Annotated in this window: 109 protein-coding genes, 1 tRNA gene, 5 pseudogenes and 1 riboswitch (2 of these 116 cut by a window edge); of the genes and pseudogenes, 78 read left to right on the forward strand and 37 right to left on the reverse strand. The window is 61.7% G+C overall.

The genetic code is table 11. From position 1 onward, the window contains the following. From ASD64_RS10245 to ASD64_RS10260, 4 genes are all read left to right on the forward strand, one after another. Nucleotides 1-91, forward strand: partial view of a branched-chain amino acid aminotransferase gene (locus ASD64_RS10245; RefSeq protein WP_056105042.1) — the final stretch only. The gene continues 788 nt to the left of window position 1, outside the view; the window shows 91 of its 879 coding nt (coding positions 789-879); its start codon lies beyond the left edge, outside the window; it ends in the stop codon at nucleotides 89-91. Nucleotides 92-194: 103 nt separating this feature from the next. Further along, nucleotides 195-797: a superoxide dismutase gene (locus tag ASD64_RS10250; protein ID WP_056104534.1), complete on the forward strand. Its 603-nt coding sequence runs from the start codon at nucleotides 195-197 to the stop codon at nucleotides 795-797. A 148-nt stretch (nucleotides 798-945) separates the two neighbouring features. Continuing rightward, on the forward strand, nucleotides 946-1,383 hold the full coding sequence (locus ASD64_RS10255) for a c-type cytochrome (RefSeq protein WP_056104537.1): 438 nt from the start codon (nucleotides 946-948) through the stop codon (nucleotides 1,381-1,383). 9 nt (nucleotides 1,384-1,392) lie between these two features. Continuing rightward, entirely contained in the window at nucleotides 1,393-2,337 is a 945-nt protein-coding gene (locus tag ASD64_RS10260) for a c-type cytochrome (RefSeq protein WP_056104540.1), read from the forward strand. Nucleotides 2,338-2,382: 45 nt separating this feature from the next. Here the strand turns inward: ASD64_RS10260 and ASD64_RS10265 are convergent, their stop codons facing one another. Further along, nucleotides 2,383-4,500 carry a S9 family peptidase gene (locus ASD64_RS10265; protein ID WP_056104544.1) on the reverse strand — a complete coding sequence of 706 codons (2,118 nt, stop codon included), beginning with the start codon at nucleotides 4,498-4,500 and terminating at the stop codon, nucleotides 2,383-2,385. A 436-nt stretch (nucleotides 4,501-4,936) separates the two neighbouring features. On the opposite strand from ASD64_RS10265, the gene ASD64_RS10270 reads away from it, so the two are divergent. Next, on the forward strand, nucleotides 4,937-5,362 hold the full coding sequence (locus ASD64_RS10270) for a MucR family transcriptional regulator (RefSeq protein WP_056104546.1): 426 nt from the start codon (nucleotides 4,937-4,939) through the stop codon (nucleotides 5,360-5,362). Between the two features lie 207 nt (nucleotides 5,363-5,569). Here the strand turns inward: ASD64_RS10270 and ASD64_RS22025 are convergent. After that, nucleotides 5,570-5,830, reverse strand: a pseudogene (locus ASD64_RS22025) (cytoplasmic protein); the annotation flags it as partial. Between the two features lie 212 nt (nucleotides 5,831-6,042). Here ASD64_RS22025 and ASD64_RS10280 point away from each other — a divergent pair. Continuing rightward, nucleotides 6,043-6,462: a helix-turn-helix domain-containing protein gene (locus tag ASD64_RS10280; protein ID WP_244480757.1), complete on the forward strand. Its 420-nt coding sequence runs from the start codon at nucleotides 6,043-6,045 to the stop codon at nucleotides 6,460-6,462. Between the two features lie 127 nt (nucleotides 6,463-6,589). Further along, nucleotides 6,590-7,270 carry a DUF6456 domain-containing protein gene (locus tag ASD64_RS10285; protein ID WP_244480758.1) on the forward strand — a complete coding sequence of 227 codons (681 nt, stop codon included), beginning with the start codon at nucleotides 6,590-6,592 and terminating at the stop codon, nucleotides 7,268-7,270. Nucleotides 7,271-7,328: 58 nt separating this feature from the next. Here ASD64_RS10285 and ASD64_RS10290 read toward each other — a convergent pair whose 3' ends face one another. Together ASD64_RS10290 and ASD64_RS10295 are read right to left on the reverse strand one after the other, a co-directional pair. Then, the gene (locus ASD64_RS10290; RefSeq protein ID WP_056104553.1) at nucleotides 7,329-7,754 is read right to left on the reverse strand and encodes a SufE family protein; all 426 of its coding nucleotides are present in this window, start codon (nucleotides 7,752-7,754) and stop codon (nucleotides 7,329-7,331) included. A gap of 85 nt (nucleotides 7,755-7,839) precedes the next feature. Continuing rightward, nucleotides 7,840-8,175, reverse strand: coding sequence for a DUF5330 domain-containing protein (locus ASD64_RS10295; protein ID WP_056104556.1), 336 nt, complete (start codon nucleotides 8,173-8,175; stop codon nucleotides 7,840-7,842). Nucleotides 8,176-8,676: 501 nt separating this feature from the next. Between ASD64_RS10295 and ASD64_RS10300 the strand changes: the two genes are divergently transcribed. The 3 genes from ASD64_RS10300 to ASD64_RS10310 all read left to right on the forward strand — a co-directional run bounded on the left by ASD64_RS10300 (nucleotide 8,677) and on the right by ASD64_RS10310 (nucleotide 11,579). After that, entirely contained in the window at nucleotides 8,677-10,431 is a 1,755-nt protein-coding gene (locus ASD64_RS10300; RefSeq protein WP_056104562.1) for a sensor histidine kinase, read from the forward strand. Next, nucleotides 10,406-11,152 (forward strand): peptidoglycan-binding protein, encoded by a 747-nt coding sequence (locus tag ASD64_RS10305; RefSeq protein ID WP_056104566.1) that lies wholly within the window; start codon nucleotides 10,406-10,408, stop codon nucleotides 11,150-11,152. Before ASD64_RS10300 ends, ASD64_RS10305 begins: the two co-directional genes overlap by 26 nt. A gap of 82 nt (nucleotides 11,153-11,234) precedes the next feature. Continuing rightward, on the forward strand, nucleotides 11,235-11,579 hold the full coding sequence (locus ASD64_RS10310) for a DUF1491 family protein (protein ID WP_056104569.1): 345 nt from the start codon (nucleotides 11,235-11,237) through the stop codon (nucleotides 11,577-11,579). 5 nt (nucleotides 11,580-11,584) lie between these two features. Here the strand turns inward: ASD64_RS10310 and ASD64_RS10315 are convergent, their stop codons facing one another. The 4 genes from ASD64_RS10315 to ASD64_RS10330 all read right to left on the reverse strand — a co-directional run bounded on the left by ASD64_RS10315 (nucleotide 11,585) and on the right by ASD64_RS10330 (nucleotide 16,506). Further along, nucleotides 11,585-12,544 (reverse strand): DUF2336 domain-containing protein, encoded by a 960-nt coding sequence (locus ASD64_RS10315; RefSeq protein WP_056104572.1) that lies wholly within the window; start codon nucleotides 12,542-12,544, stop codon nucleotides 11,585-11,587. A gap of 571 nt (nucleotides 12,545-13,115) precedes the next feature. Then, nucleotides 13,116-13,664, reverse strand: coding sequence for a DUF1254 domain-containing protein (locus tag ASD64_RS10320; protein WP_056104576.1), 549 nt, complete (start codon nucleotides 13,662-13,664; stop codon nucleotides 13,116-13,118). Continuing rightward, nucleotides 13,657-14,241 (reverse strand): DUF1214 domain-containing protein, encoded by a 585-nt coding sequence (locus ASD64_RS10325; protein WP_056104578.1) that lies wholly within the window; start codon nucleotides 14,239-14,241, stop codon nucleotides 13,657-13,659. Before ASD64_RS10325 ends, ASD64_RS10320 begins: the two co-directional genes overlap by 8 nt. 105 nt (nucleotides 14,242-14,346) lie before the next feature. Continuing rightward, a complete protein-coding gene (locus tag ASD64_RS10330) occupies nucleotides 14,347-16,506 on the reverse strand; it encodes a transglycosylase domain-containing protein (RefSeq protein ID WP_056104582.1) in 2,160 nt (719 codons plus the stop codon). 299 nt (nucleotides 16,507-16,805) lie between these two features. Between ASD64_RS10330 and ASD64_RS10335 the strand changes: the two genes are divergently transcribed. The 31 genes from ASD64_RS10335 to ASD64_RS10485 all read left to right on the forward strand — a co-directional run bounded on the left by ASD64_RS10335 (nucleotide 16,806) and on the right by ASD64_RS10485 (nucleotide 46,011). Beyond that, nucleotides 16,806-17,351, forward strand: coding sequence for a hypothetical protein (locus ASD64_RS10335; RefSeq protein ID WP_156460095.1), 546 nt, complete (start codon nucleotides 16,806-16,808; stop codon nucleotides 17,349-17,351). Further along, the gene (locus tag ASD64_RS10340; protein ID WP_056104589.1) at nucleotides 17,305-18,585 is read left to right on the forward strand and encodes a DNA-packaging protein; all 1,281 of its coding nucleotides are present in this window, start codon (nucleotides 17,305-17,307) and stop codon (nucleotides 18,583-18,585) included. Before ASD64_RS10335 ends, ASD64_RS10340 begins: the two co-directional genes overlap by 47 nt. Nucleotides 18,586-18,742: 157 nt before the next feature. Then, a complete protein-coding gene (locus tag ASD64_RS10345) occupies nucleotides 18,743-19,939 on the forward strand; it encodes a phage portal protein (RefSeq protein WP_056104592.1) in 1,197 nt (398 codons plus the stop codon). A 93-nt stretch (nucleotides 19,940-20,032) separates the two neighbouring features. Continuing rightward, a complete protein-coding gene (locus ASD64_RS10350) occupies nucleotides 20,033-20,377 on the forward strand; it encodes a DUF6107 family protein (RefSeq protein WP_056104595.1) in 345 nt (114 codons plus the stop codon). Next, entirely contained in the window at nucleotides 20,367-21,062 is a 696-nt protein-coding gene (locus tag ASD64_RS10355) for an HK97 family phage prohead protease (protein ID WP_056104599.1), read from the forward strand. Before ASD64_RS10350 ends, ASD64_RS10355 begins: the two co-directional genes overlap by 11 nt. Continuing rightward, complete coding sequence (locus tag ASD64_RS10360) at nucleotides 21,059-22,315, forward strand: phage major capsid protein (RefSeq protein ID WP_056104602.1); 1,257 nt, start codon at nucleotides 21,059-21,061, stop codon at nucleotides 22,313-22,315. The genes ASD64_RS10355 and ASD64_RS10360 overlap by 4 nt, the downstream gene beginning before the upstream one ends. Nucleotides 22,316-22,405: 90 nt before the next feature. After that, the gene (locus ASD64_RS10365; RefSeq protein WP_056104605.1) at nucleotides 22,406-22,975 is read left to right on the forward strand and encodes a head-tail connector protein; all 570 of its coding nucleotides are present in this window, start codon (nucleotides 22,406-22,408) and stop codon (nucleotides 22,973-22,975) included. Further along, complete coding sequence (locus ASD64_RS10370) at nucleotides 22,975-23,310, forward strand: phage head closure protein (RefSeq protein ID WP_056105047.1); 336 nt, start codon at nucleotides 22,975-22,977, stop codon at nucleotides 23,308-23,310. The genes ASD64_RS10365 and ASD64_RS10370 overlap by 1 nt, the downstream gene beginning before the upstream one ends. After that, nucleotides 23,307-23,498: a hypothetical protein gene (locus ASD64_RS10375; RefSeq protein ID WP_056104607.1), complete on the forward strand. Its 192-nt coding sequence runs from the start codon at nucleotides 23,307-23,309 to the stop codon at nucleotides 23,496-23,498. The genes ASD64_RS10370 and ASD64_RS10375 overlap by 4 nt, the downstream gene beginning before the upstream one ends. Beyond that, the gene (locus tag ASD64_RS10380; protein WP_056104610.1) at nucleotides 23,479-23,886 is read left to right on the forward strand and encodes a DUF3168 domain-containing protein; all 408 of its coding nucleotides are present in this window, start codon (nucleotides 23,479-23,481) and stop codon (nucleotides 23,884-23,886) included. The genes ASD64_RS10375 and ASD64_RS10380 overlap by 20 nt, the downstream gene beginning before the upstream one ends. A 42-nt stretch (nucleotides 23,887-23,928) precedes the next feature. Continuing rightward, nucleotides 23,929-24,345 carry a phage major tail protein, TP901-1 family gene (locus ASD64_RS10385; RefSeq protein WP_056104612.1) on the forward strand — a complete coding sequence of 139 codons (417 nt, stop codon included), beginning with the start codon at nucleotides 23,929-23,931 and terminating at the stop codon, nucleotides 24,343-24,345. Next, nucleotides 24,342-24,683, forward strand: coding sequence for a gene transfer agent family protein (locus ASD64_RS10390; protein WP_056104615.1), 342 nt, complete (start codon nucleotides 24,342-24,344; stop codon nucleotides 24,681-24,683). The genes ASD64_RS10385 and ASD64_RS10390 overlap by 4 nt, the downstream gene beginning before the upstream one ends. Nucleotides 24,684-24,724: 41 nt before the next feature. Further along, the gene (locus tag ASD64_RS10395) at nucleotides 24,725-24,907 is read left to right on the forward strand and encodes a phage tail assembly chaperone (RefSeq protein ID WP_056104617.1); all 183 of its coding nucleotides are present in this window, start codon (nucleotides 24,725-24,727) and stop codon (nucleotides 24,905-24,907) included. Continuing rightward, nucleotides 24,900-25,475: a phage tail tape measure protein gene (locus ASD64_RS10400; protein ID WP_056104621.1), complete on the forward strand. Its 576-nt coding sequence runs from the start codon at nucleotides 24,900-24,902 to the stop codon at nucleotides 25,473-25,475. Before ASD64_RS10395 ends, ASD64_RS10400 begins: the two co-directional genes overlap by 8 nt. A 17-nt stretch (nucleotides 25,476-25,492) precedes the next feature. After that, nucleotides 25,493-26,131: a DUF2460 domain-containing protein gene (locus ASD64_RS10405; RefSeq protein ID WP_056105049.1), complete on the forward strand. Its 639-nt coding sequence runs from the start codon at nucleotides 25,493-25,495 to the stop codon at nucleotides 26,129-26,131. After that, entirely contained in the window at nucleotides 26,128-27,018 is an 891-nt protein-coding gene (locus tag ASD64_RS10410; RefSeq protein WP_056104624.1) for a DUF2163 domain-containing protein, read from the forward strand. Before ASD64_RS10405 ends, ASD64_RS10410 begins: the two co-directional genes overlap by 4 nt. Further along, nucleotides 27,015-27,449, forward strand: a complete 435-nt coding sequence (locus ASD64_RS10415) for an NlpC/P60 family protein (RefSeq protein WP_056104627.1) — start codon at nucleotides 27,015-27,017, stop codon at nucleotides 27,447-27,449. The genes ASD64_RS10410 and ASD64_RS10415 overlap by 4 nt, the downstream gene beginning before the upstream one ends. A 24-nt stretch (nucleotides 27,450-27,473) precedes the next feature. Further along, nucleotides 27,474-31,370, forward strand: coding sequence for a glycoside hydrolase/phage tail family protein (locus ASD64_RS10420; RefSeq protein ID WP_056104629.1), 3,897 nt, complete (start codon nucleotides 27,474-27,476; stop codon nucleotides 31,368-31,370). A gap of 34 nt (nucleotides 31,371-31,404) precedes the next feature. Beyond that, complete coding sequence (locus ASD64_RS10425; protein WP_056104632.1) at nucleotides 31,405-31,611, forward strand: hypothetical protein; 207 nt, start codon at nucleotides 31,405-31,407, stop codon at nucleotides 31,609-31,611. A gap of 129 nt (nucleotides 31,612-31,740) precedes the next feature. Continuing rightward, nucleotides 31,741-32,040: a hypothetical protein gene (locus ASD64_RS10430; RefSeq protein WP_056104635.1), complete on the forward strand. Its 300-nt coding sequence runs from the start codon at nucleotides 31,741-31,743 to the stop codon at nucleotides 32,038-32,040. Nucleotides 32,041-32,108: 68 nt separating this feature from the next. Further along, nucleotides 32,109-32,774 carry a response regulator transcription factor gene (locus ASD64_RS10435; protein ID WP_056104638.1) on the forward strand — a complete coding sequence of 222 codons (666 nt, stop codon included), beginning with the start codon at nucleotides 32,109-32,111 and terminating at the stop codon, nucleotides 32,772-32,774. A gap of 82 nt (nucleotides 32,775-32,856) precedes the next feature. Continuing rightward, complete coding sequence (locus ASD64_RS10440; protein WP_274533358.1) at nucleotides 32,857-34,197, forward strand: ATP-binding protein; 1,341 nt, start codon at nucleotides 32,857-32,859, stop codon at nucleotides 34,195-34,197. Between the two features lie 184 nt (nucleotides 34,198-34,381). Next, entirely contained in the window at nucleotides 34,382-34,819 is a 438-nt protein-coding gene (locus ASD64_RS10445) for a hypothetical protein (protein WP_056104645.1), read from the forward strand. 194 nt (nucleotides 34,820-35,013) lie between these two features. Continuing rightward, nucleotides 35,014-36,144, forward strand: a complete 1,131-nt coding sequence (ccmI, locus tag ASD64_RS10450) for a c-type cytochrome biogenesis protein CcmI (protein WP_056104648.1) — start codon at nucleotides 35,014-35,016, stop codon at nucleotides 36,142-36,144. Nucleotides 36,145-36,147: 3 nt separating this feature from the next. After that, on the forward strand, nucleotides 36,148-36,591 hold the full coding sequence (ccmE, locus tag ASD64_RS10455) for a cytochrome c maturation protein CcmE (protein ID WP_056104652.1): 444 nt from the start codon (nucleotides 36,148-36,150) through the stop codon (nucleotides 36,589-36,591). 14 nt (nucleotides 36,592-36,605) lie between these two features. After that, entirely contained in the window at nucleotides 36,606-38,597 is a 1,992-nt protein-coding gene (locus ASD64_RS10460; protein WP_056104655.1) for a heme lyase CcmF/NrfE family subunit, read from the forward strand. After that, entirely contained in the window at nucleotides 38,594-39,064 is a 471-nt protein-coding gene (locus ASD64_RS10465; RefSeq protein ID WP_244480772.1) for a cytochrome c-type biogenesis protein CcmH, read from the forward strand. The genes ASD64_RS10460 and ASD64_RS10465 overlap by 4 nt, the downstream gene beginning before the upstream one ends. A 159-nt stretch (nucleotides 39,065-39,223) precedes the next feature. Then, nucleotides 39,224-40,762, forward strand: coding sequence for a Do family serine endopeptidase (locus tag ASD64_RS10470; RefSeq protein ID WP_056104660.1), 1,539 nt, complete (start codon nucleotides 39,224-39,226; stop codon nucleotides 40,760-40,762). Between the two features lie 143 nt (nucleotides 40,763-40,905). Then, nucleotides 40,906-41,580 (forward strand): response regulator transcription factor, encoded by a 675-nt coding sequence (locus tag ASD64_RS10475; protein WP_056104663.1) that lies wholly within the window; start codon nucleotides 40,906-40,908, stop codon nucleotides 41,578-41,580. Between the two features lie 6 nt (nucleotides 41,581-41,586). Further along, complete coding sequence (locus ASD64_RS10480) at nucleotides 41,587-43,038, forward strand: sensor histidine kinase (RefSeq protein ID WP_056104666.1); 1,452 nt, start codon at nucleotides 41,587-41,589, stop codon at nucleotides 43,036-43,038. 6 nt (nucleotides 43,039-43,044) lie between these two features. Beyond that, nucleotides 43,045-46,011 (forward strand): bifunctional [glutamine synthetase] adenylyltransferase/[glutamine synthetase]-adenylyl-L-tyrosine phosphorylase, encoded by a 2,967-nt coding sequence (locus ASD64_RS10485; protein WP_056104669.1) that lies wholly within the window; start codon nucleotides 43,045-43,047, stop codon nucleotides 46,009-46,011. Here ASD64_RS10485 and ASD64_RS10490 read toward each other — a convergent pair whose 3' ends face one another. Together ASD64_RS10490 and pepN are read right to left on the reverse strand one after the other, a co-directional pair. After that, nucleotides 46,012-48,315, reverse strand: a complete 2,304-nt coding sequence (locus ASD64_RS10490; protein ID WP_056104671.1) for a PAS domain-containing sensor histidine kinase — start codon at nucleotides 48,313-48,315, stop codon at nucleotides 46,012-46,014. A gap of 186 nt (nucleotides 48,316-48,501) precedes the next feature. Next, complete coding sequence (pepN, locus tag ASD64_RS10495) at nucleotides 48,502-51,147, reverse strand: aminopeptidase N (protein WP_056104674.1); 2,646 nt, start codon at nucleotides 51,145-51,147, stop codon at nucleotides 48,502-48,504. Between the two features lie 150 nt (nucleotides 51,148-51,297). Here pepN and ASD64_RS10500 point away from each other — a divergent pair, with 150 nt between their 5' ends. After that, a complete protein-coding gene (locus ASD64_RS10500; RefSeq protein ID WP_274533359.1) occupies nucleotides 51,298-52,248 on the forward strand; it encodes a DMT family transporter in 951 nt (316 codons plus the stop codon). Between the two features lie 14 nt (nucleotides 52,249-52,262). Here ASD64_RS10500 and ASD64_RS10505 read toward each other — a convergent pair whose 3' ends face one another. Then, on the reverse strand, nucleotides 52,263-53,123 hold the full coding sequence (locus tag ASD64_RS10505) for a uracil-DNA glycosylase (RefSeq protein ID WP_056104678.1): 861 nt from the start codon (nucleotides 53,121-53,123) through the stop codon (nucleotides 52,263-52,265). A gap of 60 nt (nucleotides 53,124-53,183) precedes the next feature. Then, on the reverse strand, nucleotides 53,184-53,810 hold the full coding sequence (locus tag ASD64_RS10510) for a hypothetical protein (RefSeq protein WP_413813592.1): 627 nt from the start codon (nucleotides 53,808-53,810) through the stop codon (nucleotides 53,184-53,186). Between the two features lie 278 nt (nucleotides 53,811-54,088). Here ASD64_RS10510 and ASD64_RS22030 point away from each other — a divergent pair. The 3 pseudogenes from ASD64_RS22030 to ASD64_RS22040 form a co-directional block, all read left to right on the forward strand. Beyond that, a pseudogene (locus ASD64_RS22030) lies at nucleotides 54,089-54,964 on the forward strand (NAD(P)/FAD-dependent oxidoreductase); the annotation flags it as partial. A gap of 14 nt (nucleotides 54,965-54,978) precedes the next feature. Further along, nucleotides 54,979-55,152 (forward strand): annotated as a pseudogene (locus tag ASD64_RS22035) (hypothetical protein); the annotation flags it as partial. A 262-nt stretch (nucleotides 55,153-55,414) separates the two neighbouring features. After that, nucleotides 55,415-55,744 (forward strand): annotated as a pseudogene (locus ASD64_RS22040) (4Fe-4S dicluster domain-containing protein); the annotation flags it as partial. Between the two features lie 48 nt (nucleotides 55,745-55,792). On the opposite strand, the gene ASD64_RS10520 reads toward ASD64_RS22040, so the two are convergent. Further along, nucleotides 55,793-56,887, reverse strand: a complete 1,095-nt coding sequence (locus tag ASD64_RS10520) for an endonuclease/exonuclease/phosphatase family protein (RefSeq protein ID WP_244480760.1) — start codon at nucleotides 56,885-56,887, stop codon at nucleotides 55,793-55,795. Nucleotides 56,888-56,916: 29 nt separating this feature from the next. Between ASD64_RS10520 and ASD64_RS10525 the strand changes: the two genes are divergently transcribed. Beyond that, on the forward strand, nucleotides 56,917-57,522 hold the full coding sequence (locus tag ASD64_RS10525) for a DUF922 domain-containing Zn-dependent protease (RefSeq protein ID WP_056105061.1): 606 nt from the start codon (nucleotides 56,917-56,919) through the stop codon (nucleotides 57,520-57,522). Nucleotides 57,523-57,540: 18 nt separating this feature from the next. Here ASD64_RS10525 and ASD64_RS10530 read toward each other — a convergent pair whose 3' ends face one another. From ASD64_RS10530 to ASD64_RS21390, 3 genes are all read right to left on the reverse strand, one after another. Further along, nucleotides 57,541-59,040: an AMP nucleosidase gene (locus tag ASD64_RS10530; protein ID WP_056104681.1), complete on the reverse strand. Its 1,500-nt coding sequence runs from the start codon at nucleotides 59,038-59,040 to the stop codon at nucleotides 57,541-57,543. 82 nt (nucleotides 59,041-59,122) lie between these two features. After that, nucleotides 59,123-59,317, reverse strand: coding sequence for a hypothetical protein (locus tag ASD64_RS10535; RefSeq protein ID WP_056104684.1), 195 nt, complete (start codon nucleotides 59,315-59,317; stop codon nucleotides 59,123-59,125). Between the two features lie 22 nt (nucleotides 59,318-59,339). Further along, entirely contained in the window at nucleotides 59,340-59,495 is a 156-nt protein-coding gene (locus tag ASD64_RS21390) for a hypothetical protein (protein ID WP_200957823.1), read from the reverse strand. A 169-nt stretch (nucleotides 59,496-59,664) separates the two neighbouring features. Here ASD64_RS21390 and ASD64_RS10540 point away from each other — a divergent pair, with 169 nt between their 5' ends. Beyond that, complete coding sequence (locus ASD64_RS10540) at nucleotides 59,665-60,369, forward strand: glutathione binding-like protein (protein ID WP_056104687.1); 705 nt, start codon at nucleotides 59,665-59,667, stop codon at nucleotides 60,367-60,369. A gap of 57 nt (nucleotides 60,370-60,426) precedes the next feature. Here the strand turns inward: ASD64_RS10540 and ASD64_RS10545 are convergent, their stop codons facing one another. Continuing rightward, nucleotides 60,427-60,768, reverse strand: coding sequence for a DUF2147 domain-containing protein (locus ASD64_RS10545; RefSeq protein ID WP_056105063.1), 342 nt, complete (start codon nucleotides 60,766-60,768; stop codon nucleotides 60,427-60,429). Nucleotides 60,769-61,193: 425 nt separating this feature from the next. Here ASD64_RS10545 and ASD64_RS10550 point away from each other — a divergent pair, with 425 nt between their 5' ends. Beyond that, entirely contained in the window at nucleotides 61,194-61,460 is a 267-nt protein-coding gene (locus tag ASD64_RS10550; protein ID WP_056104690.1) for a sel1 repeat family protein, read from the forward strand. A gap of 212 nt (nucleotides 61,461-61,672) precedes the next feature. Here the strand turns inward: ASD64_RS10550 and ASD64_RS10555 are convergent, their stop codons facing one another. The 7 genes from ASD64_RS10555 to ASD64_RS10585 form a co-directional block, all read right to left on the reverse strand. After that, nucleotides 61,673-63,631: an acetyl/propionyl/methylcrotonyl-CoA carboxylase subunit alpha gene (locus ASD64_RS10555; RefSeq protein ID WP_056104692.1), complete on the reverse strand. Its 1,959-nt coding sequence runs from the start codon at nucleotides 63,629-63,631 to the stop codon at nucleotides 61,673-61,675. A gap of 533 nt (nucleotides 63,632-64,164) precedes the next feature. Then, nucleotides 64,165-65,772, reverse strand: coding sequence for a carboxyl transferase domain-containing protein (locus ASD64_RS10560; RefSeq protein ID WP_056104695.1), 1,608 nt, complete (start codon nucleotides 65,770-65,772; stop codon nucleotides 64,165-64,167). Beyond that, entirely contained in the window at nucleotides 65,772-66,938 is a 1,167-nt protein-coding gene (locus ASD64_RS10565) for an isovaleryl-CoA dehydrogenase (protein WP_056104698.1), read from the reverse strand. Before ASD64_RS10565 ends, ASD64_RS10560 begins: the two co-directional genes overlap by 1 nt. Continuing rightward, a complete protein-coding gene (locus tag ASD64_RS10570; RefSeq protein WP_056104700.1) occupies nucleotides 66,907-67,548 on the reverse strand; it encodes a TetR/AcrR family transcriptional regulator in 642 nt (213 codons plus the stop codon). Before ASD64_RS10570 ends, ASD64_RS10565 begins: the two co-directional genes overlap by 32 nt. 85 nt (nucleotides 67,549-67,633) lie before the next feature. Beyond that, nucleotides 67,634-68,197: a hypothetical protein gene (locus ASD64_RS10575; RefSeq protein ID WP_056104703.1), complete on the reverse strand. Its 564-nt coding sequence runs from the start codon at nucleotides 68,195-68,197 to the stop codon at nucleotides 67,634-67,636. A 70-nt stretch (nucleotides 68,198-68,267) separates the two neighbouring features. Beyond that, the gene (locus tag ASD64_RS10580; protein WP_056104706.1) at nucleotides 68,268-69,017 is read right to left on the reverse strand and encodes a CbtA family protein; all 750 of its coding nucleotides are present in this window, start codon (nucleotides 69,015-69,017) and stop codon (nucleotides 68,268-68,270) included. An 11-nt stretch (nucleotides 69,018-69,028) separates the two neighbouring features. Continuing rightward, nucleotides 69,029-69,238, reverse strand: coding sequence for a CbtB domain-containing protein (locus ASD64_RS10585; protein ID WP_056104709.1), 210 nt, complete (start codon nucleotides 69,236-69,238; stop codon nucleotides 69,029-69,031). Between the two features lie 43 nt (nucleotides 69,239-69,281). Then, nucleotides 69,282-69,369, reverse strand: a riboswitch (adenosylcobalamin (AdoCbl) riboswitch). Between the two features lie 127 nt (nucleotides 69,370-69,496). On the opposite strand from ASD64_RS10585, the gene ASD64_RS10590 reads away from it, so the two are divergent. Continuing rightward, nucleotides 69,497-70,051 (forward strand): histidine phosphatase family protein, encoded by a 555-nt coding sequence (locus ASD64_RS10590; RefSeq protein ID WP_056104710.1) that lies wholly within the window; start codon nucleotides 69,497-69,499, stop codon nucleotides 70,049-70,051. Nucleotides 70,052-70,227: 176 nt separating this feature from the next. On the opposite strand, the gene ASD64_RS10595 is transcribed toward ASD64_RS10590, so the two are convergent. From ASD64_RS10595 to ASD64_RS10605, 3 genes and pseudogenes are all read right to left on the reverse strand, one after another. Continuing rightward, entirely contained in the window at nucleotides 70,228-71,340 is a 1,113-nt protein-coding gene (locus ASD64_RS10595) for a pyridoxal phosphate-dependent aminotransferase (RefSeq protein ID WP_056104715.1), read from the reverse strand. A gap of 100 nt (nucleotides 71,341-71,440) precedes the next feature. Next, complete coding sequence (locus ASD64_RS10600) at nucleotides 71,441-73,039, reverse strand: tetratricopeptide repeat-containing sulfotransferase family protein (RefSeq protein ID WP_056104719.1); 1,599 nt, start codon at nucleotides 73,037-73,039, stop codon at nucleotides 71,441-71,443. A 188-nt stretch (nucleotides 73,040-73,227) separates the two neighbouring features. Beyond that, nucleotides 73,228-74,169, reverse strand: a pseudogene (locus ASD64_RS10605) (porin); the annotation flags it as partial. 473 nt (nucleotides 74,170-74,642) lie between these two features. Here ASD64_RS10605 and ASD64_RS10610 point away from each other — a divergent pair. The 3 genes from ASD64_RS10610 to ASD64_RS10620 all read left to right on the forward strand — a co-directional run bounded on the left by ASD64_RS10610 (nucleotide 74,643) and on the right by ASD64_RS10620 (nucleotide 77,270). Continuing rightward, a tRNA-Ser gene (locus ASD64_RS10610) sits at nucleotides 74,643-74,733 on the forward strand. Nucleotides 74,734-75,024: 291 nt separating this feature from the next. Next, nucleotides 75,025-75,954, forward strand: coding sequence for a porin (locus ASD64_RS10615; protein WP_244480762.1), 930 nt, complete (start codon nucleotides 75,025-75,027; stop codon nucleotides 75,952-75,954). Between the two features lie 224 nt (nucleotides 75,955-76,178). Further along, complete coding sequence (locus ASD64_RS10620; RefSeq protein WP_056104727.1) at nucleotides 76,179-77,270, forward strand: tyrosine-type recombinase/integrase; 1,092 nt, start codon at nucleotides 76,179-76,181, stop codon at nucleotides 77,268-77,270. Nucleotides 77,271-77,282: 12 nt separating this feature from the next. On the opposite strand, the gene ASD64_RS10625 is transcribed toward ASD64_RS10620, so the two are convergent. Next, complete coding sequence (locus ASD64_RS10625; RefSeq protein WP_056104730.1) at nucleotides 77,283-78,191, reverse strand: alpha/beta fold hydrolase; 909 nt, start codon at nucleotides 78,189-78,191, stop codon at nucleotides 77,283-77,285. Between the two features lie 150 nt (nucleotides 78,192-78,341). Further along, a complete protein-coding gene (locus ASD64_RS10630; RefSeq protein ID WP_056105066.1) occupies nucleotides 78,342-80,378 on the reverse strand; it encodes a lytic transglycosylase domain-containing protein in 2,037 nt (678 codons plus the stop codon). Nucleotides 80,379-80,633: 255 nt separating this feature from the next. On the opposite strand from ASD64_RS10630, the gene dapA reads away from it, so the two are divergent. Continuing rightward, nucleotides 80,634-81,515, forward strand: coding sequence for a 4-hydroxy-tetrahydrodipicolinate synthase (gene dapA / locus ASD64_RS10635; protein WP_056105069.1), 882 nt, complete (start codon nucleotides 80,634-80,636; stop codon nucleotides 81,513-81,515). A 23-nt stretch (nucleotides 81,516-81,538) separates the two neighbouring features. After that, on the forward strand, nucleotides 81,539-82,018 hold the full coding sequence (smpB, locus tag ASD64_RS10640; RefSeq protein ID WP_056104733.1) for an SsrA-binding protein SmpB: 480 nt from the start codon (nucleotides 81,539-81,541) through the stop codon (nucleotides 82,016-82,018). 36 nt (nucleotides 82,019-82,054) lie between these two features. Here smpB and ASD64_RS10645 read toward each other — a convergent pair whose 3' ends face one another. Both ASD64_RS10645 and ASD64_RS10650 read right to left on the reverse strand, forming a co-directional pair. Continuing rightward, nucleotides 82,055-82,705 (reverse strand): uracil-DNA glycosylase, encoded by a 651-nt coding sequence (locus ASD64_RS10645; RefSeq protein WP_056104735.1) that lies wholly within the window; start codon nucleotides 82,703-82,705, stop codon nucleotides 82,055-82,057. A 12-nt stretch (nucleotides 82,706-82,717) separates the two neighbouring features. Next, nucleotides 82,718-83,302, reverse strand: a complete 585-nt coding sequence (locus ASD64_RS10650) for an NYN domain-containing protein (protein WP_056104737.1) — start codon at nucleotides 83,300-83,302, stop codon at nucleotides 82,718-82,720. 331 nt (nucleotides 83,303-83,633) lie between these two features. Here ASD64_RS10650 and rpoZ point away from each other — a divergent pair, with 331 nt between their 5' ends. From rpoZ to ASD64_RS10735, 17 genes are all read left to right on the forward strand, one after another. Further along, entirely contained in the window at nucleotides 83,634-84,035 is a 402-nt protein-coding gene (gene rpoZ / locus ASD64_RS10655; protein WP_056104739.1) for a DNA-directed RNA polymerase subunit omega, read from the forward strand. Between the two features lie 110 nt (nucleotides 84,036-84,145). Further along, the gene (locus ASD64_RS10660; RefSeq protein ID WP_056104741.1) at nucleotides 84,146-86,389 is read left to right on the forward strand and encodes a RelA/SpoT family protein; all 2,244 of its coding nucleotides are present in this window, start codon (nucleotides 84,146-84,148) and stop codon (nucleotides 86,387-86,389) included. Nucleotides 86,390-86,437: 48 nt separating this feature from the next. Further along, nucleotides 86,438-87,016: an orotate phosphoribosyltransferase gene (gene pyrE / locus ASD64_RS10665; RefSeq protein WP_056104743.1), complete on the forward strand. Its 579-nt coding sequence runs from the start codon at nucleotides 86,438-86,440 to the stop codon at nucleotides 87,014-87,016. A gap of 29 nt (nucleotides 87,017-87,045) precedes the next feature. Beyond that, nucleotides 87,046-87,648, forward strand: a complete 603-nt coding sequence (locus ASD64_RS10670; RefSeq protein WP_056104744.1) for a DUF2062 domain-containing protein — start codon at nucleotides 87,046-87,048, stop codon at nucleotides 87,646-87,648. Then, on the forward strand, nucleotides 87,645-88,055 hold the full coding sequence (acpS, locus tag ASD64_RS10675; protein WP_056104746.1) for a holo-ACP synthase: 411 nt from the start codon (nucleotides 87,645-87,647) through the stop codon (nucleotides 88,053-88,055). Before ASD64_RS10670 ends, acpS begins: the two co-directional genes overlap by 4 nt. Before the next feature lie 77 nt (nucleotides 88,056-88,132). Continuing rightward, nucleotides 88,133-88,882: a signal peptidase I gene (lepB, locus tag ASD64_RS10680; RefSeq protein WP_056105071.1), complete on the forward strand. Its 750-nt coding sequence runs from the start codon at nucleotides 88,133-88,135 to the stop codon at nucleotides 88,880-88,882. Between the two features lies 1 nt (nucleotide 88,883). After that, nucleotides 88,884-89,609 (forward strand): ribonuclease III, encoded by a 726-nt coding sequence (gene rnc, locus ASD64_RS10685; protein WP_056104748.1) that lies wholly within the window; start codon nucleotides 88,884-88,886, stop codon nucleotides 89,607-89,609. After that, a complete protein-coding gene (gene era / locus ASD64_RS10690) occupies nucleotides 89,606-90,538 on the forward strand; it encodes a GTPase Era (protein ID WP_056104749.1) in 933 nt (310 codons plus the stop codon). The genes rnc and era overlap by 4 nt, the downstream gene beginning before the upstream one ends. An 83-nt stretch (nucleotides 90,539-90,621) precedes the next feature. Next, on the forward strand, nucleotides 90,622-91,233 hold the full coding sequence (locus ASD64_RS10695; protein WP_056104751.1) for a carboxymuconolactone decarboxylase family protein: 612 nt from the start codon (nucleotides 90,622-90,624) through the stop codon (nucleotides 91,231-91,233). A gap of 130 nt (nucleotides 91,234-91,363) precedes the next feature. Beyond that, on the forward strand, nucleotides 91,364-92,122 hold the full coding sequence (gene recO / locus ASD64_RS10700; protein ID WP_056105072.1) for a DNA repair protein RecO: 759 nt from the start codon (nucleotides 91,364-91,366) through the stop codon (nucleotides 92,120-92,122). Further along, complete coding sequence (locus ASD64_RS10705; protein WP_056104754.1) at nucleotides 92,119-92,637, forward strand: PaaI family thioesterase; 519 nt, start codon at nucleotides 92,119-92,121, stop codon at nucleotides 92,635-92,637. Before recO ends, ASD64_RS10705 begins: the two co-directional genes overlap by 4 nt. Nucleotides 92,638-92,701: 64 nt before the next feature. Further along, a complete protein-coding gene (locus ASD64_RS10710) occupies nucleotides 92,702-95,422 on the forward strand; it encodes a DUF2339 domain-containing protein (protein ID WP_056104756.1) in 2,721 nt (906 codons plus the stop codon). Between the two features lie 177 nt (nucleotides 95,423-95,599). Then, nucleotides 95,600-96,118, forward strand: a complete 519-nt coding sequence (locus tag ASD64_RS10715; protein ID WP_056104758.1) for an RNA polymerase sigma factor — start codon at nucleotides 95,600-95,602, stop codon at nucleotides 96,116-96,118. Next, a complete protein-coding gene (locus tag ASD64_RS10720; protein ID WP_056104760.1) occupies nucleotides 96,115-96,909 on the forward strand; it encodes an anti-sigma factor family protein in 795 nt (264 codons plus the stop codon). The genes ASD64_RS10715 and ASD64_RS10720 overlap by 4 nt, the downstream gene beginning before the upstream one ends. 135 nt (nucleotides 96,910-97,044) lie before the next feature. Beyond that, on the forward strand, nucleotides 97,045-98,151 hold the full coding sequence (locus ASD64_RS10725) for a peptidase C39 family protein (protein WP_056104762.1): 1,107 nt from the start codon (nucleotides 97,045-97,047) through the stop codon (nucleotides 98,149-98,151). Then, a complete protein-coding gene (locus ASD64_RS10730; protein WP_056104764.1) occupies nucleotides 98,148-99,608 on the forward strand; it encodes a RimK family protein in 1,461 nt (486 codons plus the stop codon). Before ASD64_RS10725 ends, ASD64_RS10730 begins: the two co-directional genes overlap by 4 nt. 53 nt (nucleotides 99,609-99,661) lie before the next feature. Further along, nucleotides 99,662-100,321, forward strand: a complete 660-nt coding sequence (locus tag ASD64_RS10735) for a glutathione S-transferase family protein (protein ID WP_056104767.1) — start codon at nucleotides 99,662-99,664, stop codon at nucleotides 100,319-100,321. A 9-nt stretch (nucleotides 100,322-100,330) separates the two neighbouring features. Here ASD64_RS10735 and ASD64_RS10740 read toward each other — a convergent pair whose 3' ends face one another. The 6 genes from ASD64_RS10740 to ASD64_RS10765 all read right to left on the reverse strand — a co-directional run bounded on the left by ASD64_RS10740 (nucleotide 100,331) and on the right by ASD64_RS10765 (nucleotide 104,161). Next, on the reverse strand, nucleotides 100,331-100,951 hold the full coding sequence (locus tag ASD64_RS10740; protein WP_056105074.1) for an HD family hydrolase: 621 nt from the start codon (nucleotides 100,949-100,951) through the stop codon (nucleotides 100,331-100,333). Then, nucleotides 100,948-101,811: a YgfZ/GcvT domain-containing protein gene (locus tag ASD64_RS10745; RefSeq protein ID WP_056104768.1), complete on the reverse strand. Its 864-nt coding sequence runs from the start codon at nucleotides 101,809-101,811 to the stop codon at nucleotides 100,948-100,950. The genes ASD64_RS10740 and ASD64_RS10745 overlap by 4 nt, the downstream gene beginning before the upstream one ends. Nucleotides 101,812-101,936: 125 nt before the next feature. Continuing rightward, the gene (locus ASD64_RS10750; protein ID WP_056105076.1) at nucleotides 101,937-102,743 is read right to left on the reverse strand and encodes a hypothetical protein; all 807 of its coding nucleotides are present in this window, start codon (nucleotides 102,741-102,743) and stop codon (nucleotides 101,937-101,939) included. Between the two features lie 176 nt (nucleotides 102,744-102,919). Continuing rightward, a complete protein-coding gene (locus ASD64_RS10755; RefSeq protein ID WP_056104770.1) occupies nucleotides 102,920-103,177 on the reverse strand; it encodes a hypothetical protein in 258 nt (85 codons plus the stop codon). Between the two features lie 139 nt (nucleotides 103,178-103,316). After that, entirely contained in the window at nucleotides 103,317-103,694 is a 378-nt protein-coding gene (locus ASD64_RS10760; protein ID WP_056104773.1) for a TIGR02301 family protein, read from the reverse strand. After that, on the reverse strand, nucleotides 103,694-104,161 hold the full coding sequence (locus ASD64_RS10765; RefSeq protein WP_156460096.1) for an NUDIX hydrolase: 468 nt from the start codon (nucleotides 104,159-104,161) through the stop codon (nucleotides 103,694-103,696). The genes ASD64_RS10760 and ASD64_RS10765 overlap by 1 nt, the downstream gene beginning before the upstream one ends. Before the next feature lie 128 nt (nucleotides 104,162-104,289). Here ASD64_RS10765 and ASD64_RS10770 point away from each other — a divergent pair, with 128 nt between their 5' ends. The 7 genes from ASD64_RS10770 to rarD all read left to right on the forward strand — a co-directional run. Beyond that, nucleotides 104,290-105,057 (forward strand): SOS response-associated peptidase, encoded by a 768-nt coding sequence (locus ASD64_RS10770; RefSeq protein ID WP_056104776.1) that lies wholly within the window; start codon nucleotides 104,290-104,292, stop codon nucleotides 105,055-105,057. 647 nt (nucleotides 105,058-105,704) lie between these two features. Then, entirely contained in the window at nucleotides 105,705-107,255 is a 1,551-nt protein-coding gene (cysS, locus tag ASD64_RS10775) for a cysteine--tRNA ligase (protein ID WP_082549940.1), read from the forward strand. Then, nucleotides 107,252-107,635 (forward strand): VOC family protein, encoded by a 384-nt coding sequence (locus tag ASD64_RS10780; RefSeq protein WP_056104778.1) that lies wholly within the window; start codon nucleotides 107,252-107,254, stop codon nucleotides 107,633-107,635. Before cysS ends, ASD64_RS10780 begins: the two co-directional genes overlap by 4 nt. Before the next feature lie 75 nt (nucleotides 107,636-107,710). Further along, nucleotides 107,711-108,205 (forward strand): GFA family protein, encoded by a 495-nt coding sequence (locus ASD64_RS10785; protein ID WP_056104780.1) that lies wholly within the window; start codon nucleotides 107,711-107,713, stop codon nucleotides 108,203-108,205. Then, complete coding sequence (gene pip, locus ASD64_RS10790; RefSeq protein WP_056104781.1) at nucleotides 108,202-109,161, forward strand: prolyl aminopeptidase; 960 nt, start codon at nucleotides 108,202-108,204, stop codon at nucleotides 109,159-109,161. The genes ASD64_RS10785 and pip overlap by 4 nt, the downstream gene beginning before the upstream one ends. 16 nt (nucleotides 109,162-109,177) lie before the next feature. Then, nucleotides 109,178-110,791: a citramalate synthase gene (cimA, locus tag ASD64_RS10795; RefSeq protein WP_413813597.1), complete on the forward strand. Its 1,614-nt coding sequence runs from the start codon at nucleotides 109,178-109,180 to the stop codon at nucleotides 110,789-110,791. A gap of 121 nt (nucleotides 110,792-110,912) precedes the next feature. Further along, a protein-coding gene (rarD, locus tag ASD64_RS10800) for an EamA family transporter RarD (RefSeq protein WP_056105079.1) crosses the window boundary here: on the forward strand, nucleotides 110,913-111,749 show its 5' portion. It continues 90 nt past the right edge of the window; 837 of the gene's 927 nt are visible here — the first part of the coding sequence; its start codon is at nucleotides 110,913-110,915; its stop codon lies off the right edge, out of view.

A 111,749-nucleotide genomic window follows, 5' to 3' on the forward strand; every position in this document is an offset into this window, starting at 1 on the left:
CATCGAGGACCGCCATCTCCAGCCCGGTCCTGTAGCAAAAAAGTCCCGTGAGCTTTATTGGGACTGGGCGCATTCGACTTCCGCCGCGTGAGGTCATAAAAGAGCGCTGTTGCTTCGCTCTGGAGTTGCCCCGGAGTGATCCAGACCTATCTTAGTTCGGTAGAAAAACCGAATTTTCATTGAGGAGTAGACCTATGGCTTTTGAACTTCCCGCATTGCCCTACGACTACGAGGCATTGCAGCCTTACATGTCGAAGGAAACGCTCGAGTATCACCACGACAAGCACCACAAGGCCTATGTCGACAACGGCAACAAACTGGCTGCCGAAGCGGGCATGGGCGACCTGTCGGTCGAAGACGTGGTCAAGCAGTCCTTCGGCAAGAATGCCGGTCTGTTCAACAACGCCGCCCAGCACTACAACCACATCCACTTCTGGAAGTGGATGAAGAAGGGCGGCGGCGGCAACAAGTTGCCGGGCGCCTTGCAGAAGGCGGTCGATTCCGATCTCGGCGGCTATGACAAGTTCAAGGCTGATTTCATTGCGGCCGGCACCACGCAGTTCGGCTCGGGCTGGGCGTGGCTTTCGGTCAAGGACGGCAAGTTGGCGATCTCGAAGACCCCGAACGGCGAGAACCCGCTGGTTCACGGCGCGTCGCCGATCCTGGGCGTCGATGTTTGGGAGCATTCCTATTACATCGACTACCGCAACGCTCGTCCGAAGTACCTTGAGGCCTTCGTCGACAGCCTGATCAACTGGGACCATGTCCTGGAACTCTACGAGAAGGCGAAGGCCTGATCGATCCGACAAAAAGCCCCGGCACGTCCGGGGCTTTTTTGTTGCCGGAACCATTTCACGTAACCGTGAGGCGAAATTTCGGAATTTTTACGCCAGCTTAGGCGTTGCAAACCAGTCATCGTCAGTCCCAAACCCGGAGCCCCCAGGAATGAGAAAGCTTCTGATCGCCATCTCCCTGCTCGCTTTCGCCGGTTCGGCGGCACTCGCCGACCCGGTACTCGATCGCCAACTCTTGATGAAGGAACGCGGAAAGGTCGTCGGAGAACTGGTCAAGGTGGCCAAGGGCGAACAAGCCTTTGACGCCGCTCAGGTCGCGACTGCGCTGAATGCATTGCAGGTGAACGCCGAGAAATTCGACGCCGAGGCGCTTTTCCCAGCCGGAAGCGATACCGGCGATACAACCGCCAGCCCCAAGATCTGGGAGGACATGGCCGGCTTCAAGGCTGATGCAGACAAGTTCGAGGCTGATGTAAAAGCCGCCGCGGCAGCACCCCCCGCCGATGTCGATGCGCTCAAGGCGCAGATCGGCGTGCTAGGGTCGAACTGCAGCACCTGCCACCAGACATACAGGATCAAGAAGGGCTGATCGCGACCGATGTCGCGGCTGAAGAAAATAGCTGGCGCCGTCATGGTGCTTGCCGGCGCGGGAGTTGTTGCCGGTTGGGTGCTGTCGGCGCCGGCCAAGGTCGATCCGCAACTGGTTGTGGATTCCGGCGACCCAGCAAAGGGCGAGCGCATCTTTTATGCCGGCGGCTGTACTTCCTGCCATGCCAAGCCTGGTTCGAAGGACGCGGCGAGGCTCGAATTATCGGGTGGACTGGCGCTCAAGACCCCATTCGGTACCTTCTTTGCGCCGAACATTTCCCAAGACAAGGAAAATGGCATCGGAGCATGGTCGCCGGCCGACTTTGCCAGTGCCATGCTGATGGGCGTGTCCCCGTCCGGCGAACATCTCTACCCGGCCTTTCCGTACGCGTCCTATGCCCGCATGAAGCCGGCAGACATCGCCGATCTCTTCGCTTTCATGAAGACCTTGCCTGCGGTCAGCGGCAAGGCGGGGGAACATGCGCTCGAATTTCCCTTCAATATTCGCCGCGGCATCGGGCTTTGGAAACGCCTTTACCTGAGCGGTGATCCGGTGATCGCGTTGGCACAATCCGCGCCGGAGGCTGTTCTGGCTGGCCGCTATCTGGTCGAGGGACCAGGCCATTGCGGTGAATGCCATACGCCACGCAACTTCGCCGGCGGCAGCGACAAGGCCCAGTGGCTGGCCGGCGCTCCTGCAGCGGAAGGCAAGGGGATCGTCCCCAATATCACCTCTGGCGAGGGAGGCGTGGGGGATTGGTCCGAGGCCGACATTGCCAACTATCTGGAGACCGGCTTCACGCCGGATTTCGATTCGGTTGGCGGCGCCATGGTGGAGGTCCAGAAAAACATGGCGGAACTTGCACCGGAAGACCGGGCGGCGATCGCCGCTTATCTGAAGGCGATCCCGCCTCATCCGAACGGCTATCCGGCGCGCCAGCCGGCGGCAAACTGATTGCGGTCTCCGCGCCGGTTATCCGCCGGCGCGGTTCGCAACCGGTCAGGTGGCGATGGTTGCGCTGCTCTTGCCCGTCACCTTCAGCGCAAACGCATAGCTGAACGCGATCTCCTCAAGCCTGGAAAAGCGGCCCGATGCGCCGGCGTGCCCGGATTCCATGTTTATCTTGAACAGCACCGGATTGTCGCCGCTCTTGCGTTCCCGTAACCTGGCAACCCATTTGGCAGGTTCCCAATAGGTTACACGCGGATCGGTGAGGCCAGCGACGGCCAGGATCGGCGGATAGTCGAGGGCGCCGACATTGTCGTAGGGCGAATAGGCGGCGATGGTTCGATAATCATCCACCGATGCGATCGGATTGCCCCATTCGGGCCATTCGGGCGGGGTCAGGGGCAATGTCGCGTCCAGCATGGTAGTCAGCACGTCCACGAAGGGAACCTCGGCAATGATGCCGCCAAAGGCGTCCGGCGCCATGTTGGCGATGGCACCCATCAGCATGCCGCCGGCCGAGCCCCCCTGGGCAACGATGCGGTCGTGCGATGTGTAGCCTTCGGCAACGAGATGGCGGGCGACGGCAATGAAATCCGTGAATGTGTTTGCCTTTTGCGCCCGCTTGCCCTGGTCGTACCACGCATAACCCTTGTCCTTGCCGCCTCGGACATGGGCGATGGCATAGACAAAGCCGCGATCGACCAACGACAGGCAATTGGTATTGAAGGCGGCTGGAATGGTGATGCCGTAGGAACCGTAGCCGTAGAGCAGGCAAGGCGCAGATCCATCCAGCGCCGTATCACGGTGATAAAGCAGGGAGACCGGCACGGTTTCGCCGTCGGTGGCCTGCGCCAATAGCCGCCGCGTGATGTAGTGCGACGCGTCATGCCCGGAGGGCACTTCCTGCGTCTTCAGCAACTCGCGCTGACGCGTCCTCATGTTGTAGTCGAAAACTTGCGCTGGAGTGGTCATGGAGGAATATGAAAAGCGCATGATCTCGGTGTCGTACTCATAAGAGCCGGACAGGCCGAGGGAGAACGCTTCCTCGTCGAAAGAAATCGTGTGTTCCTCGCCGGTCGTCCGGTCGCGAACGACGATGCGCGGCAGGCCATCCAGCCGCTCCAGCCGAACGAGATAGTTCTTGAAGCCGAGGATCGACAGGATTAGCCGACCTGGCTGGTGCGGGACGAGTTCCTTCCAGTTGGCGCGGACAGGATTTTCGGCCAGCGCGGTCATGATCTTGAAGTCCTTGGCGCCGCCTTCGTTGGTCAGGATGAAGAAAACAGCGCCGCCTTCTTCCAGATCGTATTGAAGGCCTGCCTCACGTGGCGAGACCAGCTTCGGCTCGGCAAGCGGATCGGCGGCGCTGAACATCCGATACTCCGATGTTTCGTGGTCGTTGATGCCGATCAAGATCCATTCGTTGGAGCGCGTGCCGGCAACATCCATGAAAAAGCCGGGGTCGTTTTCCTCATAGATCAGGCGGTCGTTTCCCGGATCGTCCCCAAGCCTGTGGAACAGGACCTTGGACGGGCGGTGATTGGCATCGAGGCGCGTATAGAAGAAACCGTCATTGGTTGAGTTCCAGACGCCGGAGCCGCCGGTGTCGCCAATCTGGTCGGGCAGGTCGGTGCCGCTGGCCAAGTCGCGCACGCGCAGCGAGAAAAACTCCGAGCCGCGGTCGTCGAAAGCCCATAACAGGCGCTTGTGGTCCGACGAATGGTCGATCCCGCCCAGCCGGAAATAGGCTTGTCCTTCAGCCTCGGCATCGCCGTCCAGCAGGATCTGTTCTTCACCACCTTCGCGGGGCTGGCGGAAGTAGCGGGGCTGCTCGCCGCCGAGCTTGAACGACGACCCATAGGCATAGGGCCCGTCCTTCATGGGCACGGATGAGTCGTCTTCCTTGATGCGCCCCTTCATCTCGCCGAACAGGGTTTTTTGCAGATCGGCCGTATCGGCCATCAGCTTTGCCTGGTAGGCGTTCTCCGCTTCCAGATGGGTGCGGATGCCGGCATCGAGCAATGTCGGATCACGGAACACCTCCTGCCAGTTTTCCGCCCGCAACCATGTGAACTCGTCGGTGCGCGAGAAGCCGTGCCGACTATCGGAAACTGGGCGCTGCTCGGGGCGGGGCGGGGTGGCCGGGTCGAAAAGTGTCGTCATTGTCATTGTATCTGCCGTGCTGATGCTTCGGCCTCGAATGACCACGTTCGCCCATGGGGTTCAAGAGCCCGGTTTGGCTTGGATGACTGCATAGTCCGGCAAGCAAGACCTGTGCCGAAATCGTCAAAGATGAGAAACCGACTGCGTTTGAAGCGATCAATTCAGTTTGTAACGTAAATATTTCGTAACGACATGTACCTGTACGAGCATTTGGCACATCGCGTAAGTTGTGGTTGTGTATTATTAATTGAAGTTAGGGTGCAATAACTTCTGAATAAGGACCTATATAGCCCATCGGGCGAATTGACTTGAAAGAGGTGTCGGGTCATTAAGATTTGGTATGGCGAATCGTAGCAGATTCGTGACGTCTGATTTCGCATAAGTGCCTGCTATCCAAGCAAAGGGCATAGCCATCAAAGTCTCTCGTTGGGATCTAAAGACCATGGACATTGCAGAAGTCCCTAACAGAAACAGCGATATGCTGATTGAGCTTACTGCCGATGTGGTGGCAGCCTATGTCAGCAACAATCCGGTTCCTGTCGGCGAACTGCCGAACCTGATTGCCGATATACATGCTGCGCTGGGTCGCGTTGGCGGGGCGGCTGAGCCGCAGCCTGTGGATAAGCAAAAACCTGCCGTGAATCCAAAAAGATCGGTTCAGGACGAATACATCATCTGTCTGGAGGACGGAAAGAAATTCAAGTCCTTGAAGCGCCATCTGATGACCCATTACGGCCTGACGCCCGATCAGTATCGTGAAAAGTGGGGCCTGGATGCGACCTACCCGATGGTCGCACCGAACTATGCTGCGGCCAGGTCGCAATTGGCGAAGAAAATGGGCCTCGGGCGCAAGCGCAAGAGTCGCTAGGGCGATCCGCGATTTTGAACCGGAGTGGCTCCGATCCATGTGACGGGCCACTGTAGTTCTCTATTTTGAATGCAATCCGGAATGGAAAGCTGTTTCCATTTGTCCTGAGTAGTCGAGCGGCGCCCGTTTGCGCCGCTTTGTTTTTTGGCAGACTGGCTTGGCCAATGCCATATCGGCGGATGCCGGGTTCGGTGCGGATGTGTCGCGAATCAGGTCGAGCGCCTGCTTCAGCGCGATGTGGCGGTTCAAATCATAGCTCCAGTGCCGCCGCAAACCCTTGAGACGTTCGCGGTTGATCAGGCGTTCGATCCGTTCGGCCAGCCTGGCTTTTTCCTCTTGGCCGGCGCCAAGCGCCGCCGAGAGGTCGATGCCGCAAAGCAGGCGAAGCGCAACCCTTTGCCCGACGTCCGCCGCCTCGGCCAGTTTTTGCCCTGCGAAGCTATTTGCGTCCTGTTTCAGCGTGCGCATCGTTCGGTCTCCCATGGAATTTGAACCCAAACTATCGGGGAGACACCGCTGGCCGTGGAGAAGATTTCCGGATTATTCACGATGAGAGATTTGAAAATTCATTTTTATCAATGGGTTATGGTATTCGACTCTCGTCGTTAGTTCTTTGTTTGTTCACACATGACGGAAGAGTCCGTATAAGGAACATATTCCTATTTTTGGAGGAAAGTTCCGTGCATGCCAATATGACCGCTTCCTTTGAAGGCCTCACAAACTTGAAAGTCGAGGCCAGCCCGGTGGGCAGCGCTTTCCAGCCTGTTCCGAAACGGCGCGACGAAGTTGCCATGGATGTCTGCGAATGCCTGATCGATATCGCCTCGGCGCTTTTTTCCTTGCCAAGCAAGGAGTTGCGCAGGTCGGGCCGAACGGCGATGTCGGTTTCGCGCGTGCGCCAGATCGCCATGTATGTTGCGCATGTCGTGCTCAGGTTGACGATGGGGGATGTCGGGCGCGGGTTCGGACGTGATCGCACGACGGTCATGCACGCTTGCCGGATCATCGAGGATCTGCGCGACGATCCGGAGTTCGATCGTGTCGTTTCCATGTTCGAGTTGGTAGCGTCCGCGGCGTTCCGCACCAGATTGGGCCTCTGACATGGATGAACTGGCGAAACTCTCGGGTCGGGTGCTGCGCTTCCTGTCGAAAGGACCAGCATCCATATGCGCTGCATCCAGAGATGGTCAGGTGCTGCTCGAAGCGGCGGATCGAGGGACGGTTTCGTTGAACGGCGATGTTCTGGACAGACTTGTGACACAAGGCCTGCTGCTCAGATCGTCGCACGAAGTCTCCCTGTCGCCGCAAGGGATCGCGCTGGCACGGGAATTGGGCTCCACGATGCGCGCCATGGCAACGGCCGACAGGGATATCGGCCCTGTGACGATAGAGACGGAGAGCGGGTTCCAGACAGTTTTGGCCAACCTGTCCGAGTCGCCGCTTGCCCAATTGGTGCGGATGAAGACGAAAGCCGGGAAGGCTTTCCTGTCCGCGAGGGAATTCGAGGCGGGAGAACGGCTTCGTGCCGACTATACGCGCGGCAGGCTCATGCCGAGGCTGGGTGCAAATTGGGTCGCCAGCGTCGCTTCAGGAAAGCGCACCGCCGGCGGTGGAACTGTCGACCTTACGGATGCCGCGCTCGGCGCCCGGCTGAGGGTGGAAGGCGCAATATCTGCTGTTGGGCCCGAACTGTCGGGGGTGCTGATCGATGTCTGTTGCTTCCTGAAAGGCCTCGAACAGGTGGAAATGGAACGCGGTTGGCCGGTGCGATCGGCAAAGGTCGTGTTGAAGACGGCTTTGGGCACGCTGGCTCGCCATTATTTCCCGGAGCGCAAGGCGGGCAGTGGGGCAAATCGAATGATGCTGCACTGGGGCACCGAGGATTATCGTCCCAGCGTGTCCGGATAAGGGGTCCTGCCCGGTTCCAGGCGGAACCTACATCCGTTTCGCCTGGAATTGCTTCCGGTCAGGCTGTCTGACGTGCCGCTTCTGCGTCGCGAAGGATGCGCTTGACCATCGCGCGCAGACCATTGGCGCGTTGCGATGACAGGTGCTCGTCCAGCCCCAGGGTCTTGAGCGTTGCCTCTGCGTCGGTCTTGAGGATATCGCCCGCTGTCTTGCCGGAGAACAGAGCGAGCATGATGGCGACCAGCCCGCGCACGATATGGGCATCGGAATCGCCCTGGAATGTGATGATTGGGTCCGGGCCAGCCCCATAACTAGTTGTGAGCCATACCTGGCTGACGCAGCCTTGCACCTTGTTGGCCGCTGTCCTGTCGCTGTCGGGAAATTCCGGCAGGGCCTCGCCCAGTTCGATCACGTAGCGATAGCGCTCCTCCCATTCATCGAGGAAGGCGAAGTCGTCGAGGATGGTTTGGATCGTGGTGCCCATGCTGGAGCATATAGTCTTGCCGAGCGGCGGCGTCACGGAAAAAGAGTGGCAGAGTCGGACCGGCGAGGCAGCGGCCAAGCATGTTCTAGTTGTGGGCGTCTTCGATCCGATCAGGGGGCTGGATGCTGCCGGTCGTGGCGGTATCGGCCTGATCGGCCGGCGTTTCTTCGAGCAGGATCGCGGCGATTCTGGCAGTCTGCTTGGCGCGCTCCGAGATGGTATGCACGGCTGATGCGCCGGTTTCGCAAACATCCGGCCTACGCTCGCAGAGGCCGGCGATGTCGCCGACTGCTTCCCGCGCCGCGACAAGAGCCTGGATTGGATTGACGCTTTCGCGGCCTTGCTCGTCCGGGCCGACATCGAACGGCAAGGCCAAGAGCACGAGCGAAAACCAAAACGCAAGTCTGATCAGGAAACCCATATAGACTGTCTCTCGGGGTCGGATCGCGCCGGTTGCGCAGTTGTCCCCCTTGTTTGGCGTATCATAGACATACGGTGGACCAAGGGCGGCTTGCGCTCAAGAGAACAATTTAGTTCAAATTTTAGCTAAAAGCCGCGGCAGGGATACGCAATTGCTTTCGACCAAATCCAATTACATGCGTAAAGACCCTGCTAACCATTCATCTCGCTGTTTCTACTGATGTTTTTGAGGTTTGTGCTGAAAAGCCGGCGGAAATTCCCCACCGAGAGAATCGGCAGGCCCGCCTAACCCTCCGTTTACCATGGTCGCAGTTGGCTGCTTCCAGCGCGCGCGCAGGGTGAAATTGCCCAGCGAAATACGCCCTGCACCGGCTGTTTTTATCCTTTCCTTAAAGGCTGAATGCGACTTTCGGACTTAACCATAATCGACCTGTCAAGCAGGTCAGCACAGGGCGTTGAGTTGAGTTCTTTCGCGACCAGATACGTTGGACTGGCTGACGCAATGGCCACTGGCTGCGAGCGCCTTGTGCACGGTTCCATAGTCGGATGCCAAGCGCGCAGGAGCCAGCGCCGTTTTGTCGGTACAATGCTGTGCGTGCCTTTTTTCGCCGCCGGTGCTGCCGTGACCCTGATCACCTCCAGTCTGGGTGCGTCGGTCACCTTGGCGGTCATATTCGCCGTCTTTGGCCTGTGTTGGTTGACCGCGCTGTTGGTGGCCGCATCGGGGCGGATGAAAGTGGCCGGTGACCTGGCGTTGGCGGCTTCGGCACTGGGACTGGCCGTGCTGATTGCTGCTGCCGGCGGACTGGCGTCTCCGGTCGCGATGCTTGTCGTAGCCCTTCCAGTGGAAGCCTATTGGATAAGCATGTCGCGCCGGTCGGTGATTACCGGTGTATTTTCGGCTCTAGGTGCCATCCTGCTGCAGTTGCTGAGCAGTCATCTGGCCTTGCCGATGGCGGAACCCGCTGCTTGGCACTGGCTGATTCCCCTGGCGTGGAGTGCGACATTATTGCCGCGTCTCACGGGGTTCGGGCGTGAATCTCAAGCGGAACAGGACGTTGCAGCCAAAACCGATCTGGAAGCCGTCGTCGCCGGCGTCGTATTGCGTCTGACCAGGCAAGGCGATGTCATCGACGCCAGCGAGCAGGCGCGCACGTTTCTGAACCTGGCGCCGGATCTTTTGATCGGCAACGGTCTTTTCGACCGGGTGCATCTGGCCGACAGAATTGCCTATCTGAATGCTCTTGCCGACATGCGCGACGGCGCCCCCTTGCTGAAGGTGGACCTGCGCATTCGCCTGCCGCAGGAAAATGCCGGCACGATAGCGGACAATTATCACCCGTTCACGCTGGAACTGATGGCGACGGGCGAAGGTTGCGACAGCTTCATGGCGATGCTGCGCGACAATGGCGAGGTCGACGATCTAAGGCAGGCGCTTGCGCATGCGACCGAAGCCGCATCCAGCGCCGATATGACCAAGAGCCGTTTCCTGGCTGCCGTCAGTCATGAATTGCGCACGCCGCTCAACGCCATCATCGGCTTCTCGGACATGCTCCTGCATGAGATGTTCGGACCTTTCAAGGACCCGCGCCAGAAGGAATATGTAGGGCTGGTTCGCGATTCAGGGCGGCATCTGCTGGATGTCGTGACCTCGATCCTCGACGTTTCGCGTATAGAGGCCGGCGCATATTGGACCCAGTTGGAGCCATTCCGCTTCGCCGACGCGGTCGAGATGACCCGTTCGATGATGCAGCTGCAGGCGGATTCGAAGGGCGTCAGGCTTGACACCCGCATTGCTGCCGACGCCGGTGAGATCAACGCGGACCGCCGCGCGGTGCAACAGATCCTGATCAATCTGGCTTCCAATGCGATCAAGTTCACGCCGGAGGGCGGGGATGTGATGATCGGTGCGCGGCGGGTCGGCTCGCGCCTGCATTTCTGGGTACGTGATACGGGCATCGGGATAGCCGAGGATGATCTGGCCAGTCTCGGCCAGCCCTTCGTGCAGGTGCAGAACGACTATACCCGCCGCTTCGAAGGGGCCGGGCTTGGGCTTTCGCTGGTCAAGGGTCTGGTGACGCTGCATGAAGGCACCATGTCGATCGAAAGCGTGCCGGGTGAGGGGACGATCGTTTCCATAAGTGTTCCGGTCGATGGGCCGAAGGGGAAGGTGGACAAACTCGTGACGCTGCCAACGTCAACGCCGTCCGCAGACAGGCAAGGAGGGTCGGGTGGCTCGCTCCGCAAAACGGCGTAAGGCTTCCGTCCGCCGAAGCAGTGTCTTCCAGAAGGGTACCGTCGCTCTGGGTGAGGCCGTGTCGCGCAACCCAGTCATGGTGGGGGGCTCGACGGCTTTTCTGGTCACGCTTTTCTATGTCTCGGCCAATGCCTTGTGGTACCAGCCATTCCCGCATTCCAGCGCGTTCTTCTCGACCCGGAGCATCGAGAATTTCCCGATAGCCGAGCCGCTCGAACCGGAGACCACGATCAATATCGTGCGGCCGGAAACCCCCAAGGGAGATCCGGTTGTCGAGCAGGTCCAGAATATCCTGAAGCATCTGGGTTTCTACACCGGGGGTGCTGACGGGCTCGCAGGCCCGGCCACGCGGGATGCTGTTGCAGCATACCAGCGCAAGGTAGGTTTGCCGGTTACCGGCACCATCGACAATGCGTTGCTTGACCAGTTGGGGACCGCGCCGGTTACCGCTTCGGTACCTATACCCAAGCCCCGCTCCGACACCACCAGTTCGATCCCGGCTGCCGCTTTGCCGGCCAGCACCTCGCTGGACGCGCATATCGTCAAGGTCCAGGCTGGTCTGAAAGCCTTCGGCAACGAAGATATCCAACTCGACGGCGTGGCGGGTGCCCGCACCAAGGCAGCTATCCGGGAGTTCCAGGCGATTTTCAGATTGCCGGTGACTGGCGAAGCAGATGAAGCCGTCTACGCCAAGATGCGTGAGATCGGGTTGACCGATTGAGGATGGCTGTGGCTCCTCGCCAATCAGGGAGGAAGCTGATATCAGCCCCAGCGCAGCCTGAGATTCACAAACGGTCCCCGAAATGCGCGTAACCACCGATTTATGGGTCGCGGCCTTGGTGCGTCGCGTTTTTTCCTCCGGAGGCTTTGCCGCGGTGGTCAAGCGTGGGGCGACCGAGGCGGGCGCTGCCTTTGTGCTGACGCGCGGAAGGCTGGGAGAAGTCTGCCTGTTCGCGCCGGCGTCACAGACCAGTTACGATTCAGCGAAGCCGGACGAACGCTTTTTCAACCCCGTTGGTGAAGGCGACGATGCCGAGGCGCTGGAGAAGCGTATCGAGCGCGAACAGCGTTTCGATCCTGACATCTGGGTGGTCGAGATCGAAACAGGCTCTATCCCTCTCGAGGACCTGATCTCAATCCGCCGCTGAAGCCGTCAATTCACATGCGATGTGGGCCCGGCATCTGGCCGTGCCGAGTCGGCAACTTCTGTCTCGGTTTCAATCGGCCTGCCCGCCCACATGGCAAGTTTCCTCGCGGCTTCCTCGCGGTCGAGATTTTGGTAGCGGTCGAGGAACACGCGGACAGGCTGCGGTAGTGCGCGCAGACCTGGCCAAACGGTGCTTGCGATCAGGAAAGCCTCGGCCTCGGCCATATCCAGCATGCGAAGCCCGACGAGCAACGACGAGTAGTCTGATGGACCTGTCATTGCTCTCGCCGTGGCGAAGTCGATACTCAGGGCGTCGGCCAGAGCGGTTTGGAAAAGTGCGGGGTTCCCGCTAAGCGCCGTGTCTCGCAGCCTTGCATATGTATCCGTATTGGTGGGAATGATCGGCGCGCGCGCGCGCATGATTTCCCGAAGCCGTTCGCGCGCCGCCTCCTCGGCCAGGCCTGGTGTCGGGGCCGCTGCCGGTTGATCTGCCACTACGCGCAGATCCACGGAAGGGGTAGGGCGAATACGGGCTGAGCCGCCGGTCTTCGTTTGCCGCTCCAACGCCCGGATAAGACTTCCGATCGCTGGATGAAGGTTCTTGCGGCGAGCGATGGCGCGTGCGTGCGGAAGGCCATGACGCCCGATCAGCGAGATGAGATCGACATCGCTGAGCGCGCGCGAGCGTGACAGCAATGGAGCCGCTACGCTGATCGCTGCCTCGCTCAGCCGCTTTACGAGCCCGGCCGGCGCAAGCTCACATTCCGACAGCGCCGCCGCCGCAAAGCGCAGGCCCTCGGCTGAGACGTCGTCAAAAAGCGGCAAGGTCAGGTCGTCGAGTTGAACAAGCTCCCGGCGTGAAGGCCGGGTGAGCGAACAGAATGCGGAAATGGCGGCGCGAAACAACCGCTCGGCTTTGCCCGTTTCGGTCCGTGCCGCGATTTGCCGGAAATCGGTGAATGACACGAAGGATACGCCTTACACGATACGCCACTAAAGCGCCCGGCGCTGCCGCTTGTGTGGCGGCTGCGCCATGGGCAGGAACAATGCTCAAATTAGCATCTATCCGTTAGCGTTCCGTTAACCCTCTGATGGCCTTATCGGGATGGAGGCGTTGCGTTGTGCTCCGGGGAAACCGAGAGGAATGCGCGAACATGGGCATAGTCCTGTCTTTCACGCCGCGGTCGGCGGCAATCAAGAGAACTTCGAACCAAACGGCTGCCGCGGTGGTCATTTTCCCAGGCGTTCGCTATGAACGAGGGGAAGCGACAGCACCTGACCACACGTCCGCAACGATGGCGGCGCCGGCGCCTCGGGCCAAGCCGGATCAGCGCCATTAAAGCGATTCCAGGAAAAGTGGGCCCCGGTTTTCCAACCGGAATTGCGTAAAAGAAGAACGGTCTACCGCTCTTGACGGAACTGGAACCGTCCGAGCCTGGAGCACGTCGCGGTCTTTCAGATCCGCTGGCGCGCTCTAAGTATTTGTTTTTATGCATGTCGTTATCCCGAAACCGGTCCCATTTTCGGGCGACATGCATTAGAATTCCCGCAGCGTGCAGGAACTCTGGTCGAGGAAGCGCGAGATAGAAGGCTTCCAGCTCTCGTCGGGAACGAAGGCGCGAACGACGATGATGCCTTCATCTATCGGGGTCTCGATGAAGATCGAACTCTCCATATCCTCCGGCAGTTCCTTGCGGACTTCAAGCATTTGGGCCGGAGTGAGTGCCACGGCATCGAGCAGGCCATTGGTGGCGCTGTGGTCGTTGAAACTGTAGATGTTGTGGCCGCTGCGGTCGTAGATAGACACGGACCAGAACGGCACGGTGTCCGTTGCTTTGATCTGGACCATGCCGTCGGTCAGGTCGAAGCGGCAGGCGACGGCAAAAAACAGCGGATCGACCGATTTGACGACCGGCGGACCGCCGGCTTCCGCGTCGAGCCGTGTCATCTTGTAGAGGTCCGACGCTTGCGCGAGCCGCGACCAGGCATCCCGTTCTGAAAAGTCCGGCACCATGAGCAGTACGGTAATGTGGACGATGCCGGCGCCGACCAGCCCCACAAGCACGACGTAAATGAGCTTACGCATGGCAGCCGGTCCTTGTGACCTGCGGCAAGTTGATGTCGGACAGGCCGGTGCTGCTGGCGATCGGCGTGTCATAGAAGGTGAGCACGAAATACAGGGCGCCCGTCCCCTGGGTATAAAGCCAGTTTCCCGGCGATGGACGATTGCCGACCGAGATCAGGGCAGTGTTATCGGCATTGTGCAGGATCTGATAGGATTGCAATGCGGCTGGGCGTGGCTTGCCGGTATCGATGACATCGAGCGACTGATCGGCGGCGTAGAGCGTCCAGAAGCGGGCGATCGGAAAGCTGCCGTCGATCGTATAGGTGCATTCCCGCTTGAGCGGCTCGCCGCTTGAATCGTGTTCGGCAACGAAGGCAAGCCCTTCTGCCCGGCCAAGTGCCAGTACGCCTTCCCGCGAAATCCGTGCCTTGGAATAGGGGTCTGCGTCGGACGTGCCGATATCCGGAAATGCGGTCCAAGCGCCGATCGTGATAGCGCCCACGCCTTTCTGAGCCTGAAGCGTGTACCAGACGCTCGCGCCACCGCCGCCGATGGCGATGACAAGCGCAACGAGCGTCAGGAGGGCATTCTTGAGCATCAATCCGTCACTGGTTGTGGGTGAATCTCGCAAACCGGAGTAGCGCGGGGTTGATCACTAAGGCAAGGCGGCACGGCCAAGCTGAGGAGATCTTGCGCCGATTTCCTACAGCGCGGACAAGGTTTCTGGTTCGCTGGCCGGTTGCAGCGGCGGTGCCGAGCGGAACTGCATGTTCATGTCGCGCAAAACATGCGTGGTGCGGCTGGAAAGAACGGGAGGACGTTCGGGGGCGGTCCTGTCTGCCGCGTCCCGGGCCGCTTCCTTTTCCGCTTCTTTCGCCTTTGCCGACGTTTCGGCATCGACAAATGGATGGTCGATGCCGGGGATGGGCTTCAGATCGATATTCTGATGTGCGTAGACCATCAGGCGCTGCCAGATCATTGCCGGCAGCGAGCCGCCGGTCATGTTCCTGGTCGGGGTGTAATCGTCATTGCCGAGCCACACGGCAGCCGTGTAGTTGCCGGTGAAGCCGACGTACCATGCATCGCGGTAGGACTGGCTGGTGCCGGTTTTGCCGCCGGAGACGATGCCGGGCAGCGCGGCGCGCCGCGCAGTGCCGATGACCGGCACCTGGACCAGCATGGAGTTCATGTATTTGACCGCCTGCTCCGACAGCACCCGGTGCGGCGGCGAAGCGTCCTTGGCGAAATCGTAGACGACCTCGCCGGTGTGGGTGACGAGTTGGGTGATGCCGTGCCGGCTTCCGACCATGCCGTCCTGGGCAAAGACACTGTAGCCCGTGGCCTGGTCCATCACGGTCATGCCCGAAGTGCCCAGCACCATGGTCTTGTGCGATTCCAGTTGCGACTCGACGCCCATCGCCTCCGCCATTTCCTTGATCGGCTTGATGCCGAGCTTGTCCTTGGCAAGGCGTACGGGGACGGTGTTGATGGATTTCACCAGTGCGGTGGTGACGGTCATGCTGCCGGCCGATGCGCCGTTGTAGTTGCCGGGGTGCCAGTTCCCCCAACTGACCGGTGCGCCCGAGACGATCGAATCCGGCGTCAGGCCGTGCTCCATCGCGGTCGCATAGACATAGACCTTGAAGGAAGAACCCGGCTGCCTGAGCGCCTTGGTGGCGCGGTTGAACTGGCTCGCGCCATAGTCACGGCCGCCGACCAGCGCCCGGACCGCGCCATTGGTCTCGATGACCACGATGGCGCCCTGGGAAGCGTGATAGTCCTTGCCGAATTGGCGCAGGTGAAATTCCAGCGATTCCTCGGCGGCTTGCTGGATATTGGGATCGTAGGTGGTGTGGGCGACCAATGAGTGCTGGCCGGACTTCATGGCCAGCCGCTTCACTTCCTCGAAAGCCCAGTCGAGATAGTAATCGGGGCTCTTGCGGTCGCCGCGGTCGACGACATCGGCGGGATGTCGGCGCGCCTGCAACACCTGGCCTTCGGTCATGAAGCCGCTGTCGACCAGATTGCTCAGGACCACGTTGGCGCGGGCGCGCGCCTCCGGCAGGTTGATGTGCGGGGCGTATTTGGTCGGCGCCTTGAAGAGCCCGGCAAGCATCGCGGCTTCGGCAAGGGTCAGATCCTTGACGCTCTTGCCGAAATAGAAGTCGGCAGCGGCTTCGATGCCGAACGTGCCGCCGCCCATGTAGGAGCGGTCGAGATAAAGCTGCAGGATTTCCTTTTTCGACAGATTGGCCTCAAGCCAAAGCGACAGGAAGGCTTCCTTGATCTTGCGCTCGAGGGTGCGCTCGTTGGTCAGGAAAAGGTTCTTTGCCAGTTGCTGGGTGATGCTGGAGCCGCCCTGCACGACCGAGTTGGCGCGGACGTTTTCGGTCATGGCCCGCATCAGGCCAAGGACATCAATGCCGTAATGCTCAAAGAAGCGCCGGTCCTCGGTGGCCAGAACCGCTTTGATGACATGATCGGGCATCTGGTCGACAGGTACGGAATCGCGCTGGATGATGCCGCGCTGGCCGATCTCGTTGCCGTAGCGGTCGAGGAACATGACGGCGAAATCGTCCTGGGCGCGCCAGTCGCCGCCCGTTTCCTGGAAGGCGGGCAGAGCAAGGGCAAGCATGACCACGGCGCCGCCGGCGCCCATGGTGAAACCTTCGCTCAACAGTTCGATGACGCCGCGGCGCCAGCCTTTGACGCGGAATCGCCGGAAGAAGATGGTGGCCGATTCCCAAAATTCACCCGCCTTGAAGCGGATTTCGTACAGCGATGAATCGAGCCAGGCGTCAGCGGCCAGCAGGAATGCGGCAATCGCGCCCCGTCTCTTTTTCGGCTCCAAGGGACTGACCATTTGCGAAGCTGCCCGGCTGCGGATCGGCGCGACCTGCCGACCCCGCGTCTTTTCACTTATTCATAGCATGGCGGCAAGGGGGCTGGCTTCGCGAAAATGATGACAGGGTAAAATTCCTAGGAATTAATTCTTGACACCGTTACGGTGGTCTGGTAGTGTTTCGCTATCGTCGGAAAAGTGTGATCCTCCGGCTTCCCCTTCAACGCATTGTTGGCTCGCTTCGCCTCCACCTCTCTTCCTGATGGTCGAGAATGGTGTCGGTACGCGCGGGCGTTTTCGTTCATTCGGAGGTTTCAAGCATGGTTCAGCCGGTCAGCGTCGAACGCTGGGCAGCCATTCGCGCGCTGCGCGAAGGCGAGCCGCCAACTTTCCCCCTTCTGGCGGTTGCGACGGATCTCCATCCCGCCACGATTCGCGAAAAGGCTTCACTCGAGAACTGGAAAAAGCAGGGCTTTCAAAGCCGTATCGTACGCGAGAACTGGGGCGCACACGCCCCGGTGGCGGTAACCACGGCCACCCGGCCGGTGAACGATCTGCCGCAGGACGGGCAGGGCCATGCCGTGCAGTTGGGCGATTTCGTCACGCGCCGGCTGGCAGAGATGGTCACGGAAGTGGAAACCAATGGCGGGCAACTTAACAAGGCGCAGATCGACGCCCTGTGGTCGATGGTCCGCACGGCCGAACGATCCGAGACCTTGGCGAAGGAGCGGACGACCGAGAATGGGACCACGGACGATGCAGAACTCGCAGCAAGACTTGAGAAGCTCGATGACCGGATCGTCGAGCTGGCTGAGGCCCATGCAGAACGGTTGGTCAGCGGACAACATCGGGACGGAATGGACTGAGCGGCTGCTGGCCGAGTGGGTCGGCCATGCGCGGCCGGCGCAATATCGCTGCCATCGCACGGCAGGCACGTGGCTGGTCGTCGGCGGGCGTGGCGCGGGAAAGACGCGGCTTGGTGCCGAATGGGTGAATGGCCTGGCCCGGGGTTTGCGCCCCTTTGCCGACTGGAAATACCGCTCCATCGCATTGATCGGTGAAACCTTTGCCGATGTGCGCGAGGTGATGATCGACGGCCCTTCGGGGATCAGAACGATTGCACGCGGCAGTCGCCCGCGCTTCGAGGCGACCCGGCGCCGGCTGGTCTGGGACAATGGCGCGGTCGCTCAGTTTTTCTCTTCCGAGGATCCGGAAAGCCTGCGCGGACCGCAATTCGAGGCGGCCTGGCTGGATGAATTCGCCAAATGGAAGAACCTTCAGGCTTGCTGGGACATGCTGCAATTCGGCTTGCGGCTGGGAACGCAGCCACGCCAATTGATCACGACCACGCCAAGGCCCTTGCCGCTGCTCAAACGCTTGCTGCTTGATCCGGCAGTGGCGGTGACGCGGCTGAGGACCGAGGACAATGCGGCAAACCTCGCTTCCGGCTTCCTGGAGGCGGTGCGGGGCCGTTATGGCGGTACGCGGCTTGGAAGACAGGAACTCGACGGCGAACTGATCGAGGATCGCGACGACGCCTTGTGGTCGCGTCAGATGATCGAACGAGCGGCCATTGGCGGCACCGCCGAATTGCGCCGGATCGTCGTCGCGGTGGATCCTCCGGCAAGTTCGCGCAAGACCTCAGATGCCTGCGGGATCGTCGCAGCCGGGCTGGATGAGAACGGCTGCGCGGTGGTGCTTGCCGACGCGACAGTCAGCGCAGCAAAACCGCAGGAATGGGCGGCAAGGGCGGTGACCCTGTTCCATAAGCTGCAGGCCGATTGCCTTGTGGTCGAGGTCAATCAGGGCGGCGAGATGGCAACATCGGTGATCCGCACCGTGGATGCAGAAATTCCGGTCAAGGCCGTGCGGGCGCATCGGGGCAAGTGGCTGCGGGCGGAGCCGATTGCGGCGCTCTACCAGCAGGGCAAGGTTCGCCATGTGGAACGCTTTGCCGAGCTTGAGGACGAGATGTGCGATTTCGGACCGAACGGGCTGTCCAATGGCCGCTCACCCGACCGGATGGACGCATTGGTTTGGGCGATCAGCGAATTGATGTCGGGGAGAGCGACGACACCGCGCATCCGCGACTTTCTTTGAGAGCCAGGCTGAGAAACCGCCATGGCGGTCTGCAAATGGCGATGTCCGCGCTTTCGGTACTCACGTACCTGAACGTGCGCTCCGCTCCGGCTCTCGACATAGTCATTTTCGCCGCGCCCTGCCGAATTTTGAATCTGGTTCAAACATAGGATTTGCAATGGCTTGGAAATGGCCCTGGCCTCGCGCTGCCGCGGGGAACGTCGGCGCTCGCGTGGAAATCAAGAATGGCAGCCCGAGCGGCTTCATCGCTTTTCATCAGCAGGGCGAAGCTCACTGGACGCGGCGCGACTATGCGACGCTGGCCCGCGAAGGCTTCATGCGCAATCCGATCGTCCATCGGGCGGTGAGGCTGGTTTCGGAGGCGGCTTCCACCGTTCCCTGGTTGCTCTACGAAGGGGCGGCGGAACTGGTCGAGCATCCGTTGCTGGCACTGCTGGAGCGTCCCAACCAGCGGCAGGCCGGCGCGACCTTTCTGGAAGCGCTGTATGGGCATCTGCTCCTGGCGGGCAACGCCTATGTCGAACTGATCGATGTGGGCGAGGGGGTGCGCGAATTGCATCTTTTGCGCCCCGATCGGGTTTCGGTGGTGACCGACGCCGGCGGCTGGCCGGTGGCGCTCGATCATCGCGAAGGCACGGCGCGCCGCCGCGTGGCCCTAGGGCTGGGCGAACCGGGCGGGGCGATACACCTGACGCTGTTTCATCCGCTGGAGGACCACTACGGATTTCCGCCACTGGAGGCGGCGTTGATGGCGCTCGATACGCACAACGCGGCCGGGCGCTGGAACAAGGCGCTGCTCGACAATTCGGCGCGGCCGTCGGGAGCGCTGGTCTATGCGCCGAAAGAGGGCGGCAACCTGACCGATGAGCAATTCGACCGGCTGAAGGCCGAACTGGAACAGGGTTATTCGGGCGCGACGCGCGCCGGCAGGCCATTGCTGCTGGAAGGCGGACTCGACTGGAAGGCGATGGGCCTGACGCCCAAGGATATGGACTTCGTCGAGGCCAAGCACTCGGCAAGCCGCGATATCGCTCTGGCCTTCGGCGTGCCGCCGATGCTGCTCGGAATTCCTGGCGACAATACCTATGCCAACTATCAGGAAGCGAACCGCGCCTTCTACCGCCTGACGGTGCTGCCACTGGTGGTGCGTACCGCGAAGGATTTGTCGGCCTGGCTCGGGCCGGCCTTCGGCGCAGGGCTGCGGTTGTGGTTCGATGCCGACCGGATCGATGGCCTGAGCGGCGATCGTGACGCGCTGTGGGCGCGCGTCGAGGCTGCTTCCTTCCTTACGGAAGACGAGAAGCGCGAGGCGGTGGGTTACCAGCCGACGGGCAGGGTAGGGAATGGCGAATAGGACATTTCGGGCTGAGTTCTTTTCGACGTTCCGCGTCCTCTGCTTTCGTCCTGCCACTCGCTACTCCCCTCACTCTCGCTGGAGCGGACGAACATGACCGATGACACCTGGCTTTGGGTGGCCAAGGGTGCCGGCGCTATTGCAGGTTCCGCAATATCGTTGGCCTACATCTTGCCGCATGGGCGCCGCGAGGCGGCGACGCGATTTGCAGTCGGCGTTGTCTGCGGCCTCGTGTTCGGCGGAACCGCCGGGCTGAAGGTGGCGACGGAACTCGGCATCGCCAATGCGATCGGTTCGGCCGAACTGATGATGATGGGCTCGGCCGCCGCCAGCCTGTGCGCTTGGTGGGCGCTCGGCTTCATCATGCGAGCTTTCGAGCATAGCTGGCCGCTGCGCAAATCCCACGAACCTGAACAGGAGAACACCGATGAGCGCTGACCCGTTGGCGAGAACGCGCGAGCGCAAGTTCGTCGATCTCGTGCTGGACGAGGTCGAACAGGATGGCAGCTTTGCTGGCTATGCCAGCCTGTTCGGCCGGGTCGATCTGGGCAAGGACGTGGTCGAACGCGGGGCCTTCGCCAATTCTCTGCGCATGCGCAAGGCATCCGGCATCCGCATGCTGTTCCAGCACGACCCGAGCGAGCCGATCGGCGTGTGGACCGAGATCAAGGAAGACCAGCGCGGCCTGTTCGTGCGCGGGCGGCTTGCAAGGGACGTGTCGCGGGCTCGCGAAGTGCTGAGCCTGATGCGCGCCGGCGCGCTGGACGGACTTTCTATCGGCTTCAAGGCCGTCAGGACAAGGCGCGAGCCGGTGAGCGGCGTGCGGCAGATCCTGGAGGCGGATCTTTGGGAAATCTCGGTCGTGACGTTCCCGATGTTGCCGGGCGCCAGGATCGAAACGGTCAAGGGAGGGCGAACGAGGTCGCTGCCGAGCGTGAAGGAGTTCGAAATATGGCTGCGGCGCGATGCGGGGCTTTCGAGGAGCGAGGCGCGCGCCGTCATCACCAGAGGCTTTGCCAGTCTCACGCCCAAGCGGGATGCCGCATCAGGAGCGCCACAGGATCTCGCGGAACGCATCCGCGCGGCCACACGCATCATCAACAGAAGAGGAAAGTCCATATGAATGCATTTGAAAAGCCGCGGCCGATCGAAACGAAGTCGGCAGGGGGCGACTATCTCGACCTGAAGGACGCCTTTGGCGACTTCATGAACACGTTCGAGGCCTTCAAGGAGAGCAACGACGAGAAACTGGCGGAACTGGAAGGGCGCATGGGCGCGGACACGCTGACCACCGAGAAGGTGGACCGCATTTCGCGTTCGCTTGACGAGCAGAAGCGCGCCATCGACAATCTTTCGCTGAAGAAGATGCGGCCGGTTCTGGGCCGCGACGGTCAGCCGGCGCCTTCCGAACATAAGAGCGCCTTTGAAGCCTATATGCGCCAGGGCGACGACCGCCTGCTGCGCTCGCTCGACGCCAAGGCTATGTCCTACGGCTCCGGCCAGGACGGCGGCTATCTGGTGCCGCCCGAGACGGAAACGGAAATCGGCAAGCGGCTCTCCACGCTGTCGCCTATCCGCGCGATCGCTTCGGTCAGGCAGGTTTCGGCGGCGGTGCTGAAGAAGCCGTTTTCGGTGAGCGGACCGGCGGTCGGCTGGGTGGCGGAGACGGCGGCACGGCCGCAGACCAATGCCAATACGCTGGCCGAACTGCAATTCCCGACCATGGAACTTTACGCCATGCCGGCGGCGACGGCCTCGTTGCTGGAGGATGCCGTGGTTGATCTCGATCAGTGGATTTCGAGCGAAGTCGAGACGGCATTTGCCGAGCAGGAGGGTGCGGCCTTCGTGTCCGGCGACGGGAGCAGCAAGCCGAAGGGCTTCCTCAACTACGCCAAGGTTGCCGAAAGCACCTGGGAATGGGGCAAGCTCGGCTACACGCTGACCGGCGTTGCGGGTGCGCTGCCGACGCAGGATGCCTCCGACGTGCTGATCGACACAATCTATGCGCTGAAGGCGGGCTATCGGCAAAACGCCAACTGGGTGATGAACCGCAAGACCCAGGCAGCAATCCGCAAGCTGAAGGATGCCGACGGCAACTATCTGTGGCAGCCGCCGGCAGCAGCTGGCCAAAAGGCGATGCTGATGGGCTTCCCGCTGGTGGAGGCCGAGGACATGCCCGACATCGCCAACGACGCGACGCCGCTGGCATTCGGTGATTTCGGTCGCGGCTACCTGGTCGTCGACCGGACGGGTGTGCGGGTGCTGCGCGATCCCTATTCCGCCAAGCCCTACGTGCTGTTCTACACCACCAAGCGCGTGGGCGGCGGCGTCCAGGATTTCGACGCGATCAAGCTGCTCAAATTCGGCACCGCCTGAGCGGGGTAACCCATTTTTAGAAGTGCCGAAGCGGCTCCGGTTCCTCCCACCGGAGCCGCAACTGTTTTCCTCCCTTCACAAGGCAATCGAATGACGCTGATACGAACCGTCGCGCCGACGGTCGAACCCGTGACTCTGGCCGAGGTGAAGGCGCATCTGCGCCTCGACCATGCATCGGAGGACGACCTTCTCAACGGCCTGATCCGTGCCGCTCGCGAGGAAGTCGAGCGAGCGACTGGCCTGGCGCTGATCGACCAGAACTGGCGGCTGGTGCTGGACGCCTGGCCGGCCAACGGCTCTGTAGCCGTCGCGATCCACCCTGTGCGGTCGATCATTTCGGTGACGGCATACGGCACCGAGGGCGAGGCTTCGCTGGTCGACCCGGCGACCTATCAAGCCGACACGATATCGCGGCCGGCGCGGGTTCATTTCAACGGGCCGCCCAAGGCGCTGCGCGCCATGAACGGCATCGAGATCGACTTTTCGGCCGGCTTTGGCGAGGCTGGAACGGACGTTCCGGATCTGCTGCGTCGCGCCATCATGCTTCTGGCCGCGCATTGGTACGAATTCCGAACCAGTTTCGGGCCGAACGACCAGCCGGTCGGTTATCCGACAGACTATGAGCGGCTGATCGCCGGCTACCTTATGCGGAGGCTATGATGCAGGCCTTGTTCCTCAATCCCGGCGCGTTGCGGACGGAGTTCGCGCTGGAAGCGGCAGGACACGTGCCTGACGACCTCGGCGGTTTTTCCGAAAACTGGTCGGAGTTGGCAACGGTCTTCGCAAGGATCGAACCGCTGTCGGCAACAAGCGTATTCGGTGCGGATCAGACGCGCGAGACGGTGACGCACCAGATCACTCTTCGATACCGGGATGGCGTCGCAAGCGGCATGCGCTTCAGGCGGCAAGAGCGGCTGTTCGATATTTTGACGGTTCATGACCCCGACGAGAGCGGGCGCTATCTCGTCTGCAAGACCAGGGAGATCGGCGCATGAATGTGACCATGGCGATGACGCTTGACGGGCTGGTTCGCGCCCTGCGCTGGAAAGCACACGATCTCGCAGAGGGCGTGGAAGAAGGCTACGTCGGCGGCGGAAGTCCCGTTGCCAGGGATTTGCCGTCTCATCCGGAAGCCACGAGCAGGCAGGCGGGAGGTGCGGGCGATGAACTCGGCGGAAGCTGACCTGCAGAAGGCGCTGTTTTCGGAGCTGAACGGCGATCCGGCCCTCTTTGCCCTGCTGGGCGGGCAGAAGGTGTTCGACCGAACTCCGGACAAGGTGGCCTTTCCCTACGTGACCTTCGGCCGGACCAGCATATTCGACTGGAGCACGGGAACCGAGAGTGGGACCGAACAGCTTTGCACGCTCCATATCTGGTCGAAGGCCAAGGGCAAGAAAGAGGCTTTCGACATCATGGCGACGATGCGCGCCAAGCTCGATCAAGCGCCGCTTGAACTCAACCAGCACCATCTCGTCAATTTCAGGTTCGAGTTCGCGGAAGTACGCTTCGATGACGAGCAGGCCGTTTACCACGGCCTGCTGCGCTTCCGGGCCGTGATCGAAGATATCTGACCGGCGCGCCCAGATCATTTCAATCACCATAGGGAGACCGACATGGTCGCACAGAAGGGCAAGGACCTTCTTCTCAAGATCGATTCCGATGGCCAGGGAGCGTTTGTCACCGTGGCCGGCTTGCGCAGCAAGCGCATCGCCTTCAACAGCGAGACGGTCGATGTTACCGACGCGGATTCAGCCGGGCGGTGGCGCGAATTACTGGCAGGAAGCGGCGTGCAGCGTGCCGCAGTCAGCGGCTCGGGCATCTTCAAGGATGCGCAATCGGATGCCTTGATACGCGCACGCTTCTTCGCCGGCGAGATTGGCAACTGGCAATTGGCGGTGCCGGATTTCGGCGTCGTCTCGGGTCCGTTCCAGATCACGTCGCTGGAATATACCGGCGCACACGATGGCGAAGTGACGTTCGAAATGGCGTTGGAATCTGCTGGGCCGATCGCCTTTACGGTGGCGCCATGAATGCCAACCGACGGCGCGGCGAAATCTCGGCAGAGCTTGACGGCAAGCAGATCAGGCTATGCCTGACGCTTGGCGCATTGGCTGAACTCGAGGCAGTCTATGCCGCCGACGATCTCGGTGCGCTTGTGGAACGGTTCGCGAGCGGCCGGCTTTCGGCACTGGACATGATACGCATTATCGGCGCCGGCCTGCGCGGAGCAGGCGAAGAGGTGACCGATGATGCAGTCGGCGCGATGCAATCGGCGGATGGCGCTGCCGGCTTCGCAGCCATCGTCGCTGACCTTTTGACGGCGACGTTCGGTGCGGCACCTGCAAGGGATACGCCTGCAAACCCCTAGCTGCCGCAGCAGGCGGGACGGCGTTTCCCTGGGACGACGTCATGGCGATCGGCTTCGGCCTGCTGCGGCTTTCACCAAAGGCATTCTGGATGATGACGCCGATCGAGTTCGAGCGTGCCGCTCGTCCCTTTTCACGACGCATGGCTGCACCGGCGCGAGCCGATCTTGCGGGCTTGATGAGGGCCTTCCCGGATGATGTGAACAAGGAGATCGGTTTTGGCTGAAGACGTGACCGTGGCCGTACGGGCGGATACCGCGCCCTTCCAGGCCGCACTGGCGAACCTCGAGAAGCTGTCGGGCAGTTTCGGCAACCAACTGTCGGGTGCACTGAAAGGAGCGGTCGTCAATGGCAAGGAGCTTGACGACGTACTGCGCAGGCTAGGCCTCAACCTGGCCGGAATGGAGCTGTCGCAAGGGTTGAAGCCGCTGACGAACCTGGCCGGTTCATTGTTTGCCAATTTGTTTGGCGGGCTTGCCGGTGCATTGCCTTTCGCCAAGGGCGGAGTGACGGGCGGCATCGTTCCGTTTGCCGCCGGAGGCGTGGTTTCGACGCCGACCTATTTTCCGATGGGCGGCCAGCTTGGTGTGATGGGAGAAGCGGGCAGCGAAGCCATTTTGCCGCTGCGGCGCGGCTCTGACGGCAGCCTCGGTGTTGCTGCTTCGACTGGCAGCACGCCGGTCAACGTCGTGTTCAATGTCGCGGCGCAGGACGCGGCCTCCTTCCGCAAATCAGAGGCGCAGATCACCGGCATGCTGGCACGGGCGGTGTCGCGCGGAACGCGAACATTTTGAGGTGAACGGTGTCGGATCTGGCAAGTTTCCATGACGTTCTTTTTCCGCTCGCGGTATCGTTCGGTGCAACGGGCGGGCCGGAGCGGCGCAACGAGATCATTTCGCTGTCGTCGGGACGGGAAAAGCGTAATGCGCGTTTTGCGCATTCGCGCCGCCACTACGATGCCGGCACGGGATTGCGCTCGCTCGACGATCTGCAGGAGGTGATCGCCTTCTTCGAGGCGCGGCGCGGTTCGCTTCATGCGTTTCGTTTCCGCGACCCGTTCGACATGAAGTCCTGCTCGCCCGGTCAGTCGCCTTCCGCGACGGACCAGCCGCTTGGAACGGGTGACGGCAAAGCCGTTCGTTTTGCCCTGGTGAAGGCATATGGCGATGGCAGCGATGCCTATCGGCGCTCGATCATCAGGCCGGTTGCCGGCACGCTTCGTGTGGCAGTGGAAGGGATCGAACTGTTTTCTCCCGATTTTTCGTTCGATGAAGCAAGCGGCGAGGTCGTTTTTGCCGAGAATGCGAAACCGGGCATCGGTCAGTCGGTTAAGGCGGGCTATGAATTCGACGTTCCGGTGCGCTTCGATACGGAACGGATCGCCATCAGCCTCAAGGCCTTCAAGGCCGGTCAGATCCCGTCGATTGCTCTTGTCGAGGTGCAATTGTGAGCGGCTACCCACAAGCGCTGATCGACCATTTTGGACGCGACGTCACGACTGTCTGCCATTGCTGGCGGCTGACCAGGAAGGATGGCACGACGGCGGGGTTCACGGACCATGACCGGGTACTGGTTGTGGACGGCAGTTCGTTCGAGCCGGAGACCGGCCTCAGTGCCAGCGAGGCGCGGCAGTCGCTCGGTCTTTCCGTCGATACGGTCGATGTGGAGGGCGCGCTGTCGTCGGGGCGGATCACCGATGAGGACATCGCCGCCGGCCTCTATGACGAGGCCAAGGTGGAGACCTATCTGGTCAATTGGCGGAATCCGCAGGATTTTGCCGTTATCAGGGTCGCGACCATCGGCAAGATCACGCGCCGCGACGGAAGTTTCGTCGCGGAACTCGAGAGCTCCATGCACAGGCTGGATCAGCCGAATGGGCGTTACGTGACCAGGAAATGTGATGCCGAACTTGGCGATACGCGCTGTGGGGTCTCGCTCGACCAGCCGGCTTTCAATGGCGCCGGCATCGTGGAAGGGATGGATGGGCCCGATACTGTTCGCGTGTCCGGCCTCGCCGGTTTCCAGGTGGCGTGGTTCTCATTTGGGGTGCTGACCTGGACGAGCGGAGCGAACATCGGGCGAACGGAGCGCATTGTCGATCACCGGCAGGATGGTGGGTCGACGCTGCTCATCCTTCAGCCAGCCGTCGGGCCGGCCACTCAACCCGGTGACACGTTCACGGTTGTGGCCGGCTGCGACCACAGCTTCGCGACGTGCAAGGCCAAGTTTGCCAATGCGTTGAATTTTCGTGGCTTTCCGCATCTTCCGGGAAACGACGCTGCTTACTCCTATGTCTCGGATGGCGGCAATTTCGACGGCGGGCCGGTGGTGCCATGAGTCCGATGGCGAACCAGACCGTCGCCGAGGCTCTGTCATGGGTGGGAACACCTTACAGACATCAGGCGGCAAGCAAGGGTGTCGGCTGCGATTGCCTGGGCCTGATCCGCGGTGTGTGGCGTTCCCTTTATGGCCGTGACCTCGAAACGCCTGCCGCTTACGCGCCCGACTGGGCCGAATCCAGCGGGGAAGAGCGGCTGCTTTTGGGCGCGCGACGCAATTTCCGAACCAGGGACGCGAATGAATTTGCCGCCGGCGATCTTTTGATCTTTCGCTGGAGACAGCATCTGCCGGCCAAACATGCCGGCATAGCGGTGAGTCCGGACCACTTCGTCCACGCCTATCAGGGCGGCGGATTGGTGGTGAAATCGGCGCTGGTGCCGCAATGGCGCCAGCGCATCGCGGGCGTCTTCGCCTTTCCTGAAAACTAGTTTTCATTCACGCCGGAGCATTTCATGGCGACAATCTTGCTGCAGGCGGCAGGCGCCTATCTTGGCGGCTTTCTGGGCTCGGTCGGCGGTGCCGTCGGTTCCGCTGTCGGTGCGTTGGCCGGCTATGCGCTCGATCGCGCGCTGATCAACGGCACGCAACGCATCGAGGGGCCGCGACTGGCCAATGCGCGGCCGTTCAGCGCGGAGGAGGGGGCTGCGATCCCGCGCCTCTACGGGACCGCTCGGCTGGGCGGCACGCTGATCTGGGCAACGCGTTTCGAGGAAAGCCGCTCGACGAGCCGGCAAGGCAAGCTGGGGCCGAAGGTCACCGAATTCTCCTATTACGCCAATGCGGCCTTTCTGCTGTGCGAGGGTGAGATTGCCGGTATCCGGCGTGTATGGGCCGATGGAAGAGAGATCGACCGCGAGACGGTAGAACTCAGGATCTATCGCGGCGGCGAGGATCAACCGCCCGATCCGCTGCTCGAGGCCAAGCAAGGTCTAGGCAACACGCCGGCTTATCGCGGCGTCGCCTATGTCGTGGTCGACAGGCTGGATATTGGCGGTTTCGGCAACCGCATCCCGCAATTGCAGTTCGAGGTGATCCGCCCGGTGGGCAAGCTGCACACGGCGGTGAAGGCAGTCGCTCTTTTGCCGGGGGCAACGGAATACGGCCTGTCGCCGAAGCTGGTGACGCGGCAGAAGCGGCCGGGCGAACAGCAGGCGGTCAACCGCAACATGCTGTTTGCCGGGACGGACATCGCGGCCTCTCTCGACGAACTGCAGATGACTTGCCCCAACCTCAAGCATGTCGCGCTGGTCGTGACCTGGTTCGGCGACGATCTGCGAGCGGGCCACTGCCGAATTCGCCCGGCGGTGACCTCCAGCGAAGGTGGCGGGTTGTCCGCTGACTGGTGTGTGTCGGGAATTGCGCGGCAGGACGCCATGGTGGTTTCGCAACATGACGGCGGCGCGGCCTATGGCGGGACACCATCGGATCGCAGCGTGCTTGACGCCATTGCCGAGATCAAGACGCGCGGGCTTGGCGTGACGCTCTATCCCTTCGTGATGATGGATATTGCCGAGGGTAACGAATTACCCGACCCTTATGGCGGTGCAAACCAGTCGAGCTATCCGTGGCGCGGGCGCATCAGTTGCGATCCGGCGCCGTTGCAGCCGGAGACGGCCGACAAGACAACGGCGGCGCGCGCCCAGGTGGCAGCGTTTTCCGGGGCCGCGCTTGCCTCCCAATTTGCCGATGCTGCCGACACGGTTTCGTTTTCGGGAGCATCCACCGACTGGGGCTATCGACGCTTCGTCCTCCATTATGCGCATCTGGCGTCGAAGGCGGGTGGCGTCGATGCCTTCCTGCTTGGCAGCGAGTTGCGCGGGTTGACAACGGTGCGCGACGATGGCGGGGCATTTGCCTTTGTCGAGCAACTGGCCGATCTGGCGACCGATGTACGATCAATCCTGGGCCCGGCAACCGGCATCACTTACGGAGCCGATTGGAGCGAGTATTTCGGCCATCATCCGGCCGACGGATCGGGCGATGTCTATTTCCACCTTGACCCGCTGTGGGCGCATCCGGCCATCGATGCGGTTGGCATCGACAATTACATGCCGCTTTCAGATTGGCGCGACGCTGACTATGCCGGCGACAATCCAGACGGGTTTGCCGGTCCTTGTGATCCGAAGGGATTGGGGACGGCGATAGGCGCAGGCGAGGGCTTCGACTGGTACTACGAGAGTGATGAGGCAAGAGCGGCGAGGCAGCGGTCCCCCATTACCGATGGCGCCTACGAAAAGCCGTGGGTGTTTCGCTACAAGGACATTGTTAGTTGGTGGTCGAATCCGCATTTCGACCGGAATGGCGGCGTCGAAATTTCAACCCCGACCGCATGGGTGGCGCGCAGCAAGCCGATCTGGTTCACGGAACTGGGCTGTCCAGCGGCGGACAAGGGGCCGAACCAGCCCAACATGTTTCCCGACCCGAAATCGACGGAAAGCGGGGTGCCGCATTTTTCCAATGGCGGGCGATCCGATATTGCCCAACGCCGCTTTATCGAGGCGCATATGGAGCACTGGAGCCCTGCGGCCACGGGTTTCGATGAAGAAGGCAATCCACTTTCCGAGGTCTATGGCAGACGTATGCTCGACCTCGATCGGGCCTATCTTTGGGCCTGGGATGCGCGCCCGTTTCCGGCTTTTCCCCAACGGATCGACGTCTGGTCGGATGGGGCGAACTGGACGAGTGGGCATTGGCTGAACGGACGCCTGGCCAGCCCGGATATCGCTTCGCTGGTGAATGCCATTCTGGCCGATCATGGCCAGCAGGCGGCTTCGGTAGACGACGTCGAGGGAACGGTCCATGGCTATGTGGTAGCCGATCCGTCTTCGGCGCGGGCTGCGCTTGAGCCGCTGGTCGATCTTTTCGACCTGGCTGTGATCGAGAAGCCGGGCGGATTTATTTTCAGAACGGCCGGAGCCAGACAATCGCCGACTATCGAGATCAGCGAACTGGCAGGCGAGGAAGGTGGCGCGCTGATTGAAACGGTGCGCAATCCAGATCACGAATTCCCCGCCGAAGCCCTGCTGACTTTCACCAACCCGATGACGGAGTATCAGACGGCGACTGCCAGAACGACGCGCCTCGGCGCTGCCGGAAGCCGTCAACGAACGATCGTTTTTCCTGGTGTGATTGAAACAGGACAGGCGAACGCTTTAGTCGAGGATTGGTTGAGGCGCGTCTGGTATCAGCGCGAGACCGTCCGGTTCGCTGTTGCTCAGCCGAACGCGGAAATAGCCCCGGGCGCGATTGTCAGACTGCCGGCATTGGGAAGCCATTCGGATTTCCTGATAACCAGCGTCGAGGACGGGCTTGTCCGAAGGATTTCGGCGCGGCAAATCTCCTTTTCGGCGCCGAGTCCGTGGCGTGATGCGAAAATCCGGCCAGCCGCGATTGCAACCCTATCGGCAGGGCAACCGCACGCGGTATTCCTCGACCTGCCCAAAGGTATCGGAGAAGGATCGCCCGCCGAGCAGTTCCGCGTTGCCGTCTGGCAAAAGCCCTGGCGCAGCCAGATCCTGTTCGCTTCGCCGGAACTGACCGGTTTCGTGCCAAGGGGAGCGATCCTGAAACCCGCGACGCTTGGTCGTTTGCTGGAGCCGTTGGCAAGCGGCGTCGAAGGGCGGCTTTCCTGTTCGCAAGCGATACTGGTTGAGCTTTTCTATGCCAACGTTTCGAGCGTCAGCACGCTGCAACTGCTCAATGGAGCAAATGCAGCAGCGGTCAAATCGGTGTCCGGGGCCTGGGAGGTCCTTCAGTTTCAGGACGCCGAGGAGCTAGCGCCTCAACAGTGGCGATTGTCTGGGCTGCTCAGGGGGCAGTTGGGAACAAACGATGCGATGGCTGCAGGGGCAGCGGTCGGAGCCGATTTCGCGATCCTCGATGATGGCGTTGTGTCGGCCGGACTGTCCGCAGCAGAGGTGGGTCTGGAACTCAATTGGCGGGTCTGTCCGTCGGGTTCGGAAGTATCGGATCTCCAATTCGCGACGAGCAGCCAAATCGGCGGCGTGCGTGCGCAACTGCCGCTGTCACAGGTTCATTTGACGGCAAAATGGTCGGCAGGCGATCTGTTGCTGTCATGGGTGCGCCGCGGGCGCGTCGACGCCGACAGTTGGGAAGCGTTGGAAATCCCGCTGGGCGAGGAACGTGAGGAGTATCGGTTGGAGATCGCAGGGCCCGGCGGCCCCGTGGTTCGCACCGAAATGGTCGGGCAGCAACAATGGCTCTATCCAGCGGCCGCATTCGCTTTGGATTTCGCGGTGGCTCCTCCCGCGCTCGATATCACCGTTCGGCAGTCTAGCAACGTGGTGGGATGGGGAATCCCGGCTTCCGCACGCGTTGTGCTCACTTGAAAGCAAACTTTGTCATCACGGAAAGGAAAGCATAATGACCACGATAAAACCCTGGTATCTGTCGCGCACGATCTGGGCTTCGATCGTAACCATCCTGACTGGCACCGCCGGCCTGACGGGAGTCCCGCTTGACGGCCTCGACGGTTCGGCGCTGACCGATACGCTTCTGCAGGCCGTCAGTGCGATATCCGGCCTGATCGCCGTCTTCGGCAGGTTGTCTGCAAAGGAACGAATAGGCTAGGATTGCTGTTGGCATGGTTGGGGTGGGCAGCCATGCCGTTTCAGGCGCGCTCGCCAGGCCGGTGGGGGAAATGGTCAGCATGTATGGTGTTCATTCCGCGTTCAGCCGCGACTGGTTAGGACGTTGAACATGAAAAAGCTTCGTCACCTCCCGAGATGGGCCCTGCCAGTGATCTGCGCATCTGCGCTGGGGATTTCCCAGGCAAACGCGCTTCCGGTGGCCGCGCCACGGGCGCAAAGCCCTGTGATCCATGTTGCTGCCGATTGCTATTCGATCGGCCAGCAGGTTGCAGCCCAGGCGGGAGGAACATTGGCCAAGGCTTCGGAAGCAAACCGGGGCGGCCAGTCGGTCTGTGTCATTGTGGTCCTCGTCCCGGGCAAGGATGGCGAGCGCCCGCGCCGCACGGAGATCGTCGTGCCCCAGGGCTGACTGGCGGTGCGTTTCAATAGCTGCGGAATCGCCTTATATCTGGCCTTCGATCGAAAGGGACTGGCTGCATGCGTGTACTCGTCGTCGAGGATGACAAGGACCTGAACAGGCAAATCTCCGACGCCTTGATCGATGCCGGCTATGTCGTGGATCGGGCTTTCGACGGAGAGGAAGGCCATTTTCTTGGCGACACCGAACCTTACGACGCGGTCGTACTCGACATCGGCCTGCCGCAGATGGACGGCATCAGCGTCGTGGAACGTTGGCGGCGCGACGGCAAAAAGACGCCGGTGCTCATGCTGACGGCGCGCGACCGCTGGAGCGACAAGGTTGCGGGCATAGATGCAGGTGCCGACGACTATGTGGCGAAACCTTTCCACATCGAGGAAGTGCTGGCCCGTCTGCGAGCACTGATCCGGCGTGCTGCCGGCCATGCTTCGTCGGAACTGACCTGCGGCCCGTTGCGGCTCGACACAAAAGCATCGAAGGCCGACATCAACGGCGTGCCGCTGAAGCTCACCTCGCTTGAATTTCGATTGCTGGCCTATCTCATGCACCATATGGGCGAGGTGGTGTCGCGCACCGAACTGGTCGAACATCTCTACGATCAGGATTTCGACCGGGATTCCAACACGATCGAGGTGTTTGTCGGGCGGCTGCGCAAGAAAATGGGTATGGACCTGATCGAGACCGTGCGTGGCATGGGTTACCGCATCCGTGAGCCGGAGGCCTAAGTCGCCAACCCCTCCCACAACACGCGCGACCGGCAAACTCGCATCAATGCGTGTGTGGCCGCGCTCGCTGACATTTCGGGTCATGGCATTCTCGACCGTCTGGGCGGTTCTTGCCCTGGTTGTAATCTTTACTTTGATCACGACGCTTTACCGCCAGGCGAGCGAGCGTGGCTTCGATAGCCTGCTTTCAGCGCATTTGTTCAACCTGATCGGCTCGGTCGGCGTGTCCGAACAGGGAATGCTGACAGGCGCTCCGGATCTCGGCGACCTGAGGTTTTCCGAACCTCAGTCGGGCTGGTACTGGTCAGTAGAGCCGGCCTCGAGCGGACTGACAGGCGATCTTCGGTCGTCTTCGATGACCAGGTCCATACCCTCGCCAAGCGTTGCAGAGGTGCCATTCAATTCCGGGTTCCAGCGAAACTATCTGACTGAAGGGCTGGAGGGGGAACAACTTCAGGTTTTCGAAAGCGAGTTCGTGCTTGATGCGAAGAATCGCATTGCCCGTTTCCGCGTCATGGGAAATGAGACCGAACTGGAACAGGAGATCGGCGCGTTTCAACGCCGGTTGCTGACATATCTGTCGCTGTTCGGGTTCGGCATGATCGCCATCAATGCGATTGCCATCCTTTACGCCTTGCAGCCGCTGCGGCGCGTCCGCGACGCGCTCGCTATGGTGCGCCAGGGCACGGCTCAAAGGCTAGGCGGCCGTTTCCCGGCCGAAATCGAGCCTCTGGCCAACGAAACCAACGCGCTGATCGAGAACAACAAGCGCATTGTCGAGCGATCCCGCACCCAGGTCGGCAACCTTGCCCATTCGCTCAAAACCCCTCTTGCCGTGCTGATTAACGAAGGTCGCGCCCTTGGCGGAGAAAAGGGGCGGCTGATAGCCGAACAAGCCACGTCGATGCAAAAGCAGGTCGAATACTACCTGCAGCGCGCCCGAATGGCGGCCCAGCGCGATAGCGTCGTCTATCGCACGCCGGTCAAGCCGCTGGTGTTGCGGATGGCTCGTGTCATGGAGAAGCTCAATCCGGACACCGAACTGAGGCTGACGCTGCCCCAGGACGAGGTCGTCTTTGCCGGCGAGCGCGAAGATCTTGAGGAGGTGCTTGGCAATCTGCTTGAGAATGCCATGAAATGGGCAAGGAGCACGGTTGCCGTTTCGGTCGAACTTGTCACCGAAGATGAAGGAAATGCCGGTCTTTTCGAGATCAACATTGAAGATGACGGCCCCGGCATCCCCGAGGGCGAAGCGCGCGAAGCGCTCAAACGGGGAAAACGTCTTGACGAAAGCAAACCGGGTACCGGCCTTGGGCTGGCCATTGTAGCCGACCTTATCAATGAATATGGCGGCCAACTGGCGTTGGAGCGGGCCGTCTTGGGCGGGTTGAAGGCAAGCTTCCGTTTGAGGAACATCGAGTAATTTTCCAGGAAGGCTGGCGAGGCAAGTTGCTCACTCGGCTTTCGAAATCGTCATTTTTCGCCATGCCAGGCTTTTTTGGAAGGTTCCCACAGTTCAACGTGCTACGAATCGGCCAAACTTCCGTCAAAGATCGGCACTATCGCGATGCGCGGTCCGATGAGGCGGCAATGGGGACTTGCTTGGCATGAACAGTCGCGTGGTGTTTGTCGTTGGATTGTTTGCGCTTGCAGGCTGCAACACGACCGGACTTGGCGGTACCTCAATGGGCGCTTCGGGGTCAGGCCCAGCCGCGAATACCGGGCGGGTGGGCGCGACGGTGATCTCGGCCATGGGCGGAGGGCTGGTCAGCGGTTCGATCGGATCGGGCCTCAGCGAGCGTGAGAAGCGCAGCGGTCTGGAAGCGGAGTACAAGGCGCTGGAGTATACGGCGGGCGGTAAGCCGGTGACCTGGAAAGGCGACCAAGCCAATCATTACGGCGAGGTTGTCGCAGCACAACCCTATCGCGTGGGTTCGCAGGATTGTCGCCAATACACGCATACCGTCTTCGTCGGCGGACCGGCCATGTCGGCACGCGGAACGGCCTGCCGCAATGCGGATGGCAGTTGGACACCGCTCACGTAAGCCTGTTTTCAGGACCGCAAGCGCCGGTAGCTCATCTTATGTTGCGCAAAGGCAAAGATTTGTCTGCCGACCGGGCTTATCCGGTGGCGAACCTGCCACGAATGTGGCGATCAAGTTGACTTCACGAAGATTCGTCAAAGGGTCGCAGCGCGTTCATGTTGGCAGTCCGACGCACTACGGCTATTTAGAGCGCCATGTTGTTCTGGGTCATTGCCGCTGTTTTGACGCTGGTTGCGAGCTTGGCGGTGCTGCTGCCCCTCGCAGCGAAGCCGAAATCCAAAATTGCAGGATCGGGGCACGATCTGGAAGTCTATCGCGATCAGCTTTCGGAACTGGATCGCGATCTGGCGCGGGGGCTGATTCAGCCTGCCGAGGCAGAACAGGCTCGCGCCGAAGTGGCTCGCCGTATCATTCGGCTGGGTGGCGAAGAAAAGCTGGATAGTCCAACCTCGCGGCCAGCGTCTACCAAACTACGACTGATTTCCGCCGCAGCCGTTCTGGCAGTGCCGCTGATCAGCTGGGGCACTTATGCTCGCCTCGGATCGCCGGATCTTCCCTCTCAGCCGCTGAGCGAAAGGCTGGCCAAGAATCCGGGCGAAAGCTCCGTCGACGAACTTGTGGCGCGGGCAGAAGCCCACCTTTCCGCAAATCCAACCGACGGGCAGGGCTGGGATGTGCTGGCTCCTGTCTATTTGCGCATGCAGCGCTTCGGCGATGCGGCAAACGCGTATCGGAACGCTATCCGGCTGCTGGAGCCGAGTTCCGATCGCCAGTCCGGCTTGGGCGAGGCGTTGGTGAATGCGGATGGCGGGAAGATTTCGGCGGACGCGAAACTGGCTTTCGAGGCATCGCTGAAACTTGATCCGTCCAACCCCAAGGCCTCTTTCTTTGTCGCGATGGGGCTGGCTCAGGATGGCCGCAAAGACGAAGCGGTGGCGACCTGGCAGAAGATGCGCGCGGGCTTGCCTCAAGGTTCGCCCTGGCTCGATGCAGTCGATCAGGCACTCGCCCGTGCAGAAGCGCCACAGGCGCCTGCAGCGAATGGACCCAGCAAGGAAGAGATGGAGGCCGCAGCCTCGATGTCTTCCGAAGACAGGGCGTCGATGATAGCCGGGATGGTGGCGCGCCTTGACGAGAAGTTGAAGCTAAATCCCAAGGATGCGGAAGGCTGGATGCAACTCATCCGTTCTTATCTTGTAGTCGGCGATGCCGAAAAGGCCAGGGATGCGCTCAACAGGGCGGTTTCGGTATTCGGTCCCGATAGTGAGCAGGCAAAAAAGTTCGTCGCCTTTGCTTCTTCGAATGGGCTTGAGGTTGCGGAGTAGGCGATGACACGCAAGCAGAAGAGACTGTCTGTGATTGTTGGCGGCCTCGCATTTCTGGGTGCGGCGACTGGACTTACCTTCTATGCGCTTGGCCAGAAGGCGTCCTATTTCTACATGCCGGGTGACCTGACGACGGCCAGCCTCCAGCCCGGGCAGCGGATCCGCCTTGGCGGTCTTGTCGAAAAAGGAACGATCCAGCGTGGCCAAGGCACCACCGTCGCCTTTTCAGTGACCGACACCGAAAAATCCGTCAAGGTTACCTATACAGGCCTCCTGCCTGATCTTTTCCGCGAGGAGCAGGGGGTGATCACGGAAGGTTCGTTCGGGGCGGACGGCACTTTTGTCGCCGACAGCGTGCTCGCCAAGCACGACGAGACCTATATGCCCAAGGAAGTGGCCGACAGCATGAAGGCCAAGGGTATCTGGCAGGAGAGCACGAATGAATAGCGGGTGGTCTCGCCATGGTTGAAATCGGCCATTTCGCGCTCGTCCTGGCACTGGCACTGTCGCTTGTGCAGACAACGATCCCGCTGATCGGGGCCCGTATCCACAACGAGAGGATGATGGCGGTCGCAGCTCCTGTCGCCTTGACCGGACTTGCACTTACGGCGTTGTCCTTTGTGGCGCTGATGGTCGCCTATGCGCGCTCGGATTTCTCGGTGCAGACGGTTTGGGAGAATTCGCATTCCCTGCAGCCGTTCCTGTTCAAGATCACCGGTGTGTGGGGCAATCACGAAGGCTCGATGCTGCTCTGGGTGCTGATCCTGACTTTTTTCGGTGGGCTCGTGGCGCTATTCGGCAATAATCTGCCACCGACGCTCAAGGCCAATGTTCTTGCCGTTCAAGGTGCCATCGGTGCAGCGTTCTTTCTGTTCATCCTGGCAACCTCGAATCCGTTCACGCGGATTTCGCCCGCCCCCATCGAAGGGCGCGACCTGAACCCGGTGTTGCAGGATATCGGCCTGGCGGTTCATCCGCCGCTGCTCTATCTGGGTTATGTCGGGTTTTCGATCTGCTTTGCCTTCTCCGTTGCGGCTTTGATCGAAGGACGTATCGATGCCGCATGGGCGCGCTGGGTGCGGCCATGGACGCTGGTTGCATGGGTCTTCCTGACCGGTGGCATCGCCATGGGGTCGTACTGGGCCTATTATGAGCTAGGCTGGGGCGGCTTCTGGTTCTGGGACCCGGTTGAGAACGCCTCGTTCATGCCTTGGCTGGCCGGTACGGCACTGCTGCACTCTGCAATCGTGATGGAAAAGCGGTCGGCGTTGAAGATTTGGACGCTGCTTTTGGCGATCCTGACGTTCTCGCTGTCGCTGCTCGGAACCTTTCTGGTACGCTCCGGGGTGCTTACTTCCGTTCATGCCTTTGCCACCGACCCGGCTCGCGGCGTCTTCATTCTGGGCATTCTGTTGCTATTCATCGGCGGCTCGCTGGCTCTGTTTGCGTTGCGGGCTTCCTCGCTGACACAAGGCGGGCTGTTCCAACCGATTTCGCGGGAAGGCGCGCTGGTTCTCAACAACCTGTTCCTGACCACGGCCACCGCAACCGTGTTCATCGGCACGCTCTACCCATTGTTCATCGAAGCTGTATCGGGCGACAAGATTTCGGTCGGCGCCCCGTTCTTCGACCTGACATTCATTCCGCTGATGATGCCGCTGCTGCTGATCGTTCCTTTCGGGCCACTGTTGGCTTGGAAACGCGGCGATGCCTGGGCGGTGGCGCAGCGCCTGATGTTCGCATTTGCGGTGGCTCTGCTGGCGGCGCTGGTTGCGGGTTTCCTGATCGACGGTTCCTCCGCTTTGGCAGCGTTCGGTACAGGACTGGCCTTCTGGCTGATTTGCGGCGCATTGACCGACCTCGCGATCAAGGCCGGGTTCGGAAATGTCAGCCCGGCTGTAATGGTGAGGCGTTTTGCCGGCCTGCCGCGCTCGGTCTTTGGCACCGCGCTCGCCCATCTGGGGTTGGGGCTCACCGTGCTTGGATTGGTCGGAACGCTTTGCTTCGGCGTGGAACACATCTTGACGATGAAGCCGGGCCAAACGGTCGATATGTCCGGCAAGCTGGTGCGCTTCGACGGCCTTGCCGGCTACAAGGGGCCGAACTTCGATGAGGAGCGCGCTCACTTTTCCCTGCTGAATTCAGACAAGGGCGTTGTCGGAGAAATTTACTCGGCCAAGCGGCTTTATCCGGTCCGGCAGACAACGACCACCGAAGCCGGCATCAAGACAATGGGCTTTAGTCAGCTCTATATTTCTATCGGTGACGATGCGGCCGACGGAGCGGTCGTGGTGCGTCTGTGGTGGAAGCCACTGGTGATACTGATCTGGGGCGGTGGGCTGGTGATGATGGCCGGGGGTATCATGTCGCTCATGGATCGCCGGTTGCGTGTCGGTGCCCCCTCGCGCCGGCGCAAGCCGGTTGGCGCTGCGCCGGCAACGGATGTGGCCTGATGCGCAGGCTCTCACTCGCAAGCCTGTGTCTTGGGCTGGCACTGCTGGTTTCGTCTCACGTTCAGGCGGTAACGCCTGACGAGATGCTGGCCGACCCGGCGCTTGAGGCACGTGCGAGGTCCCTCTCGGAGGGGCTCCGCTGCTTGGTTTGCCAAAACCAGTCGATCGACGCATCGGATGCGGACTTGGCCCGCGACCTGCGCATCCTGGTTCGCGAGCGCATCACGGCGGGCGACACCGACGACGAGGTGACGGATTACATCGTTTCGCGATATGGCGAGTTCGTGCTGCTGAAGCCGCGCTTCGACTTGAGCAACGCACTGCTGTGGGGCGCGCCGTTTCTGCTGCTCATTGGCGGCGCTGTCTTCGTTTTCAGGGCATCGAGGAAGAAGCAACCCGCCGAAGCGGCTGAACTCAGCAAGGAGGAGCAAGCCGCCCTCGATCAAATGCTGGGCAGGGATCAATAGTCTCTGATCCTAATTCGTCACTAAGACCTAGCCTTCGATCAACTTGTCGTTTGTACATTACCAAAGTTTCATGCACCGGAAATGGCGCCGTAATGTAGCGCGCTCTATCTCTCTTGCCGAGGATGCGTTGCGCATCTCGTGCAAAGAGGATCGAAATCCATGTCTAGCGCCCCCAAAATCCTTTCCGGCAGCCGCAAGGGTCTGACCGCCGCTGTCGCATCACTGGCAATCGCCGGCGCAGTCGGCTTCGGTGCCGTGACCGCCGGAACCGCTCCTGTTCTGGCAGACGCCGTTCGTGTTCAGGCACCCCAAGTTCCAAGTTTTGCCGATGTGGTCGCCAATGTCTCCCCCGCTGTCGTCAGCGTGCGGGTGAAATCCAAGATCCAGCCGGCGGCAGACGATGGTTCCGGTTTTTCGTTTGGACCCGACGGGCTGGACAATCTGCCGCCCGATCACCCGATGCGCCGCTTCTTCAAGGAATTCCGCGGATTTGGTGACCAGAATGGACGACAGAACCGACTTGATCGCCGTAGTAACAACAGCAAGCCTCGGCCGGTTGCGCAAGGTTCCGGCTTCTTTATCTCCGAAGACGGCTATCTAGTGACGAACAACCACGTGGTGGATGAGGGCACGGCCTTCACGGTCGTCACCAATGACGGCAAAGAACTCGACGCCAAACTGATCGGCACCGATGCGCGCACGGACCTCGCGGTTCTCAAGGTCGATAGCAGCGATAAGTTCACCTATGTCGACTTTGCCGACGACGCTTCGGTTCGGGTCGGCGACTGGGTGGTTGCAGTGGGCAACCCCTTCGGCCTCGGCGGAACGGTCACGGCCGGCATCATTTCGGCGCGCGGGCGCGATATCGGCGCCGGTCCTTATGACGATTTCATCCAGATCGATGCGGCGGTCAACCGCGGCAACTCCGGTGGTCCGGCCTTTGACCTCAGCGGTCGGGTGGTAGGCATCAACACGGCGATCTTCTCGCCTTCGGGCGGGAATGTCGGCATTGCCTTTGCAATCCCTGCCTCAACCGCCAAGCAGGTCGTGCAGGATTTGATGAAGGACGGCTCTGTAGCCCGTGGGTGGCTCGGTGTGGAAATCCAGCCGGTAAGCAAGGACATCGCGGAGTCGCTCGGCCTGCAATCCGATAAGGGTGCGCTTGTTTCCAATGCGCAGAACGATGGCCCCGCCAAGAAATCCGGTATCGTTGCCGGCGATGTCATTACCCAGGTCGATGGCAAGAATGTCGACTCAACCAGAGAACTGGCCAGGTTGGTGGCCGGCTACGCACCGGGTTCATCGGTTAACGTAACGCTATGGCGCGACGGCAAGTCCGAAACCGTGAAAGTGAACCTCGGCGAACTGCCCAAGACTGACCAACAGGCGTCGGCTGATGATCAGACTGCACCTGCTGCGCCGACCGATTCATTGGCGGACCTTGGCCTGACGGTCACCGGTTCGGAGGACGGTAAAGGACTTGTTGTCACGGATGTCGATCCAGACAGCGATGCGGCGGACCGTGGCATCCAGGCCGGTGACGTCATTACGGCTGTGAATTCCGAGAACGTCGGCAGCGTGAAAGATATCACCGATGCGATGGCGCAGGCTGCACAGGCCGGCAGGAAATCAGTTCTAGTCCAGATCAGCCGCAACGACAGCAACCGCTTCGTCGCACTCCCCCTCGCCAAGGGCTGATTGGCTGGTTCCTGAGCATGGGCACTTCATCCCATGATCTCCACAACAAGCGGCAGCGGGCTTCATCGTTCGCTGCCGCGCCGCTATGAGGGCCCGCGCACATGTCGTCCTCTCGACTTGCAGAAATCGCGTATAGTGAGCCCATGAAGATTCTTGTCATTGAAGATGATCGTGAGGCGGCCGATTACCTTCAGAAGGCCTTTTCCGAAGCTGGGCATACGGCGCATGTGGCCGGCGATGGCGAGACCGGTTTCGCGCTAGCCGATGCCGGCGATTACGACGTCATGGTCGTGGATCGCATGATGCCAAGGCGGGATGGCCTTTCTGTCATCGCTGCACTTCGTTCTCGTGGCAACACGACGCCTATCCTGATCCTCTCGGCCCTGGGCGAGGTGGACGATAGGGTTACGGGCCTGCGCGCCGGCGGCGACGACTATCTCACCAAGCCTTACGCTTTTACCGAACTGCTTGCGCGCGTCGAAGTGCTGAACCGGCGCGCCGGAGCAAGGGAAAGCGAGACCGTCTATCGGGTCGGCGATCTCGAGCTTGACCGGCTGTCGCATTCGGTAAAGCGCGCAAACCAGGAAATCACGCTGCAGCCGCGCGAATTCCGGCTGCTTGAATATCTGATGCGCCACGCCGGCCAGGTGGTTACGCGCACGATGCTGCTCGAAAACGTCTGGGACTACCATTTCGACCCACAAACCAATGTCATCGACGTTCATGTGTCGCGCTTGCGCGGCAAGATCGAAAAGGGCTTCGACAAGCCGATCCTGCATACCATCCGGGGTGCCGGCTACATGCTGAAGAACGGCTGACGCTGCATGGCGCTATCGATGCCGGCCATAATGAAAACCACCGCCGCGCGGCTGTCGGCGCTCTATCTGCTGCTTTTCACACTGTGCGCGATTTTGCTGGTCTTCTACATGACCTCTTTATCGGTGCGCATGCTGATCACGCAGACACAGGAGACCATCAACGATGAAGTGCTCGGCCTTGCGCAGGCTTATCAGCGGGGCGGCTTGCCGACCCTTGTTCGCGTCGTGGAACAGCGTTCGCGCCAGCCGAGCGCCAATCTCTATTTGATCGCCGACGCCAACGGACAGATCCTGACCGGAAACGTCCAGAGTCTCGAGCCTGGCGTCCTTGGCAATGACGGATGGACGGCGCGTCCCTTCTACTACCGTCGCTACGGAGAGGGTGAGCTTGACCGGCAACGCGGTGAGACTGGCCAAGACAGCGCCCAGAGCACGGCACCGCGAGGCCACGATGCCGTTGCCGTTGTCCTGAGGCTGCCCAACCAGATGATCATGCTCGTCGGCCGGGACCTTGGCGAACCGCAGCGTTTTCGCGACGTGGTACGCAGGGCGCTGGTGCTGGCGCTAGGCATGATGGCGCTAGGCGGTATCCTGATCTGGTTCTTTGTCGGGCGAGCGGCTTTGAAGCGCATCGACGGCGTCTCGGCGGCAAGCAACCGCATCATGGGCGGTGATCTGACTGGCAGATTGCCGGTAACGGGCGCGGGCGATGAATTCGACCGGCTTTCGCAAAACCTCAACGCCATGCTGGCCAGGATCGCGACCCTCAACGAGGGTCTCAAGCAGGTATCGGACAATATTGCGCATGATCTGAAAACACCGCTCACGAGACTGCGCAACCGGGCGGAAGCCACGCTTGCCGGCAAGCATAAGGTTGCGGACTACCGGGAGGCGCTCGAAGCGACGATTGCCGAATCCGACCAGTTGATCAAAACGTTCAATGCCATCCTTATGATCTCTCGTCTTGAGGCGGGGTATTCGTCCGAAAATCTGGCGAAAGTCGATCTTGCGGCAGCGGTCCATGACGTCGTCGAGCTTTACGAACCGGTGGCGGAAGAGGGAGGAGTTACCCTTGAGGCCGCACCGATGCAGAGCATCGAGATTGACGGCAATCGTGAACTGATCGGCCAGGCTCTTTCCAACATCGTCGACAACGCAATCAAGTATTCGATCGACGCTCGTGACAAGCCGGCAGTTCGGGTGACGCTGGAGCGGGCTGATGGTCAAATCAGGCTGGCAGTGACCGACAACGGCCAAGGCATCCCAGGTGAAGAGGATCGGGCCCGCGTCACCGAGCGCTTCGTTAGGCTTGAGAAAAGCCGCTCGCAGCCTGGGTCGGGGCTAGGGTTGAGTCTCGCCAAGGCGATCATGAAATTTCATCGCGGGAGACTTGATCTTTTGCCTGCTGATCCCGGACTATCGGTGATGATGAGTTTTCCCGAACAAGACAGGTCCTGATCTCCGATGGCGCCAGGCAAGGCAGCATATCGCGCCCGGACAAGTTGGCTCTTGCATCCGTCAGCACAACTCAAACCGCTCGATGAGGAGCGTGCCGGGCGCGAGATCGCCGAACTGACGGCCATTGCCAATGACGAAGGGTTTCCTCGGCTTGCGGGATTGCTGAAGGCTGACGGCATTGCCCGCAGGTTTCTTTCGGCCGTCTTTGATCTTTCACCATTCCTGCGCGATCTGGCACGCCGGTGCCCGCGGATGCTCGATGCCCTCTTTGACCAGCCCGTCGAGGAGCGGCTACGTGCAATTGCCATTGAGATCGAAACCGCATGGCGTGCTGCTGGCTCCAGCGAAGCAGGCCTGATGGCCGACCTGCGCCAACTGAAGATGGAGGCGCATTTCCTCATCGCCTTGTCGGATCTTGCAGAGGAGACGGACACGAATTTGACGGTGCACCGTCTTAGCGACCTTGCTGACAGTTGTGCCTGTTCTGCCGTCAACTTCCTGCTTGCCGATGCGGATCGGCAAGGCAAGCTCAAACTGGTCGACCCTGCTAGGCCGTCACTAGAATCGGGTTGGATATTGCTCGGTATGGGCAAGCTTGGCGCGCATGAACTGAATTTCTCCTCCGATATAGATTTGGTGGTTTTTTTCGATCCCGAAGCGCCAGCCGTGGTCGATCAGATGGAGGCCACCGATACTTTCTCCCGTTTGACCCGTCGGCTGGTGCGTATTCTCCAGGATCGAACGGAAAACGGCTATGTATTCCGCACCGACTTGAGGCTGCGGCCCGATCCCGGATCGACCCCCTTGGCCATCCCTGTGGAAGCGGCACTGAACTATTACGAAGGCCGTGGCCAGAATTGGGAACGCGCGGCGATGATCAAGGCGCGGCCCGTCGCCGGCGATGTCGAAGCGGGGGCCGCCTTCCTCAAGGAGCTTCAGCCCTATATCTGGCGCAAGTACATGGACTACGCGGCCATTGCCGACGTGCATTCCATCAAGCGGCAGATCCATGCCCACAAGGGCCACGGCGAAATTGCCGTAAAGGGCCATAACGTGAAGCTCGGGCGCGGTGGTATTCGCGAGATCGAGTTCTTCGTGCAGACCCAGCAATTGATCGCCGGGGGCCGCTTCCCCGAACTGCGCGGACGCGAGACTGTGCCGATGCTGGCAAAGCTTGCGGATCGCGGCTGGATCACGGCAGATGCACGCGGCGCTCTCACGCAGCAATACTGGTTTCTGCGCCGCGTCGAACACGCCATCCAGATGGTTGCCGACGAGCAGACACACACTCTGCCCGAAGATGACGAGGGTCTCGAGCGTATCGCGCATATGCTTGGCTATGTCGACGCCGAGACGTTCTCGACCGCGTTTCGCAGCGCTTTGCAGCAGGTCGAGCGCCACTACGCGGCGCTGTTCGAGACGGCACCCGAGCTCTCGGCCGGCATCGGCAATCTGGTCTTTACCGGCGACGTCGATGACCCCGATACTTTGCAGACCTTGCATCGTCTCGGTTTCCAACGGCCGAGCGACATTTGCCGCGTCATCAGGGCGTGGCATTTCGGTCGTTATCGGGTTACCCGCTCTGCTGAAGCGCGCGAACGGCTGACGGAACTGACGCCGGCGCTGCTCGAAGCTTTCGGCAAGACGCGCCGCGCCGACGAGGCCTTGATGCGCTTCGACGAGTTCCTGGCGGGCCTTCCGGCCGGCATCCAGCTTTTCTCACTGCTCCAATCCAATCCGGCATTGCTGAAACTGCTTGCTACCATCATGGGGGCGGCACCTCGGCTGGCAGCGGTGATCACGCGCCGACCGCATGTCTTCGACGGATTGCTCGACCCGGCTCTGCTAAGTGAACTGCCCGACAGAAAATATCTCGCGGCGCGACTTGCCGCGTTTATCGAAGGCGACAGACCTTACGAGGATGTGCTCGACCGTTTGCGGATATTCGCTTCCGAGCAGAAATTCCTGATCGGCGTGCGTCTGCTTGCCGGCTCGATCGACGCAAGGCGGGCCGGCCGAGCTTTTTCAGACCTGGCGGATCTGACCATCGGCGCCGCACTCGATGCGGTGACAGCTGAATTCGCGATGCGCCATGGCAGGGTTCCGGGTGGTCGGGTAGCTTTGCTTGGCATGGGCAAGTTGGGCAGTCAGGAACTGACCGCCGGGTCCGACGTCGATCTGATATTGCTCTACGATCATGAACAGGATGCCGAAGAGTCGGATGGTGAGAAATCGCTCGCGCCGGCCCACTACTACAGTCGCATGACCCAGCGGCTGATCGCGGCCGTATCGGCGCCGACGGCCGAGGGCGTGCTATACGAACTCGACCTTCGCCTTCGCCCTTCTGGCAACAAGGGGCCTGTGGCGACGCATATCGAGGCGTTTCGCAAATACCAACGTCAGGATGCCTGGACATGGGAGCAGATGGCACTCAGTCGTGCCCGTCCGATTTCCGGCGACCCCGGTCTGTGCGACGAGGTTGGCAGCGAAGTTGCCGCCATTGTCGCCTTGCCGCGCGATGCCGCGAAGGTACGGCGTGAAGCCTTCGACATGCGCAAGCTGATCGAGGGGGAAAAGCCGCCACGCGATATCTGGGACATCAAGCTTGTCCCGGGAGGTCTGATCGATCTTGAGTTCATTGCACAGGTTGCCGTGATAACCGGTCAGTTCGATGGACCTCCGGGGATGACCGGTACCGCGGAAATTCTCACGCACCTCTCGCCGCAATATGCCGATGCTCAGATGCGGCAGGAATTGAGCGATGCCTATTCGTTCTATCTGGCGATCACCCAGATGACACGGTTGTGCCTGACTGGCGCATTTGACAGGAACGACGTGCCGCCAGGGCTTTCCGACCTCCTGCTTGCCGCGACAGACCTGCCGGACTTTTCGGTGATGGAGGCACACCTGAAGGATGTGTCGACGAGCGTCAGGAAGAATTTCGACCAGTTGTTTCGGTCAAAACGGAAATGATCACGCCGCTACCTTCATCGAGCGGACGTGCTTCTTTAACGGGATGCGGACTGAGACGATGGTTCCTGCGCCTTCGGTCGAACGGATCTTGAGCGCGCCGCCGTGAAGTTCGGCCAGCGACCGGGAAATCGCCAATCCAAGCCCCGATCCTGTGTGGTTCTTGGAGAACTGGTTCTGAACCTGTTCGAACGGGCGTCCCAATTTGCTTAGCGCCTGCTTGGGAATGCCGCATCCATTGTCTTCTATGGTCAGGGTCAGAGCGCCGGACGTATTGCGGGCCCTGAGCGAGATATGGCCGCCTTGCCCGGTGAATTTCACGGCATTCGACAAGAGATTGATGACGATCTGCTTGATGGCGCGGCGATCGGCGACAAGCGACAAGGCTTCGCCGATATTGGTTTCGACGGTGATGGCTTTCGCCGCGGCCTGAAGGGAAACAACACGAACCGTCTCGCGGATCAACGGGCAAAGGTCGATTTCCTCCCGCTCCATGGAGAACTGGCCGGCCTCGATCTTCGACATGTCAAGGATGTCGTTGATGACACCGAGAAGATATTTGCCGCTGGAATTGATGTCGCCGGCATATTCATCGTAGCGTTTCGAGCCGAGCGGACCGAACAGCGACTGCTGCATGAGCTCGGAAAAGCCGATGATCGCGTTCAGCGGCGTGCGCAATTCGTGCGACATGTTGGCGAGGAATTCGGACTTGGCCTGATTGGCCGCCTCGGCCCGCTCCTTCTCCTTCATGTATTTGCGGTTGAGTTCGGCAAGCTCCCGCGCCTTTTCCACTTCCGCCCTGCGGGCGAGGCTGAGATCGTGAATGGTCGACATGAGCCTGCGTTCGCTGTCGACCAGTTTGTCCTGATGTTGCCTGATCTGGGTAATGTCGGAGCCGACGGAAACGGTGCCTCCGTCACGGGTCTTCAGTTCGTTGACCTGCAGCCACCTTCCGTCAGCCAGTTGCCGCTCATAGGAGGCGCCTCCACGCATGCCATTGACATTGGCAAGCCGCCGCTCCGATGCGAAGGCCAGCATGCGCTCTTCCAATACCGCGCGTTGCGCCCCAGGCATCACATCGCGGTCGGTCAGGCCGTTGTCCTGTTGATACTTGGAATTGCACATCACCAGACGGTTGGCTGAATCCCACAGGACGAAGGATTCATTGATGTTCTCGATGGCCGTGCGCAGACGCAGGTCGGCGGCCTCGGAGCGCAGCGCAAGGTGCCGCTGTTCGGTCACGTCGACGGCGATGCCGATGAGTTGGATTTCGGGGGCATCAGGGTCCATGACCTGTGCGCGGGCCCGCATCCACACCCACTGTCCATTGGCGTGGCGCATGCGGAAAACTTGATCGATGTGATCGATTTCGCGAGCGACCACACGGTTGGCGATCTCGAACAGATTGCCGTCGTCAGGATGGATGATGGCGTCCACTTCTCCGAACGACAGCATGGTCTCGCATGGCTCATAGCCCAGCATGTCGTACATTGAGGGCGACCAGTACATCTTGCCGCGAACCATATCCCAGTCCCACAGGCCGCAACGGCCACGCACCAGCGCCATGTCTATCCGCTGGTGGCCTTCGAGATAGAGGCGGTCCGCAGCCTCGGCCCGCGCCGCCTGACTGAAATAGGCGTAGAGGATCACGATGAGCACGCCCGCCGTAAGCGCGAAAAGCGTAACGTTGAGCGAGACGGTCTTGCGCCATTCAGCGAACACCGTTTCTTGCGGCACCAGAGCTGCCGCTGCGGCCGCCCCCCCATCCTGAATGGTCACCGAGGCATACCAGTCCTGGCCGTCGATCCTGACGTCGATAACGCCAGCCCGCTCGCCGAACAGGAACAATGGTTGGCCTCCTGAAACGATACTGTCCAGGGTGCGGCCATACCAGCGTGTGGATCGTGGCGTGACGGCTGCAATCTTGAACTTGCCGTCAGTGATGGCGAGGACATGGCCGGGGGCCATGGCGGCCTGACGGCTGACTTTCTCCAATAACTCTTGTTCGGCGCCGTCGGCCGCCGTGCCGTCGACTGCAGAGGCCAATTGGCCTGCTGCAAGTGTGAGAACTGCCTTGGCGCTGCGTTCGACATCGTCGTGCCAATTCATAAGAGAAACGCAGCGCACGGCTGCGACAACGACCAGGAACAGGATGATCAGTGCCGGGATGAGCCTGCGCAAGAAGGGCTCGGCCGCGAGCAGCCTTTGGTAGGCGGGTTGAGCGATGAGCCGCGTGTTGCCAGCTAGGCCGCCGCAGCGCTCAAAAACCGTCCCACCGGGCGCGCTCCACGCGTCCGCCTTGGCCATGAAATGGCTCTCCCCAAAGCTCAGTTCTGCTTGGTGACCCGGTTACACCGCACGTCCGAATCGCCACTAAAGAATCAAAGGTGATTCGCCTTGTCCAGAGGCCGAGCCAAAAAAGATGAAAATTCGGCAAACAAAGAGGGCGTATGCCAAAATTCCCGGGCTCGGGCGGGGATTTCCTGGCTCAGCTCATACCAGGGTGCGGTCGATGATATCCCTGAGATCGGCTGACAAGTTCGACGTATTAGCCATGGTCAGCAATGCCTCTTTCGCCTTGGCCTGTCGTGCGGGCTCCAGTGATCGCCACGACCGCAGCGCCGTCGCTAGCCGTGCCGCGACTTGCGGATTGCGTTTTTCAATCTCAAGCACAGTCTCGGCGAAGAACCTGTAGCCGGCGCCGTCGGCGCGATGGAAGCCAGTCTGGTTGCCGCTGGAGAAGGTCCCGATCAGGGAGCGCAGCCGGTTGGGATTGGTGGACGAGAAGGCCGGGTGCGTCATCAGCATCCGTACCGTGTCGACGGCTTGAGGTCCCGGCACGCTGGCCTGGATCTGGAACCATTTGTCCATCACCAGCGGGTCGGACGCGTATTTTGCCGCAAACGCCGCAATCGCCGCATCCGCTTGGGGTGATCCGGGATGGCGGTGTGCCAGTACCATCAGGGCTGCCGCCAGATCGGTCATGTTGGCGGCGGCCTTGAAATGGCGCGCGGCGGTTTCCGCACCTCCATCAAGGCGCGACAGATAGTCGAGCAGAACGTTGCGCAAGGCGCGGCGGCCGGCGCTTTCGGCGTCGGGGCTGAATTGGCTGTTGTCGCGCAGACTGTCGTAGAGCACTTCGAACCGCTGTCTATTGGTCGAGGCGATGAAGGTGGCAAGCGCTTCGCGTGCCGCGAAAATGGCGTCCGGATCAATGTCCTTGCCGATCTCGCGCGCGATGTCCGCCTCGCTTGGCAGTGTCAGGGCAAGCGCGCGATAGGCCGGCTCCAGATCGCCATTCGTGGCTATCGTGCCTGCAAGGCCCCCCAGCCTGGCCGCGAAATCCGTTCCCTTGCCGCCGCGAAGGCGACGGAAGGCCGCGATCAAGGCGTCGGTCAAAAGCGTGTTGAAGGCTTGCCAGCGCGAGAACGCGTCGCTGTCGTGACCTGCGAGAAAGAACTTGTCGTCCGCCTTCTGTTCCACCGACAAGGTCACTGGAGCCGAGAATCCGCGATTGAGCGACAGCGCTGGCCGCGCCGCTACACCGCTGAACCGGACAGTGTGGTGGCGTTTGCGCACCTGGATGACACCACCTTCGACAGTCGCGCCATCGACGCTGTCATAGAGCAAATCCTTGCCGTCTTTGCCGACCAGACCGAAGGCCAGCGGAATGTGCATGAGCCGTTTGCGGCTCTCGGAAGGTGTCGGCGGAACCGACTGTTCGATCTCCAGTGTCAGTTGTTTTGCAGCCGCGTCGTAGTGCGAACTGACCGTCAGGTTCGGCGTGCCGGCCTGATTATACCAAAGCGCGAACTGCGACAGGTCGCGACCAGACACATCCGCGAACACCTGGACGAAATCCTCGATTGTCGCCGCGTCGCCGTCATGGCGCAGAAAATAGAGGTCCATGCCGGCACGGAACGTTTCCGCGCCGAGCAGGGTGCGGATCATACGGACCACCTCGGAGCCCTTTTCATAGACGGTGGCCGTATAGAAGTTGTTGATCTCCCGGTAGCGGCGCGGCCGCACCGGATGCGCCAGCGGCCCCTGGTCCTCCGGGAACTGCATCGCCCGCAACGTCCGCACTTCGGCGATGCGCTTGACGCCGCGCGAACGCTGGTCGGCGGAAAATTCATGATCCCGGTAAACTGTCAGTCCCTCCTTCAGGCAGAGTTGGAACCAGTCGCGGCAAGTGATCCTGTTGCCTGTCCAATTATGGAAATATTCGTGCGCGATGATCGCCTCGATATTGGCGAAATCGGCATCCGTCGCCGTTTCCTCGTCGGCCAGTACATACTTATCGTTGAAGATGTTGAGGCCCTTGTTCTCCATCGCCCCCATGTTGAAGTCGGACACTGCGACGATGTTGAAGACGTCGAGATCGTATTCGCGGCCGAACACTTCCTCGTCCCATTTCATTGACCGTTTCAGTGCGTCCATGGCGTAGCCGGCCAGCCGCTCCTTGCCGTGCTCGACATAGATGCCGAGGTCGACTTCGCGACCGGACATGGTGGTGAAACTGTCCCCGACCTTGCCGAGATCACCCGCCACCAGCGCAAAAAGATACGAAGGCTTCGGGTGCGGATCTTCCCAGACGGCATAATGCCAACCGTCGGCAAGGTCGCCGCTTTCGACGGGATTGCCGTTGGACAACAGCAGCGGGGCTTCCTTGCGCCGTGCTTCGATGCGCACTGTGAAGACGGAAAGAATATCCGGACGATCGAGGAAGTAGGTAATGCGTCTGAAGCCCTCCGCTTCGCACTGGGTGCAATAGACATTGTTTGAGCGATAGAGACCCATCAGCGCCTCATTATGCGCCGGGTCGATCTGGGTCTCGATGAGGAGCGTGAAGCGTGGTGTCGAGGGCAATGCATTCAGGGCAAGGCAGTCCGGGCTGGCGTCATAGGCGGACGTGGGAACCGCCACGCCATCGATCTCGATGCGTCGAAGTGCCAGGCCGTCGCCGTCGAGGATGAGCGGGCTATCCACGGCCACTCCAGCACGGCGTTCGACGGTCAATTCGGCTTTGACCATCGTTGCCTCCGGCGAAAGCCGAAAGGTCAACCGCGTTCGCAAAATGAGATAGTCGCTTGGCCGATAGTCCTCCAACTTGAAAACCTGGCCGGTATCGGTGCGCATCCGCTTGCTTTCCTTTTGTTTTTGGTTAGGCAAGGCAAAGCCGTTGGCCCAAGACATACAAGGCCCGGTTCTTTACATGAAACGGGACCGCGTCAACATGCCCGTACCGCCTGCACGCATCTGTTCCGCAACACAGGATGCCACTTCCACGTGACTTCGCCCGAAGTCCCCGGCTCGCGGGGCGCTCTCACCGCAATTGCGCTGAAAGTCATGTCGGTGACGATTTTCGTCGCGATGTCGTCGCTGATCAAAGCGGCCGGGCAGGTGCCGGCGGGTGAGATCGTGTTCTTTCGATCCTTCTTCGCTATTTTCCCAATCCTGATCTTTCTGACATACAAGCGCGAGCTTCGCACCGCTTTCACTACCAAAAGGCCCATAGGCCACATTTTGCGCGGTATTGTCGGTGTGTGTTCGATGGGCTTCACCTTTTTTGCATTGACCCGGTTGCCGCTGCCCGATGCGATAACGCTGAACTACGCCCAGCCGCTGCTAATCGTCGTATTCAGTTCGCTTTTTCTTGGTGAGGCCATCCGTGTCTATCGTTGGAGCGCGGTTGCGGTGGGGTTGGTGGGCGTCCTCATCATCTCATGGCCGGAATTGACGCTGCTAAGTTCCGGATCGGCGATGGACGATCAGGAGGTGCTTGGCGTGATGGCTGCGCTGGCCGGCGCGGCCAGTTCGGCAGTGGCAGCACTTCTGGTTCGCAATCTGGTTCACACCGAGCGCACAGCCACCATCGTCCTGTGGTTTTCGATGGTGGCCAGCGTCCTGGCGCTTCTGACACTGCCTTTCGGCTGGCAGGCGATAAGTTCGACGCAATCCTTGCTGTTGATCGCTGCCGGATTCTGTGGCGGCCTGGCGCAAATCCTGATGACCGCCGCATATCGACATGCCGAGGTTTCGGTGGTTGCGCCGTTCGAATACACCTCGATGATCCTCGCCATCGTGGTGGGATACATTGTTTTCGGTGACGTCCCGACAGCCTACATGCTGGTGGGTGGCCTGATCGTCGTTGCGGCAGGCATTTTCATTATCTTCCGCGAGCGCCAGCTCGGTCTGGAACATGCGCATGCGCGAAAGGTCACTCCCTCGCAAGGTTGACTGGTTGCGTCCGGCTATCCCAGCGACCGGAGCTTCATCTTCACTTCAAGAAAGTCACGCCAGGCAAGACGCTTATGTGCGGGCGTCCTCAACAGATAAGCGGGATGCAGCGTTGGCATCGCAGGAATGGTCGCGCCAGACGCGGAAGCGTAGGTGCGCCAGTTGCCCCGTAGCCGCAAGATGCCTTCTGTGGTGTTGAGCAGCGTCTTGGCTGAGGCTCCACCGAGATGAACGAGCACTTTGGGGGCGACCAGTTCGATCTGGCGTTCTATGAACGGCCGACAAATCTCGGTCTCATGCGGGGTGGGGGCACGATTGCCTGGCGGGCGCCACGGAATGACGTTGGCGATGTAGACGGAATTGCGATCGACGCCGATCGCAGCCAGCATCCGGTCGAGAAGTTGACCTGAGCGCCCGACAAAGGGTCGACCCTCGATGTCCTCATCGCGCCCCGGCGCTTCACCCACCAGCATGATGCTGGCCTGCGGGTTGCCATCGGCAAATACCAGGCTCTTGGCGGTAAATTTCAGGTTGCAGCCGTCAAACGACACCATTCGCTGGTGCAGCTCCTCCAGACTTGTCGCTTCCGCTGCCAATTGGCGGGCCATGGCCGCTTGCTGCTCGTCTGGAACCGCAGTTGCCTGAGAACGCTGGATCGGAGGTGATGGCTGCGCAGCCGGGGGTTGGAGGCTCCGTCTTGGCTCGCGCGGTTGGGCCGCAGCATTTGTCGCTGCGCGTGGCGTATCAGCCTGTCTCGCAGCTTGCATGAACCGGTTTGCCGGCTCGTCGGTCAATGCGTCATCCACCCCGGCTTCGGCGTAGAAGGCGAGAAGCGCATGCAAATCCAAAAGGGGGTCGGATACGGTGGCAGTCATGGCGGCACATTCGACGTATCGGTGCCGGTTTGCAAGTTTGTATGGATGATTGTGGGTGTTTCAGGTCGAGGGAATGCGTGGATCCTGCACCAGATAGAAGGTCCAGCGCGGTGTGTAGTCGGTGATGAGAAACTGGAACGACACTGGCGTTAAAGGATCGACTTGCCCGGTCGTGAACAGCAAGCGGTCGTAGGGTTCGAAACCGCGGTCGAATTTGGCGAATTTACTCGAGACGATGTTGTCCGGCGACTTGTTACGTTGGTCGAAGGAGAGGCCATCGCCGAAGACGCTTGCCCGATCGAGAATCTCCTGCAATTCGAATTCGAATTCGATCCAGGGATGGCCGCTGTTGTTCAAAGTCTCGATGCGCATATGCATGACGCCGTTGGCGTAGTCGTTTGAAGGATCGAATGGTCGTATCGGGCGCGTCGTGCGAATAGTGAGTGTTACCGGGGTTGCCGACTGAAACTCCTCGAAAATGACAAGCGGATCGGCCTGCGTGCCTGTGCCTGACACGCCGGTGATCTCGAAACCGCCAAGTTCGTCGGAAAACGTATAGGCGCCTGCCGGCCAGAGTTTTTGCTCACCTGCAACGCTCGATGGGCCATTCGCTGCCGTCAGAAGGAAGATCGAAACGGTCAGCGACCCGGCATGACCGGGCAGCCTCCAAAAGCGCGTCGATGACAAGCCCTGCCGTCCAAAGGTGCGCATGCCCCCACTATGGCCGATAAGCATGCTGTCGCACACTCAAAAAACCGCGATGGTCCAAACAGGTAGGGTCGCCAATATTTGACGTTTACGTTAGCGTAAAATATTGTGAAGCTGAGGTTTGCCGAGGGAAAACGCGGGTGTTCGGATACCGCAGGTTTTACGTCGCGATTTGATGCGCTATGGAGCGCTGGAGCCAGCAAAGTATCGGCCAGCCAGGTTCGGAGGGATTGATGAGCGAAACTGAGCGCGAAAGCATGGAGTTCGACGTGGTCATCGTCGGCGCGGGGCCTGCTGGGCTGGCCGCTGCGATCCGTCTCAAGCAGGTCAATCCCGATTTGTCGGTGGTCGTGCTGGAGAAGGGCGGCGAGGTCGGCGCTCACATCCTTTCAGGTGCCGTGGTCGATCCGATCGGCATCGACCGCCTGCTGCCGGGCTGGCGCGAGGAAGGCGGCCATCCTTTCAAGACGCCGGTGACCGACGACCATTTCCTCGTCCTTGGGCCTGCAGGGTCGGTGCGCCTGCCAAACTTCCTGATGCCTCCGCTGATGAGCAACCACGGCAACTACATCGTCTCGCTGGGCAATGTCTGCCGCTGGCTAGGCTCGAAGGCCGAGGCGCTTGGCGTCGAAATCTATCCGGGCTTTGCAGCGGCTGGTCTGCTCTACGATGAGTCCGGTAACGTCACTGGCGTCTATACCGGCGACATGGGCGTGGAGAAGGACGGTTCGCACGGGCCTGCCTATGCGCCCGGAATGGCGCTGATGGGCAAATATGTGCTGATCGGCGAGGGCGCGCGGGGCTCGCTCTCCAAGCAGTTGATCAACAGGTACAAGCTGGATGAGGGGCGTGGGCCGGCCAAGTTCGGCATTGGCCTGAAGGAGTTGTGGCAGGTCCAGCCGGAGAAGCATAGGCCGGGGTTGGTGCAGCATTCGTTCGGCTGGCCTCTCGACATGAAGACTGGCGGCGGTTCCTTCCTGTATCATCTGGAGGACAATCAGGTCGCCGTCGGCTTCGTCGTTCACCTCAACTACAAGAACCCCTATCTCTCGCCGTTCGAGGAGTTCCAGCGTTTCAAGACGCATCCCTCAATCCGTGGCACTTTCGAAGGCGCCAAGCGCGTCGGCTACGGCGCGCGCGCTATCACCGAGGGTGGCTGGCAGTCGGTGCCGAAGCTGTCGTTCCCTGGTGGCGTGCTGATGGGCTGTGCAGCAGGCTTCGTGAACGTGCCGCGCATCAAGGGTTCGCACAACGCTGTGCTGTCGGGCATGCTGGCGGCGGACCATGTCGCCGAGGCGATCGCAGACGGCCGCGCCAATGACGAACTGTCGGCCTATGAGACCGCATGGCGCAGCAGCGCCATCGGCAAGGATTTGAAGAGGGTGCGCAACGTCAAGCCGCTGTGGTCGCGCTTTGGCACCATTGCCGGCGTCGGCATCGGCGGGCTCGATATGTGGCTGAACACGCTGTTCGGCTTTTCGCCATTCGGTACGCTGAGGCATGGCAAGACCGATGCTGCGTCGCTGGAGCCCGCTTTGAAGCACCAAAAGATAGCCTACCCGAAGCCGGATGGCGTGCTGACCTTCGACCGCCTGTCCTCAGTGTTCTTATCCAACACCAACCATGAGGAAGACCAGCCGGTGCATTTGCAGGTCAAGGACATGGCGCTGCAGGAGCGATCCGAGCACGATGTTTTTGCCGGCCCCTCGACCCGCTATTGTCCGGCCGGCGTGTATGAATGGGTCGATGCTGAAGGCAACGCCGCCGCTGACCCATCAGCCAAGGATGTGCATTTCGTCATCAACGCGCAGAACTGCGTTCACTGCAAGACATGCGACATCAAGGATCCAAACCAAAATATCAACTGGGTACCGCCGCAAGGCGGTGAAGGCCCCGTCTACCAGAATATGTGAGAGGGCCGCGGCGGGACCGTCTTGACTGCCGTCTGTCCGGCGAAGGGCTTAGCTGCGTAGCTGTTCGGCAGACACCGTGGCCGTCTCGTTCTCATCGTCATGCTGGTCGACTCCGGATTTGATGGAGAATTCGATCAAGATGGGAAGATGATCGGATCCAATGCTCTCGAGGCGTTCAGCAGAGTGGATAAGGATATCGCCCTTGCTGAACACGTTGTCGATCGGCAGGCCTGCGAAACGCAGGAAATCGGGAAAGGGCAAAAACAGCCAGGTTGGTCCGACCGAGTGCATCAGCGTCAACCCTCCGGCTTTGGCGATATCGTGGGCCGCTGTGCTCCAGGGCGTCGCGTTCAGATCGCCCGCCATGATTGCGGTCGGCGCCAGTGAGGCCAATGGCTGCAACAGGATCGCGATCTGCCGTTCCTGTTGGAAAGGCCATGGCCAGCCGAGATGGATGGCGCCGACGTCGACCTTCGCGCCTGCGAAATCCACGGTTGCGACGGCGAGCGATCCCCGTTCGAAGCAATGGGTTTCCTCGTTCTCCGTGAACGGCCGACGCGACAGGAGCGCGACGCCGAAGACACTGTTGGGGCGAGGGCAGACCACCCGGTAAGGGTAGGCGCTCTTGAGCAGGTCAAGCTTGCCGTCCCACATTGACGACACTTCATCGAGCGTCACCACGTCAGGCTTGGTCCGGCCGACCAGCGACAGCACCTTTTCCGGCGTGCGGTTGTCGAAACGCAGGTTCATCTGCAAAAGCCGATAGACCGCCTGGTTGGCAGGCTTTGCCTCGAATGCCGCCTTCACCGGTTTCGAGCCAAGTAAATTCAGTGTGTCTGTGGTGGTGGAGAACGCCACGACCGCAAAGACCAAGGCCGAAATAGCCTGCACCAGATAGGTTGTGGTCAGTAGCGGCAGAGCAAGCACGGCCACGATAACCGCCAGGTGCACGCGAAAATGCGCCAATGAATCAAGTGCAGGATGCAAGGAACCGAAAAATCCCAGCAGCAGCGGGATGGTCGCTGCAGTCAGGCAAAGCAGCATCAATGGCTGAAAAGCGATACGGCCCCGGTTCATGCGCGTTGATTGGCCAAGGAATTGCGGCTCATTGATGGTAAGGCCGGCAATACGTATGTTTCGCACGAAAATTGCCAAGGATGAAGGGGAAGGGCATGAGGCCAGCTGCTGGGTCGTGGATAATCTTGCTGGCGACTGCTTTCGCAGGAAGCGTCGTGAGCACCCATGCCAGTGGCGAAACCGTGGAACGGGTCGAAAGCTACACGATAATCGGCAAGACTGGCATCGAGCTCTACCGGTCGATCGGTGAACGCGGCCCGAAGGTCGGGGCTGCGCGTACCATTGCGCATACCAATTTCAAGCTGACGTGGTCGAGAAAATACAAACCGCAGGACGACGGCGGCTGCACCTTGGTGTCGGCACGCCCCAAACTGATCATTACTTACACATTGCCCAAGCCTGCCGGCGATTTGCCCGCCACTACCAGAAAACAGTGGGATGCCTTCATTCAAGGCGTCCACCGCCATGAGGAAGTGCATGGCGTCCACATCAAGGAGATGCTGGCGGAGATCGAAGAGGCCACCATCGGCTTTTCGGTCGCTGACGATCCGAAATGTCAGAAGGTGAGGAAAGCGATCATCCCGTCGCTGTCGCAGGCATCCCTGCGGCAACGGGAGCGCAGCCGGGATTTCGATCGGGCTGAGATGGGTGATGGCGGCAACATGCACCGGCTGATCCTGGCCCTTGTCAACGGGCAATAGGCCGGTTGAAACGGCGGCTTACTGGAAGGCCGTCTCGGAGAAACTTCTCAGCTTGCGCGAATGCAGTCGCTCCATCGGCATTTCGGCCAGCTTTTCCATGGCGCGGATGCCGATGGTGAGATGCTGGGCCACCTGGCGCTTGTAGAACTCCGTGGCCATGCCGGGTAGCTTCAGTTCGCCGTGCAGTGGCTTGTCGGAGACGCATAGCAGCGTGCCGTATGGCACGCGGAAGCGGAAGCCATTGGCGGCAATCGTCGCCGATTCCATGTCGAGGGCAATGGCTCGCGATTGCGAAAGCCGCTGCACCGGGCCGCGCTGGTCGCGCAATTCCCAATTGCGGTTATCGATGGTGGCAACCGTGCCCGTTCGCATGATGCGCTTGAGATCGTAGCCTGAAAGGCCGGTGACTTCCTGTACCGCTTCCTGAAGCGCTACCTGGATTTCCGCCAGTGGCGGGATCGGCACCCACACCGGCAGGTCGTCGTCGAGCACGTGGTCCTCGCGCACATAGGCGTGTGCAAGTACATAGTCTCCCAGCGCTTGCGTGTTGCGCAGTCCTGCGCAGTGGCCAAGCATGACCCAGGCGTGCGGTCTCAGCACCGCGATGTGATCGGTGATCGTCTTGGCGTTGGACGGGCCGACGCCGATATTGACCATGGTGATGCCACCGTGGTTCGGCTTCTTTAGGTGATAGGCGGGCATTTGCGGCAACCGGAACGCAGCGGCGTCGCTCGTTCGGGTATCGCCGGCTACGGTCACAATATTGCCGGGCTCGACGAATTCGGTATAGCCGCCGCCACCCGTGGCCATCAGGTCGCGAGCCCGTGTAACGAACTCGTCTATGTAGAACTGGTAATTGGTGAACAGGACGAAGTTCTGGAAATGGTTGGGCGTCGTCGCCGTATAGTGTGACAGCCTGTGCAGCGAATAGTCGACTCGCTGCGCGGTGAAAGGCGCCAGTGGCCGCGCTTCGCCGAGCGCCACCTCGAAGGTCCCGTTGGCGATTTGGTCGTCGGTGCCGTCGAGGTCCGGTACATCGAACAAATCGCGGATCGGTCGGCGAATGCGCTCGGCCGCTGCCCCGTCTATGTAGCTGCCCTCGAAGAAAGCGAAATGCAGAGGAATGGGCGTGCTCGATTCCGAAACCATCACCGGAACGCCATGGTTGCGTATGATCAGGCGAAGCTGCTCGTCGAGATAGCTCTCGAACAGGTCAGGGCGCGTAATCGTGGTCGAGAAATGACCGGGCGTCGGCATATGGCCGTATGCCTGGCGCGAATCCACCTGCGTGAACGAATTGGTGACGACGCCGACCTCCGGATAGAAGGCACGATAGCGGGTGTCGATGTCGCCGCCAGATGCCAGCGCGGAAAACGAGTCGCGCAGGAACTTGGTGTTTCGCCCATAGAGCGTTTGCAGGGCCGCAACCGCTTCGGCGGGGTCGTTGAAACTTTGCCGGGCAAACGGCTCGGGCGTCACGACGGATTCAATGGCCTGCGGATAGATTCGGTTTTCCATGGCTCACTATAGAGCCTTGTCTGGACGGTTGGGAGGGGGTGGAATCCTCTGCCGGGCGGCTGTGTTAGGCTCCTCTTGCGGCTCAACCGCGCTGCAGGCTCACAAGAAGGACGAAACCGAGGCCGTTTTTCTTCATAGCGGGAGCCTCGATCGTCGAGCTTGCGCTGTCACGCATGCTGGGCACCGCCAGAACCGGTGCCGCCAGCACGAGCAGGATGCATCCAGCACGGGGCAGCAACCGCAGGATTTTAATGGTGTTGTCGGTGATGTGGTTCATGACGGCGATCCCGTATTGGCGGTTAACGGCCGAACTTGCCGCAGGCGACGCGACACGTGTCGGACCGAACCTCATCCCAATGCCTTGGTTGACGGCTGGCTTCCGCGACGAGGATGGCAAAGCCGATTCCGAACAAAGTCGTGAGCAGGCAGACGATGGTGAAACGGCGAGCAAGCATGTCAGTCCCCTTTGTTAGGCACGACAATGCGCTCAGGCCCCTGAACCGCCTCTGAGAAGGCCGTTCATCTTCGGTTCAAATTTATTGACGGTGTTTTACCGGCCGGGCGCCTTGTGCCCACCGGCGTGAGGCTTATGTGCAAAGACATTCATCTATTCGGAGAACCGGAATGACGTCGCAGACCATGCCCATAGAACTCTATTATTGGCCGACGCCCAACGGCCACAAGATTTCGATCATGCTGGAGGAGCTTGGCGTTCCCTACGCGATCAAATACGTGAACATCGGCCGTGGCGAGCAGTTCGAGCCATCATTCCTGAAGATTTCTCCGAATAATCGCATGCCGGCGATCATCGATCCGGAAGGTCCGGGCGGAAAGCCGATCTCCGTTTTCGAGTCCGGTGCCATCCTGCAATATCTGGGCCGCAAGTTCGGCCGGTTCTATCCCGCCGATGAGCGCCAGCGCACGGAGGTCGACCAATGGCTGTTCTGGCAGATGGGCGGGCTCGGTCCGATGGCCGGTCAGGCGCATCACTTCCGCCAGTATGCCGCCGACAAGATTCCCTATGCCATCGACCGCTACACCAATGAGGTCAACCGGCTCTACGACGTGATGAACAAGCGCCTGGCCGACCGCGATTATCTGGCCGGCGAGTATTCGATTGCCGACATGGCGGCATTCCCGTGGACGCGCCCTTACAAGAACCAGGGCCAGGACCTCAACGATTTCCCCAACCTGAAGCGATGGTTCGAGGCGATCTCGGCCAGGCCTGCCGTGCAGACGGGGGTTGAAATCGGGCGGGAGCACCGCCGCAATCTGGCCGACGACAAGGAGGCTCAAAAAGTCCTGTTCGGGCAGAAGGCCCGGGCCTGAAAGCCATTGCGGGTAGCTGCCGGCGAAACCGGCAGCTACCCTTATTCAAAATGCCGCTTATTGGCGGGCGAGGCTCTCGCTCTTGCAGATCAGTCCGCCAAGCACGCAACCTGACAGTGCTAGCGTGTTGCCGGATACGCTTGCCTTGCCGGAGTAGGTCTTGCCCTCGTCGAGCTTGTTGACCGTGCCTTTGTAGGTGCCGTCGCTGCCAGTCATGCAGCCGATCGACTTGCCCTTGTATTCGCCCGTCATCACCGTGCCGCAGAATTTACTTCCGCTGCCGGCATAGGTGATCAAGGTGCCGTTCGGCCGCTTCCACGTTCCCTCGATGGGGTCGGCCCATGCCGAGCCGGCTGCCATGAGAATGGCGATCGCTGCCAAGCCAGTCTTACGAAACATCGTCTCCTCCCTGTCGGCCCGTGCGGTATGGTCCGCTTTGCCTCTTACGCGAACGTAAGCTAGTTCAGTCTCCACCAAAGAAAAAGCGGTGCCGCAGCGGAAGGGCGCGCGTTTTTCGCGACTTTTTTGCGCGTCATTTCCGACGAATTGAAACCGTTGCGGCATCCTCATGCTTTGCCGTGGTTAGCGAAGTCTTGAGCCCCAGGTTGGGCATTTTCATCAAGTTGAACGAAAAACCGCGCGATTGCGGGCTTTCTATCCTTAACGAATTCTCGCGTTTACCTCTTGTTTTAGCTTTGTTTTCTTCAAGTTAAGCACGTCATTTAACGGCGGATTCAAGCCCCTGCTGCATTCTCCAAACCATCGAACGGGCAGCCTCCACGGATGAAACAAGGCGGCGCTCAGGAGCAGGACAGGGGATAAAAATGGCACGTTTTGAAATGCTTGAGGTTGGCTTCGGCACGATGGGCGCCACGGCGCAGGCCGACATCCTTTTTGAGCTTGGCATGATGTATGCGACCGGCCGCGACTGCGACGTCGACCCGGTTGCCGCCCACAAATGGTTCAACATCGCCGCGATCAAGGGTTCGGCCCGTGCGGCAGAACTGCGCTCCGAATTGTCGGCGACAATGTCGAAGCTCGAAATCGCCCAGGCGCTGCGCGAAGCGCGCGAATGGATGACGATGCACTGAAAGATTGCAGCCCGACCTCCAGCGGGCGACAATGAAGCAGGGCCGCTCCAACGAACCTGCGTGACCAAACAGGGAGGCAACGGGATTTCGAGGCGCGGGGGCGCCGGGGAAGCTTGTGCCAGCCAAGAGCCGCGACCGATCGAAACAAGATCGGCGCGGCTCTTGGCGTGCGGGCCGTCCCGTTCTTGTGGTTGGCCGCCCCGGCGCTCCCATCAGCTCTCGGCTTTCTCGACGAATTTCACCAGCACCGTGCCGTCGCTGACCTGTTCGCCCTCGGCGGCAATGTCGGCGACGATGCCGTCATGGGGGGCTGAGATGGTATGTTCCATCTTCATCGCTTCGAGGATCAGCAGGGGCTGGCCCTTGGCGACGCTGTCGCCCTTTGCCACGCGCACCAGCTTGACCAGACCGGGCATCGGCGCGCGCAGGTTGCCGGTTCCCGCCAGCGCTTCTTCCGCGCGCGCCAGCGGGTCGGGCACCGCGAATACATGGCCGACGGCTCCGTCGAATATGGTGACATGTCCCGGCCAGCGCGCCACGCGCTGCTGGTTGGCAGCGCTGCCAAGCCTGATCGTGTCGCCGTAGAGCCTGATGGCAACTCCATTGCCCGCTGCGGCGATGATCCTGGCCGGAATATCATGGTCGCCATACTTCAAGCGGACTTCCCGCTCCATCCCCTGGAAATGCGCATAGCCGCCGAGCGCCGACCACGGATCGTTCGATATTGTCCGGTCGGCAAAGCCCGAAGCGGCAAAAGCCGCGGCGGCGGCGATTTCAAAGGTGGGCGCGGGGAGTGTCGTCAGCGCTTCCTGATGGCGGCCGATCAAGCCGGTATCGACATCGCCCCTGGCGAAGTCGGGGTCTGCCGCCAGCGCGGCCAGAAAGGCGGTGTTCACGGTCGAGCCGGCAACTTCGGTTCTTGCCAGAACGTCGCTGAGCGCGGCAAGCGCGGCTTGCCTGTCCGCGGCGTGGACGACCAGCTTGGCGATCATCGGGTCATAGAAGGGCGATATGCTGTCGCCGGCCCTGACGCCTGTCTCGACGCGCATCGAGGCACCCTGGGGCGGCGTATCGGGGAATTTCAGGTGGTGAAGCGTTCCAGTTGCCGGCAGGAAGCCCTTTGCCGCGTCTTCGGCATATAGGCGTGCCTCGAAAGCGTGGCCGTAGAGCCTGATTTCATCCTGTGTGCCTGGCAATGTCTCGCCCGAAGCAACCCGTAGCTGCCATTCGACCAGATCGATGCCGGTGATCATCTCCGTCACCGGATGCTCGACCTGCAGGCGGGTGTTCATCTCCATGAACCAGAAGCGGTCGGCTTGCAGGCCTTGGGAAGCATCGACGATGAACTCGATCGTGCCGGCACCGGAATAGGAAATGGCCTTGGCCGCCGTCACTGCTGCCTCGGTCATGGCCGCGCGCAGTTCCGGCGTCATGCCGGGGGCAGGGGCCTCTTCGATGACCTTCTGGTGGCGGCGCTGGGCCGAGCAGTCGCGTTCGAAGAGATGCACGGCGTTGCCGTAGTTGTCGCCGAACACCTGCACTTCGATATGGCGGGGCTTGTCGACGTATTTTTCGACCAGCACGCGGTCGTCGCCGAACGCGGCCTTGGCTTCGCGCCGCGCACCCGAAAGCGCCTCGGCGAATTCATCGGGATCGTCCACCCGCCGCATGCCCTTGCCGCCGCCGCCGGCGCGCGCCTTGATCAGCACCGGGTAACCGATTTCGCTCGCCTTAGAAGCCAGCACCACGATCTCCTGCGCCTCGCCGTGATAACCGGGCACCACCGGCACGCCGGCTTTTTCCATCAGCCGTTTGGCCGCATCCTTGAGTCCCATCGCCCGGATCGAGGTGGCGGAAGGACCGATGAAGATGAGGCCGGCGGCCACCACCTGATCGACGAAGTCAGGATTTTCGGACAGGAATCCGTAGCCCGGATGGATCGCTTCAGCCCCGGTCGCCTTGGCGGCCGCGATGATCCTATCGCCGCGCAGATAGCTTTCGCCGACGGGCGACGCGCCGATATGCACGGACTCGTCGGCCTCCTGCACATGCAGCGCCCGGGCGTCGGCGTCGGAGTAGACGGCGACCGTTTTCACGCCCATCTTGCGCGCGGTGCGAATGACCCGGCAGGCGATCTCGCCGCGATTGGCAATGAGGATTTTCGAGAACATCAGCGCGGCGCTCCGATAAGAGATTCCATGTGCAGGCACTGCGGGGCGCGCTGGCGAGGGCCGACCTTCATCCTCGCCACGCCCGGATTTTCGCCCGTCTGGCCATTGCCGAAAAACTGACCTTTCAGGCAGCGAAAGGCCGGGAAGACGGGCGACCGCAGGGACGCTCGTTTTGGTAAGTTGGTGCGACCTTGCGGCCGCCCGTCCGGCGATTTATCGGCCCGCCCGTTCCGTCTACTCGGAAACGGGAAGGAGGCTATAGGCTTTGCTTGTGGCTCGGCCCGCGCTTCTACAAACCGTTTTCCGCCTTTGTGCCCTTTCGCGGCACGCAGGGGTCGTAGTGCCCCCTGGACTACCCAGGACGAGCCCCCCGGACGATACGCCACGTTAGCGAACCGGCGGAGGCGCCGGCTCCTCCCCACGCAATCACCGTCATGACCGGTGTTCCCGAAGGAGAAGCTGCCGCCATTATGGCTGCGGTGCCAAGGGGTGTGGATAGATTTTGTTTCGGAAGATGTTCTGTGCTCCATGAATCACATCCGGAACACGCCGAACTTCGTTTCACGGATCGGCGCATTGAGCGCGGCCGACAAGGAAAGCGCCAGCACGTCGCGTGATTTCGCCGGATCGACGATGCCGTCGTTCCACAGCCGCGCCGATGAATAGAGCGGGTGGCCCTCATGCTCGTACTTCATCAGGATAGGCTTCTTGAATTTCTGCTCGTCCTCGGCGCTCCATGTCTCGCCCTTGCGCTCGATGCCCTCGCGCTTGACCATCGCCAGAACCATGGCCGCCTGTTCGCCGCCCATCACAGAAATGCGCGCATTCGGCCACATCCACAAAAAGCGCGGCGAAAACGCGCGTCCGCACATGCCGTAATTGCCGGCGCCGAACGAACCGCCGATGATCATCGTCACCTTCGGCACCTGCGCGCTGGCCACCGCCGTCACCAGCTTGGCACCGTCCTTGGCGATGCCGCCGGCTTCGTATTTGCGGCCGACCATGAAGCCGGTGATGTTCTGAAGGAAGATCAGCGGGATTTTCCGCTGGCAGCACAATTCGATGAAATGTGCGCCCTTCACCGCGGACTCGGAAAACAGCACGCCATTGTTGGCAAGAATGCCGACCGGCATGCCGTAGAGATGGGCAAAGCCGGTGACCAGCGTCGTTCCGTAATTCTGCTTGAATTCGTCGAATTCCGAGCCGTCGACGATGCGGGCGATGACCTCGCGCACGTCATAGGGTTGGCGCATGTCGGTCGGCACGATGCCGTAGATCTCTTCCGGCGCATAAAGCGGCGGCGCAGGTTTCTGCAAATCAAGGCCTGTTGCCTTGTTTCGATTGAGGTTCTTGACGATCCGGCGGGTGATGGCGAGTGCATGTTCGTCATCGACGGCAAGATGATCGGCAACGCCCGATTCGCGCGTATGCAGATCGGCTCCGCCGAGTTCCTCGGCGCTGACCTCCTCGCCGGTGGCGGCCTTCACCAGCGGCGGGCCGCCAAGGAAGATGGTCGCCTGCTTGCGCACCATGATCGATTCGTCGGCCATCGCCGGCACATAGGCGCCGCCGGCCGTGCACGAGCCCATGACGCAGGCGATTTGCGGAATGCCCGCCGCCGACATCGTGGCCTGGTTGTAGAAGATGCGGCCGAAATGGTCGCGGTCGGGAAACACCTCGTCCTGGTTGGGGAGGTTGGCGCCGCCGGAATCAACCAGATAGATGCAGGGCAAATTGTTCTGCAGCGCGATTTCCTGCGCCCGCAAATGCTTCTTCACGGTCAGCGGATAATAGGTGCCGCCCTTGACGGTGGCGTCGTTGACGACGACCATCACCTCGCGCCCCTCGACCCGCCCGATGCCGGCGATCATGCCGGCGCAAGCGATGTCGCCGCCATACATGTCGAAGGCCGCGAACTGGCCGATTTCCAGAAAGGGCGATCCGGTGTCGAGCAATTGCGCCAGGCGGTCGCGCGGCAACAGCTTGCCGCGGGCGACGTGACGGTGGCGGGCCTCCTCCGAGCCGCCGCGCTGCACATGCGCGGCCTTTTCGGAGATTTCGGCGACCAGCTCCCGCATCTTGTCGGCGTTGCTGCGAAAGGCCTCGGAGGCGGGGGAGAGTTGGGAATGGATGACGGCCATCACTGGACCTCTTCGGCCATCATCTCGCGGCCGATCAGCCAGCGGCGGATTTCGGACGTGCCGGCGCCGATCTCGTAGAGCTTGGCGTCGCGCAGCAAGCGGCCGGTGGGGTAGTCGTTGATGTAGCCGTTGCCGCCCAGGAGCTGGATGGCGTCGAGCGCGCATTGCGTCGCCTTTTCCGCAGCATAGAGAATGCAGCCGGCGGCATCCTTGCGCGTGGTTTCGCCACGGTCGCAGGCGGACGCCACGGCATAGACATAGGCCCGGCAGGCGTTGAGCGTGGTGTACATGTCGGCAAGCTTGCCCTGGACGAGTTGGAAGTCGCCGATCGGGCGGTCGAACTGCTTGCGCTCGTGGACGTAAGGAACGGCAACGTCGAGGCAAGCCGCCATGATGCCGAGCGGGCCGCCGGCAAGCACCGTGCGCTCATAGTCGAGGCCGGACATCAAGACTTCGACGCCGCGCCCTTCTTCGCCCAGCACGTTTTCGAACGGCACCTCGACATTGTCGAACACCAGTTCGCCGGTGTTGGAGCCGCGCATGCCGAGCTTGTCCAGCTTCTGCGCCACGGAGAAGCCCTTGAAATCCTTCTCGATCAGGAAGGCGGTGATGCCGCGCGATTTCCGCTCCGGGTCGGTCTTGGCGTAGACGACCAGCGTCTCGGCGTCCGGCCCGTTGGTGATCCACATCTTGGTGCCGGAAAGCACGTAGCGGTCGTTCTTCTTTTCCGCCCGCAGCCGCATCGAGACGACATCTGAACCGGAGCCGGGCTCGGACATGGCGAGCGCGCCGACGGCTTCGCCGGAGCACAGTCCGGGCAGGTATTTTTCCTTCTGCTCTTTGGTGCCCCAGCGGTTGATCTGGTTGACGCACAGGTTGGAATGCGCGCCGTAGGAAAGGCCGACCGAGGCGGAAGCGCGCGAAATCTCCTCCATCGCCACGACATGGGCGAGATAACCCATGCCGGTGCCGCCATAGAGCGGATCGGCGGTCAGGCCGAGCAAACCGAGCGCACCGATCTCTTCCCACAGATGCGCCGGAAATTCGTTGCTGCGATCGACCTCGGCCGCCAGCGGCGCGATCTTTTCCTGGGCAAAGCGCTGGACGAGGTCGCGAAGGGCCGCGACGTCCTCGTCAAGCCCGAAGTTGAGCGCGTGTGTGTACATGGTTTTGCTCCCGGCTCATTGTTGCGCCGACGAGGCGCATTGTCATGGAAAGATATGTTTCGGTCACGCCGGCCACCGAAAGCCGCTCGCCCGGCCGGAACCAGACGATGACGCCGGTCATCATCTGGATCAGCGCCATGGCGGTGAGGCCGGTGTCCTCGATGTCGAAGCTGCCGTTCTCCGCGCCGTCGCGCAAGATGGTGCGCAGTTCCTTCTCGTAGGCGGTGCGCAGCTTGAGGATCTGCGTCAGGCGCTCGGGCGACAGGCTGCGCAATTCCATGTTGGAGACATGCGTGGCCGGCCGTCGCGCGATGTGAAAGGCGATGTGGTTGGTGACATAGGCGACGAGGCGCGCTGTCGGATCGGGCATTGCGGGGCGCGCTGCGTTCCAGGCCTCGATCAGCGCGTCCATGTGGGCGCGCATGAGGCGAAACAGAAGGTCTTCCTTGGTCGGGAAATAGCGGTAGAGGGCTGCCGCCTGAACGCCGACCTCGGCTGCCAGTTGCCGCATCGATACGGCCTCGTAGCCATAGCGCGCGATCAGTTCCACCGCTGCCGCGCGGATCGCGGCTTCGGTCTTCTCGCCATCTGAACCAGTGGTGCGCGCCATTGTTACCCTCGTTCGAAGGATAATAAAACAACCGTTCAATTAATTCAAGAGAGGACAGCTGTGGTGGTCTGCGGGCCGTTGAGGTTCAGCCGTTTTCGTTGCCGGGTTTGCGTCTGGTTGTGCCGCCGAGCGCCAACGATCCCGCCGTCAGGGCCGCGGCCAGGCCTGCGAAGGCGCCGAGGCTGGGCAGATGCGACGGCACATCGGTCCAGGCCGGATAGATGAGGCCCGCCGTATTGAAGGATTCGGCGCTGTACTGGCACTGCACGAACGAAGCCTGCTTGCGCACCATGTCGGCATCGATCCGCGAAATCAGGTCCTCGACGGGCTGTTTGTCGGCCGAGGTCCGGCGCATATGGGCAAGCAGTTCGCGCGCTGCCGAAAGATAGGCGTGGCTGCATTCGTTGAAGGGGCTGGTCTCGTCCCCGAGGCTGCCCGGAACCAGCCCCCAAAGGCAGTAGGTGTACTGGATGGCGCCGAAGTTCTTCAGGCGATGGAATGTTTCGTCAGTGCGGCTTTGGCGGTCGGCCAACGCAAGGATTTCGCTGCGGTAATCGGAAAGCACCGCCATCTGGCCGTGCGACAGGCTGGCAATGGCAATGCCGCTGACAGCACCATCGGCGCTGCGACGATGGGCATTTGCCTGCATCGTCGCCGCCAGGGTAGTGCAAAGAAACGCAGCGGCGCATTTCGACCGGGAAACGCGCCGCTTCATGGCTTTAGCGCAAGGCTGCGCGACGGCCTGACCGGCTTGCAAAGCTCCGCTCTGCGAGGGCGCCGAATGCCAGGCCGATGACCGTCCAGAGCACGGCGTGCATGCCGATCGACGATGTCCGGAAACGCCACAGCAGGTCGGCGGAATAGCCTTCCGGGATTTCGTTGATGGTCGGCAGCGCATACTGGACGGTAGCGATGATGACGACGAAGGCCGCAGCGCCGGCAATGCCGGCATTCCATGCGCCATGCTGAGCCCACAACCGCCGGGCGAGCGCAACCGCCACAACGAGGGCCGCAATCGAGATCACCAGCATCAGGAAGAACAGTTCCGTTCGTGCGCCGATCGTTTCCGGACTGCCCACGGCGGGCGGCGTTGCCGGATATTTCAGCGCCGGCGCCAAAACGATGGCGATGAAGGCAGCGAGTGCCAGCAATGCAGCCGTGGCACGAGGTCCGAGTGGGCTGATGCGCCCATGGACATAGGCAAAGACCAGCGCGAACAGGCCGCCGATAGCGGCACCGTAGATGACGGAGCCGGTCAAAAGGCCGAGGCCGGCCTGCGTTGCCCGGCTGACCAGTTCAGGCTCTTCCTCGGCCGGTTGGGCAGAGGGGGTTTCGGCTGCGGCCATCTGCTCTTCGTAGGCGATGGCGCGGTCGATCTGAGGTTCACCGAAAATTCGGGCAAAGCCGAACGCGAACAGTCCCGCGAGGATGCCGACCAGCATCCCGCGCAACAAGAGACTTCCAACCATGTGCCTGTCTCCTAGTGGCAGGGGAAACCGAGCAGATGGCGGGCGTCATGAACGAATTCATGTGTATTCAGCCCCGAGACCAGCGTCATTGCGCCTTCTTCGGAGCCGATGAAGTAAATCGCGATCAGCATGAGCAGTCCGCCGAAAACCGCCCAAGGCAGAATTTCGCGCACAGGAATAGGCTGGGGTAGCGCACTTGGTGCGTAGGCAATGTCGGACATTTCACGGCTCCTGGGATACTGCGTCCCGTTGACTTAAGGCTTTGGCAACGGGAAAAGTCCTGACTCTCGGCATCTGCCGATCACAGTGGCGCGACCGTGCTGGATTCCCACCAGCTTCCAAACCCGTAACCGTTAAAACAGTACCGGGCCTGTCAATGGCTGTCAATGAACCGCAAGGCGTGGCCGGGTTTCCGCCCACCCGGAAGAACTTTAAGATGGACCTGTAAAGTCTACGGCATTCTGGCAAGGAAGATCATAATGGCTGCCCGACTGACCCTTGTGTGCTGCGCGGCGACCCAAGCGACACGCAAGGGCATGTTTGCGCTCGACGAGCCGCTGGAGGCAGGCGCAGCCGAGCTTGCAAAGGCGCTGGGGAACATGTTGCGTCGCCCTGACCGCGCCTGGACCAGTCCGGCTTTGCGGGCGACGCAGACCATTGCCGCGCTTGGCGTCGAGGGCGAACCTGTCGACGCCTTGCGAGATCAGGATTTCGGCCGATGGGCGGGCAAGAGGCTGGTCGAAGTCCAGCAGTCGGAACCGGAGGGGCTCGCGGCCTGGCTGGCGGATCCGCACGCGGCCCCGCATGGCGGCGAATCGATTGCAGGCGTGGCGGCCCGCATTGCGCCGGTCATGGATGAGCTTGTGGCCATGCGGGGCCACACGGTTGCCGTCACGCACCCGGCCGTGATTCGTGCCGCTGTCGTCAACGTGCTTGGGGCATCGCCGCAGGCATTCTGGAGGATCGACGTCGAACCGCTCGGCGTGACCGAGTTCACCAGCGACGGAAAACGCTGGGCGCTACGGTTCGGCTAATGCATGTCGCCCGAAAGTGGGGACCGGTTTCGGGATAACGACATGCATGAAAACAGGTACTTAGTGCATGTCGCCCGAAAGTGGGGACCGGTTTAGGGACAACGACATGCATAGAAACAGGTATTTAGAGCGCGCCATCTGAAGGATCGCGACGCTCCAAATATTGTGAGCGTGCTTCAATTGCCGCGCGCAGCGACGAGTGCGCCCGGCAATTCCTCGGCGAAGATGTCGAGTTCGTGATCGAGACCGACACTCACCCTGATGCAGCGGTCGAGGACCGGCGCCATCGGTTTGCGGATGAACACATCGCGCGCCAGCATCGCCTGCAGCACCTTGAGCGCGAAGGCGCCGTCGCGGCCGCAATCGATCGTCACGAAATTGGTGGCCGAGGGCAGGGGGTTGAGACCGTTGTCGGCGGCTATGGTTGCGATCCGCTGCCGGCTGGCAGCAACGCGTTGCACGACCGAGGCCAGATAAGCCTGGTCCGCCAGAGCGGCCTCGCCGGCGATCTGCGCCATGCGGCTGACGCCGTAGTGATTGCGTATCTTCTCGAAGTCGGCAATCGCCTGCGTTTCGCCGACGGCATAGCCGCAGCGAATTCCGGCAAGGCCGTAGGCCTTCGAGAACGTCCGCATCCGCACCACATTGGGACGCGAAACGTCGATAGGCGGCACCGCCGACGCCGGCCCCAATTCGCAATAGGCCTCATCGAGGATCAGCATCGTCGTTTCGGGCAGGGCGGCGATAAAATGCTCTATTTCGGCGGCTTCCCACCAGCTTCCCATCGGGCTGTCGGGATTGGAGAGGTAGACCAGCCGCGCGTCTTGCCTGCGCACCGCATCGAGCAAGCCGTCGAGGCTTTCCCTGTCGTCTTCGTAAGGGACCGCAACCAGCTTGCCGCCGACGCTGGCAACGTGAAAATTGAAGGTCGGGTAGGCGCCAAGCGAGGTGACCACCGGGTCGCCGGGCGCAACGAACATGCGCACGATCAGGCCGAGCAGGCCGTCTATGCCTTCACCCACGACCACATTCTGCGGCGCCACGCCGTGATGCGCGGCGGCGGCGACCTTCAGGTCGTGATTGTCGGGGTCGCAATACATCCACATGTCGCGCGCGACCTCGGCCATCGTGGAAATCACGCGCGGCGACGGGCCGAAGCTGCTCTCGTTGGCGCCGATGCGGGCCCGAAACAGTCTGCCGCTGGCGCGTTGCTGCGCTTCCGGCCCGACAAACGGCACCGTGGAGGGCAGCGATTCGATGAGCGGCGTGAGAGGCGGGCGGACCGGCATTTTTCGTGTGTCTCCTGACCAAGCAAGTTCTGCCGCAGCGATAAATCGAGAATAGTCGTTGCGAAAGAACTTATTTCGGAACGGATCGGGCGAGCCGTGACTATGGCGCGGAGCGTGCCGGCGCGAGATCGCCAAGCGAATCGAACAACGGGCCGAGCCAGGGTTCGTAACGGCGCCATCCGTCGATGGCCTTGGTGTGAATCGGCTGCTCGACCTGCCGCCGGCTGGGCGTGTGGACGGAACGCTTGGTCTTGTGAAATTGCAGGCAGGCGTCGTCCCATTCAAGCCCGATATGCTCAATCATGCGGCGGCTCTGATTTTCCTGGTCCCGCACCAGCGCTTCGTAGTCCACATCCAGTATCGTGACCGGAAGGGTGCCGCGCCAGAAGGCCATGAGCGCTTCATAGGCGCAATAATATCTGCCGAGCTTGTCCAGGTCGCTGGCATAGGTGTGGAAATGGTTGAGCGCCTGCGTGAAACAGGAGACGCAGGTGGCCATCGCCTCCCTGCGGCAATGAATGAAACTGGCGTTGGGAAACAAGAGTGCAATCAGCCACAACCTCTCGAAATTATGCGGCATCTTGTCGGTCACGCGCGCCGCATCGGCCGAATAGGCCGAGAGGAGTTTGAGGTAGTCGCCGGCGATTTCCCGGCTTTGCGCGGGTGACAGAGATTGCGCGGCTTGCGCTATGTCTTTTCCGCCGGCTGACAGGCGGGCGGCCTCATGCCCGAAAAATCCGAGTTCACCCGCCCCATGCACTTGCGGATGGCTGGCGAGAATCTGCTCTATGAGTGTCGTGCCGGAGCGCGGCATCCCGAAAATGAAGACCGGACGGCTGCTCGCATTGCCGAAATCCTTGCGCTCGTCGAAGAATTGCCGCGAGAAGAATTCCCGGTAGGTTGCAAGCGTTTCAGGCGACATGGCGGCGTGGTCCGCGTTCCGCAGCCGCGACCGTGCAGCAGTGAAATGATCGAAAGCCGCGCCGTAGCGGCCAAGATCGTCCTCGATCTTTCCGGCAGCCTGATGCAACAGCGCCTGTTCGTATTTGGGCAACCGGCCATCGGCGAGCATCTTTTCGATGCGGGCGAGTTCCGGCGGCTCTGCCGTGTAAGTCTGCACGCGCGCCAGTGCGCTATAGGCATACGGTCCGGCCTGGCCGGCGTCGGCCAGACGCTGGTAGAGGGCGCGGGCCTTGTCCGGTTCGGCTGACATGTCGAACGAATGCGCCATGTCCATCAGCAATTGCGGATCGTCCGGCCTGAGCGCCAGGGCTTTTTCGATGAATTCGCGCGCTTTTGCCGGCTGACCCAGCCTGTTCGAGCAGTCGAACAGGATGCGCAATGTTTGGACGGAGTTGCCGTTTGCCTTCAGCGCCTGAAGGGCATGCTCCCGTGCCTGGTCCAGCCTGCCGATCTGAATGAGCACGGTGGCCAGATTGTTGCGGATATGCGCGCTTGACGGGTCGTGTTTCACCGCCCGTTCGAAATAAGAAATCGCCACATGGAAGTCGCCCTGATGGCTGGCGAGGATGCCGAGCTTGACGAACAGGGCAGGGTTGCGCTTGTCGATGCCGAGGAGCCGCTCATAGACGGCGCGCGCATCCTTGATGCGTCCCGTACGTTCCAGTCCCGCCGCTTCGGACGCCAGCATCGCGGCTTCGCGGCTTGGTGCGGGGCGCGAGCCTTTTGCTGCTTTCATGTTTCGTGGCCTGTTTCTTCGAGCGGACTTTGGTCGGTTTGTCCTGCGCTAACGCGAACGGCCAAAGACTTCAAGTTGCGGGCAACCCGGGCCGCTTCAAAAGCGGCATATCCAGGAATACGAAAAGAAAAAGCCCCGCGATCCAGAGATCGCGGGGCCTTCTGCCTTAAGCCGTGAGGCTTAAGTTCTTAGAACGAACGCTCGAAACGGAGCCAGCCTTCGACGTGGCCATCATCGGTACCAGCAATGCCGTCATCGATGTCACGATACTGGACCTGAAGCTTGGTCGCGAAGCCATCGGTGATCTTGTAGCCGACTTCACCGCCGACGCGCCACTGGTCTAGGCTCAAAGTGCCGCCAAGACCGTCAAACTCGTTGCCGAAATACTGACCGCCGAAGCCAACCGACACGCGGTCCGAAACCTGAGCTTCGAGGAAGGCGGCAGCCGACCACTCATAACCGGTCGAGTAGTAGCCGAGGTCCGACTCATAGATGCCCATCGCGGTGAGGGTGATGGTCGGGTTGATCTTGTAGGCGACCACACCCTTGACGGTGAAGGCGTCGTCAACCCACAGGCCATCATCATCGTCGTTATAGGTCACGTAGAGGTCGGCAGTGCCCCAACCCTGGCTGACGCCGATGCGACCGACAACATTCGGCACGTAGTCGACGTTGTTGTTCTCTTCTTCGAGTGCCACAGTGGCGCTGAAGCCGTTGCCAGCGTCGAAGGTGTAGTTGATGAAGTGAACGCGCGGACCACCCGACACGTCGAACTCGGCACCGACATCGACATCATAGAGCGAGTCGGACAGACCCATGGACAGGCCGCCCAGCGAAATGGTGGCGTATTCCATGTAGACGTCCGGCGTGCCCGGAAGGCCGCCGACATCAGCACTGGTAGCCGCGAAGCGGATGTAGCCGGTCAGCGTGCCGTACTCGGTTTCCGACTTGGCGTTGATGTCGAGGCGAGCGTAGGCGTTCTTGCGCCAGCCGTCGTCACGGTCATCGAAGCTGATCTGGTAGCGAACCAGGCCGGCGATGCTCAGGCAGGTCTCGGTGCCCGGGATGTAGTAGTAGCCAGCGCCGTACACGTCGCAGATCTTGACGTATTCAGCGGGTTCCGGTTCGGCAACGACGACAGCCGAGAAGAAGGCTCTTGATGTTCATTTTCTGACCTCCAGTCAAAAGTTAAAAAACGGGTCTGGGTATTTTTTGCTGAAGGACAGCGTTCCCTGCCCCATCCCCACTGCTGAAAAAGACACGCACCGCGCCTCTCGTTCGAAAGTGACATTACCCATCGGCTGGCTCCGTTCAACAATGATCGTGCCGCCAGTCGGGCTTGGGGAATGCTATCCGCAGCCGTTGTTGCACAAATGACACGATTTGGACCCGCCCGGAAAGCACTCGTTAACCATCGGGGCGCCTGGAGCTCGTGGAGCGCGCTTTTTTCGCTCCTGGAGGCAGAATCAGCCCGGATACGGCGCGCAACCGCGGAGATTCGGCGGGGCGGCTCTCTTTATTCGTACCGAAGGCGGCATTTTTCGAAGATAGCGGCACTGCCATATTGATTGTGCCGCCCCTTTTCTTTATCCACCGCCGCAACGGAGAGGTGGCCGAGTGGTCGAAGGCGCTCCCCTGCTAAGGGAGTAGAGGTCAAAAGCTTCTCGTGGGTTCGAATCCCATCCTCTCCGCCATCCTTGTTAAATCCCCCGCCAAGCCGTCCATCCGATGCCCCATCTGCCAGTTTCGGGATCGATCGGGCACGTTCCTTTTTTTCCAGGTCAGGCGAGAACTTTCAGATCTCGCCATTTGCCTTCACGGCTGCTCTGAGCGGTAAAGAGACAAAAAGCAAAGCTATTTCAAGACTTTACGGCGTCCGGCGTGCGGATTGTTGCGGCGATCTTCGTCGATTCTGACTGGAGGTCAGAAAATGAACATCAAGAGCCTTCTTCTCGGCTCCGCTGCGGCCCTGTTCGCAGTCTCCGGTGCGCGCGCCGCCGACGCTGTCGTCTGAATACGTCAAGATCTGCGACGTGTACGGCGCTGGCTACTACTACATCCCGGGCACCGAGACCTGCCTGAAGATCAGCGGCCTGGTTCGCTACCAGATCAGCTTCAGCGAAGATGACGATGGCTGGAGGAAGAACGCCCTTGGTCGCCTCAACGTCGACGCCAACAGCGAAACCGAACTCGGCACGCTGGCCGGCCATCTTCGCCTTGAAAGCTCTGTGGATAGCAGCAATACCTCGGCCAATGTTGAATTGGTCCACGCGACCATCTCGCTCGGTGGCCTGTCGATGGGCTTGAACGACACCGCCTATGACTTCGGTCTCGACACGTCCAATCTGGGCGGCGCCGAATTCGACAGCTACGGTGGCGATTCGGTTCACTTCGTCCGCTACACCTTCGATGCCGCCAACGGCATCTCGGCGACGATCTCTCTTGAAGAAGAGCATTACGATAGCGACTACGTTCCGAACGTTGTCGGTGCGGTCAATGTCGCGCAGGGCTGGGGCGGTCTGACCGTCGCTGTTGCCTATGACGACGACGACAACACGGGTGCCGACGACGAGTTCTTCCTCAAGGGTGTCGCTCGCATCAACGTCAACCCGCAGCTCGAACTCGCTCTGCTGGGTATCTATGAAAGCGGTAATGGCTTCTACTCGACCGGTTATGAGTGGTCGGTTGGCGCCTATGCTTCGTACAAGGCGACCGACAAAATCACGCTTGGCCTCGGCGGCCAGTACTGGGCTGATAGCCACGCTGTAGCTGGCGTCGACGCCTGGTCGATCGGCGGCGACGTGAAGTACCAGATCGTCAGCGGTTTCTCGACCAAGCTGCAGGTCCAGTATGACGACGTTGACGGTGTCGATGGCAACTTCAACGGCTGGCTGCGCTTCGAGCGCTCCTTCTAAGTCGATGGACGCTATCTAAACAAACCGGGCTTGGGCGCGAAAGCGCTCGAGCCTTTTCATTCGGGCGGGCGCATTGAAGGGGGTTGGGTCAGTCTGATCGAGCGAAGCGGTCGAAATCGGGTCGGTTGCCAACCGGCTGCGGTTGCGGTCTCTGCTCGAAGCTCTTGAAAGGGCGAGCCCTTGTGGATAGGTGGGCCTATTCGCTGGGGGGCGCAAGGAAATCGATGGATACCAATCGAATTCAAGAGGGGGGCACGTCCGGCCTGTTTCCGGATTTTGCCGCACACGTCTCCAATATAAAATATCAATATGGAGCGGTGCGAGAGGTAAAATCCTACGGGATCGGAGAAATCTTCGCCACATACAAGGATGTATTGTGGGAAGAGGGACGGCACAAATATAATGTAAGCTCGTTCATCGGAGAGATAGACGAGATTCTCCTTGGCGAGGAATTCAGTGCCTTCGACCAAAGCACCCTGGACGGCCTGACTGCAACGTTGCGCCAACGCGGTAACAGCAACGCAACCATCAACAGGAAGATGGCTGCCCTCAGCAAATTGCTGCGCAAAGCGTATAAGATGGGCGATATCCACAGCTTGCCGGAATTCCGCCGGCAGAAAGAAAGAGCAGGACGGATTCGTTTTCTCGATCGGGAAGAGGAAACGCGCCTCTTTGCCTCCATCCGTTCCCGCAGCGAGGACGCCTATCGGCTATCCGTCTTTCTGGTCGACACCGGATGCCGCCTCGGCGAAGCACTGGGATTGATCTGGAACGATATCCAGGAGCATAGGGTCAGCTTCTGGATCACGAAGTCGGGCCGCAGCCGAACCATTCCCCTGACCGCCCGCGCCAAGGAAACCACCAGGATTTCGTTTGAAGGGCGCAGGCCGAAGGGGCCGTTCACCAGGCTGAGCCAACCCCAGTTCCGCGCGATCTGGAACGAGGCGAAGAACGAGGTCGGCCTGGCGACCGACGATCAGGTCGTGCCACACATTTTGCGTCACACCTGCGCTTCGCGCCTGGTTCAGGGCGGCATCGACATAAGGCGTGTTCAGATGTGGCTTGGGCACCAGACCTTGCAGATGACCATGCGCTACGCACATCTGGCGACCCACGATCTCGACGGCTGCGTTACCGTTCTCGAAACGCCCCCCGCCCCGCGTGAGCCCCTTGCGGCAAGTTGCCCCGACGCATCGAGCCCGGCGCCGCAGAAGGCCCGGGCTTCGTCAAAGCGTGATTCCGCCGCCGCCAAGGAAGCCGGCGAACCGGCCAAGGCCAAGGCGACGACCGGCAAGAAGGGCCGGGCCGCGCCATAGACGTTTCGGTCTTCAGGTCGTCGCGCCGGACTGTTGCTCCGCCCGGTCGATGAAGGCTGCGATCGTCTGCGGCAATTTTCCCGTTTCAAGGAATGGGGCGTGGCCTTGGCCCGGCACGACCACGGTTTCCAGACCAGGATGGCGGCGCTGCATGTCCGCAAGCGTCGCGGCGGAAAGCAGTCGCGAGTTCCCGCCGCGAATGGCCAGCATCGGGATTGCCGCAAGCGCATCGAACTGCGGCCACAGCGTCGGCAAAGGCTGCGTGAAGTCGATGCCGGTAAGGCTATCCACCAGCGCTGCATCGAAATCAGGCAGGAATTGCCCGTTGTCCTCGCGGTAGATAGCGTGCGCCATGCGCTGCCAATCGGCCTCGGACAAGGCGGGAAAGTCGGCGCCATGCACCGCTTTTTGCGCTTCGACGGCTTGTGAAAAGCTGAGTGGGCGAGGCGAGCGCTGCAAATAGGACTGGATATGGGCCAGTCCTGCCGCTTCGATGGCAGGGCCGATGTCGTTGAGCACGACGGCTTTCAGCAGGGCCGGCTGCATTGCGCCAAGCACATGGATGATGAGGCCGCCGCGCGAAATGCCGATGAAGGCCGCCCGGTCGATGCCAAGCGCTGCGAGCCCGGCAAGCACATCGACGGCTTCCGTGCCGACATTATAATTATGTGTGTTCGGGTCGCGGTCCGATTGACCGCGCCCGCGATAGTCGAACGCCACCACCTGGCGCGGCATCGGCGCATCTTGCGAGAGATAAAGCGCGAGTTCGTGAAAATCGCGCGCATTTCGGGTGAGGCCGGGCAGGCAGATCACCGGCCATCGATCTGGCCCCGGCTGCCCATAAATCCGGGCGTGAAGCCGCAGATTGTCGCTCGATTGGTAGAAGAAGTTCGAAAAGGGCTGGTTGCCGGCAGCGCTCATGATCGTCTCTGGGCTGTAGGGAGATCGATTGCTACAGGCGGTGGATGGCGTGGTCAAATGCGGCGCGCCATCTCCTGGCCGCACCCGGATTTTCAGCCCGTCCGGCTTTTACCAAAGAACTGTAGAAGGATGGGAGGCGGGTGCAGCGCGTTACCGGTGATCCTCTTTGCGGCCGTTGACGAGGTCGCCAGCGATGTCGAACGAGCCGGAAAGCCGCATCTTGTAGACTTCGTAATTCTCCATGACGCGCTGGACGTAGCTGCGCGTCTCGGCAAACGGGATTCGCTCGATCCAGTCGACGACCTGATCAAGATCCTTGCCGCGCGGGTCGCCGTAGCGCGCGATCCACTGCGCGGCGCGACTGGGGCCGGCATTGTAGCCGGCGAAGGTCAGTATGTAGGAGCCGTCGAAGCGGCCAAGCTGCTCGCCAAGGAAGGCCGCGCCCAGCGTGGCGTTGTAGCCGGCATCCGTGGTCAGCCGCATCGACGAGAACGGCATGCCCGCCTTCTTCGCCAGTTGCTCGGCCGTCGAGGGCATCAGTTGAAGCAGGCCGAGCGCTCCGGCCCCGGATACGGCGCCGACATTGAATTCACTTTCCTGACGCGCGATGGCATAGGCCAGCGCCTTGCCGGAACCCGAAATATCCGCTGCGGCCGGAATGACGCCGACAGGATGCGACAAGGCCCCGACATCGATACCGCGCTGGGCTGCGGCCTTGCCGATCCTGAGGGCCAGGAAGTGGTTGCCCTGCTTTTCGGCCATTCCGACCAGAAGCGCCAGTTCGCCGGGGCTGGCCAACTGGCCGGCGAGATCGAGATAGAGCCTGTCGGCATAACGCGGATAGCCCGCCGCTTCGAGCCGCCCTATGGCGCTGACGGCTTCGCGGGCGGAGAAATTCCGCCGGTCGGCATCGCTTGGGACAGGGTAGGCGATGTTGAGCACCTGCCGTCCGATGCGCTCGCCCGCAAGCTGGCCGTAGAAGGTGGTGCCGTAAATTGCAGCCTTGGCGAAATACGCCTTGGCATCGCCTGGCCCGCCGGCCTCGGCGGCACGGCCCAGCCAATAATAGGCACGCGAGCGCGAGATCGGACCTTCGGCGAGATCGGCGATCCGTTTGAAATGCTTCGACGCCAGCGTGGCATCGTTGAGGCCGCGTAGCGCATACCAGCCGGCATGGAATTCCGCATCGGCGGCATTGGTCGCACTTTCAGCGGCATGGGCGGCAACCAGCCGGTAGGCGGTTTTCATGTCGCCCTGGTCGACCAGTTCGCGCGACAGGACGCGCCGCTCGAGCCACCACTGGTCGGGATCGACGAGGGCGGCGCGGTCGGTCGGCGCCTTCAGCATGACTGTCGCCGCTGCCGTGAATTTATCCTGACGCCTCAAATATTTGGCTTCGGCGAAGAAGTAGCCGGCCGAGCGTTGGGCTTGAGGCACGGCCCTGAGCAGGGCAGGCGCATTCTTGTCGCCGCGTATGGTGGCGGCCCATGCGTCGGCGAGCGGCTGGGCACCGGCCGGCCCGGCGACGCGGAGCGCCGAATTGACGCGATCGGCATAGAACATGCGTTCCATGCGGAAGCGATGGTCGGCCTGCGGGATGAGCGCGCCGAACTCGGCAAGCATGGCCGTCTCGTCGGCAGGTTCCAGCCGTTCGGTGCGCCAGAAAGGCGAAAGCACGCTTACCGCGGCCTTGATGTTGCCAGCCGCCGCATAGGCACGGGCCAGCAACACGACGCCTTCGCGGGTTTGCGGCTGGCTGCCGTTGAAGGCTTCGATCACCGTGCCGGCGTCGGGATCTTCGCGATAAAGCGCGCGCTCGCTGTTTCGGCGCAGCAACGCGGCGCCTGGCCAATCCGGCAGCATACGGGCGGTAGCGGCGATATCTCCACTCGGCACGCTGCTGCCGCCATAGATGGCGATTGCCCAGGCCAGCACATGCCGGTCGAGGGAAGCGGCGGGGAGTTGGTCGCGTAGGGCGAGGGCGGCGTCGATGTCGCGCGCCGCAAGCGCGTCGAGGCCGTTCTTGAGCAGGGTAATGTCGGCAGGCCGGGTGCGCGGCGCTTCGATCTCGGGAACAGGAATGGTTGCGGTCGATGCCGTGTCGAGCACCGTTCCGGCCGACAGGCTGGACAGCAATGCGGTCGCCGCGCCAAGAAACGCCAGGCGAAGCGGGCGTCTTCCGATCATGATACTGGTCAGCTTCCCGAACATCGTCACGGTTCGTTTGCAGGTCATTTGCGTCGGGCGTGTGGCGCAAGCCTAGGACGGGGATGTGAAGGGGCTGTAAATGGCGGCCTATGGGAAGCCGAATTTCACTGCTGGCCTTATCGGCTTTTCTTGCCGCACAACGGTGTCGAGACTATGGTGCGCCGCCCCGCTTTAGGCTAAAGCCGGCGCGAACGAAACAGATGGGAACCAAAGGGTTCCATGGAGTTGGACACAATGCTGAGAGGCTCGCTTACCGCGCTCGTGACGCCGTTCGAACAGGGCGGGCGTTTCGACGAGAAAGCCTTTCGCGCATTGGTCGAATGGCAGATAGCGGAAGGCACCAAGGGTCTGGTGCCGGTGGGCACGACCGGCGAATCGCCGACATTGTCGCATGACGAGCACCGCCATGTGGTGAAGGTCTGCGTCGAGGTGGCCAAGGGGCGGGTGCCGGTGGTTGCCGGGGCCGGGTCCAACAACACGCAAGAAGCGATCGGGCTGGTCAAATATGCCGAGAGCGTTGGCGCAGAGGCGGCACTTGTGGTGACGCCCTATTATAACAAGCCGACGCAGCGCGGGCTTTACGAGCACTTCGCCGCCGTGGCGCGGGCGAGCAGCCTGCCGATCATCATCTACAACATCCCGCCGCGCTCGGTCATCGACATGAGCCCGGAGACGATGGGCCGCCTGGCCAACGACTTCAAGAATATCGTCGGCGTGAAGGACGCGACCGGAAAGGTCGAACGCGTCTCCGAACAGCGCGCCACCTGCGGCAACGGCTTCGTCCAGCTTTCCGGAGAAGATGCCTCGGCGCTCGGCTTCAACGCGCATGGCGGCGTCGGCTGCGTTTCGGTGACGTCCAATGTGGCGCCGCGCCTGTGCGCGGAATTCCAGGAGGCCTCGCTTTCCGGCGATTCGGCCAAGGCGCTGGAATTGCAGGACAGGCTGTTGCCGTTGCACAAGGCGATCTTCACCGATCCGGGCGTTGCCGGTGCGAAATACGCGCTGTCGCGGCTTGGCAAGATCGACAATGTCGTGCGCTTGCCGCTGGTGACGGCCGAACCCTCGACGGAACAGAAGATCGAAGCGGCGATGAAGTATGCCGGCTTGATTAATTAGGCCGGGGGTCCCACCTCAGCTTCATGAACCAGGTCAGAAAAGCCGATCCCAACAGCAAGGTCGCCGCGGAAAACCGCAAGGCGCGCTTCAACTATGAGGTGCTCGATACGCTCGAGGCGGGCCTGGTGCTGAGCGGCACCGAGGTCAAGTCGCTGCGCGGCGGTCATGCCAATATCCAGGAATCCTACGCCTCTTTCGAGGGCGGCGAGGTGTGGCTGATCAACTCCTACCTGCCGGAATATCTGCAGGCCAATCGCTTCAATCACGAACCGCGCCGGCGCCGGAAATTGCTGGTCTCGAAACGGGAAATGGCGCGCCTGTCGCAAAGCATCGAGCGTGAGGGCATGACGCTGGTGCCGTTGAAGATCTATTTCAACGACAGGGGCCGGGCGAAGCTTTTGCTGGCGGTCGCACGCGGCAAGAAATTGCACGACAAGCGCCAGACCGAAAAGCAGCGCGACTGGAACCGCGAAAAGGGCCGCCTGCTCAAGGAGCGGGGCTGAGGCAGAGTCCCGCACGCGACCTTCCAGGCGTTGAATCTATTTGCCGAGAAACTCGGCTATATCCTTGAACACGTTGACGAACATCTCTTCGGTCAAGACGCGGGTATTGGTGTTGTAACGCGAGCAGTGGTAGCTGGAAAACAGCGTCACGTGGCCGAGTTGGTGGCGGCCGCGATGCTTGAACGGGTGCGCGGCGACCCGCCCGCCCAGCGCCCGCACCACCGACTGATGCGCGATCGAGCCCAGCGCCAGAACGGCGCTGAGGTTGGAGAAGCGCTCGATGGTCGGGATGAGGAAGGTGCGGCAGGTGGCGATCTCCGGCCCGGTCGGCTTGTTTTGCGGCGGGACGCAGCGCACCGCATTGACGATGGCCGTATCGACAAGTTGCAGGCTGTCGTCGGGCCGGGCTTCGAAGCGCCCGCTGGCCAGGCCGAACCTGAGCAGCGTCGAATAGAGCAGGTCGCCGGCATAGTCGCCGGTAAAGGGGCGGCCGGTACGGTTGGCGCCGCGCAGGCCGGGCGCCAGCCCGACAATGAGCAGGCGCACAGCGTCTTCGCCTTGCGGCGGCAGGAAGGCCGGCACCGGGGCGTTGAACCATGTCGGTTCGCGTTCCCGCCATTCGGCGATGAAATCATGCAGGCGAAGGCATAGCGGGCAGTCGCGGCCCGGCTCCGGCGAAGCAGTCATGATCCCGCCGCCTCAGTAGTCGTCGTCCTCGTCGGGCGCGGCAGGTTCGGGCCGGCGCAGCGGTCGTTCGCTGGGGTCGCGGCCGACCTCGGCCTTCAGCGTCGCGAGGTCGATGAAATGATCGGCCTGACGGCGCAGATCGTCGGAAATCATCGGCGGCTGCGACGCCATTGTGGAGACGATGGAGACCTTGCGGCCGCGCCGCTGCAGCGCCTCGACCAAGGTGCGGAAGTCGCCATCGCCGGAAAAGATGACGTAATGGTCGACCACGTCGGCCAGTTCCAGCGCATCGACGGCGAGTTCGATGTCCATGTTGCCCTTGATCTTGCGGCGGCCGGCGGCGTCGGTGAATTCCTTGGCCGGCTTGGTGACGACCTTGAAGCCGTTGTAGTCGAGCCAGTCGATCAGCGGGCGGATCGAGGAATATTCCTGATCCTCGACCAGGGCCGTGTAGTAATAGGCCCGGAGCAGGTAGCCGCGCTTCTGAAAGCTGGACAACAGCTTGCGGTAGTCGATGTCGAACCCAAGCGAGCGCGACGTGGCGTAAAGATTGGCGCCGTCGATGAAGAGAGCAATCTTCTCCCGGGGGTCGAACATTGGAAATATTCCTTGTCGAAAATAGGCAGTGGTCAAATAATCTGGAACAGGGCATCGCCTCTAACAAAGAAGCGACATATCCTTGCCCGTCCAGATTACGTCATCTTCCGAAATAACGTCAGCTTCGTGGCATTCCAGCCGGCAGGATGGCGAGACAAGCGAATTTGATCGGCCATGGCGGCGGCGGGCGCACATAAGGATGGCGGGCGCGCACCTGCCGGCGCGTCGGGCCAGTGCATCATGCCAATGCATCATGCTTGTATTTTTTCGGTAACCGGGTTATGGACCGCGCCTGTTTTCCATCAAATCCTTCGCATGAAAGGGGCATCCAATGGCCCGCGTGACCGTTGAAGATTGCATTGACAAGGTCGACAACCGCTTCGAACTGGTCCTTCTGGCCGGCCACCGCGCCCGCCAGATCAGCCAGGGCGCGCAGATCACCATTCCGCGCGACAACGACAAGAACCCGGTCGTCGCCTTGCGCGAAATCGCCGACGAGACGCTCTCGCCCGGCGATCTGAAGGAAGATCTGATCCACTCGCTGCAGAAGCATGTCGAGGTCGACGAGCCGGAGGCTCCCGACAGCGACGTCATCGCCGACCAGTCGGGTGCGGCCGTTGCAGCCGATGCCGACGAGCCGGAAGAAAACATCACTTTCGACCGCATGACCGAAGAAGACCTGCTGGCCGGCATCGAAGGACTGGTTCCGCCCGAAAAAAGCGACGATTACTGATCGTCCGGGCGGATTCGGGGCCTTCCGATCCGCAGCGTTCACAGCTATTTATGACATGCGCCGTAACCGTTGCGGCGCATGTTTCATTTTTGCCGTGAAAGAGCCCGCCCATGATGCGTCAGTATGAGCTTGTCGAGCGCGTGCAGCGCTACAAGCCTGACGTCAACGAGGCGCTGCTCAACAAGGCCTATGTCTACGCCATGCAGAAGCACGGCCACCAGAAGCGGGCATCCGGCGATCCCTATTTCTCGCATCCGCTCGAAGTGGCGGCGATCCTGACCGAGATGCACATGGACGAGGCGACGATCGCGGTCGCGCTTCTCCACGACACCATCGAGGACACCACGGCCACCCGTGCCGAGATCGACGAACTGTTCGGCCCCGAAATGGGCAAGCTCGTCGAGGGACTGACCAAGCTGAAAAAGCTCGACCTCGTGTCGAAGAAGGCCGAACAGGCGGAAAACCTGCGCAAGCTTTTGCTTGCGATTTCCGAGGACGTGCGGGTGCTGCTGGTCAAGCTGGCCGACCGGCTGCACAACATGCGCACGCTCCACCACATGCGCGAAGACAAGCGCCTGCGCATCGCCGAAGAGACCATGGAAATCTATGCGCCGCTGGCCGGGCGCATGGGCATGCAGGGCATGCGCGAGGAACTGGAAGAGATCGCCTTTCGCTACATCAATCCCGAAGCCCACCGCATGGTGACGGAGCGGCTGGCCGAGATGTTCGAGCGCAGCAAGGGTGTGCTGAGCGAGATCGAGAAGTCGCTGTCGACCCTGTTCGGCAAATACGCCATCGAAGCCGACGTCACCAGTCGGCAGAAGAAGCCGTGGTCGGTGTTCCGCAAAATGGAAGCCAAGGCGCTGTCGTTCGAGCAGCTTTCCGATATTTTCGGCTTCCGCGTCGTCGTCGATACTGTGGAGGACTGCTACCAGGCGCTTGGCGCCATCCACACCACCTGGTCGATGGTGCCGGGCCGCTTCAAGGATTACATCTCGACGCCGAAGCAGAACGACTACCGCTCGATCCACACCACAATAGTGGGCCCCTCGCGCCAGCGCGTCGAATTGCAGATTCGCACCCACGAGATGAACAAGGTGGCCGAGTACGGCGTTGCCGCCCACTCGGTCTACAAGGACTTTGGTTCGAAGGAGGGGGGCGGCAAGCCGAACGGCGCCGCCCATGCGATCCAGAAAGAAACCAACGCCTATGCGTGGCTGCGCCGCACCATCGAGCAGCTTGCCGAGGGCGACAATCCGGAAGACTTCCTCGAAAACACCAAGCTGGAACTGTTCCAGGACCAGGTGTTCTGCTTCACGCCGAAGGGCATGGTGATCGCCCTGCCGCGCGGCGCGACGCCCATCGACTTTGCCTATGCCGTGCACACCGATGTCGGCGACAGTTGCGTCGGCGCCAAGGTCAACGGCCGCATCATGCCGCTGGTGACCGAACTGAAGAACGGCGACGAGGTCGAAATCATCCGCTCCAAGGCGCAAGTGCCGCCGGCGGCGTGGGAATCGATCGTCGTCACCGGCAAGGCGCGCGCGGCGATCCGCCGTGCCACAAAAAACGCCATCCGCAAGCAGTATTCCGGGCTTGGCATGCGCATTCTGGAGCGCGCCTTCGAGCGCACCGGCAAGAGCTTCACCAAGGACAGCCTGAAATCGGTGCTGCACAGGCTGGCCCGCAAGGACATCGAGGATGTGCTTTCCGCCGTCGGCCGAGGCGAACTGGCCTCCGCCGATGTCATCAAGGCGGTGTTTCCCGACTACAAGGACGAGCGCGTCACGCCTGCGGTTCCCAAACAGCGCGAGGAGGGCTGGTCGCGCATCCGCAATGCCGCCGGCATGCTGTTCCAGATTCCGGGGCGCAGTTCGCGGCGCGGCAAGGGGGAGCCAAAGGACGGTGCGGTGCCGATCCGCGGGGTGAGGGGCGACCTGCCGGTGCATTTCGCGCCGGAAGGAGCCGTTCCCGGCGACCGTATCGTCGGCATCGTGCAGCCCGGCTCCGGCATCACCATCTATCCGATCCAGTCGCCGTCGCTGACGGCCTTCGACGACCAGCCCGAACGCTGGATCGACGTGCGCTGGGACATCGACGAGAACAACAAGGAGCGCTTTCCGGCGCGGGTTTCCGTGACCGCCATCAATGCGCCGGGATCGTTGGCCGATATCGCGCAGGTGGTTGCATCCAACGACGCCAACATCCATACGCTGTCGATGGTGCGAACGGCTCCCGACTTCACCGAAATGCTGATCGACCTCGAAGTATGGGATGTGAAACACCTGAACAGGCTGCTGTCGCAGCTCAAGGAAAACTCGAGCGTGAGCGATGCACGGCGCGTCAATGGCTAGCGGCTGAAGCGAACGTGCATCGGACGGCTGGAACTGGATAGGCAAGGCATGAATACGCAAGAAGTGCTGGACGTTTTTCGCTCCGCGGGAGCCGTGCTGGAAGGGCACTTCATCCTGACGTCAGGCTTGAGAAGCCCGGTTTTCCTGCAGAAAGCCCGCGTCTTCATGCATGCCGACAAGACCGAGCGCCTGTGCAAGGCGCTGGCCGGGAAAATCCGTGCCGGGGTGTCCGGCCGCATCGACTACGTTGTCGGCCCGGCTGTGGGCGGGTTGATCCCGGCCTATGAAACCTCGCGCCACCTCGGCGTGCCGGCGATCTGGGTCGAACGCGAGCAGGGGGTGTTCCGGCTGCGCCGCTTCGAGATCGAAAAGGGCGCGCGCGTCGTCATCGTCGAGGATATCGTCACCACCGGCCTGTCGATCCGCGAGACCATCGAGTGTCTGCGTGGCCTCGGCGCCGAGGTTGCCGCCGCCGCCTGCATCATCGACCGCTCCGCCGGCAAGACCGATGTCGGCGTGCCCCTGATTGCCCTCGCGGAATATGAAGTTCCGGCGTATCCTGCCGACAATCTGCCGCCCGAGCTTGCCGCGATCCCGGCAGTGAAGCCAGGAAGCCGCAACATTTGATGCAATTAAGCCGGGCATAGCTGAATACGATGCTGTTCAAACGCAGGCAAACCGAGAGTTTAGGGCAAAAGCTGCGCCTGTGGCTGTGGCCGCGCCGGTCGATCTCGCGCTCGCTGCGCTATTTCGCCAAGCGAATCCTGAGGCTGAAGGCCACGCCGCATGCCGTTGCTGCCGGCGTTGCAGCCGGCGTGTTCGCGTCGTTTTTTCCGCTCGGCTTGCATTTTGTCATTGCAGCCATGGTCTGCTGGCTGATTGCGGGAAACCTGGTTGCGGCGCTGCTGGGGGCGGCAGTCGGCGGAAACCCGCTGACGGTGCCGATTTTGTGGGGTGCGTCCTGGGAAACCGGCAAGGTCATATTGCATGACAGCGTGGCTTCGCACGGATCGCCGGAGCACTTGAGCGCGATGCTGCATCATATGAGTTTCGCTGAGTTGTGGCGGCCAGTGCTGGAGCCGTTGGCCGTGGGCGCGGTTCCGCTTGGCCTTGTGTGTGGTCTCGTCTTCTATGGGATTACGCGCTGGGCCATGCAGGTGTTCAATGCCGAGCGCAGCAAGCGCCTGACGGCGCGGGCCGGTGGAGGCACCCCGCATTTCGGCGCGGACGGCAACAAGATCGGCTCCGCCCCGCAATGATCATCGGCATCGGCAGCGACCTCATCGACATCCGCCGGGTGGAAAAATCGCTGGAGCGCTATGGCGAGCGATTCATCCAGCGCATCTATACCGAGGCCGAGCAGGCGCGCTCGGAAGGGCGGCGCCAGCGCGCCGCCTCCTATGCCAAGCGCTTCGCCGCCAAGGAAGCCTGCGCCAAGGCGCTGGGCACCGGGCTGGCGCAAGGCGTGTTCTGGCGCGATATGGGCGTCATCAACCTGCCGAGCGGCAAGCCGACCATGGCGCTGACCGGCGGGGCGGCACAGCGGCTGGCGAAAATCCTGCCGCCCGGCCATGAGGCGGCGGTTCACCTCACCATCACCGACGATTTCCCACTGGCTCAAGCCTTCGTGATCATCGAGGCGCTGCCGGCAACGCAAACGCCATAGTGATCTTGTCACACCGCCACCAGCGTTGCCCCCGGCACGTTCAGCCCTTATAGAACCAACGCATGAACGAGGACGACATGAGCGTGGCTGACAAATCCCAGAAGAAATCCGGCGGTCTCGGCGAGACCGTCAGCGTCATCGTTCAGGCCCTGCTTCTGGCGCTGGTCATCCGTACGCTGTTGTTCCAGCCTTTCTCGATTCCCTCGGGTTCGATGCGTCCGACCTTGCTTGAGGGCGACTATCTGTTCGTCACCAAGTGGGCCTATGGCTATTCGCGCTATTCGCTGCCGTTCTCGCCCGACCTGTTTTCCGGCCGCATCTGGGGCGGGGAGCCGGAGCGCGGCGACGTTGCCGTGTTCAAGTTCCCGCCGAACCCGTCGATCGACTACATCAAGCGCGTCATCGGCCTGCCCGGCGACAAGATCCAGATGAAGGGCGGACAGCTGTTCATCAACGATGTTGCCGTGCCGCGCGAGAAGGTCGGCCAGATCGACAATCCCGACATCACCGAAGTTGCGCGCCCGGTCGACGTCTACCGCGAGACGCTGCCGAACGGCGTCAGCTTCGATACGCTCGACCTGACCCCAAGCGGCATCGGCGACGACACGCCGGTGTTCGAGGTGCCCGCCGGCCATTATTTCATGATGGGCGACAACCGCGACAATTCCAGCGACAGCCGCTTCACCGTCGGCTACGTGCCGGCCGAGAATCTGGTTGGCCGCGCCAACATCATCTTCTTCTCGATTGCCGATGGGGCGAGCCCGCTCGAAATCTGGAAGTGGCCGACCGATATGCGTATCGGGCGCCTGTTCAACTTCATCCGCTGAGATGGCGACGACGAAACGGCTGACCGCCGACGCGCTTTCCGAAGCGCTGTACGAGCGGACCGGCCATGCTTTCCGTGACACGCAGCGTCTGCAGCGGGCGCTGACCCATGCCAGCGCGCGCAGCGCTCATGCCGGCATCGACTACGAACGCTTCGAGTTTCTCGGCGACCGCGTACTGGGCCTGGTGGTTGCCGACATGCTGCTGGCGGCGTTTCCCGATGCGGTCGAAGGCGAGCTTTCGCTGCGCCTCAATGCGCTGGTCAACGCCGAGGCGCTGTCCGAGATCGCCGAGCAGATCGGCCTGCCCGGTTTGATCCGCGCCGGCTCCGACGTGCGCAACCTGGCCGAGCGCAAGCGCGTCAATCTGCGTGCCGATGCGCTGGAATCGCTGATTGCCGTGCTCTACCTCGATGGCGGGCTGGAAGCGGCAAGAGCCTTCATCCACCGCTACTGGCTGCCGCGTTCGCAGGCCATGGCGACGGCGCGGCGCGATCCCAAGACGGAACTGCAGGAATGGGCGCATCAGGCAGCCGGCGGCACCCCCGCCTACCATATCGACAGCCGCGAAGGACCGGATCATGATCCGCTGTTCACGGTTTCGGTGACGGTCGGAAAATTCGAGCCGGCGCAAGGCAAGGGACGATCGAAACGCGAGGCCGAGCAGGCTGCGGCGACCGCGCTTCTGGTGCGCGAGGGCGTCTGGTCAACCGAAGGGAGCGCGCTATGAGCGCCAACGCCGATACGCCCCCGCCAAGCGCGGCGCCCGCGACCCGATCCGGATTCGTGGCGCTGCTCGGCGCGCCCAATGCCGGCAAGTCGACGCTGGTCAACCAGCTTGTCGGCACCAAGGTTTCCATCGTCACGCACAAGGTGCAGACGACGCGCGCCCTGGTGCGCGGCATTGCCACCCACGGCACGGCGCAGATCGTGTTCGTCGACACGCCAGGCATCTTCAAGCCGCGCCGCAGGCTGGACACCGCCATGGTCACCACCGCCTGGGGCGGAGCCAAGGATGCCGATGTCATTCTGGTGCTGATCGACGCCGAGCGCGGCATCAAGGGCGATGCCGACGCCATCCTCGAACGGCTGAAGGATGTGCGCCAGCCGATGGTGCTGATCCTCAACAAGGTCGACCGGGTGAAGCCGGAAACGCTTCTGACGCTTGCCCAGACGGCCAACGAGCGCGTTCCCTTCCAGCGCACCTTCATGGTCTCGGCGCTGACCGGTTCCGGCTGCAAGGATCTGCTCGATTATCTGGCCGAGAAACTGCCAGCCGGGCCGTGGTACTATCCCGAAGACCAGATTTCGGACCTGCCCATGCGCCAGCTGGCGGCCGAGATCACGCGCGAGAAGCTTTATCTAAGGCTGCACCAGGAACTGCCTTATTCATCCCATGTCGAGACGGAGAAATGGGAGGAAAAGAAGGACGGTTCGGTGCGCATCGAGCAGGTCATCTATGTCGAGCGCGACAGCCAGAAGAAGATCGTGCTCGGCCACAAGGGCGAGACGATCCGGGCGATCGGGCAGGCGGCTCGCAAGGAAATCGGCGACATCCTCGAACAGAAGGTGCATCTGTTCCTGTTCGTGAAGGTGCGCGAGAACTGGGGCGACGACCCCGAGCGCTACCGCGAGATGGGGCTCGATTTCCCGCGCTAGGTCGCCCCTGAGCCCACAATGCCGTTCCGCCCGGTCCCGTTTTGCGCTATGCTTGGCGGCTTGCTCAGCTCGGGAGGTGCGCGATGACGTACATCAATACCGTGACCGACGGCGATCCTGGTTCCAAGACAGCGCAGATGTTTGCAAGGGCGCAGGCCGGCTACGGCTATCTGCCCAACATGGTGAAGGCGTTCAGCCACCGCCCTGAAGTGATGGAGGCGTGGAACGGCCTTCTTGCCAGCATCAAGTCGGGCATGGACCTGCGTCGCTACGAACTCGTGACCATGGCGGCAGCCAAAGAATTACGCAGTTCCTACTGCATGCTGGCTCATGGCAGCATCCTTTTGAACGGGCATTTCACCGCGCCGGAGCTTCAGGCGGTTGTCGAGGATGTCGATACCTCGCCGCTGAATGAAACCGAGCGCGCCATCATGCGCTTTGCCGCCAAGGTGGTTCGCGACGCCACTTCGGTGAGCGAGCGCGACGTCAACGATTTGCGCCAGCGCGGTATCTCCGACGGCGAGATTTTCGACATCGTCGCCGCCGCCGCCGTGCGTTGCTTCTTCAGCAAGACGCTCGATGCGTTGGGCGCCCAGCCGGATGGCGTCTACCACGAGATCGAGCCGCACCTGAAACGGGCGCTGGTGGTGGGCCGCGATATCGATGCCGGCTGCGACCTGTCGCGTTCGGCCTAAAAACTCAGGTCAGGGCGGCCTGCAAATGGCGGCTCACCCTGACCTGAATCTCGACCCACCTTGGCCAGAGGCACGAACCGGCCGGCGGCTGGCGCTTGATTTCGCCGCCGAAGCCGTCAAAGTTCGCACGATGGAATGGCGTGACGAGGGAATCATACTGGGGCAGCGCAGGCATGGCGAAACCAGCGTCATCCTCGAAGTGATGACGCGCGCCCATGGCCGCCATCTCGGTCTGGTGCGCGGTGGCCGTTCGCGCAAGCAGCAACCCGTGCTGCAAGCCGGCAACCGCGTCGACCTGATCTGGCGCGCGCGCCTCGACGAGCATCTTGGCACCTACCAGGCCGAAGCGCTGGACATGAACGCGGCAAGGCTGATGGACAGTGCGGTCGCGGTCTATGGCTTCCAGGTCCTTGCCGCGCATCTGCGCCTTTTGCCTGAACGCGACGCTCATGCCAGCCTCTACGAAACGCTGATGGTGATGATCGAGCATCTCGACGACGCTGATGCAGCCGGTGAACTGGTGGCGCGTTTCGAGCTTCTGGTGCTGGACAGTCTGGGCTTTGGCCTCGACCTCAGCCAATGTGCGGCGACCGGCGCACGCGACGACCTCGCCTATGTTTCCCCGAAATCGGGTCGGGCGGTGTCGCGCGCGGCAGGCGAACCATGGCACGACAAGATGCTGGCGCTGCCGGCCTTCCTGGAGCGCGGCGCCGGGCGCCGGGCTGACCCGGCGGCGCTTGAGGATGCATTCAAGCTGACCGGCTATTTCCTGACCCGCCATGTCTACGAACCGCGCGGCATCGAGCAGCCGGACGCCCGCATCGGCTTCCTGATGGCGCTGCGCAAGCATTTCGCTGCCCGGCATGTAGTGGGAGAGACAGCCGCGTGAGCGAAGTAGAACTCTATCCGGGGCGGGTGTCGTTGCTTGGCGTCGGCACCATCCCGCATGAGGACGTGCTGCGCTTCACCGGGCTGGAACTGCTGCAGCGCGTCGTCGACAACAAATATCCGGCGCCGCCGATGGCGCATCTGCTCAGCTTCGCCCTGACCGATGTTTCGGCGGGGCGTGCGGTTTTCCGAGGCCTGCCCGGCGAAAACCATCTCAATCCGCTGGGCGGGGTGCATGGCGGCTGGGCGGCCACCCTTCTCGATTCGGCGCTGGGTTGCGCCGTGCAAACCCTGCTGGAGAAGGGCGAGGCCTATACCACCGCCGAATTCAAGGTAAACCTGATACGGCCGATCACACCGAGGACGGGCGAAGTGGTTTGTGAGGGGAAGGTCATCCACAGAGGCAGGACGCTCGCCGTTTCCGAAGCAACGCTTAAGGATGGCAACGGTAAATTATTGGCGTTCGGCACCGAAACATGCTCGATTTTTCCGGTGGCGAATCTGGCGGCGCGGTAGAAGGCCCGTTTCAAGTGTGCGGTTTGCGGAACGGAAGCCTGCAAGCTGACGGTGTGAGGATTGCATGTTCGAGATCGGCATCATCGCGATCATCGTGCTGTTCGTCGTAACGACGCGGCAGCAGAAGCGCATCAAGCGCATCGAAAGCGATCTTGCCGCGGTGAGGGAAGCTCTGGCCGGCCACGCGCCGGTGGCCGCTGCGGCGGAATCGATGGCCGTGGCGAAAGAACTTCCGAAGGGTGCCGACCTGCCTGAAGGCGCGGTTGCGCAGGCTGCGGCAGTCGAAAACGCAACCGGAGGCGACAAGGCTTCCGAGCCGCCAACCCTTGAAGAGGACAAGGCAGAGCCAGCCGTTGGGCCATGGAATTGGCGCGCCCGCACTCCTGACGAACAGGCGCAGGAGACCGCCCCGAGCGCCGCTTCCGCGCCGGCGGCGCGTCGAGACATCGAAACCGCGCTCGGCACGCGCTGGGCGGTGTGGGTCGGCGGTATCGCATTGGCGCTCGGTGGCCTGTTTCTTGTGCGCTACACCATCGAGTCCGGTATTTTCGGTCCTGGCGTGCGGCTGACTATGGCTTCGATCCTCGGCCTGGTGATGGTTGCAGGCGGCGAGTTCATCCGTCGAACCGGCTTCAAGGTGCCGGTGCAGGGCGCTGCCGGTGCTTATATTCCGGCGATCCTGACGGCGGCCGGGGCCTTCACCCTGTTCGGCGCGGTCTATGCCGCGCACGGCGTCCATGGTTTCATCGGACCCGGCCTTGCATTCGGCTTGCTGGGCATCATCGGCATCGCGACCATTGCGGCGGCTCTTGTCCATGGCCAGGCGCTGGCCGGCATCGGCCTGCTCGGCGCACTGGCGACGCCGATGCTGGTGTCTTCGCAGTCGCCCAATGCATGGGCGCTGTTCGGCTATCTGGCGATCCTGCTTGCAGCGACCGGCGCCATTGCGCGTATCCGGCGCTGGGCCTTCCTGATGGTCGCCGCCTTTGTCGGCACCGGGCTTTGGACCTTGCTCTATATGAGCCAAACGCCCCAACTCGACTTTGCCGTGCTGCTGTTCATCAGCGCGGTGACGCTGGCCGTCCTGGTGTTCCTGTGGCTGACGGGCGATGACAATGAAAAGGGCACCCCCGTCGCGCCGGCACTCTTCCTCGGCCTTTCGGCACTGGCTTTGTTCAATGCTGGCGATCTTGTCGCGCAAGGTGGGCCCGCCTGGGCAGCGGTCATTCTCGTCGCCATGGTTGCGGCAGCGCTCTACAGGCCGCGCGCGGTGGCCCTGCTGTACGGCGCTGGCGTCGTCACGGCACTGGCGTACATGTTCCTGATGCCGCTCCAGTCGCTCTGGCTCGACTTGTCGGCGGGCGCTCTTTCCGTCGATGGCATGACGGCTGTGGCCGCGAGCGGCCTGATGCCCCGCTTCGGCATCCTGCTCGGCATTGTCTTCATCGGCACGGGCTTCTGGTCGGCGCGCCGGCTGGTGGCTTCGAGCCCGGTCAGCGCCGCGTCATGGGCGTTCTGGGGTGTGGCCGCGCCGCTCGTCATTGTCCTTTCCACCTGGGTGGCGTTCGGCAATATCGACCGGGATTTCATCCGCGCGCTGATTGCTTTGGCCCTGCTGATCGGCTTCGTCGCCGGCGCGGAGTGGATTGCGCGCGCCGAACAGCCGCCGCTGGCGGGAGGCCTTGCGGTCTCTTTCGCGCTCATCGGCGCAGGCGTTGCGGCGCTCTTGATGATCCACATGGCTTTCGGGTCCGGCATGACGACGGTGCTGCTAGGCGCTGCGGCAATCGTTCCGGCACATGCTACCCGTTGGCGCACCTATCCGGTGCTGGGCTGGCTGTCGGCTGGCGCTGCGGTCGCTGTTCTGGCGCGCATCGGCTTCGATCCGACGATTGTCGGCGCGGAGTTCCTGTCGCGCACGTCGGTGTTCAACTGGCTGTTGCCTGGTTACGGCGTTCCTGCGCTCGCCTTCGGCTTTGCCGCCTGGCAACTGGCCCGCACGACCAATGGGCGGCCGCGCCTGATCATGGAGGCGATGGCGGCACTGTTTGCCCTGCTGACATTGGCGATGCTGGTGCGCCACGCCATGCATAGCGGCGTCATCGACGCGGGCGTGCCGACGCTTGCCGAGCAGGCGATCTACACGCTGATCGCTCTTGGTGCGGGGGCCATATTGGTGGCGCTGGACATGCGCTCGCCAAGTTCGGTCCTGCGCTATGGTTCCATGGCTGCCGGCGTGGTGTCGGTGCTGTTCATCCTCGGGCAACACTTTGTCGTGTTGAACCCGCTGTTCACCGACGAGGCGACCGGGCGCATTCCGGTGTTCAACCTTTTGTTTCTTGCCTATCTGCTGCCTGCGATAGCGGCCGGCGCGCTGGCGCTCTATGCGCGCGACAAGCGCCCCCACTGGTATTCGGCGATGCTGGCTGTGGTGGCAGCGTTGCTCCTGTTCGCCTATGCGACGCTGTCGGTGCGACGGCTGTTCAAGGGCGAGTTCATTGCGCTGTGGAGCGGCATGGAACAACTGGAAACCTACAGCTATTCAGCACTTTGGCTGGCCATGGGCGTCGCCTTGCTTGCCGGCGGGGTGTGGTTGCGTTCGCAGGTGTTGCGCATCGCCTCAGCCGCGCTGATTGCCGTCGCCGTGCTGAAGGTGTTCCTGTTCGATATGTCGGAACTGGAAGGCGTGCTCAGGGCGTTGTCGTTCATCGGACTGGGCGCGGTGCTGATCGGCATCGGCCTGTTCTACCAGCGGCTCCTGACCAGGGCTGCCAGGGCCAACTGAGACGTTGCGCGTGGCGCAAACCTTGCATTTCGGAGGCGTTGGAATAAATCGGGCCTCCTGCACGTTTCAGTAGTGCTTGGGTGATCGAGGCGCTGGCATGCGTCGCTGGCCGCTTTCATGGGATACGGAGCCGCAATTGCGCGGCGCGCGGAGAGGAGCAGGTTTCGGCAAGCGGCTATGGATGGCAAGAAGGCAGCGATTCTTGGCGAAATCCCGCGTTTGCGCCGCTACGCGCGTGCCTTGCTGCGCGACCGCGACGCTGCCGACGATCTGGTGCAGGACTGCCTGGAACGCGCGCTGACCCGGCTCGACAACTGGCAGACCGGAGAAAGCCCCCGGAGGTGGCTGTTTACGATTATGCATCATCTCTTCATCGACCAGATGCGCAAGGTGGATCGTCGCGGCGAAGCAGCTATGCTGTCGCTCGATACCGACGAGGCGCTGTCGGCGCCCGCCGAGCAACTGGAAACGATCGCCTCACGCGAGATCGTCAACGCGCTGCATGCCATCAGCCCGGAACGGCGCGCGGCGCTGGTGATGGTCGCCATCGAGGGCTTTTCCTACGCCGAGGCTGCGAACATTCTGGGCGTTCCGGCAGGCACATTGATGTCGCGCATCTCGCGCGGCCGCGAGGAGTTGAGGGGTCTGCTGGAAGATAGCGCCCGTCGCCGCACTTTGAGGGTTGTCGAGAAATGACCCGGCGCGATTTTTCCGAACGTGACATCCATCTGGCGCTCGACAACGAGCTGCCGGGCGACGAACGCGCCGGCTACGAGGCGTGGCTGGAGGCCAGCCCCGAGATGAAGGCGCGGAGCGCCCGCTACGTTAGCGACAACCGGGCGCTGCGCGCTGCCTTTGCCGATGTGCTGGACGAGCCGGTGCCTGCACGCTTGCACAATGTGGTCATCGGTGAGGCCGCCAGGCCAACCTCGGCATCCCGCTCGAAGTGGTGGCTTGCCGCCGCCGCCGTGCTGCTGCTCGGCCTTGGCGGGATGGGCGGCTATTTCGCCGGCGCAATCGGGTTGGGTCTGGAAGATGGCCCGGCTGGCCGATTGGCGGAAGAAGCGATCGCCGCTCATGTCATCTATGCCGCCGAAAAGCGCCACGCCGTCGAAGTGCCGGCCAGCGACAGGGATCATATGCAGACCTGGCTGTCCAACCGGGTCGGGTTGAAGCTGGTCGCGCCGGACCTGACCGATGACGGCTTCGAACTGGTCGGCGGCCGGTTGCTGCCGGCGGCAGGTTCCAGCAAGGCGGCGATGCTGCTCTACGAGGACGCAGGCGGCAACCGCGTCTCGCTGTTCGTCACCTCGGAATCGGCGCCCAAGACAGCAGGTGTCTACAATGAAGACGAGGGCGGCCCGACCGCCGTCTACTGGCTGGACAGGGGCTACGGCTGCGCCGTTGTCGGCTCGCTGCCGGACGGCCGGTTGAACGAGGTCGCCAAGCGCGCCTACAAGCAACTGGTCTCCGGCATCTGGTCTTGACCTGACGGCATTCGTGCCGTTTCCTGAGCCACAATTCGGCCCAAATCGAGGAGCGCATAAATGGTCCGCCGCTGTTTCGCGGCGAGTCTGTTCCGACAAGGGTTCCCCACCGCAGATCGAGGTTTCCCAACTCGCATGCCTGCCGAAATCCGCACGGCCCGCGCGTCTGACGTCGATGCCCTCGCGGCAATCGAGAGCGCCGTTTTCGCAGGCGATCGCATCTCGCGCCGCTCGTTCCGCAAGCTGATCGAGCGCGAAACGGCGGAAACCCTGATTGCAGAAATCGACGGCCGCGTGGCCGGCTATACCATCGTGCTGTTTCGCAAGGGCAGTGGCGTGGCACGACTTTATTCGCTGGCGACGGGACCGGATTTTTCCGGCAGGGGCATTGGCCGCGCATTGCTGGATGCCGCAGAAAACACCGCCTTCGAACATGGCCGCATGCTGCTGCGGCTGGAGGTGCGCGAGGACAACCAGCGCGCCATCGCGATTTATGAAAAGGCAAGCTTTCGCCGTATCGGCCGCGAAGCCGATTACTACGAGGACGGTGCGCCGGCGCTGCGCTTCGAGAAGACCTTGCGTGGCGGCACGCAGGTAGCGACGGCGGTGCCGTTCTACGAGCAGACCTGCGATTTCACCTGCGGCCCATGCTGCCTGATGATGGCGATGGCGCATTTCGACCGCGGCTTCGTGCCGGACCCGGTGATGGAAATCCGGTTGTGGCGCGAGGCGACCACCGTGTTCATGATGTCGGGGCCGGGCGGCTGCGAGCCGTTCGGCCTTGCGGTCGCGGCACATGAAGGCGGGCTTGCGGCCGAAATCCTGGTGTCCTTCCATGGTGCGCTGTTTTTGCAGTCGGTGCGCAGCGAGGAGAAGCGCCGTGTGATGGAACTGGCGCAGGTCGATTTTCGCCGCCGTGCCGACAGCTACGGCATTCCCGCAAATTACCGCGCCTTCACCATCGACGATATCCGCGCCGCGATCGCCCGCGGCGAACTGGTGCTGGTGCTGATCAGCGGCTTCCTGATGTTCGGCAAGAAGGTGCCGCATTGGGTTCTGGCCATCGGCGACGACGGTGACCATATCCTCATCCACGACCCATGGGTCGAGGACGAGAGGGAGGAGACCCAGTCGGATGCGGCCAACATTCCCGTGCCCTACGCGATCTTCATGACCATGGCGCAATTCGGCCGCGACGGACTGCGCGCGGCCATCATGCTTGGAAAGCGCGGCGCACGATGAGCTGGGTCATCCTGACTGGGCGGCAATCCGACCTCACCCAGGCGGCGACGCCGCACAAGATCATCACCAATCGCGACTACCTGGCCCATCCGGCGCTGTTTCGCGGCCAGCGCCCCAAGGTCATCAACCTGTCGAACAATTACGGCTACCAGAGCCGGGGTTACTACGCCTCGCTGCTGGCCAGTTCACGCGGCCACCGGGTCATCCCGACCGTCGAGACGATGATCGATCTGTCGGAGCGCAAGCTTTATGAAAATGCGCTGCCGGAACTGGAACTGGCGCTGAACAAGTGCCGCAAGGACCTCGGGGCTTTTCCGGCCAAGGTCTGCGTCTTCTTCGGCGTCGGCCCGTCGAAGGCCTGGGACCGTTTCGCAAGGCTCCTGTTCGACTGGTTCCGGGCGCCGGCGCTGGAAGTCTCGATCAAGGACGTATCGGGATGGGCCTCGATCCGCAAGATCGGTTTTCACCCGCTCGCCCGCATGAGCGGCGAGGAACTGGCACGCTTCACCGAATGCCTGGAAATCTACACCGGGCGCGAGTGGCGCGAGACCAAGACGCGAACGCCGGCCCGCTACACCTTCGCCACGCTGGTCGATCCCAACGAGGAATTGCCGCCGTCGGAAATTTCGTCGTTGCGCCATTGGGCGCGGATCGCCGAGAAGATGGGTGTCGAAGTTGAGCCCATCACCAGGAGGGACCTGGCGCGGCTTGCCAACTACGACGCGCTGTTCATCCGTGAGACGACGGCCATCTCCAACCACACCTACCGTTTTGCCCGCAGGGCGCAGCAGGAAGGCATGCCGGTGATCGACGATCCACTGTCGATGATCCGCTGCACCAACAAGGTCTATCTCAACGAACTGATGGCGGCCAACAAGGTGCCGGTGCCGCCGACAGTGATGATCGCCGGCATCTCCGATCTTCAGCTTGCAGCCGATGCGCTGGGTTTCCCGCTGGTGCTGAAGATCCCTGACTCCTCGTTCTCGCGCGGCGTCAAGAAATGCTCCAACGTGGCGGAGCTGAAGGCGCTGGCCACCGAATGGCTCGAGGATTCCGACCTGCTGATCGCCCAGAAATTCATTCCGACCGAGTTCGACTGGCGGGTCGGCGTGCTCGGCGGGCAGCCCTTGTTTGCCATCCACTATCTGATGGCCAGGAAGCACTGGCAGATCGTCAATCACAAGGCCAACGGCAGGCCCGATCAAGGCGGCATCAAGACCTTCACCTTGAAGAACGCCCCGGCGCACGTGGTGGAAACGGCGGTAAAGGCGGCAAGCTGTATCGGCGACGGCCTTTATGGTGTCGATCTCAAGGAGACCAGGGACGGTATTTTCGTCATCGAGGTCAACGACAACCCCAATCTCGATCACGGCTGCGAAGACACCGGCGAGAAGGAGGAAGTCTGGGTCCGGTTGACCCAATGGTTCCTCGACCGGTTGGAAAAGCAGCGGCGGTGAGAAGGATGGAAGCTGTGCCTTTGCGCCATCAACGTCGCCGGGAGGCTTGAGCGGTGGCCCTGGATCTTTATGCGCATCCGTTCTCGTCATACTGCCAGAAGGCGCTGATCGCGCTTTACGAGAACGACATCCCCTTCGACTACATCATGCTTTCTCCGGAAAATCCGAGCGCGCTCGAAGAGCTTGAAACGCGCTGGCCGATGAAACGCTTTCCCATGCTGATCGATCAGGGCCGCTCGGTGCATGAGGCGACCATCATCATCGAATACCTGCATGCGCTCTATCCGGGGCCAGCTCGGTTGATCCCCAACGATCCGAAACAGGCGGTCGAGGTGCGCTTCATGGACCGCTTCTTCGACAACTACGTCTCGACGCCGCAGCAGAAGGTAGTCTTCGATGCTTTGTGCAAGCCGGAAGAGCGCGACCCCAAGGGCGTGAGCAATGCGCGCGAGATGCTCGAAAAGGCCTATGGCTGGCTGGACAAGCATATGGCGGGCCGCGAATGGGCGGCGGGTATTGGCTTCAGCATGGCCGACTGCGCGGCGGCCCCTTCGCTGTTTTACGCCGACTGGACGCACCAGATCGCCGATGAGTTCGAGAATGTGCGCGCCTATCGCACACGCCTCAACCAGCGCCCGTCTTTTGCGCGCGCCATCGACGAGGCGAGACCCTATCGTCCGTTCTTTCCGCTTGGCGCGCCCGACCGCGATTGAAGAGGCCGGTCACGACCTGTTGGCGTGTAATGCCTCCAGCGCGGCGAAGCGTTTCAGGAAGGCATTCTGCGCCCAGGTGACCGTACGCGGTGTCACGTCGAAGCTGTCGGCGCTGATGCCGCGCGGTCGACCGAAGAACTGGGTGGCTTCCGCAACCGAAAACCCGGCGAGCTGCGTCGCTTCGAAATAGGCGGCGACCTGATCGGCGCGCTTGATGTCTTTGCGCAAGCCAACGCCAAGTTCCGCCGGCAAGGAAAAGCGCAGGTGAATGGCGCGCTGGAGGCGAAGCTCGCACTCTTTGTAGCCACCGCCGACCACCGATTTGAACGGCGAGATCATGTCGCCGATGACGTATTCGGGCGCATCGTGCAGCAGGGCCGCAAGTCGCGCCTCCGGGCTTGCTGCCGTTACCAGCCTGGAAAAGATCGCCTCGACCAGAAGCGAATGCTGGGCGACGGAAAAAGCGTGTTCGCCGCTGGTCTGGCCGTTCCAGCGGGCGACGCGGGCCAGCCCATGGGCGATGTCGGAAATCTCGATATCGAGCGGCGAGGGGTCGAGCAGATTGAGCCGCCGCCCCGACAGCATGCGCTGCCACGCGCGCGGCGGTGCGCCGATGCGATCGGCCATCAGGCATTCTCCGAGGCGTCGGTAGCGTCCTGCGGGAAGGTGAAAGTGGCCCATTCGGGGATTGAAAGCCGTACCGGCACGGCGTCGGCCAAAATGATTTCGCCGGTATCCAGCGCAGCCTTGACCCGGTCGATGCGGGCGATGGCCAGGCCCGCCCCGCCGGAGGTGGAGCCGAGCGTTCCGACCGAGCGCGCGTTGACGGTGAGGTCGGTGCCTGCCGCCGGCAGCGGCTCGTCCGCGGAAACGATCAGCACGCGCCGCCTTGCCGTGCCGCGGTGCTGCATGCGCGACACCACTTCCTGGCCGACATAACAGCCCTTCCTGAAGCCGACGCCGCCCGTCTGGTCGAGCAGCACGTCATGTGGAAAGGCGTCACCGAGTTGGTAGTCGAGGCCGCTTTCGGCAATTCCGTTGGCGATGCGCAAGCGATGCCAACCGGCAAGGTCGCCTTGCCCGGCAACAGGGCCATAGCTGCGCGTTACGGACCGGCCGGGAAAGCGCGTGTCGATGACCGAGGCTGAATCCGGGTGTGAGGCGCTTGAATCATCTTGCCACCGAACCGCGACAAGCGGCTGATCCTGCTGGGTGATTTCGGCCTTGGCGCGCAGCTTGTAGAGCATCAGCCGGCGCTGGAAGTCGCCGGCTATGTCGGCGCGGCACTCGATCCGGAAGGTATCGGCGCCAGCGCGCGAGATCAGGAAATCGAACAGGATCTTGCCTTGCGGCGTCAAAAGTGCGCCCGGCTTTGCCTCGCCCGGTTTGAGCGTTTCGAGATCGACCGTCAGGATATTTTGCAGGAAGTGCTCGGCCTCGGGGCCGGACACAAGAATGAGCGCGCGATCTTCAAGCAGGGTGAAGGGCATGGGTGACAGGAAACCTGATCTTGCAAACGATGCGCCTTACGTAGTCCGCCGCCCGTGCCCCCGCAAGCGCCTCCCGATGACGAAAGGCGAACCTGCACAAGCCTCCTGACGGCGATACCGGTGTGTCAGTCGCCGGCGACGAAGAAGGCCCACTTGCCTTCGGGCGTGATGCCGACGCGATAGAAGATGTAGGTGCCGAATTGCTTCATGTCGTCATAGTCGCCGGCGGTGACGATCTTGAACAGTTCGACCCTTTGCCGGGCGTCCAGCTTGTCGAGCGGCAGGGCAAAGAAATACGGCCAGACATAGAGTTCCTGCGGCGTGCCGGCGTCGAGATGGACATAGCCGGCGGAGAGCACCTCTTCCATGATGGCCAGGATTTCCTGGCCCTCGGTGTCGCCCGACAGGCTCTTGAGGAACTCGATCGGCTCTCCTTCGATATCGGTCAGCGACAGTTGCGTGGCGTCGTCGCCCATCCCGATCAGGGGTTTCAGTTTCTGGATGTCGCCGCTCTTGCAGGCTTCCACGATGAGATCGCGCATGCGGCGAACCGGTTCCGGCAGGCGGTCGAGATCGTAGACGACCTCGGGCAGCGGTTCGTCGGGATCGATATGCGGCCGGGCGATGCTGCCGTCTTCCGGGGGAGATTCGGGATCGACCTGCGCCGGGGGTTCGCTGTCTTCGGGCGAAGCAGGCTGATCGGTCGAAGGCTTCGGCGTCTCGATCGGATCCGGCATCGGCACGGCGTTGGGTGATTCTGCATCATTTGCCGGCGGCGCAACGGGCGAAGGCAGTTCCTCGCGCTTGATCTCGCTCAGCGCTGCTGCCGGAAGGACGGCCGCAAACAGGGCAGGTGGGGTGGTGGCGCAAGCCGCCAGCAGCAAAAGGCCGAGCCGAATGCCGCTCCGCCCGCCTGAATATGGAAAATTCAACGCCCGCATCTCCTTCACGACGGCATGATGCCCCAAGGCACAAGGTGCGTCAAAATCTGATTGGGATAATGCCGTTAAAGCGCACTGAATCTTTCAGATTCGCCGGCGGCGCTTCAAGTATTTGATTTTATGCATGTCGTTGACCCGAAACCGGTTCCCCTCTCGGGCGACATGCATCAGTGGCGTAGGCGCTCGGGCTCGAAAGCGCCCCCGATCACCTTTTCGCGCACGCGGTCAAGCAGGGCGAGCGCGGCTGTTTCGCCACTGGTGCGAAGCATCTCGCCAAAGGCGGTCTCAAGTGCGGCTTCGGCGATGATTTCCGGCTCGATGCCGGCCGAAAGGCCTTCGGCCCAGGCTTCGTTGTGGCTTTCGACAGCGGTCAGGCGCTTTTCTTCCCGGACCAATGCGTCGATATCGCTGAGGCTGTGTTCCATATGCAACTACCACCCTTTTCAAGCATCGGTCCTTCAAATGCGGATCAAACTTGAGGCGTCCCTTTAATGTCCCATTAAGACTCTAGCACGCCGGCCGGAATTTGTACGTGCGCCTTTTGTCGGAAAAGTTAACAGCCTGTTAATTGCCGTACCGCGATGCGATGTCGCGGGTCAACGCTTCACCTTCCTTCATATAGCGATTGATCGCTTCAGTGGCGGAAGGGGTACATCTTTTGTAGGATTCGCTAAATGAGCGGTAGCCGCGGTTGAAGGAAGCGATGAAGCGGGCGCGCCGCTCCGAATCGGGATTTTCCGATTCGAGCAGCTTTTCCATTTGCCCACGCCAGTCATCGCCCTTCTCGCCGCACAAATTGCGCAGGAAATGCAGCGAGCCGAGCACTTCGGCAAGCCGGATCAGGCCAGCCTCGAACGGCGCCTCGACGGCGAACGCCGGCCGCGCCGGAAGGGCAGCGGAAACGGCGAGGGCCAGGGCCAGAATAAGCGAAGTGCGGCGCATCAGTCCTTGTGACCGGGTAACTTGTCCGTCGCAAGGCCAATCAGGGGGTCGAAGCCTGCTTCTCCACCGCCTGGAGCGAGCAATCTTTCCGCAATGGTAAACACCGAATCGGCCAGCGGCAGCGCCGCCATATCGGCAAGCGTATAGAACGCCGCCGTAGCCGCGTCGTCGCTGGCGACCGCATCGCCGCCGACATAGTCCGCGCCGAACACGGTCAACCGGTAGTCGAGCGGGTGGTTGTCGCGGGCGCCTTCGATGAAAATGGTTTCCAGCGGCCGCAAGCGCGCGCCGCCAAGCGTGGTTTCCTCCATGAGTTCGCGCCGCGCCGCTTCTTCCAGCGTTTCGCCGGCCTCGACCTTGCCGCCGGGAAATGCGTATAGGCCTTGCGAGGGCGGCAGCGCGCGCTTCACCAGAAGCACGCGGTCGTTGCGCACCAGCGCGACCGAAACGGCGGGGATTTCAGGCAAGGGGTTTTCTTCCACTGATCGAGTCCGGCGCCAATTGTGGATGGGCTTTGCCAAACAGCTTTAGCGGTTGCGCCGCGCTTGTTCCATCGCCACGTTGAACCTTGAACACGCAAACCGAGGATAGGCTCATGTGCGGGCGCTTTGCCCTGACCGCGACAGCCGACCAGACGGCGGCCTTTGCAGGGGTCGGCGAGGTCGAGGAGTTTCCTGCGCGCTACAACATTGCGCCGACGCAGCCGATCATGATGGTGCTGGCCGGCCCGCCGCAGCCACCGGGTTCCAATTTTCCCGACCGGCAGGCGATGCTGGTGCGCTGGGGACTGATCCCGTCATGGGTCAAGGACACGCGTGCTTTCCCGCTCTTGTTCAACGCGCGCTCGGAGGAGGCCGCCACCAAGGCTTCGTTCCGCACCGCCATGCGCCATCGCCGTGCGCTGGTGCCGGCTTCCGGCTTTTATGAGTGGCAACAGAAGGGCGGGCGAAAGGGGCAAGCCTACTGGGTGCGGCCGAGGCGCGGCGGTCTGATCGCGTTTGCCGGGCTGGTGGAGACCTATGCCGAGCCGGGCGGTTCCGAGATGGACACCGGCACCATTTTGACGACCCGGGCCAATGCCGGCATTGCGCACATCCATGAGCGAATGCCGGTGGTGATCGAAGAACAGGACTTCGCCCGCTGGCTGGATTGCCGCAGCCAGGAGCCGCGCCACATTGCCGACCTGTTGAGACCGGCCGAACCGGACTTCTTCGAGGCGATTCCGGTGTCCGGCCTCGTCAACAAGGTCGCCAACACCGGCCCGGAAATACAGGAAAGAGATACGGGCGAGGTTTCAGCCCGGTCCGAGAACCAAAAGCGCCGGAAACCCGGCGCCGATGACGATCAGATGACGTTGTTTTGACAGGCGCGGCCAAAGCCCAAGGTTAGCCCGCGCCGGTCGGGCGCGGAATCGGCAAGGATTGGCAAGACGTCTGGTTCTGGTTCCTCAGCGGCGATGCGAGCCGCTGCCCGGATCGTCACGCAACGCGCGGCGAAAGGAACTTCTGCACGGGCTTCTTTTTCTTGGTGGCGTGGAGCAGCGCGGCGACAATGGCTGCGGAGCCGATGGCGCGGTATTGATTGGCCAATACTGGTTGCTTGGGTCGTTTTGCTTCCGGTTTTCGAGACATTTTTCTACCCTCGGGTTGTTTTCACTTGCGGTCACTGGTCATGGCGGCCAATTCGGACCAAATCGTGACGCCTGACGCAATAGCCGCGCTTGGGAGATCGAAGCTGTACTTACATGTTTAATAAAACCTTTAACGGTTGGTTGTCTGGCGGCAAACCGACGTTTTCGCCCAATTTTGCGGCTTGACGGCAACAGGAGGCAAAGCGATAAAGCCCTCCATGGAAACGTCTTTTGCCATTTGTGGCATTTCGATTATCGGCTAGCTTCGCGCTGGCCCGGACGTTTTCGCCTCATCTTTCTTCCAGAGTGGACAAACGAACCGGCCAGCCAGGCTGATCGTTATGGGTTTTTTGAGCCGGCCTGCGCCGGAAAGGGGATGAATGTCTAAAGCAATTCCAGGAAAAGTGGCCGGCGGTTTTCCGTCCGGAATTGCGGGGAAACCGGATTCCAAGGGTTTGCGCCTCTACAACACGCTGACCCGGGCGAAGGAGGATTTTGTCCCCATCGATCCCGACAATGTGCGCATGTATGTCTGCGGACCGACCGTTTACGACTTCGCCCATATCGGCAACGCGCGCCCGGTCATCGTGTTCGACGTGCTCTACCGCTTGTTGCGCCATCTCTACGGCGAGACCCACGTCACCTATGTGCGCAACATCACCGACGTGGACGACAAGATCAACGCGCGCGCGTTGCGCGATTTCGGCGCCGACATCGCCTCCGGCAAGCTGCCGCTCAACGAGGCGATCCGCCGCGTGACCGAAAAGACCGCCGATCAGTTCCACAAGGATGTGGCGTCGCTCGGCTGCCTGCCGCCGACCTTCGAGCCGCGCGCCACCGAATTCGTCCAGCCGAGGCCGGACGGCAAGACCGACATGATCGGCTTGATTCAGGCTCTCATCGAACGCGGCCATGCCTATGAAGCGGAAGGCGAAGTCCTGTTCGACACCGCGTCGATGCCGGACTACGGGCAATTGTCGAAACGCCCGCTGGACGAGCAGCAGGCAGGCGTGCGCATCGCCGTCGATGCGCACAAGAAGAACCCTGGCGACTTCGTCCTGTGGAAGCTGTCTTCGCCGGAGGAACCCGGCTGGGAATCGCCATGGGGCAGAGGCCGGCCGGGCTGGCACATCGAGTGCTCGGCGATGTCGTCGGCCTATCTTGGTGAGGTCTTCGACATCCATGGCGGCGGACTCGACCTGATCTTCCCGCACCACGAGAACGAGATCGCCCAGTCGCGCTGCGCCCACGGCACCCATGCGATGGCCAATGTGTGGATGCACAACGGCTTCCTGCAGGTCGAAGGCCAGAAGATGTCGAAGAGCCTCGGCAACTTCTATTCGATCAACGAACTCTTGGAGACGGAAACCTTCGGCGGCCGTAAGTGGCCGGGCGAGGTGCTGAGACTCGCCATGCTGATGACGCACTATCGCGAGCCGATCGATTTCAGCGTCAGAAGATTGGAGGAGGCCGAAGCCCTCCGCGAGAAATGGCGTACCTATCTAAATTCCAGCGGTGTTAACTTCGCTGAAGAAAATCGCATTGCTATCGAGAGCCATGTAGGCGTTGTGGATAGCGCCGTGGCGGCGCTGTTTGATGATCTGAATTTTTCGCTGTTTAGATCGAGTATCGATGAAGCGCTACGCGATGTGTCAACAAATCCGGCTGATGTTTATGCAACGCTCAGGGGCTTTGGACTTCTGAATTTCGACGAAGTAAAGCAGTTCGGCTCAGCCAAGGAAGCTGCCCAAGATCTGGTCAGGCAGTCTACCGAGGACGCCATTGCCCGCCGTCTCACTTTCATCGCCGAAAAGAACTGGGCCGAGGCCGACCGCATCCGCGACGAGCTTTTGGCCCAAGGGGTTCAGTTGAAGGACGGCAAGGACCCGGCAACGGGCGAGCGCATCACGACATGGGAGGTGAAGAGATGATCGACCATACTGGAATTCCGGTGGCAGATTTCGAGGCATCGAAGAGATTCTATGATGCCGCGCTGGCGCCTCTTGGCGCATCGCTGGTGATGATGGTGCCGGAGGAATTTACCGGCGGTGCCAAGGTGGGCGGATACGGCTACGACAGGCCGCAATTCTGGCTGCATGAGAGCAAGGAGCGCGGACCGGGCCGGCACTATGCGTTTACCGCCGACAAACGCGCGGAGGTGGATGCTTTTTATGAGGCGGCGATGGATGCGGGCGGTCGCGACAACGGCAAGCCCGGCCTGCGCGCGCATTATCATCCCAATTACTACGGCGCCTTCGTGCTCGATCCCGACGGCAACAATATCGAAGCTGTCTGCCACGGCGTGGAGTGAGGAAATGGGCCTGCGATCAGGCACTTGGAGGCTTTTGCTGAATCGGCGCGCCGCATCTGCCGGTGAGGGCGTGCGATGAGCCTCGACAATCGCCCGATCCATACCGGCGGCTGCCAGTGCGGCGCGGTGCGTTTTCGTGTCGAGGGCGCGCTGGGCGATGCGTCGGTGTGCCATTGCCGCATGTGCCAGAAGGCGTTCGGCTCCTTCTACGCGCCGCTTGTTTCGGTGCGCAAAGCAAAGCTCACATGGACGCGTGGCGAACCGAAAGAATTCCGGTCGTCGAACCATGCCAGCCGGGGCTTTTGCGCCGATTGCGGCACGCCTCTCACTTACGTCGCACCGGACGGCATAGCACTTGCCATCGGAGCGTTCGACGAGCCGGGCGATATTGCGCCGCTGGTGCAGTGGGGGATCGAGGCCAAGCTGCCTCATGTCGACGGCATCGCGGCACTTCCCGGCATGGACACTATGGCGGACGAGGAAGCGGCGGATTTCCTGTCCGACCTCGTTTCCTACCAGCATCCCGATCACGATACCGAAACCTGGCCGCCCGAGGACAAGAAAGCATGAACAGCGAATTGCGGAACCTTTATCCGGAGATCGAGCCGTTCGAAACCGGCATGCTGGATGTCGGCGACGGTCACATGATCTATTGGGAGCGGGTCGGCACCAGAGGCGCCAAGCCGGCGGTGTTCCTGCACGGCGGGCCGGGCGGCACCATCTCGCCCAAGCATCGCCGCCTGTTCGATCCGAAGCTTTACGACCTGATCCTGTTCGATCAGCGCGGCTGCGGAAAGTCGACGCCCAACGCCTCTCTTGACGCCAATACGACCTGGCATCTGGTCGCCGACATCGAGCGGCTGCGTGAAATGGCCGGATTCGACAAATGGCTGGTGTTCGGCGGCTCATGGGGTTCGACGCTGGCGCTCGCCTATGCCGAGACGCACGCCGACCGTGTCAGCGAATTGGTGGTGCGCGGCATCTACACGCTGACCCGCGCCGAACTCGAATGGTACTATCAGTTCGGCGTGTCGCAGATGTTCCCGGACAAGTGGGAACGCTTCCTGGCGCCGATCCCGGAGGCCGAGCGCGGCGACATGATGGCGGCCTACCGAAAGCGCCTCGTTGGCTCGGACCGCAAGGCGCAGGTGGAGGCGGCGATCGCTTGGAGCACCTGGGAAGGCCAGACCATCACGTTGCTGCCGGAGCCTGAAACCAGCGACGTATTCGGCGAAGCGGACTACGCCGTGGCCTTTGCCCGCATCGAGAACCACTATTTCGTCCATGCCGGCTGGCTGGAAGAGGGCCAGCTTCTGCGCGATGCCGGCAAGCTCAAGGGTATTGCGGGCGTCATCGTGCACGGTCGCTACGACATGCCGTGTCCGGCGCACTATGCCTGGCAGTTGTACAAGGCCTGGCCGCAGGCCGAGTTCTTTCTCGTCGAAGGGGCTGGGCACGCCTATTCGGAGCCGGGGATACTCGACCGGCTGATCTACGCGACCGACAGGTTCGCGGGGAAGGTGTGATGTTGGCATGTCTACGATGAAACAGCGGCTCTATCTGTACGACACGACGCTGCGCGACGGCCAGCAGACGCCGGGCATAGACTTCTCGGTCGAAGACAAGATCGCCATCGCCAAGCTGCTCGACGAATTCGGCATGGACTATGTCGAGGGCGGTTATCCGGGCGCCAACCCGACCGATACCGCTTTCTTCGGACAGAAGCGCACCAGGCGTTCCCGCTTCGTCGCGTTCGGCATGACCAAGCGCGTCGGGGTTTCGGCCTCCAACGATCCCGGCCTGGCAGCGCTTGTGCAATCGAAGTCGGACGCGGTCTGCTTCGTGGCGAAAAGTTCTGCGTATCATGTGCGCGTGGCGCTGGGCTGCACGCAGGAGGAGAACCTCGAGGCCATCCGCGCTTCGGTCGAGGCAGCGGTCGGCGCCGGCAAGGAAGCGATGGTCGATTGCGAGCATTTCTTCGACGGCTTCAAGGCCGATCCCGCCTATACGCTGGGCTGCGCCAAGGCGGCGTACGAGGCAGGCGCGCGCTGGGTCGTTTTGTGCGACACCAATGGCGGCACCCAGCCTTCCGAGGTGCGCGACATTGTCGGCAAGGTGATCGAGGCGGGGATTCCGGGCGACAATCTCGGCATCCATGCCCATGACGACACCGGCCAGGCGGTGGCCAATTCACTGGCCGCGGTGGAAGCCGGGGCACGGCAGATCCAGGGCACGCTGAACGGCATCGGCGAGCGCTGCGGCAACGCCAATCTTGTCACCATCATTCCGACCCTGGCGTTGAAGCCGGTTCTTGCCGAACGCTTCGAAACCGGCATCACTGCAGAGCAGCTTGCCGGCCTTTCGCGCCTGTCGCGCGCTTTCGACGAATTGCTGAACCGTGCGCCGGAAGCGCAGGCACCCTATGTCGGCGCTTCCGCCTTTGCCACCAAGGCCGGCATCCACGCTTCGGCGCTGGCCAAGGAGCCCAAGACTTACGAGCATGTCGAACCGGAAAGCGTCGGCAACCGTCGTCGCGTCATGGTGTCGGACCAGGGCGGCAAGGCCAATTTCCTTGCCGAATTGAAGCGGCGCGGCATCGAGGTCGCGCGCGACGACCATCGGCTGGACACGCTGATTGCGCTGGTCAAGGAGCGCGAGGCGGAAGGCTATGCCTATGAAGGAGCGGACGCGAGCTTCGAACTGCTTGCGCGCCGCACGTTGGGCACCGTTCCTGAGTTCTTCAAGGTGGAGAGCTTCCGCTGCATGGTCGAGCGCCGCTTCGACGCCAACGGCAACATCAAGACGGTTTCGGAAGCCATCGTGAAGATCGTGGTCGAAGACCAGACCAGAATGTCGGTGGCCGAAGGCAACGGTCCGGTCAATGCACTGGACATCGCGCTGCGCAAGGATCTCGGCCGCTATCAGGATGAAATCGCCGACTTGGAACTGGTCGACTACAAGGTGCGCATCCTCAACGGCGGCACCGAGGCCATCACCCGCGTCCTGATCGAATCGCAGGACGGCGAGGGCGGGCGCTGGTGGACGGTCGGCGTGTCCGACAACGTCATCGACGCCTCGTTCCAGGCGCTGATGGATTCCATCGTCTTCAAGCTGATGAAGAACCGCGAATTGGCCGGTCTGGCGGCTGCCGAGTAGTTTTCCGGCGGGGACTAGCGTCGAGCCATGGAAGGCTCAAGGTTGAGCCATCAGCGAAAGTTCATTGACCCATAAGAACTTTGCGATGGTACGCAGCCTTCAATAGCTCCATATGGGCCGCATGAGCGTTGAAGCGACAAACCCAACCGACAAGGCCGCGCAACGCGGCTTTCTCTATGCCCTGGCTGCCTATCTGATATGGGGGTTCCTGCCCTTCTACATGAAGGCGGTCGCGCACATCCCGGCTATCGAAGTGGTGGCGCACCGGGTCATCTGGTCGCTGCCGATCGCTGGCGGCCTGCTGATCTGGCTTGGCCGCACGGACGACATCATGCGCGCCTTGCGCAGCCCGCGAACGCTCATGATGGGCGCATTGACCGCCGCTTTGATAAGCATCAACTGGTGTGTCTACGTCTGGGCGATCGCCGTCGACCGGGCGCTCGAAACGGCGCTGGGCTACTACATCAACCCCCTGTTCAGCATCCTTCTCGGGGCCGTGGTGCTCGGCGAAAAGCTCAACCGCATGCAGATTGTCGCCATTGTGCTGGCGGTGCTGGCCGTCCTGATCCTGACCTGGGAGAATGGCGGCCTGCCGTGGGTGTCCATCGCGCTCGCCGTGTCGTGGGGCTTCTACGCGCTGTTCAAGAAGACGCTGCCCATCGGCCCCGCGCAGGGCTTCTTCCTCGAAGTCCTCATCCTGGCGGTTCCGGCGCTTGCCTTTATAGGCTGGGCTCAGGCGACAGGCACGGGTCACTTCGGCAGCCAGAGCGCAACCGATTTGTGGCTGCTTGTCGGGAGCGGCGTCGTCACGGCGATACCGCTGATCTTCTATGCCAACGGCGCGAAGCTGCTCAGGCTATCGACCATCGGCATCATGCAGTACATCGCGCCGACCATGATCTTCATCGTCGCCGTCTTCGTGTTCCGCGAGCCGTTTTCTTCCGAGCGCGCCGTGGCC

It is taken from the genome of Mesorhizobium sp. Root157 (genome assembly GCF_001427385.1).
Classification (GTDB): Bacteria; Pseudomonadota; Alphaproteobacteria; order Rhizobiales; family Rhizobiaceae; genus Mesorhizobium.

What these genes read in the sequence shown, in the direction of transcription:
- ASD64_RS10250 (WP_056104534.1), top strand. Translation starts at nt 195, where the DNA reads ATGGCTTTTGAACTTCCCGCATTGCCCTACGACTACGAGGCATTGCAG.
- ASD64_RS10255 (WP_056104537.1), top strand. Translation starts at nt 946, where the DNA reads ATGAGAAAGCTTCTGATCGCCATCTCCCTGCTCGCTTTCGCCGGTTCG.
- ASD64_RS10260 (WP_056104540.1), top strand. Translation starts at nt 1,393, where the DNA reads ATGTCGCGGCTGAAGAAAATAGCTGGCGCCGTCATGGTGCTTGCCGGC.
- ASD64_RS10265 (WP_056104544.1), bottom strand. Translation starts at nt 4,500, where the DNA reads ATGACAATGACGACACTTTTCGACCCGGCCACCCCGCCCCGCCCCGAG.
- ASD64_RS10270 (WP_056104546.1), top strand. Translation starts at nt 4,937, where the DNA reads ATGGACATTGCAGAAGTCCCTAACAGAAACAGCGATATGCTGATTGAG.
- ASD64_RS10290 (WP_056104553.1), bottom strand. Translation starts at nt 7,754, where the DNA reads ATGGGCACCACGATCCAAACCATCCTCGACGACTTCGCCTTCCTCGAT.
- ASD64_RS10295 (WP_056104556.1), bottom strand. Translation starts at nt 8,175, where the DNA reads ATGGGTTTCCTGATCAGACTTGCGTTTTGGTTTTCGCTCGTGCTCTTG.
- ASD64_RS10300 (WP_056104562.1), top strand. Translation starts at nt 8,677, where the DNA reads ATGGCCACTGGCTGCGAGCGCCTTGTGCACGGTTCCATAGTCGGATGC.
- ASD64_RS10310 (WP_056104569.1), top strand. Translation starts at nt 11,235, where the DNA reads ATGCGCGTAACCACCGATTTATGGGTCGCGGCCTTGGTGCGTCGCGTT.
- ASD64_RS10320 (WP_056104576.1), bottom strand. Translation starts at nt 13,664, where the DNA reads ATGCGTAAGCTCATTTACGTCGTGCTTGTGGGGCTGGTCGGCGCCGGC.
- ASD64_RS10325 (WP_056104578.1), bottom strand. Translation starts at nt 14,241, where the DNA reads ATGCTCAAGAATGCCCTCCTGACGCTCGTTGCGCTTGTCATCGCCATC.
- ASD64_RS10330 (WP_056104582.1), bottom strand. Translation starts at nt 16,506, where the DNA reads ATGGTCAGTCCCTTGGAGCCGAAAAAGAGACGGGGCGCGATTGCCGCA.
- ASD64_RS10335 (WP_156460095.1), top strand. Translation starts at nt 16,806, where the DNA reads ATGGTTCAGCCGGTCAGCGTCGAACGCTGGGCAGCCATTCGCGCGCTG.
- ASD64_RS10340 (WP_056104589.1), top strand. Translation starts at nt 17,305, where the DNA reads ATGCAGAACGGTTGGTCAGCGGACAACATCGGGACGGAATGGACTGAG.
- ASD64_RS10345 (WP_056104592.1), top strand. Translation starts at nt 18,743, where the DNA reads ATGGCTTGGAAATGGCCCTGGCCTCGCGCTGCCGCGGGGAACGTCGGC.
- ASD64_RS10350 (WP_056104595.1), top strand. Translation starts at nt 20,033, where the DNA reads ATGACCGATGACACCTGGCTTTGGGTGGCCAAGGGTGCCGGCGCTATT.
- ASD64_RS10355 (WP_056104599.1), top strand. Translation starts at nt 20,367, where the DNA reads ATGAGCGCTGACCCGTTGGCGAGAACGCGCGAGCGCAAGTTCGTCGAT.
- ASD64_RS10360 (WP_056104602.1), top strand. Translation starts at nt 21,059, where the DNA reads ATGAATGCATTTGAAAAGCCGCGGCCGATCGAAACGAAGTCGGCAGGG.
- ASD64_RS10365 (WP_056104605.1), top strand. Translation starts at nt 22,406, where the DNA reads ATGACGCTGATACGAACCGTCGCGCCGACGGTCGAACCCGTGACTCTG.
- ASD64_RS10370 (WP_056105047.1), top strand. Translation starts at nt 22,975, where the DNA reads ATGCAGGCCTTGTTCCTCAATCCCGGCGCGTTGCGGACGGAGTTCGCG.
- ASD64_RS10375 (WP_056104607.1), top strand. Translation starts at nt 23,307, where the DNA reads ATGAATGTGACCATGGCGATGACGCTTGACGGGCTGGTTCGCGCCCTG.
- ASD64_RS10380 (WP_056104610.1), top strand. Translation starts at nt 23,479, where the DNA reads ATGAACTCGGCGGAAGCTGACCTGCAGAAGGCGCTGTTTTCGGAGCTG.
- ASD64_RS10385 (WP_056104612.1), top strand. Translation starts at nt 23,929, where the DNA reads ATGGTCGCACAGAAGGGCAAGGACCTTCTTCTCAAGATCGATTCCGAT.
- ASD64_RS10390 (WP_056104615.1), top strand. Translation starts at nt 24,342, where the DNA reads ATGAATGCCAACCGACGGCGCGGCGAAATCTCGGCAGAGCTTGACGGC.
- ASD64_RS10395 (WP_056104617.1), top strand. Translation starts at nt 24,725, where the DNA reads ATGGCGATCGGCTTCGGCCTGCTGCGGCTTTCACCAAAGGCATTCTGG.
- ASD64_RS10415 (WP_056104627.1), top strand. Translation starts at nt 27,015, where the DNA reads ATGAGTCCGATGGCGAACCAGACCGTCGCCGAGGCTCTGTCATGGGTG.
- ASD64_RS10420 (WP_056104629.1), top strand. Translation starts at nt 27,474, where the DNA reads ATGGCGACAATCTTGCTGCAGGCGGCAGGCGCCTATCTTGGCGGCTTT.
- ASD64_RS10425 (WP_056104632.1), top strand. Translation starts at nt 31,405, where the DNA reads ATGACCACGATAAAACCCTGGTATCTGTCGCGCACGATCTGGGCTTCG.
- ASD64_RS10430 (WP_056104635.1), top strand. Translation starts at nt 31,741, where the DNA reads ATGAAAAAGCTTCGTCACCTCCCGAGATGGGCCCTGCCAGTGATCTGC.
- ASD64_RS10435 (WP_056104638.1), top strand. Translation starts at nt 32,109, where the DNA reads ATGCGTGTACTCGTCGTCGAGGATGACAAGGACCTGAACAGGCAAATC.
- ASD64_RS10440 (WP_274533358.1), top strand. Translation starts at nt 32,857, where the DNA reads ATGGCATTCTCGACCGTCTGGGCGGTTCTTGCCCTGGTTGTAATCTTT.
- ASD64_RS10445 (WP_056104645.1), top strand. Translation starts at nt 34,382, where the DNA reads ATGAACAGTCGCGTGGTGTTTGTCGTTGGATTGTTTGCGCTTGCAGGC.
- ccmI (WP_056104648.1), top strand. Translation starts at nt 35,014, where the DNA reads ATGTTGTTCTGGGTCATTGCCGCTGTTTTGACGCTGGTTGCGAGCTTG.
- ccmE (WP_056104652.1), top strand. Translation starts at nt 36,148, where the DNA reads ATGACACGCAAGCAGAAGAGACTGTCTGTGATTGTTGGCGGCCTCGCA.
- ASD64_RS10460 (WP_056104655.1), top strand. Translation starts at nt 36,606, where the DNA reads ATGGTTGAAATCGGCCATTTCGCGCTCGTCCTGGCACTGGCACTGTCG.
- ASD64_RS10470 (WP_056104660.1), top strand. Translation starts at nt 39,224, where the DNA reads ATGTCTAGCGCCCCCAAAATCCTTTCCGGCAGCCGCAAGGGTCTGACC.
- ASD64_RS10475 (WP_056104663.1), top strand. Translation starts at nt 40,906, where the DNA reads ATGAAGATTCTTGTCATTGAAGATGATCGTGAGGCGGCCGATTACCTT.
- ASD64_RS10480 (WP_056104666.1), top strand. Translation starts at nt 41,587, where the DNA reads ATGGCGCTATCGATGCCGGCCATAATGAAAACCACCGCCGCGCGGCTG.
- ASD64_RS10485 (WP_056104669.1), top strand. Translation starts at nt 43,045, where the DNA reads ATGGCGCCAGGCAAGGCAGCATATCGCGCCCGGACAAGTTGGCTCTTG.
- ASD64_RS10490 (WP_056104671.1), bottom strand. Translation starts at nt 48,315, where the DNA reads ATGGCCAAGGCGGACGCGTGGAGCGCGCCCGGTGGGACGGTTTTTGAG.
- pepN (WP_056104674.1), bottom strand. Translation starts at nt 51,147, where the DNA reads ATGCGCACCGATACCGGCCAGGTTTTCAAGTTGGAGGACTATCGGCCA.
- ASD64_RS10505 (WP_056104678.1), bottom strand. Translation starts at nt 53,123, where the DNA reads ATGACTGCCACCGTATCCGACCCCCTTTTGGATTTGCATGCGCTTCTC.
- ASD64_RS10525 (WP_056105061.1), top strand. Translation starts at nt 56,917, where the DNA reads ATGAGGCCAGCTGCTGGGTCGTGGATAATCTTGCTGGCGACTGCTTTC.
- ASD64_RS10530 (WP_056104681.1), bottom strand. Translation starts at nt 59,040, where the DNA reads ATGGAAAACCGAATCTATCCGCAGGCCATTGAATCCGTCGTGACGCCC.
- ASD64_RS10535 (WP_056104684.1), bottom strand. Translation starts at nt 59,317, where the DNA reads ATGAACCACATCACCGACAACACCATTAAAATCCTGCGGTTGCTGCCC.
- ASD64_RS21390 (WP_200957823.1), bottom strand. Translation starts at nt 59,495, where the DNA reads ATGCTTGCTCGCCGTTTCACCATCGTCTGCCTGCTCACGACTTTGTTC.
- ASD64_RS10540 (WP_056104687.1), top strand. Translation starts at nt 59,665, where the DNA reads ATGACGTCGCAGACCATGCCCATAGAACTCTATTATTGGCCGACGCCC.
- ASD64_RS10545 (WP_056105063.1), bottom strand. Translation starts at nt 60,768, where the DNA reads ATGTTTCGTAAGACTGGCTTGGCAGCGATCGCCATTCTCATGGCAGCC.
- ASD64_RS10550 (WP_056104690.1), top strand. Translation starts at nt 61,194, where the DNA reads ATGGCACGTTTTGAAATGCTTGAGGTTGGCTTCGGCACGATGGGCGCC.
- ASD64_RS10555 (WP_056104692.1), bottom strand. Translation starts at nt 63,631, where the DNA reads ATGTTCTCGAAAATCCTCATTGCCAATCGCGGCGAGATCGCCTGCCGG.
- ASD64_RS10560 (WP_056104695.1), bottom strand. Translation starts at nt 65,772, where the DNA reads ATGGCCGTCATCCATTCCCAACTCTCCCCCGCCTCCGAGGCCTTTCGC.
- ASD64_RS10565 (WP_056104698.1), bottom strand. Translation starts at nt 66,938, where the DNA reads ATGTACACACACGCGCTCAACTTCGGGCTTGACGAGGACGTCGCGGCC.
- ASD64_RS10570 (WP_056104700.1), bottom strand. Translation starts at nt 67,548, where the DNA reads ATGGCGCGCACCACTGGTTCAGATGGCGAGAAGACCGAAGCCGCGATC.
- ASD64_RS10575 (WP_056104703.1), bottom strand. Translation starts at nt 68,197, where the DNA reads ATGCAGGCAAATGCCCATCGTCGCAGCGCCGATGGTGCTGTCAGCGGC.
- ASD64_RS10580 (WP_056104706.1), bottom strand. Translation starts at nt 69,017, where the DNA reads ATGGTTGGAAGTCTCTTGTTGCGCGGGATGCTGGTCGGCATCCTCGCG.
- ASD64_RS10585 (WP_056104709.1), bottom strand. Translation starts at nt 69,238, where the DNA reads ATGTCCGACATTGCCTACGCACCAAGTGCGCTACCCCAGCCTATTCCT.
- ASD64_RS10590 (WP_056104710.1), top strand. Translation starts at nt 69,497, where the DNA reads ATGGCTGCCCGACTGACCCTTGTGTGCTGCGCGGCGACCCAAGCGACA.
- ASD64_RS10595 (WP_056104715.1), bottom strand. Translation starts at nt 71,340, where the DNA reads ATGCCGGTCCGCCCGCCTCTCACGCCGCTCATCGAATCGCTGCCCTCC.
- ASD64_RS10600 (WP_056104719.1), bottom strand. Translation starts at nt 73,039, where the DNA reads ATGAAAGCAGCAAAAGGCTCGCGCCCCGCACCAAGCCGCGAAGCCGCG.
- ASD64_RS10620 (WP_056104727.1), top strand. Translation starts at nt 76,179, where the DNA reads ATGGATACCAATCGAATTCAAGAGGGGGGCACGTCCGGCCTGTTTCCG.
- ASD64_RS10625 (WP_056104730.1), bottom strand. Translation starts at nt 78,191, where the DNA reads ATGAGCGCTGCCGGCAACCAGCCCTTTTCGAACTTCTTCTACCAATCG.
- ASD64_RS10630 (WP_056105066.1), bottom strand. Translation starts at nt 80,378, where the DNA reads ATGATCGGAAGACGCCCGCTTCGCCTGGCGTTTCTTGGCGCGGCGACC.
- dapA (WP_056105069.1), top strand. Translation starts at nt 80,634, where the DNA reads ATGCTGAGAGGCTCGCTTACCGCGCTCGTGACGCCGTTCGAACAGGGC.
- smpB (WP_056104733.1), top strand. Translation starts at nt 81,539, where the DNA reads ATGAACCAGGTCAGAAAAGCCGATCCCAACAGCAAGGTCGCCGCGGAA.
- ASD64_RS10645 (WP_056104735.1), bottom strand. Translation starts at nt 82,705, where the DNA reads ATGACTGCTTCGCCGGAGCCGGGCCGCGACTGCCCGCTATGCCTTCGC.
- ASD64_RS10650 (WP_056104737.1), bottom strand. Translation starts at nt 83,302, where the DNA reads ATGTTCGACCCCCGGGAGAAGATTGCTCTCTTCATCGACGGCGCCAAT.
- rpoZ (WP_056104739.1), top strand. Translation starts at nt 83,634, where the DNA reads ATGGCCCGCGTGACCGTTGAAGATTGCATTGACAAGGTCGACAACCGC.
- ASD64_RS10660 (WP_056104741.1), top strand. Translation starts at nt 84,146, where the DNA reads ATGATGCGTCAGTATGAGCTTGTCGAGCGCGTGCAGCGCTACAAGCCT.
- pyrE (WP_056104743.1), top strand. Translation starts at nt 86,438, where the DNA reads ATGAATACGCAAGAAGTGCTGGACGTTTTTCGCTCCGCGGGAGCCGTG.
- ASD64_RS10670 (WP_056104744.1), top strand. Translation starts at nt 87,046, where the DNA reads ATGCTGTTCAAACGCAGGCAAACCGAGAGTTTAGGGCAAAAGCTGCGC.
- acpS (WP_056104746.1), top strand. Translation starts at nt 87,645, where the DNA reads ATGATCATCGGCATCGGCAGCGACCTCATCGACATCCGCCGGGTGGAA.
- lepB (WP_056105071.1), top strand. Translation starts at nt 88,133, where the DNA reads ATGAGCGTGGCTGACAAATCCCAGAAGAAATCCGGCGGTCTCGGCGAG.
- rnc (WP_056104748.1), top strand. Translation starts at nt 88,884, where the DNA reads ATGGCGACGACGAAACGGCTGACCGCCGACGCGCTTTCCGAAGCGCTG.
- era (WP_056104749.1), top strand. Translation starts at nt 89,606, where the DNA reads ATGAGCGCCAACGCCGATACGCCCCCGCCAAGCGCGGCGCCCGCGACC.
- ASD64_RS10695 (WP_056104751.1), top strand. Translation starts at nt 90,622, where the DNA reads ATGACGTACATCAATACCGTGACCGACGGCGATCCTGGTTCCAAGACA.
- recO (WP_056105072.1), top strand. Translation starts at nt 91,364, where the DNA reads ATGGAATGGCGTGACGAGGGAATCATACTGGGGCAGCGCAGGCATGGC.
- ASD64_RS10710 (WP_056104756.1), top strand. Translation starts at nt 92,702, where the DNA reads ATGTTCGAGATCGGCATCATCGCGATCATCGTGCTGTTCGTCGTAACG.
- ASD64_RS10715 (WP_056104758.1), top strand. Translation starts at nt 95,600, where the DNA reads ATGGATGGCAAGAAGGCAGCGATTCTTGGCGAAATCCCGCGTTTGCGC.
- ASD64_RS10720 (WP_056104760.1), top strand. Translation starts at nt 96,115, where the DNA reads ATGACCCGGCGCGATTTTTCCGAACGTGACATCCATCTGGCGCTCGAC.
- ASD64_RS10725 (WP_056104762.1), top strand. Translation starts at nt 97,045, where the DNA reads ATGCCTGCCGAAATCCGCACGGCCCGCGCGTCTGACGTCGATGCCCTC.
- ASD64_RS10730 (WP_056104764.1), top strand. Translation starts at nt 98,148, where the DNA reads ATGAGCTGGGTCATCCTGACTGGGCGGCAATCCGACCTCACCCAGGCG.
- ASD64_RS10745 (WP_056104768.1), bottom strand. Translation starts at nt 101,811, where the DNA reads ATGCCCTTCACCCTGCTTGAAGATCGCGCGCTCATTCTTGTGTCCGGC.
- ASD64_RS10755 (WP_056104770.1), bottom strand. Translation starts at nt 103,177, where the DNA reads ATGGAACACAGCCTCAGCGATATCGACGCATTGGTCCGGGAAGAAAAG.
- ASD64_RS10760 (WP_056104773.1), bottom strand. Translation starts at nt 103,694, where the DNA reads ATGCGCCGCACTTCGCTTATTCTGGCCCTGGCCCTCGCCGTTTCCGCT.
- ASD64_RS10770 (WP_056104776.1), top strand. Translation starts at nt 104,290, where the DNA reads ATGTGCGGGCGCTTTGCCCTGACCGCGACAGCCGACCAGACGGCGGCC.
- cysS (WP_082549940.1), top strand. Translation starts at nt 105,705, where the DNA reads ATGTCTAAAGCAATTCCAGGAAAAGTGGCCGGCGGTTTTCCGTCCGGA.
- ASD64_RS10780 (WP_056104778.1), top strand. Translation starts at nt 107,252, where the DNA reads ATGATCGACCATACTGGAATTCCGGTGGCAGATTTCGAGGCATCGAAG.
- ASD64_RS10785 (WP_056104780.1), top strand. Translation starts at nt 107,711, where the DNA reads ATGAGCCTCGACAATCGCCCGATCCATACCGGCGGCTGCCAGTGCGGC.
- pip (WP_056104781.1), top strand. Translation starts at nt 108,202, where the DNA reads ATGAACAGCGAATTGCGGAACCTTTATCCGGAGATCGAGCCGTTCGAA.
- cimA (WP_413813597.1), top strand. Translation starts at nt 109,178, where the DNA reads ATGAAACAGCGGCTCTATCTGTACGACACGACGCTGCGCGACGGCCAG.